Consider the following 115,343-nt stretch of genomic DNA (forward strand, 5'->3'; position numbering starts at 1 on the left):
CTTCTTCTCGCCGCAGAGGACTCCGAGCGAGACATCTACCTCTACGTGAACTCGCCCGGTGGCTCCATCACCGCCGGCATGGCGATCTACGACACGATGCAGTTCGTGCCGAACGACATCGTCACGGTCGGCATCGGTATGGCCGCCTCGATGGGCCAGCTGCTGCTCACCGCCGGCACCAAGGGCAAGCGGTACATCACGCCCAACGCGCGAGTGCTGCTGCACCAGCCGCACGGTGGGTTCGGCGGAACGTCGAGCGACATCCAGACCCAGGCGCAGCTCATCATGTCGATGAAGAACCGCCTCGCCGAGATCACGGCGGCCCAGACCGGGAAGTCCGTCGAGCAGATCAACGCCGACGGTGACCGCGACCGCTGGTTCACGGCCGAGGAAGCGCTCGAGTACGGCTTCGTCGACCACATCCGCGAATCGGCCTCCGACGTCATCGGCGGCGGCGGAACCGACCAGGACACCGAGTAACGGAAAGCGAAAGGACGCTCATGTACACACCCACCTTCCGCTCAGCCGGTGACCTGCCCTCCAGCCGCTACGTGCTCCCGCAGTTCGAGGAGCGCACGGCCTACGGCTTCAAGCGTCAGGACCCGTACAACAAGCTGTTCGAAGACCGCGTGATCTTCCTCGGCGTGCAGGTCGACGACGCCTCGGCCGACGACGTGATGGCCCAGCTCCTCGTCCTGGAGAGCCAGGATGCCGAGCGTGATATCACGATGTACATCAACTCGCCCGGTGGCTCGTTCACCGCGATGACGGCGATCTACGACACGATGCAGTACGTCGCGCCGCAGATCCAGACCGTGGTGCTCGGCCAGGCGGCTTCTGCTGCGGCCGTGCTGCTCGCGGCCGGTGCGCCGGGCAAGCGCCTCGCGCTCCCGAACGCCCGGGTGCTCATCCACCAGCCCGCGATGGGGGAGGCCGGGCACGGCCAGGCCTCCGACATCGAGATCCAGGCCGCGGAGATCCTCCGCATGCGCACGTGGCTCGAGGAGACCCTCGCCGGGCACACCAAGCGCACCCCGGAGCAGGTGAACCGCGACATCGACCGCGACAACATCCTCTCCGCGTCGCAGGCGCTGGAGTACGGCATCGTCGACCAGGTGCTCACGACGCGCAAGCGCGTCTGATCCCGATCGACTCGAAGGGCGTCCGTCATCACGACGGGCGCCCTTTCGTCGTCCCGGCGGATGTGCACTCACCCTCGCCGAGATTGCGCATATGAGCAAGATGGTGCGCGAACGCTGTCAAAGGCCTACTCTGGAGGAGGAAGGAGGAAGCCGTGGAAGAAGATCTGCTCATGGTTCGCGTCGCCGAGCTGTACTACGACGAGGACAAGACCCAGGACGAGATCGGCGGACTCCTCAAGATCTCGCGATGGAAGGTCGGTCGGCTGCTCACGCAGGCCCGCGAACGTGGCATCGTGCGCATCGAGATCGTGCACCCGCGTGCTCGCAGGCTCGGCCTCGAGCGGCTTCTGGTCGACGGGTTCGGACTGACGGATGCCGTCGTCGTGCCGGCACCCGACGGCGATGACGGCACACTCGAGCGCGTCGCCCAGGCCGCCGCAGACTTCCTGACCGCCCTCCGGCCGGTGCCCCGCACTCTCGGGGTGAGCTGGGGACGCACGCTCCGCGCAGTCGCCGAAGCGCTCCCCGACGGGTGGGCGAACGGCGTGACCGTCGTGCAGCTCAACGGGGGAGTGAGCCTGAACCGGCGCTCCGGCGGAGCTGCCGGCCTCGCTGTCACGATCGCGCAGCGCGCCTCGGGACAGGTCTCCCTGCTTCCGAGCCCTGCGATCCTCGAGCGCGTGGAGACGAAGCAGGCGATCGAGTCCGACCGCACGGTCGCCGCAGTGCTCGAAGAAGCCGCGGAGGCGCAGGCGTTCCTGTTCACCGCCGGACCCTGCGATGCCTCTTCCGCTCACGTCGAGAACGGATACCTCAGCGCCGAGGACGTGGAAGAGCTCGCGCGTCGTGGCGCGGTCGGAGACGTTCTCGGGCGCTATGTCGACGCCGAGGGCAACATCGTCGACTCGCAGCTCGATGCACGAACGGTCGGCGTCTCGCTCGACCGCCTGCGCGGAGCCACCCGTGCGATCTTCGTCACGGCGGGACCCGCCAAGCACGACATCGCGCGCACTGTCGTGACCAGCGGCCTGTGCGGCGTTCTGGTGACCGATGAGACCACAGCACGAGCATTGTTGGAGGAACAGTGACGACCAAAGAACTCAACCGCAGGACGGCGGTGGACGTTCTGGGCGGAGAGCCCGACGACGCCACGCTGCGGCGTTTCCTGCACGGACTTCCCGGAGTGGACGCCGTCGGTCTGGAGCAGCGCGCTGCCGGGCTCGGCACCCGCTCGATCAAGACCACCTCGAAGGCGTGGGCGCTCGACACGATCATCAAGCTGATCGACCTGACGACGCTCGAGGGTGCGGACACCCCCGGCAAGGTGCGCTCCCTGGTCGCCAAGGCGAAGAACCCGGATGCCGCCGATGCGTCGACCCCGCGGGTTGCCGCCGTCTGCGTCTACGGCGACATGGTCGCCGACGCGGTCACGGCGCTGGGGAGCCTGCACGGCGACCCCGACGATGGTCTGATCTCCGTCGCGGCGGTGGCCACGGCATTCCCGAGCGGGCGCTCCTCGCTCGCGATCAAGCTTGCCGACACCGCTGAGGCGGTCGCCGCAGGAGCCGACGAGATCGACATGGTCATCGACCGTGGGGCGTTCCTGTCGGGCCGCTACGGTCTCGTGTTCGACCAGATCGCCCAGGTCAAGGAAGCGTGCCGTCGCGAAGACGGCTCCTACGCCTCGCTCAAGGTGATCCTGGAGACCGGTGAGCTGAACACCTACGACAACATCAAGCGCGCCTCGTGGCTCGGCATCCTGGCCGGAGGCGACTTCATCAAGACCTCGACCGGCAAGGTCCAGCCCGCCGCGACGCTCCCGACCACCCTGCTGATGCTGGAGACCGTGCGCGACTGGCACCGTGGCACCGGAGAGAAGATCGGCGTCAAGCCGGCCGGTGGCATCCGTTCCTCGAAGGACGCGGTGAAGTATCTCGTGACCGTCGCCGAGACCGTGGGTGAGGAGTGGCTCCAGCCGCACCTCTTCCGCTTCGGCGCATCCAGCCTCCTCAACGATGTGCTCCTGCAGCGTCAGAAGCTCAGCTCCGGCCACTACTCGGGCCCCGACTACGTCACGATCGACTGACGGGAAGACGAACATGTCATTTCTGGAATACGCTCCCGCACCGGAGTCCACCGCGATCCTGAACCTCAAGGACAGCTACGGTCTGTTCATCGACGGCGAGTTCGTCGACGGCTCGGGCACCCCGTTCCACACCATCTCGCCGGCGACGGAGAAGCACATCGCCGAGATCGCCTCGGCCAGTGACGAGGATGTCGACCGCGCGGTCGCCGCCGCTCGTCGCGCCTACGAGAAGACCTGGTCGAAGATGAGCGGCCGCGATCGCGGCAAGTACCTCTTCCGCATCGCGCGCCTCGTGCAGGAGCGCGCCCGCGAGCTCGCCGTCGCCGAGAGCCTCGACAACGGCAAGCCGATCAAGGAGAGTCGCGACGTCGACGTGCCGCTGGTCGCCTCGTGGTTCTTCTACTACGCGGGCTGGGCGGACAAGCTCGATCACGCCGGACTCGGCGCGAACCCCCGCGCTCTCGGCGTCGCCGGGCAGATCATCCCGTGGAACTTCCCGCTGTTGATGCTCGCCTGGAAGATCGCGCCTGCACTCGCCGCCGGCAACACGGTCGTGCTCAAGCCTGCGGAGACCACGCCGCTCACGGCGCTGATCTTCGCGGAGATCCTTCAGCAGGCCGACCTTCCGGCCGGTGTCGTGAACATCGTGACGGGTGCCGGTGCCACCGGCTCCACTCTCGTCCGCCACCCGGATGTGGACAAGGTGGCCTTCACCGGTTCGACCGGTGTCGGGCGCGACATCGCGCGGGCCGTGGCAGGCACCCACAAGAAGCTGACGCTGGAGCTCGGCGGCAAGGCCGCGAACATCGTGTTCGACGACGCCCCCATCGATCAGGCCATCGAAGGCATCGTGAACGGGATCTTCTTCAACCAGGGTCACGTGTGCTGCGCGGGAAGCCGCCTGCTGGTGCAGGAGTCGATCCACGATGAGGTCGTCGACCGGCTCAAGACGCGCCTGTCGACGCTGCGCCTCGGCGACCCGCTCGACAAGAACACCGACATCGGTGCGATCAACTCCGCAGCCCAGCTGGCGCGCATCCGTGAGCTCAGCGACATCGGGGAAGCCGAGGGCGCAGAGCGCTGGAGCGCGGACTGTGCGATCCCGGAGCAGGGCTTCTGGTTCGCCCCGACGATCTTCACCGGTGTCGAGGCGTCGCATCGCATCGCCCGTGATGAGGTCTTCGGCCCCGTGCTCTCGGTGCTCACCTTCCGCACGCCCGCCGAGGCCATCGCGAAGGCGAACAACACGCCTTACGGCCTGTCCGCAGGCATCTGGTCCGACAAGGGATCGCGCATCCTCGCGGTGGCCGACCGCCTGCGTGCCGGTGTCATCTGGGCCAACACCTTCAACCGCTTCGACCCGTCGAGCCCGTTCGGCGGCTACAAGGAGTCCGGGTTCGGCCGCGAGGGCGGCCGCCAGGGTCTCACCGCCTACCTCAAGGGAGCCGCAGCATGAGCAAGCGACTGACCGTGCCCAAGACGTACAAGCTGGCGATCGGCGGGGCCTTCCCGCGGAGCGAGTCCGGCCGCACGTACGAGGTGCTCACCCCCAAGGGTGCCTTCCTCGCGAATGCGGCGAAGGGTTCCCGCAAGGACGCTCGCGACGCCGTCGTGGCCGCTCGCGCTGCGGTCAAGGGCTGGTCCGGTGCGACCGCCTACAACCGCGGACAGGTCCTGTACCGCGTCGCGGAGGTGCTCGAAGGCCGTCGTGCGCAGTTCGTCGAGGAGATCTCGGCGCAGGAGGGCGTCTCGGCGGCGGCCGCGGCCTCGCAGGTCGACGAAGCCATCGATCTCTGGGTCTGGTACGCCGGATGGTGCGACAAGTACGCCCAGGTGGCGGGCAACGCGAACCCCGTCTCGGGTCCGTACTTCAACATCTCCGTTCCGGAGCCCACCGGGGTCGTCGCGATCGTGGCACCCCAGGACTCGGCCCTGCTCGGTCTGGTGTCGGTCGTGGCTCCGGCTCTGGTTGCCGGGAACACGGTGGTCGTCGTCGCGAGCGAGCAGCACCCGCTCTCGGCCATCAGCCTCGCCGAGGTGTTGGCCACCAGCGACGTCCCCGGTGGCGTCGTCAACGTGCTGACGGGCTCGCCGGCGGAGATCGCCCCGTGGTTGGCCTCGCACCAGGACGTGAACGCGCTCGACCTGGCGGGAGCGGGAGCTCTCGACTGGGTCGACATGCAGATCGCTGCGGCCGAGACGCTCAAGCGCGTGCTGACTCCGGGTGAGGTCGTCGCCTCTCCGGAGCGGATCGGCGCGTTCACGGAGATCAAGACCGTCTGGCACACCAAGAGCATGGTCTGACGACTATCCGAACGACGGAGGGCCCTGCCGCGCGTCGCGCCGCAGGGCCCTCTCTCGCGAAAGGGCGTTGCGGGAGCATCTCTGTGGTTTCATGACGGCATGACGATCACGCCACGTCGGAATTCCTCCGCGGTCTTGTCGCTCCTGCTCGCCGGGACACTCTTGCTCGGGGGATGCGCCGTGGTGCCGGCCGAGACGGGCGGTGCGGGGAGTCCGGCCCCGCCCACGCCCACCGTGGCGTGCCCCCAGAACGACGGTGCGGTGCTTCCCCCGGAATGCGCGCCGTACGATCCGGATCACGCCATGGCGCAGAACGATCGATATCGGGATCGCATGGAGCTCTCGGACGAGGCTGCGGCAGGAGCGGTGCAGCCGGTGACCGACCTGCGTGTGCGTCTGGAAGCACTGCGGACGGAAGGCGAGATCTCGATCCGGGCCGTCGAGCAGGCGTTGCAGGAGATCGGCCTCCCGGACGCCGTGGTCCGCGGTGACGAGGCTGCCGTGGAGTTCGGCGCCGGCGCGCCCGAGGGCGGGTGCGTGTTCGGCGAGGTGCGTCAGGACGCGGTCCGCGTCGAGGCGGGCGGATACATCATGGACGGAGGGTGCCTGCCCGCGCAGTGAATCCGGATCCGACTCGCCGCAGATCAGAGCTCGCCGGTATGCGCAAAGCACTACGCGCCAATGCGGCCCGGTGTCGTATGCAGCGGTTAGGCTCGAAGGACGATCTCTGATCCCCCCTAGGAGGACGCGCATGGCACGCATCGGTGAAAGCGCTGACCTGTTCAAATGCTCTTTCTGCGGAAAGAGTCAGAAGCAGGTCCAGCAGCTCATCGCGGGCCCCGGCGTGTACATCTGCGACGAGTGCGTCGAGCTGTGCAACGAGATCATCGAAGAGCGCATGGCCGAGTCGTCCGCCGACGGGGTCGCCGAGTTCGAGCTCCCCAAGCCGCGTGAGATCTTCGCCTTCCTCGAGGAGTATGTCGTCGGCCAGGAGCCTGCGAAGCGTGCCCTCGCCGTCGCCGTCTACAACCACTACAAGCGCGTGCGTGCGCACGGCACCCTGCAGACCGCCGAGCAGAAGGCGGAAGAGGTCGAGATCGCCAAGAGCAACATCCTGCTCATCGGCCCGACCGGATGCGGCAAGACCTACCTCGCACAGACACTCGCGAAGCGCCTCAACGTCCCGTTCGCCGTGGCCGATGCCACCGCGCTGACCGAGGCCGGCTACGTCGGCGAAGACGTCGAGAACATCCTCCTCAAGCTCATCCAGGCCGCGGACTACGACGTCAAGCGCGCGGAGCAGGGCATCATCTACATCGACGAGGTAGACAAAATCGCCCGCAAGGCCGAGAACCCCTCGATCACCCGCGACGTCTCGGGCGAGGGCGTGCAGCAGGCTCTCCTCAAAATCATCGAGGGCACGGTCGCCTCGGTTCCGCCGCAGGGCGGCCGCAAGCACCCGCACCAGGAGTTCCTGCAGATCGACACCTCGAATGTGCTGTTCATCGTCGCCGGAGCCTTCGCGGGCCTGGAAGACATCGTGTCGGCGCGTGTCGGCAAGCACGGCATAGGCTTCGGCGCCCCGCTGCACGACAAGGGCAAAGACCTCGATCTCTTCAGCGAGGTTCTCCCCGAAGACCTGCACAAGTTCGGACTCATCCCCGAGTTCATCGGGCGTCTTCCGGTCGTCACCTCGGTGTCGCCTCTCGACCAGTCCGCGCTCATCGACATCCTCACCGGCCCGCGCAACGCTCTCGTGAAGCAGTACCAGCGCATGTTCGAGATCGACGGCGTGCAGCTCGAGTTCGAAGAGGATGCACTGCGATCGATCGCCGACCTCGCCGTCGAGCGCAAGACCGGTGCCCGCGGACTCCGCGCGATCCTGGAAGACGTGCTGGGACCGATCATGTTCGAGATCCCGTCGGCGGAAGATGTCGCCAAGGTCATCGTCACGCGCGCGGCCGTCGACGAAGGCGCACCGCCCACCATCGTGATGGAGCGCAAGCGCAAGAGCGCGTGAGTGCTGAGCCGGCCGCCTGGACGACGATCGCCCGCAGGACGGTCGTCGAAGACCGGTGGATCCGTCTGCGCGCGGACGACTGCGAAGACACCAGCGGCCGGTCGATAGCGCCGTACTACGTGCTGGAGTACGGCGACTGGATCTCGGTACTGGCCCTCGACGGGAACGACGACGCGATCGTCGTCGAGGAATACCGTCATGGCGCCGCCATCGTGGCCATCGGCACGATCGGCGGGGGAGTGGAGCCCGGGGAGTCGCCGGAGGACGCGGCCGCCCGGGAACTCCTCGAGGAGACGGGCTTCGAGTCCGACGACCTCATCGGGCTCGGTGCGACGTGGGCCAACTTCGGCAACCACACCAACCGCGTGCACCACTTCCTCGCGCGAGGATGCCGGCGCATCGCGGAGCAGTCACTCGACGACGGCGAGTCGATCGCCGTGCACGTGCTGTCGCTCGACGGGCTCGGTGACCGCCTCGCGCAGAGCTACCACCAGCTCACCTGGTACAAGGCGATGGACTGGCTCGGACGATGACCGGTGCCGCGGCATTGGGCGGGGATCGTCACACCGCTCCGCCGCAGTAGTCGGCGCTGCCTCGTAGCGGGTCAGGCGGTCCGCATCAGCAGATCGGTGCGCAGCTCCGCCGGCGCGGTGCTCGGGTCGGAGACGTAGACCTCGATCCAGACGCCTCCCGGGCGGAGGCCTTCTGCGCCTGCGCGCTCGACCAGCCCTGCCCACGCGGCGCCGAGCTCTTCGTAGGAACCCAACAGGGTCGTCGCGACCGCTGGGCCTTCGGGCAGGGTCGAGGCGACGATCACACTCCCGCTGGCGGTCGGGATGGGATGCTCGGGCGGCGACTGCACGGGGTAGCCGATCTCGAGGTCGAACACGCCCATCGGATCACCGTGGTAGATCGCCAGCGCAGGGCCGGTCGGGATCAGCACGTCGCCTGCGAACGTCAGTGCGATCGCCGAGTAGCTCGCGTCGAACGCGGCCGGGAGGTCGGCGATGCGGATGCCTTTGTGTCGGATGACAGCGAGGGGGACGGCGTCGAGGTCGAGCCGGTCGGCAGGACCGAAGGGGGCGTCGGGGAATGCACTCATGCGCTCAGGGTCTCACGACTCACGAGCCCAGTCCACGGCGCTTCAGGAGCGGTTCGATGTCGGCATCGCGGCCGCGGAAGTCGCGGTAGGCCTCGAGCGGATCCTTCGAGCCGCCCACTCCGAGCAGGCGCTGGCGGAATCGGTCGCCGTTGCCTCGCGTCAGACCGCCGTTCTCGCGGAACCACTCGACCGTGTCGGCGTCGAGCACCTCGCTCCAGATGTACGAGTAGTAGCCGGCGCTGTAGCCGCCCGAGAACACATGGGCGAAGTAGGTGGACGAGTATCGGGTCGGGACGGCCGGATCGTCGAGTCCGATGTCGGTCAGCGCTGCAGCCTCGAAGGCGGCGACGTCGTCGACGTGTGCCTCTGTGCCCAGCCGATGCCATGCCTGGTCCAGCCATGCCGCCGCCAGGTACTCGCTGGTGGCATGCCCCTGGTCGAACGTCTCGGTCGTTCGCAGGCGCTCCACGATCGCGGGGTCGAGCGGTGCGCCGGTCTCGTGGTGCCGGGCATAGTTGTCGAGCACCTCGGGCCACAGGATCCACATCTCATTCACCTGGCTCGGGAACTCGACGAAGTCACGGAACACGTTCGTCCCGGCGAAGTGCGGGTAGGTCACGGTCGCGAAGAGTCCGTGCAGCGCATGCCCGAACTCATGGAACAGCGTGGTCACCTCGTCGAGGGTCAGCAGCGTCGGCTCGCCGTCTCCGGGGAGGGGCACGTTCAGGTTGTTGACGACGACGGGTGCCGTGCCGCGCAGTCGGGACTGGCTCACGATGGCGTTCATCCAGGCGCCGCCGCGCTTCGAGTCGCGGGTGTACAGGTCGAGCACGTAGAGACCGACTGCGGTTCCGTCGGCGTCGCGCACCTCGAAGACGCGGGCGCCGGGGTGGTACGCGGCGAGGTCTTCGCGCTCGGAGAAGGTCACCCCGTAGAGCCGGTTCGCCGCGAAGAAGACTCCGTCCTGCAGGACGCGCTCTGCCTCGAACCAGGGGCGCAGCGCACTGGAGTCGATGTCGTATCTGGCTGTGCGCACGCGTTCCGTGTAGAAGGCCCAGTCATGCGCCTCGATCGGGAAGGGCGCTGCCTCGGTCTCGTCGACGATCGCCTGGAGTGCGGCACGCTCAGCGCGGGCGTTGCGCGCGGACGGGGCGGCGAGGCGGCGGAGCATCCTCTCGACGGCATCCGGCGTGCCTGCGGTCTCATCGGCGGTGACATAGGCCGCGTGCGAGTCGTAGCCGAGCAGCTTCGCGCGTTCGGCGCGCAACCGCACGATCTCCCGCAGTACCGGTCGGTTGTCGTTGGCGTTGTCCCGAGAGGCCCGCATGAGCGAGGCCGCCATGATGCGCCGCCGCGACTCCCTCACGCGCAGCTGCGCCAGTGCGGGATGCCCGCTGAACAGCGGCAGCGTGATGAGGTACTTGCCGTCGAGCCCCCGATCCGCCGCCGCGCGCGCGGCAGCGGACAGCTCACCCGCGCTCAGCCCGTCGAGTTCATCGGGGGCATCGAACACCACGGCGAGAGCGTTGGTGTCGTTCAGCAGGTTGCGCTCGAAGGTGTTGGTCAGCGTCGACAGCTTCTGGTTCAGAGCCGTCAGCTGCGCCTTGTCCTCGTCGTCGAGACTGGCGCCCGCGTGCGTCATCTCGCGGTGATGGCGCTCCACGAGGTAGCGCTGCTCGGGGTCGAGGTCCAGGGCATCGCGCTGCTCGTACACCCGCTGCACCCGCCAGTAGAGCTGACCGTCGAGCATGATCGCGTCCTGGTGGGCCGCCATGAGCGGTGCGAGCTGCTCATCGATCTCCTGGATGTCGGGCGTCGCATCGGCCGAGCTCACCGTGTAGAAGGTGTGCGCGACGCGGTCGAGCAGTTCGCCTGATCGCTCCAGTGCTTCGATCGTGTTCTCGAATGTCGGCATCGAGCGCACCATCGTGATGCGTGCGATCTCGCGAAGCTGCTCCTGGAAACCCGCCTGGAACGCGGGGAGATAGTGCTCGGGCCGGATCGCGCCGTAGTCGGGGAGCCCGTAGGGGAGCGTCGACGGCTGCATCAGCGGATTCGTGGCGTCGGTCATGCCCACGAGCCTATCCACCGTGACTTGGCGCGCTCAGGATCCGTCCTCGCTCAGGCGCGTCATCACCCCGCGGAGGGCTTCGACGACCACGCGGACCGATCGGCGACGCAGAGTCTCGGGACGGGCGAGCAGGTCGATCATCCGATGGGTGCTCACTCCCTCGAGCGGGATGCGCACGATGTCGCGGTCGTCGACGCTGCGCGACGTGAATCGGGGCAGCATCCCGATCACCCCGCCGGCGGCCACGACCGCGGAGACCGCGCCGTAGTCGTTGATGCGGTGCTGGATGTCGACGGGGTGACGAGCAACCGCTGACACGGCACGGAGCACGTCATCGGGGGAGTATCCGATGCGACTGGTGACCCACCTCTCGCCCGCGACGTCGGCCGGTGTGAGGTTCGCGCGATCGGCGAGGCGATGGGCCGTCGAGACGGCGACGTCGAGCGGCTCGCGGATCAGCGTGAGACTGCGCACGCCCTGATCGGGCCAGGGCTCGGAATGCTCCATGCGATGCGCGAGCACGAGGTCGTAGCGTGCGGTGAGTGCGGGGAACTCGCTCTGGGCGACGTCCTCGTCGGTGAGCTGCACCGTCGGCGCGTTCTCGGAGGACGACAGCTCCCTCACCAAAGGGCCGAACAGGGCCTGTCCGACGCTGTGGAATCCGCTGACGCTCACGACCCCCGTGGCCGCACCTTCGAAGTCGTCGAGGGCGTGCCGCGCTGCGGCCATCGCGTCGATGGCCTCGGCACCCGCCGTTGCCAGCACCTCGCCGGCTGGCGTGAGCGCGAGCGTGCGTCCGAGCCTGCGGGTCAGCGGGGTCGGAACGCCTCTCTGCAGGGCGGCGAGCTGTTGCGAGACGGCGGACGGGGTGACTCGGAGCGCATCGGCCACCGCCGTCACGCTCCCGAGAGCGCCGAGCTCTCGCAGGATCTGCAGCTGATGGAGTTCCACGTTCTCAGTGTAGGTGCGGCTACATCGATGATGCAGACGATGCCGATTGCTCTACATCGTCTGATGCGATGGGATCGAACACATGAAGGCACTGTACAAAGGCGCACCCGGCGCCGGACTCGAGCTCGTCGAGCGTCCTGATCCGACAGCCGGCACCGACGACGTCGTCATCCGGGTGTTGCGCACGGGGATCTGCGGCACCGATCTGCACATCCTCCGCTGGGATGACTGGGCGGCGTCCGCGATCGCCGCTCCGCTCATCCCCGGCCACGAGTTCTACGGGGAGGTCGTCGAGGTCGGCCCCGGTGTGCGCGACATCGCCCTCGGCGACCGGGTGTCCGGCGAAGGACACATCGTGTGCGGCACGTGTCGCAACTGCCGGGCGGGTCGCCGCCAGATGTGCATCCGCACGATCGGCCTCGGTCTGCAGCGCGACGGCGCCTTCGCGGAGTACCTCGCTCTTCCCGCGACGAATGTGTGGGTGCACCACTCCGAGGTGACGCCCGAACTCGGTGCGATCTTCGATCCCCTCGGCAACGCCGTCCACACCGCCCTCACGTATCCGCTCGTCGGTGAGGACGTGCTCGTCACCGGCTGTGGACCCATCGGGCTGATGGCGATCGCGGTGGCCCGGCACGCGGGTGCACGGTTCATCACGGCGACCGACGTCAGCGCACCCCGCCTGGAGATGGCCCGCCGGATGGGCGCCGACGAGGTGGTCGACGTCTCGGTCCGCGACATCCGCGATGCGCAGCAGGCGCTCGGAATGCGGGAGGGGTTCGACATCGGATTCGAGATGAGCGGTGCGCCCTCGGCTCTCCCGGCCATGATCGACAACATGAACCACGGCGGCCGCATCGCGATGCTGGGTCTGCCCAGCGCGGGGTTCGGAGTCGATTGGGGCAAGCTCGTCACCCACATGCTCACGATCAAGGGCATCTACGGACGCGAGATGTTCGAGACATGGAACGCGATGGGGGCGATGCTGCAGACCAGCGCGACCCTGCGGGACGCCATCGGCCGGGTGATCGCCGAGGTCGTCCCCGCTCGCGACTGGGAGCGCGGCTTCGCTGCGGCCGAGTCTGCGGGAACGGGCAAGATCATCCTCGACTGGACGGAGCTGTGATGTACGGGACTTTTCAGAAGCATGTGGCCGGAGAGCTGGCGGGGATCGAGGAGGCCGGGCTCACCAAGCACGAGCGCGGCATCCGCGGACCGCAGAACGCCTCGATCACCGCAGACGGCACGGAGGTGCTGAACTTCTGCGCCAACAACTACCTCGGCCTCGCCGACGACCCGCGCATCCTCGACGCCGCGACCACAGCCCTGCAGGAATGGGGGTACGGTCTGGCCAGTGTGCGCTTCATCTGCGGTACCCAGGAGCAGCACCTCGAGCTCGAGCGTCGGCTCGCCGACTTCCTCGGCACCGACGAGGCCATCCTGTACTCGTCGTGCTTCGACGCGAACGGGGGCGTGTTCGAGACGCTCTTCTCCGCCGAGGATGCGATCATCTCGGACGAGCTCAACCATGCGTCGATCATCGACGGCATCCGGCTCTCGAAAGCGCGCAGGCTCCGCTACCGCAACCGCGACATGGTCGATCTCGAAGCGCAGCTGCAGGCCGCCTCGGACGCCCGTTTCCGTGTGGTGGTGACGGACGGCGTGTTCTCGATGGACGGCTACATCGCACCGCTCGCCGAGATCTGCGACCTGGCAGAGCGTTATGACGCCCTCGTCTTCGTCGACGACTCCCACGCCGTCGGCTTCGTGGGCGAGAACGGCCGAGGGACGCCGGAGCTCTGCGGAGTCGCCGACCGCGTCGACATCTACACCGGCACATTCGGTAAGGCGCTCGGCGGCGCATCCGGTGGCTACGTCGCCTCGCACGCGGAGATCGTGGCTCTGTTGCGCCAGCGATCCCGTCCGTACCTCTTCTCGAACACGCTCGCCCCGGCGATCGTGGCAGGCACCCTGACCGCGCTCGACCTCGTCCAGGGGTCGGCCGATCTTCGTGCGCGTCTGCGCAGCAATGCCGCGCTCTTCCGCGAGCGCATGACCGCCGAGGGGTTCGACCTGCTGCCGGGGGAGCACCCGATCGTCCCGGTCATGTTCGGCGACGCCGCGAAGACGGCGCGGATCGCTCGCGAGATGCAGGAGCGCGGTGTCTACGTGACTGCCTTCAGCTTCCCCGTCGTGCCCCGCGACCTGGCACGGATCCGGGTGCAGCTCTCGGCGGCGCACACGCCGGAGCAGATCGAGAGCTGCGTCGCGGCCTTCGTCGCCGCACGGGCGGCGATCGACTGATCCGCAGATCGTGCAAAGAAACACTTGCAAAGAATTCTTTGCAACGGTATCTTTGCAAGCATGACGAACGAGACGCAGGTCAGGACTCTGGACGCCAGTGCGCTGAAGGCCCTGGCGCACCCGCTCCGGGTGAAGATCTTCGACCTTCTCGCCGCTCGTGGTCCGCAGACGGCGAGCTCGCTCGCCGCCCTCGTGGGGGAGACCTCGGGGTCGACCAGCTACCACCTCCGCGCCCTTGCCGCGCACGACCTCATCCGCGAGGTCGAGGGGCGGGGCACGGCGCGCGAGCGATGGTGGGAGCGGCCCAAGGGGCGCATCGACGTGCCGGGGCCCGACGAGATGACCTCGCCGGCGAACCGTGCCGCTGCGCAGATCGTCACGTCGGAGTTCTTCCGGCTGCGGCACGAGACGTTGATGTCGTACCTCAACCGACCGCAGTCCGAGGTGCCCGAGGCCTGGCGCGATGTGGGGATCACGATCACCACCCACCTCGACATGACGCCGGAGCAGGCCATGTCGCTCCGGGAGGAGCTCGAGAGCATCGTGGAGAGGGCCATCGAGCGCTATCGGGGTCAGACCGGCCCCGATGTCCGACGCGTCTCGCTCCGCACCGAACTCTTCGACCTTCCGACGCCGCAGCAGGCGACGCGCGGATCCAGCGACGACACCGTGGAGGAATCATGACCAGCGCGACTCTTCACCTGGTGGCGCCGACCCAGACCGAACGCGGGCTGCTGAGACTCGCCGGCCATCTCACCGCCTACGTCGAGCACCGCATCTCGCGGCGCGCCGAACGGCGTGAGCTCTCCCTCGATCTGCTGCGCGAACAGCAGACCCGTAGGCAGGATCCGCGCGCCGTCGATCACGCTCTCGCCCAGCTCGGGCTGACCCGGCGCTGAGACCCGGTCTCGTCCTGGCGGGGAGGTTCAGTCCTCGAAGGGGCGGGCGACGATCTCGCCGGAGGTGGTCTGGAAGACCTCCCACCCCGCGTCGAGCTCCGCGATCGCACGGCCTTCCAGCCAGGTGAGCGTCCAGTGGCCGGTCAGCCCCTTGGCCTCGACCTCGGCGATCGCCGGCCGCAGGGAGGCGGGGACGGAGGCCGGAGCCGCGGACCCCGCCGCCCAGCGCGTGCCCAGCTGCATCAGGACGCCTCGACCGGAGCGAGCTCGATCGCGGTGACCGCGAACGCCTCCGCCTCGGTGAACTCGAGCTCGGCGATGCGGCCGACGGCGCGGAGGTCGTCGGCGGCTGCCCGGAGGGCGTCGAGCTTCGTGGCGGGGGCGGCGATCGCCGCGCGCGAGACCGGAGTCTTCTGCGAGGCCTTCGCCTCGGTCTTCGCGCGGCGGATGCCGATCAGCGCTTCACTGGCCGCAGCCAGCACCGCCGGGTCGCCGTCGATGCCGAGCGGCGTCGGCCACGCGGCCGTGTGCACGGAGCCCTCTTCGAACCAGGACCACGATTCCTCTGCCGCGAAGGACAGCACCGGAGCCAGCAGGCGGAGAAGCGTCGACAGGGCCAGACGCAGCGAGAGCGCCGCGGAGGCCTGCCCCACGTCGGCCTGGTTGTAGGCGCGCTCCTTCACGAGCTCGAGATAGTCGTCGCAGAACGTCCAGAAGAAGGCCTCGGTGACTTCCAGCGCACGAGCGGCGTCGTACCGCTCGAACGCCTTGGTGGCCTCGACCACGACGCTGTCGAGCGCGGTCAGCATCGACGCGTCGAGGGCGTGAGTCACCTGCGCACCCTCAGGTACGGGGAACGACAGCACGAACTTCGCCGCGTTCAGCACCTTGATGGCCAGACGGCGACCGATCTTCACCTGCGTCGGGTTCTGCGGGTCGAACGCCGCGTCCATGCCGAGGCGGCTGGAGGCGGCCCAATAGCGCACCGCGTCGGAGCCATGGGCCTCGAGCACGTCGGCCGGGGTGACCACGTTGCCCTTCGACTTCGACATCTTCTTGCGGTCGGGGTCGACGATGAATCCGGAGATCGCGGCGTTGCGCCACGGCGTCCTGTCGTCTTCGAGCGTCGAGCGCAGCATCGTCGAGAACAGCCAGGTGCGGATGATGTCCTGACCCTGGGGGCGCAGGTCGAACGGAGCGGTGAGCTGCCAGAGCTCCTCGTCGCGCTGCCAGCCGCCCGCGAGCTGCGGGGTGAGGGACGAGGTCGCCCAGGTGTCGAGGATGTCGGCCTCGGCGTCGAAGCCGCCTGCCACGCCGCGCTGGTCCTCGGTGTACCCGGCGGGCACGTCGGTGGTCGGGTCGATCGGGAGCGTCGCCGCATCCGGGGTGAGCACGCGGTCGTAGTCGCGCTCGCCGTTCTCGTCCAGGGCGTACCAGAGGGGGATCGGCACACCGAAGAAGCGCTGACGCGACACCAGCCAGTCGCCGGTCAGGCCGCCGACCCAGTTCTCGTAGCGCACACGCATGAACTCGGGGTGCCAGGCGAGCTCCTCGCCGTGGGCGATGAGCTTGTCGCGCAGCTCGCCGTCGCGGGCACCGTTGCGGATGTACCACTGCCGCGTGGAGACGATCTCGAGCGGACGGTCGCCCTTCTCGAAGAACTTCACCGCGTGGTTGAACGGCTTGCCGACAGCGGTCATGTCGCCCGTCGCCTGCAGCTTCTCCACGATCGCCTTGCGCGCGCTGAAGACGGTCTTGCCCGCGATCTCCTCGCCGTACCAGGTCACCGCCTCGGGGTTGGAGACGGAGGCGGGGGCCCCGGGAAGGAACCGCCCGTCCAGGCCGATCGTGGTCATGTTCGGCAGCGACTCGTTGTCGGTGGTGCGCAGCTCGCGCCACCAGATGATGTCGGTCACATCGCCGAAGGTGCAGACCATGGCAGCGCCGGTGCCCTTGTCGGGCTGGGCGAGGTGGTGCCCGTGGATCTCGATCTCGGCGCCGAAGAAGGGGGTCTTCACCTTGGTGCCGATGAGGTGCTTGTGCGGACCCTCAGGGTGCGTCACGATCGCGATGCACGCGGGGAGCAGCTCCGGGCGGGTGGTGTCGATCGCAATCGATCCCGAGCCGTCCGCGAAGGGGAACTCGATCGTGTGATACGCCGCCTGCTGGTCGCGGTCCTCGAGCTCGGCCTGCGCGATGGCGGAGCGGAAGTCGATGTCCCACAGCGTCGGGGCCAGCGCCTGATACGCCTCACCGCGCTCGATGTTGCGCAGGAACGCGAGCTGGCTCTGACGGATGGTGTGGTCGGAGATCGTGCGGTAGGTCTGCGTCCAGTCCACGCTCAGTCCGAGCTGGCGGAACAGCGCCTCGAACTGCTTCTCGTCCTCGATCGTGAGGCGCTCGCAGAGTTCGATGAAGTTGCGGCGGCTGATCGGCTGCTGATCGGCTGCACGGCTGGACTTGTTGTCGCCACCCTCGAACGGGGGCGTGAAGTCGGGCGTGTAGGGGAGCGAGGGGTCGCACCGCACACCGTAGTAGTTCTGCACACGGCGCTCGGTGGGCAGGCCGTTGTCGTCCCATCCCATCGGGTAGAACACGGTCTTGCCGCGCATGCGCTCGAAGCGCGCCTTCACGTCGGTGTGCGTGTAGGAGAACACGTGTCCGATGTGCAGGCTGCCCGATGCCGTGGGAGGAGGGGTGTCGATCGAGTACACGCCGTCACGGCCTGCCTGCGCCGCGCGCAGACGATCGAACAGGTAGGTGCCCTGCTCGGCCCATGCGGCATCCCACTTCGCTTCGAGGCCTTCGAGTACGGGCTTGTCGGGAATCTGGTTCTGCGACGATTCGGAAGCAGGCATGAAGGTCTCCTCGAGCGATGTATGCGGCACTGTGTGAGCGTGCCTGAGTGTGGGTGGTGCCGAACAGTCTACCGAGCATCGCGGGCGCGGCAGGTCGCTGCAGATCGACCCGGTCCAACAATCCGCCGTAGGATGGGGGGACCCCGACCCGCTCGTCCAGAGGAATCGTCATGCCCGCAAATTCAGTGCGTCGTCTCCTGCCCTTCGCGGCGCTCGCCGCTGCCACCGCCCTGGTGCTCAGCGCCTGCGCGGCCCCCGGTTCCGAGGGAGAGGGCGGGGGAGAGCTCGTGTGGTCCATCGAGGGCGCGAACCTCTCGGCCGGGCACATGGACCCGCAGGTGAGCCAGCTCGACGTCTCCGGCATGGTGCAGCGGGCCGTGCTCGACTCGCTGGTGTTCCAGGAGGCGGACGGAACGTTCAGCCCGTGGCTTGCGAAGAGCTGGGAAGTCTCGCCGGACAGCACGGAGTACACCTTCGTGCTCCGGGACGACGTGACCTTCACCGATGGCGAGAAGTTCGACGCCGCCGCGGTCAAGGCGAACTTCGACCGCATCGTCGACCCCGAGACGGCTTCCGCTCAGGCTGCCAGCATGCTCGGTGCCGACTTCTACAAGGGCACGGAGGTCGTCGACGATTACACGGTCACGGTGTCCTTCACCCAGCCGTACGCCCCGTTCCTGCAGGCGGCGAGCACGCCGCAGCTGGGCTTCTACTCGCCGGCCGTGCTCGCGAAGTCCGCAGACAAGCTCAAGGCCGGCGGACCCGACATCACCGTGGGCACCGGGCCGTTCGAGCTCACCGAGTACACGCCAGACCAGGAGATCGTCTACACCCGCAACGACGACTACGCGTGGGGTCCGCACGACACCGAGGCTCCGAAGTTCGAGACCCTGCGCGTCGAGATCCAGCCGGAGGCCTCGGTCCGCACCGGTGTCGTCACCAGCGGCGAGGCCGACCTCGCCAGCAACATCCCGCCGAACCTCGCGAAGGACCTCGGCGACGGCGTCACGGTCGACTCGATCGAGTACCCGGGTCTGCCGTACTCGCTGTACCTGAACGAGAAGTACGGGGTGTTCGCCGACGAGAAGGTGCGCCAGGCCTTCGCCCGCGGCATCGACATCGACGCCGCTGTCGAGGAGATCTACTTCGGACAGTTCCCGCGGGCATGGAGCATCCTCGGCTCGACGACTCCGGGCTACGACGCGTCGCTCGAGGGCAGCTGGCCGTTCGATCAGGATGCGGCCGATGCGCTGCTCGACGAGGCCGGATGGACGGATCGCGACACCGACGGCATCCGCATGAAGGACGGCAAGCGACTCTCCGTGCGCTGGATCGCCTGGACGCCGGTTCCCGACGACCGCGCCGCGCTGGCCAACGCCATCCAGTCGGATCTGAAGAGCATCGGCTTCGAGGTTCAGCGTGAGGAGCTCGAGCCCGGCGCCTACAACGAGCAGTACGAGCCGAAGACCTTCGATCTGACCGACTGGGGCTTCTCGGGCGTCGATCCCGATCTGTTGCGCAGTCACCTGCACACCGACGGATTCCAGAACGCCTCGCAGGTGAGCGACCCGCAGATCGACGCCTTGCTCGAACAGGCCGTCGCCTCCAGCGACCAGGACAAGCGCAACGAGCTGTACACCCAGCTGCAGCAGTGGAACGCCACGTACACGGCCATCGTGCCGCTGTACAGCCCATCGGCGATCACGGCCGTCGGCGACCGCGTCGAGGGACTCGAGTACGACCTGTACGGTCGGCCGCTGTTCTACGATGTGACCGTCGGCTGAACCGTCGACGGAGCGGAGGGCACGGGTGGTGAAGGCTGCTCTCGCCCGTATCGCCGGTCTGGTCGCATCCGTCGTCATCGTCCTGTGGGGCGCGGCGACCGTCGCCTTCCTCGCGTTCCGGGTGATCCCCGGTGACCCCGTCTCGGTGATGCTGGGGCCCCAGGCGCAGGTGAGTGAGGGCGTCAAGGACGGGATCCGCGCCGACCTGGGGCTCGACCGTCCGCCGTTCGAGCAGTACCTCGGCTTCATCGGCCAGCTCGCTCGGGGAGATCTGGGGGAGTCGTACCAGCTGCGGATGCCGGTGACGGAGGTGATCGGACGTCAGCTCGGAGCGACGGTGCAACTCTCGGTGCTCGCGCTCGTGATCGCCCTCGTGCTCGCGCTCGCGGTGGCGGTCCTCGTGCGGGGCAGGGCAGCGCGCACGATCGCGGCCGCTGTGGAGCTCGTGGTGCTCTCCTCCCCGGTGTTCTGGATCGGGCTCGTCCTGCTCAGCGTCTTCGCCTTCGGGCTGGGCTGGTTCCCGGTGTCGGGAGCCCGCAACCCCGCCACGCTCGTCCTGCCGGCGATCACGCTCGCGCTCCCGGTCGCCGCGCTGCTCAGTCAGGTGCTGCGTGACGGCCTGATGCAGGCGGAGCGCATGCCGTTCGCCGAGACGGTGCGTGCCCGCGGTGCGAGCTCCTCGTGGTTCACCCTGCGGCACGGACTGCGGCACGGCGCCGCATCGGCCGTGACGCTCGCGGCCTACCTGACCGGATCCGTGCTCGGTGGCGCGGTGCTGGTGGAGACCGTGTTCGCGCGTCCGGGCCTGGGCCGCGTGACCCTCGCCGCGATCAGCGACCGCGACCTCCCGGTGATCACCGGGATCATCCTGCTGAGCGCTCTGGTCTTCGTCGCGGTGAACCTCGTGGTCGAACTCGTGCATCCCCTGATCGATCCGCGTATCAGGGCCTCGCGATCCGGAGACGTCCGATGAGGCGCGCGCAGCGGGTGCTGCTGTGGGTCGCGATCCTCGTGCTCGCGGCGATCGTGTTCGCCGCGCTCTGGCCCGGCGTGCTCGCCACTCACGATCCGCTGCAGACCGCTGTCCGCTCCGCTCTGCTTCCGCCGAGTGCCGAGCACCTGTTCGGCACCGATCAGAGCGGGCGCGACGTGTACTCCCGAGTCATCTACGGCGCAGGGCGTTCGCTGGGTATCGGACTCCTCGCCACCGGGGTGGCGCTCGTCGTCGGGCTCGTCATCGGCGCGCTCGCCGGAGTCGCACCGAAGGGCATCGATACCACCGTGATGCGGGTGAATGACGTGCTGATGGCCTTCCCCGAGTTCCTCGTCGCGCTGGTCGTGGTCGCGGTCCTGGGTCCGGGGCCGGTGAACATCGCGATCGCGGTGACCCTGGCCGCTGTGCCCGTCTACATCCGGCTGGCGCGCGTGCAGACGCAGACGCTGCGCGTCGCCGAGCACGTCGAGGCGGCCCGTATCCTCGGCGTCCCGCGGGTGCGCGCGTTCACCCGGCACGTGGTACCCGGTGTCCTCGGCGCCCTGAGCGTGCTCGCGACCATCGGCATCGGTTCGAGCATCCTGGCCGCGGCCGGGCTCAGCTTCCTGGGTCTCGGTCCCTCGGAGCCGACACCGGAGTGGGGGCTCATGCTCGCCGGTGGTCGCAACGTGCTGGGACAGGCGTGGTGGATCTCGCTGTTCCCCGGCATCGCGATCACGCTCACCGTGGTGTCGGCGACGGTCGTCGGACGGATCCTGCGGGCGCGCGCAGACGGGAGGGTGGCATGAACGCTGCACTGCAGGTGCGGGGGCTGCGGATCGCCTTCGACGGGAAGCGCGTGGTGGACGACGTCTCCTTCACGGTCGAACGCGGAGAGTGCGTCGCGATCGTCGGGGAGTCCGGCGCGGGGAAGTCGCTCACGGCCCGCGCACTGCTGGGGCTGACACCGGCAGAGGCCACCGTCTCCCTGGAGGGCCTCCTCTTCGACGGGAGGGATGCCGCCGGGCTCTCCGAACGGGCGTGGCGCGACCTTCGCGGAGCCGGGATCGCGCTCGTCTCCCAGGACGCCCTGGTCTCGCTCGACCCTCTCCGCCGGGTCGGGGCGGAGGTCGCTGAGCCGCTGCAGCTGCATCGGATGGTCCGCGGACGTGCGGCGCTGGCGGGGCGGGTGCAGGAGCTCCTGGCGCGGGTATGGATGCCCGACCCCGAACGTCGCTCCCGACAGCACCCGCACGAGCTCTCCGGAGGCCTCCGACAGCGGGCACTCATCGCCTCCGCGCTCGCCGCGGCCCCCGCCGTGCTGGTGGCGGACGAGCCGACGACCGCACTCGATGCCACCGTGCAGGCCCGGATCCTCGGGCTGCTGCGCGAGATCACCGATGCAGGTACCGCGCTCGTCTTCATCAGTCACGACTTCGCCGCGGTTCGCCGGATCGCCGACCGAGTCCTCGTGATGAAGAACGGCATCGTGGTGGAATCCGGCACGGTCTCCGAGGTGCTCGAGAACCCCCGGCACGACTACACGAAGCAGCTCATCGCCGCGACGATGCACGAGCCCAGAGCGGCAGCCCCCACGGAGAGCTCGTCGGTGCTGATCGCCCGCGGCCTCTCGCGCAGCTTCGCCACGGTGCCCGCCGTCATCGACGCGACGTTCACGGTGAAAGACGGACAGACGCTCGGCATCGTGGGGGAGTCGGGGTCGGGCAAGACGACACTCGCGCGCATGATCGTCGGGGTCGACACGCCGGACAGCGGCACCCTGCGGTGGACGGCGGAGCGTCGGGTGCAACTCGTGCACCAGAACCCGCTCGGCGCCTTCGATCCACGATGGACGATCGGCCGATCGCTGCGGGAGGCACTGGAGGCGGGAGGCGTGCCTCGCGCGCGACGTGTCGCTCGCGTCGGGGAGCTCCTCGCCGAGGTCGGTCTTTCGCCGGAGATCGCCGACAGACGTCCCAGCGCCCTCTCCGGTGGTCAGCGACAGCGGGCCGCGATCGCCCGCGCGCTCGCCGCCGACCCGGAGGTGCTGGTGCTCGACGAACCCGTCTCGGCGCTCGACCCCTCGGTGCGGGAGCGGGTGCTGCGGTTGCTCGGTCGGTTGCAGCAGGAGCGGCAGCTGACGATGATCCTCGTCTCCCACGATCTCGACGTGGTCGGTGCGGTCGCCGATGAGGTGCTCGTGATGCAGGACGGACGGATCGTCGAGCAGGGGGCCACCGTCGACGTGTTCGCCTCGCCCCAGCATCCGTTCACGCGGGAGCTGGTCGACGCGAGTGGCCCCGCCGGCCGCTGATCTGCCGTCAGTCCTTGATCTGGATGCCGACGCCCGCCGCCAGCGCCGGGGCGAGCTGCTGCACCTGGAACGACGTGAGGGTGGCCCCGCGGAGACTGTGGGCGTCGAGATAGGCGACGGCGTCGAGCCCACGCAGATCCAGGTCCTTCGCGCGCATGCCCCGTGGGTCGACCTCGTCGCTCGATGTGGCTGTGAAGCGCACACGGGAGAGCTCGGCCTGCGGCATGTCGATGGTGCGGATGCTGCACCCCGAGATCTCGAGATCGGTGACCTTGGCCGCCCCCAGATTCAGATAGTCGATGCGCACATCCCGCAGGTGGAGCTCCGAGATGCGCGCCTCGCTGAGGTCGAGAGTGCCGATGCGCCCGCCGCTGATCCGCACCCGCCGCACACCGGCATCGCGCATGCGGAGGGAGGCGATGCGCACACCGGACATGTCGACGTCGACGACCGTCGCGCCGGTGAGGTCGATGGCGTCGGCGTCGGCGCTCACGATGCACTGCTCGAGCGTCGAGTAGGCGAGATCGGCCGTGCCGTTCAGGTCGAGCCGGGCGGCGATGAGGTCGGCGCTGCGCGCGGGAAGTGCAGCCTCGAGCACGGGCGGCAGGTCGGGAGCTGTGACGCGGGGAGGGGTGGGGGACTCGGGGGTGCGGGCCATGCTTCGAGCGTAGGGTGCGCCGGCGACATCGCTTCCGTCGCGCGGGAGGCCGGGGCCAGGAGAGCAGAGGAGCGTCCTGAGGGTGTGCGCACGCGTACACTGGAGACACGAGCATCGATCCGGCCATCACCGGGGAGCTCTCGGAAGAACGGCGTCGCCCTCGGGAAGCGCTCAGTAGAACCGAGCGGGGCAGGCCCGTCACAGCCGCAGTGAGAGTGGTCGCGTCGCAAGGCGTGGCACGCGAGGTGGTACCGCGGTCCGCGAGGATCGTCCTCGCAGGAGCATCCGCCACGACGACCACTGCGAGACACGATGACCTACCCCCGTTCCTCCTTCGGCCCCGCCGCCGATTCCGTCGCGCCCAGCCCCCGCTTCCCGCAGATCGAGGAGGAGGTGCTCGCGTTCTGGAAGACGGACGACACCTTCCGCGCCTCGATCGCGCGGCGTGAGGGCTCACCCGAATGGGTGTTCTACGACGGCCCTCCGTTCGCGAACGGCCTGCCGCACTACGGCCACCTGCTCACCGGCTACGCGAAAGACGTGTTCCCGCGCTTCCAGACCATGACCGGCCACAAGGTCGACCGCGTCTTCGGGTGGGACACGCACGGGCTGCCGGCCGAGCTCGAGGCCATGAAGCAGCTCGGGATCACCGAGAAGGCCGAGATCGAGGAGATGGGCATCGACGTCTTCAACGCGAAGGCGAAGAGCTCGGTCCTGACCTACACGCACGAGTGGCAGGACTACGTCACCCGTCAGGCGCGCTGGGTCGACTTCGAGCGCGGGTACAAGACGCTCGACCTCGGCTACATGGAGAGCGTGCTGTGGGCGTTCAAGACCCTCTACGACAAGGGCCTCGCATACGAGGGATACCGCGTCCTGCCGTACTGCTGGCGCGATGAGACTCCGCTCAGCGCCCACGAGCTGCGCATGGACGACGACGTCTACCAGATGCGTCAGGACCCGTCCGTCACCGTCACCTTCCCGCTGACCGGAGCCAAGGCGGAGGCGCTCGGCCTCACCGGCGTCCGCGCCCTCGCCTGGACGACCACGCCCTGGACCCTCCCGACCAACCTCGCGCTCGCCGTGGGCCCGGAGATCGAGTATGTCGTGCTCCCCGCCGGTCCGAACGGTGCGGCCGACGTGCACCAGGCCGCAGGGACGACGGATGCCGCGATCGAGTCCTCCGCGCACCGCTACCTGCTCGCCCGTCAGCTCGTCGGCGGATACGCCAAGGACCTCGGCTACGAGAGCACCGAAGAGGCACTCGCGGCCGTCGACGCCACGGTCCGCGGCGCCGAGCTGCAGGATGTGACGTACGACCGGCTGTTCGACTACTACGCCGACACCGAGACCTACGGGACCGAGAACGCCTGGCGCATTCTGGTCGACGACTACGTCACCGTCAGCGACGGCACCGGCATCGTCCACCAGGCCCCGGCCTACGGTGAGGACGACCAGCGCGTCGCCGGCGCCGCCGGGATCCCCACGATCCTGTCCCTCGACGACGGCGGACGCTTCCTCCCGAACGTCACCGATGTGGCGGGCGAGCTGTGGATGGAGGCGAACACGCCGCTCGTGCGCCTGATCCGCGACAACGGTCGCCTCATCCGCCTGCAGAGCTACGAGCACTCCTACCCGCACTGCTGGCGCTGCCGGAACCCCCTGATCTACAAGGCCGTCTCTAGCTGGTTCATCCGAGTGACGGACATCAAGGACGACCTGCTCGCGAACAACGAGCAGATCACGTGGGTGCCGGAGAACGTCAAGCACGGGCAGTTCGGAAAGTGGCTCGAGGGCGCGCGCGACTGGTCGATCAGCCGCAACCGCTACTGGGGTTCGCCGATCCCGATCTGGAAGAGCGACGATCCCGAGTACCCGCGTGTCGACGCCTACGGCTCGCTCGAGGACCTCGAGCGCGACTTCGGCACGCTGCCGCGCAACCCCGAGGGTGAGATCGACCTGCACCGGCCGTACATCGACGACCTCACGCGCCCGAACCCCGACGACCCCACCGGCAAGAGCACGATGCGCCGCATCGAAGACGTCTTCGACGTGTGGTTCGACTCGGGCTCGATGCCCTATGCGCAGGTGCACTACCCGTTCGAGAACCAGGAGTGGTTCGACTCGCACTCGCCGGCCGACTTCATCGTCGAGTACATCGGGCAGACCCGCGGCTGGTTCTACGTCATGCACGTGCTGTCGACCGCGCTGTTCGATCGCCCCGCGTTCACCGGTGTCAGCTGCCACGGCATCGTGCTCGGCAGCGACGGCTACAAGATGTCGAAGTCGCTGCGCAACTACCCCGACGTGTCCGAGGTGCTCGACCGCGACGGCTCCGACGCGATGCGCTGGTTCCTGATGTCGAGCTCGGTGCTGCGCGGAGGCAACCTCGCGGTCACCGAGGAGGGCATCCGCTCGGGCGTCCGCGAATTCCTGCTGCCGCTGTGGAACTCGTGGTACTTCTTCGCGACCTACGCCAATGCATCCGGCGCCGACGGCTACGAGGCCTCCTGGCGCACCGACTCCACCGATGTGCTCGACCGCTACATCCTGGCGCGTCTGGGCGACCTCGTCCGCGAGGTGCGCGCCGACCTCGAGGGCCTCGACTCCACCACCGCGTCCGCGCGTCTGCGTGACTTCGCCGAGGTGCTCACCAACTGGTACATCCGGCGTTCGCGCGACCGCTTCTGGACCGGCGTGACGGAAGACCCGAAGAGCCGCGAGGCCTTCGACACGCTCTACACCGTGCTCGAGACGCTCACCCGTGTCGCGGCGCCTCTCGTACCGCTCGTCAGCGAGCGCGTGTGGCAGGGCCTGACCGGCGGACGCAGCGTGCACCTGACCGACTGGCCCGACGCGGCGCAGTTCCCGGCGGCGGACGAGATCCGCGACGCGATGGACGCGGTACGCGAGCTGTCGAGCGTCGGCAATGCCCTGCGCAAGAAGGAGAAGCTGCGCGTGCGCCTCCCGCTCGCGCGCTTCACCGTGGTCTCGCCGCTGGCGGCGTCGCTCGGCCAGTTCGAGGACATCCTCCGCGAGGAGCTGAACGTGAAGTCGGTGGAGCTCGTCCCGCTCGCCGATGACACGGCGACGGAGTACGGCATCGCCCACCGACTCAGCGTCAACGCCCGCGCGGCGGGGCCGCGTCTGGGCAAGGACGTGCAGAAGGCCATCCAGGCTGCGCGTTCGGGTGACTGGAGCGAGGTCTCCGGCGTCGTGACCGCGGGTGGCATCGTGCTCGAACCCTCGGAGTACGAGCTCGTGCTCGAGACCACCGGCCGCCCGGAGGGCGAGGCTCTCGCCATCGTCCCGACCGGTGGCTTCGTGCTGCTCGACACGACGACGACCCCGGAGCTGGAAGCCGAGGGGCTCGCCCGCGATGTGATCCGCGCCGTGCAGGAGACCCGCAAGAACGCCGACTTCGATGTCAGCGACCGCATCCAGCTGGTGCTCCGGTTCCAGGACGACGTGGACACCACGGCTGTCGTCTCCGCCTTCGACCTCGCCGGGATCGCGGCGGAGACCCTGGCCGAGGAGTACTTCGTGATCGATGCACAGGGCGACTCGATCTTCGGACACGGGACGGTGCTCGCCGCCGCCGCGGGAGTGACGCCCGAGTTCTCGGCCGTCATCCCCGCCGGAACCTATGCGAACGCCGGTGACTTCACGATCGCCGTGACCAGGATGGGGGCAGCAGCATGAGCGCCGCCGACCGGGCCGATGCCGTCTACGAAACCCTTCTGAGCCGCGCGGGAGAGCGCTGGGTGCAGCCCCGCAAGGAGCGCACCGCCCGCATCCTCGCCTTCCTCGACGACCCGCAGCGCACCTACCGCGTCGTGCACATCACGGGCACGAACGGCAAGACGTCGACCGCGCGGATGATCGAGAGCCTGTTGCGGGCGCATGATCTGCGCACCGGACTGTTCACGAGTCCGCACCTGGGGCGCTTCACCGAGCGCATCATGATCGACGGCGAGCCGATCGCCGACGAGGCGGTCGCGGACGCGTGGGACGAGATCGAGCCGTTCGTCGACATCGTCGACGCCGAGCTCGAGGCAGCCGGTGACGCTCCGCTGACGTTCTTCGAGCTGCTGACCGTGCTGGCGTTCGTGGCGGTGGCCGACGCGCCGATCGACGTGCTGGTGCTCGAGGTCGGCATGGGCGGCGAGTGGGATTCCACGAACACAGCCGACGGCGACGTGGCGGTGTTCGCCCCGATCGACATCGACCACGCCGACCGTCTCGGCAGCACGATCGCCGAGATCGCCGAGGTCAAGGCCGGCATCATCAAGGAGGGCGCGGCCGTGGTGTCGGCCCAGCAGCCCGCCGAGGCGGCCGAGGTGCTGCGTCGGGTGGCGGCGGAGCGCAACGCGACCATCGCCTTCGAGGGCGAGGAGTTCGGTCTCACCGAGCAGAAGCTCGCGGTCGGTGGGCAGCTGCTCACGATCCGCGGCCTGGCGGGGGAGTACACCGAGGAGTACCTCCCGCTGTACGGCGCGCACCAGGGGCACAACGCCGCTCTCGCCGTCGCCGCCGTCGAGTCGCTCATCGGCGGGGCCACCCAGCGCATCGCCGCGGACATCGTCACGGCAGGCCTGCAGGAGAGCACCTCGCCCGGACGCCTGCAGCTTCTCGGCATCGCCCCGACGGTGATCGTCGACGCCGCGCACAACCCGCACGGCGCCAAGGCGCTCGCTCAGGCGCTGGACGACAGCTTCGATTTCGACGAGTGGGGTCTGGTGCTCGGCGTGCTCGCCGACAAGGACGCCGCCGGTATCGTCGCCGAGCTGGCTCCCACCGCGGCGCACGTGTTCGCCACCGCTCCGGATTCCGACCGCGCGAGCGATGCGGATGCGATCGCCGACCTCGTCGAGCAGAACGGACAGCGCGCGACCGTGCACCACTCGCTCGCCGACGCCGCCGACGCCGCGCGTGAGTGGGCCGCATCCTCCGACCGGCGCGCGGTGATCATCGCGGGGTCGGTCGTGCTCGCCGGTGAGGCGATCGCGCTGGCGCAGGACGAGGATTGGAAGTCGGGGTGGCGCGCATGAGCGCCCAGGCGACACCTGCTCGCCGACCACGTCCGCCGCGCACCCTCGTGCAGAAGCTCGCACCGGTCGTGCTGGGCTTCGAGGCCATCGTGGTCTTCCTCGTCGGCCTCACGATCTTCGGGCTGCGCCAGCTTCCCGAGGGGATCGAGCAGTGGTGGGCGATCGTCGCCGGCGCCGTGCTCGCGCTCGCCTGCATCGTGATCGCCGGGATGATCACGAAGCCCTGGGCGCTCACCGCCGGGTGGGTCATCCAGGCCGTCGTCGCCCTGTCGGCGTTCTTCGTCCCGTCGATCCTGCTCGTCGTCCTGATTTTCGGCGGCATGTGGGCGTATGCGACCATCGGAGGGGCCCGATTGGACGCACGACGCCCCGCCGAGCCCACGACCGAGACTCAGACAGAGAGTGAATGACATGGCCACCGAAGAAACCCTCGTCCTCGTCAAGCCCGATGGTGTCGCTCGCGGCCTCACCGGCGCGATCCTCGCCCGCATCGAGGCGAAGGGCTACGCCCTCGTCGACATCCGCCTGGTCGAGCCCGACCGCGACCTGCTCGCCGAGCACTACGCAGAGCACGAGGGCAAGCCGTTCTACGAGCCGCTGCTCGAGTTCATGCTCTCCGGCCCCTCGGTCGCCATCCGTCTCGCGGGCAACCGCGTGATCGAGGGCTTCCGCTCGCTCGCGGGCACCACCGACCCGACGACCGCGGCGCCCGGCACGATCCGTGGCGACTTCGGTCGCGACTGGGGACTCAAGGTGCAGCAGAACCTCGTGCACGGCTCGGACAGCCCCGAGTCGGCAGCTCGCGAGCTCGGCATCTGGTTCGACTGAACGCCCGTCACGCCGAAGAAGCCCGCCCGTCGATCCTCGGATCGACGGGCGGGCTTCTTCTGTATCCGTGCGGTATCAGCCGAGGGTCAGAAGACCATGCCGATGACCTCGCCGAGGAGGTCGAGGCCGCGCAGCTGCGCGAGCAGGATGACCACGGCGTAGGCGAGGATCGTCGCGAGGGGGACCCAGACCATCAGTCGGTTCGCCCGGTCCTTCAGCTTCTCGTTACTCGTGAACGTCCCGTTGCGGGTCAGATGCAGCATCGTCGCGAAGAAAGTGGGGATGGTGACCGACCAGGTCAGCATGCACCAGGGGCAGAGCACGCCGAGGTTGGGCGCGTAGATGCTCTGCCAGATCAGCCAGCACACGAGGCCGAAGGCGAACGTGACGCCCGCACCGAACGTCATCCAGAACCATCGAGGGAAGCGCGAGCCGGCGAGCAGTGCGACGCCGATGAACAGGGGAGCCATCCAACCGGCGATGCCGAGCAGGGGGTTCGGGAAGCCGAACACCTCGCCCTGCCACGAGTCGAGATTCTTGCCGCACTGGATCATGACGCTGACGTTGCAGCTCAGCACGGCGTCCGGATTCGCCGCCAGTACGAACTTCTCGATCGTGAGCTGGAAGGCGGCGAACCAGCCCACCACACTCGCGATGATCAGCCAGACGGCGTAGATGACGGGGCGGGTGCGCTGCTCGCTCATACTGGGGATTATCCCAGCGACTGCTATGGATGCGGCGAGAACAGGCCGGAGAAAACTCGCTGCGCGTGACGGGATGCCGCGAACGGAGCCACTTGGTGCGATAATGGCCTGTGATGCGATGAACGGCGTTGCCGCGACACGCATCGAGCAGACTTCGGGGTCCAATGCCCCACGCGATCAGAGCCATGAGCCGGTCGCAAACCGAGTGAGTTCGCGGAACCTGCGGGTACCGCATGAGATTTCACAGGACACCGAGTGTCCCGTGCAGGGAGTAAGCCAGAGATGGCCGATGACAACAATGACAACAACGCCCCTACCCTCGACTTCCCGGCTGACGCCGCGGGAGAGCTGACGGAGCCCGCCGCTCCCGAGGTGGACGACCTCACCGGGTCGTCGGACGAGGTCGATGAGCTGTCCGAAGCGGCAGAGGTGGCAGAGGACGCCGCCGCCGATGACGTCGCCGCCGGCTATGCCGCCGCGGATGACGCTGCGGCTGCTGCCGACGACGCTGCTGCTGCCGCCGAGTCCGTCGCGGATGCGCGGGCGGAAGCAGAAGCTGACGCGGAAGCCGCTGCAGGAGCGAGCGCTGAGGCAGAGGAGCCCGTGGCCGAGCCGGTCGCCGAGGAGACCTCCGCCACGGTGAGCACCGACGCAGAGCCCGTGGCTGAGCCGGTCGTCGAGGAGACCACCGCCTCGGAGACCGCGGTCGAGGAGGCTCCGGCCGCCCCCGAGGCTCCGGCTCCGGTGACCGCCGTGTCGCTCGGCCTGCTTCCCGAGGTGTTCGTCTCCCAGGTCTCCACTCAGCTGCATTTCTACGCGCCGGAGGTCGTCCCGCTTCCCGCACGCCCGGGTCGCGAGCGCATCTTCGACCGCATCGCCGAGCGCGAGCAGCCCCAGGACGACGCGGCGGGCCGTGGTCGTGGCCGTCGTCGCCGCGGTGGCTCCGAGGGCGAGGATCAGCGTGAAGAGCCGCGTCAGCGTCAGCGCGTCGTGGAGTACATCACCGAGCCGAAGGCCATCAAGGGCTCGACGCGTCTCGAGGCGAAGAAGCAGCGTCGCCGCGACGGCCGCGACGCCGGGCGCCGCCGCCCCGTCGTGACCGAAGCCGAGTTCCTCGCGCGCCGTGAGTCGGTCGACCGCAAGATGGTCGTCCGGTCGAAGAACGGCCGCACCCAGATCGGCGTCCTCGAGGACGGCGTGCTCGTCGAGCACTACGTCGCCCGCAACCAGGATGCGTCGCTCATCGGGAACGTCTACCTGGGCCGTGTCCAGAACGTGCTCCCCAGCATGGAGGCCGCCTTCGTCGACATCGGTCGCGGGCGCAACGCCGTGCTGTACTCCGGCGAGGTCGACTGGGACGGTGTCGAGACCGGCAACCAGCCGCGTCGCATCGAGCTGGCGCTCAAGCCCGGCGATCGCGTTCTCGTGCAGGTGACGAAGGACCCGGTCGGACACAAGGGTGCGCGTCTCACGAGCCAGATCTCGCTCCCCGGCCGCTACCTGGTCTACGTGCCGGGCGGGTCGATGAACGGCATCAGCCGCAAGCTCCCCGACAACGAGCGTGCGCGCCTCAAGCGCATTCTCAAGGAGGTGCTGCCGGAGTCCTCCGGCGTGATCGTCCGCACCGCGGCCGAGGGCGCCACCGAAGACCAGCTGACCCGTGACGTACAGCGACTCACCTCCCAGTGGGAGCACATCCAGAAGCAGGTCGAGAACCAGCAGGCGCCCGCGCTCCTGCACGCTGAGCCCGACCTTCTCGTGAAGATCGTCCGCGACGTCTTCAACGAGGACTTCACGAAGATGCTGATCCAGGGCGAAGATGCACAGCAGACCATCCGTGCGTACCTGGAGAGCGTCGCTCCCGACCTGCTGGAGCGCGTCGAGGCCTACGAGGACGAGACCGACCCCTTCGATGCTTTCCGCATCACGGAGCAGATCGAGAAGGCGCTCGACCGCAAGGTGTGGCTGCCCTCCGGCGGCTCGCTCGTGATCGACCGCACCGAGGCCATGACGGTCGTCGACGTCAACACCGGCAAGTTCGTCGGCTCCGGCGGAAACCTCGAGGAGACGGTCACCAAGAACAACCTCGAGGCTGCGGAGGAGATCGTCCGTCAGCTGCGTCTGCGTGACATCGGCGGCATCATCGTCGTCGACTTCATCGACATGGTGCTCGAATCCAACCGCGACCTCGTGCTGCGTCGACTGATCGAGTGCCTGAGCCGCGACCGCACGAAGCACCAGGTCGCCGAGGTCACCTCGCTCGGCCTCGTGCAGATGACGCGAAAGAAGCTCGGCCTCGGCCTGCTGGAGACCTTCAGCGAGGCGTGCGAGGTGTGTGCCGGTCGTGGCGTGATCGTGCACCACGACCCGGTCGTGAAGCACCGCTCCAGCAACAGCAACGGCGGCGGCAACAGCAACGGCAACGGGCAGAGCGGCCGTCGCCAGCGCGGCAACAGCAACGGCAACAGCAACGGCAACGGGCAGAGCCAGAGCGCTCCGGCGGTACCGGCCGTCACCCACAGCATCACCGAGGGCGCCAAGTCGGCTCTCGCGCAGATCGCCGCCTCAACCATCGCTCCGGCGTCCGAGGGGGCGGCGCAGGAAGCCGAGGCGGTCGATGTCGCGGCAGAGGCGCCCGCAGCTGCCGAGCGTCCGAAGAAGGCTCGCAAGAAGCGCGGCGGTGACCGCAAGGGCCCGAAGACTCCCGCTGAGCAGCTGCTCGACTCTGTTCTCGATGCCCTTCCGGAGCCGAAGGCACCCGGTCAGGGACGAGGGCGTCGTCGGGTGAGCACGGCAGCGCTCACCGGGACTCCCGTCTCGGTGAACAACGAGCCGTCAGCGCCGGTCGCGGCTGCGGACTCGGAGTCCTGAGGCGATCAGGCGACGCACCAACTCCTTGCCCCTCACATGCTGGGCACCAGCGGCGACGAGCCGGGGGATGATCTCCTCCGGCACGTCGTAGTGATCGAGGTCGAACGCGCGCGGAGCGATGCCGTGCGCCCGCGCGAACGCGTGCAGCTCATCGAGGCTCTCGTCGCTGACCAGGTGTGCCCACAGGCGTCCGTGGGCGGGCCAGAGCGGGTCGTCGACGAGTACGGTCACCTCGTCAGCCTACGTCCGCAGCGATGGGGTGGGGCTCGAGCGTGCGCCCAGACAGATCGGAGGCAGCCCGCTTTGCGACACAGACCCGCATCCGGTAAAGTAGTCCCTTGGTGCGTATGCCGCGTCGTCCTCGTCGGCCGAAGCGGAGAGTCTTGCGTTCGCACCTACCGTTCTGCGGTGCATGCAAGCAACAGTCTTCCCGTGAGATCTCGGAGCCGCGAGCTCCCCAACGAAACAGGTATGAAGTGGTTTACGCAGTAGTGCGCGCCGGTGGGCGGCAGGAGAAGGTCGAGGTCGGCACGATCGTTCAGCTCGACCGTGTCAAGGCTGCCCAGGGCGAGAAGATCGAGCTGGCTGCAGTGCTGCTCGTCGACGGCGCCACGGTGACCACCGACGCTGACTCGCTCGCGAAGGTCAAGGTCACGGCTGAGGTCATCGGCAACCTCCGCGGCCCGAAGATCATCATCCAGAAGTACAAGAACAAGACCGGCTACAAGAAGCGTCAGGGCCACCGCCAGGAGCTCACGCGCGTCAAGATCACCGGCATCAAGTAAGCCCGAGGGGACTAGGACATGGCACATAAAAAGGGCGCAAGCTCAACCCGTAACGGTCGTGACTCCAACGCTCAGCGCCTCGGCGTGAAGCGCTTCGGCGGTCAGCAGGTCCTCGCCGGCGAGATCATCGTCCGCCAGCGCGGCACGCACTTCCACCCCGGCGTCAACGTCGGCCGTGGCGGCGACGACACGCTGTTCGCTCTGGCCGCCGGTGCGGTCCAGTTCGGCGCGAAGGGCGGCCGCAAGGTCGTCAACATCGTCGCCGCAGCTGAGTGATCACAGCGCGACACTAGATATCCGGTTCGGGGCGGGCTTCGGCTCGCCCCGTCCGTGTATCTGCCCTCCGAAAACGCACAGCAACCCAGAGGACTAGCAAATGGTCACGTTCGTCGACACCGTCACACTGCACCTGCGTGCGGGTAAGGGCGGCAACGGCTGCGTCTCCGTGCACCGCGAGAAGTTCAAGCCGCTCGGCGGCCCGGACGGAGGCAACGGCGGTGACGGCGGCGACGTCGTGCTCGTCGCCGATCCTCAGACCGGCACGTTGCTGTCGTACCACCACTCGCCGCACCGTTCCTCCGGCAACGGCGGTCCGGGCATGGGCGACCACCGCTCCGGGTTCCTCGGTGAGACGCTCGAGCTGCCCGTCCCGGTCGGCACCGTGGTGAAGAACACCGCCGGCGAAGTCCTCATCGACATGATCATCCCCGGTGAGCGGTTCGTCGTCGCCAAGGGCGGGATGGGTGGGCTCGGCAACGCCGCCCTCGCCACCCCGAAGCGCAAGGCCCCCGGATTCGCTCTCCTGGGCACTCCCGGCCACGAGGGTGACGTCATCCTCGAGCTGAAGACGGTCGCCGATATCGCCCTCGTGGGCTACCCCTCCGCCGGCAAGTCGAGCCTGATCGGTGCGATTTCCGCCGCCCGGCCCAAGATCGCCGACTACCCGTTCACGACCCTCCACCCGAACCTCGGCGTGGTGCAGGTCGGCGACTTCCGCTACACGGTCGCCGATGTGCCCGGCCTGATTGAGGGCGCCAGCGAGGGTCGAGGACTCGGGCTCGAGTTCCTCCGGCACGTCGAGCGCTGCTCGGCGCTGCTGCACGTGCTCGACTGCGCGACTCTGGAGCCCGGTCGTGACCCGATCTCCGACCTCGACGTCATCCTCGCCGAGCTCGGTGCCTACGAGGTCCCCGAGGGGCAGACGCCGCTCCTCGAGCGCCCGCAGTTCATCGCTCTGAACAAGATCGACGTCCCTGAGGCACGCGACCTCGCCGAGCTCGTACGCCCCGATCTCGAGGCTCGCGGGTTCCGTGTGTTCGAGATCTCCACGGTCTCCCACGAAGGGCTCCGTCCGCTCACCTTCGCGTTGGGCGAGCTCGTCGAGAAGGCCCGTGCCGAAGCCGCGCTCGAGACGCCGCCGGAGCGCGTCGTCATCCGACCTCGCGGCTCCAAGAAGGAATTCACCATCCGTGTCGAGGGTGGTACCTACGGCAACGTGTACCGCATCCTGGGTGAGAAGCCGGTTCGATGGGTGCAGCAGACCGACTTCCAGAACGAAGAGGCCGTCGGGTATCTCGCCGATCGACTCGAGAAGCTCGGTGTCGAGGATGAGCTCTTCCGTCTCGGCGCCGTTCAGGGTTCGACCGTCGTCATCGGCGAGGGCGACAGCATCGTCTTCGACTGGGAGCCCACCATGACATCGGCCGCCGAGCTGATGAGTGCGCCCCGTGGAACCGACCCCCGACTGGCCCCGAACGCGCGACGGACGACGTCGGAGCGACGTGAGCAGTACTACGAGCGCATGGATGCCAAGGCCGAAGCTCGCGCCGAGGTCGAGACGCAGCGTCTCGCCGCGTATCGCGAGGACGGCGAGTGACAGCGCGGACCCGCGCAGAACTCGCCACTGCGTCCCGCATCGTCGTCAAGGTCGGATCCTCCTCGATCAGCGGTGAGTCGTCCTGGCGCATTCCCGTCATCGTCGAGGCCCTCGCTGCCGCGCATGCTCGCGGAGCCGAGGTCGTGCTGGTGTCATCCGGTGCGATCGCGTCGGGCATCCCGTTCCTGCGGCTGGACGCCCGCCCGACCGACCTCGCGACCCAGCAGGCCGCAGCGGCCGTTGGTCAGAACATCCTGATGTATCGCTACCAGGAGTCCCTGCGTCCGTTCGACATCGTCGCGGGGCAGGTGCTCCTCACCACCGGTGACCTCGAGAACCCGACGTCGCGCTCCAACGCCCGTCGCGCCATGGAGCGACTGCTCGGGCTGCGCACCCTGCCGATCGTGAACGAGAACGACACGGTCGCAACTCAGGAGATCCGCTTCGGCGACAACGACAGGCTCGGTGCGCTGGTCGCCCAGCTGATCGAAGCCGATGCGCTCATCCTGCTCAGCGACATCGAGTCGCTCTACACGAAGCCTCCGACCGATCCCGGCGCCGAGCCGATCGACATCGTGGCCCCGGACGCCGACCTGACCGGTCTCGAGTTCGGAGCGACGGTCGTCAACAGCGTCGGCACCGGCGGAGCGGCCACCAAGGTCTCGGCGGCGCGCCTCGCGGCGGCCTCGGGGATCGGGGTGCTGGTCACCAGCGCCGACCTCGTCGAGCAGGCTCTCGCCGGCGCCGAAATAGGGACCTGGTTCGAGCCGGCCACCTCATAAACTGGGCGGATGACCGACCAGACCCCGCAGGTGCGCCTCGAGCGAGCCAAAGAGGCCTCCCGCGCCACCGCAGCGCTCACGAGCGATGACAAGGCCCGCGTGCTCGAATCCATCGCCGTGTCCCTTCTGGATGCAGCGCCGCGCATCATCGAGGCGAACGGTCGCGACATCGCCCGCGGACGCGAGGACGGCATCGGGGAGTCGCTCATCGACCGGCTGCGTCTCGACGACAAGCGCGTGGCGGCCCTCGCCGCAGCTGTGCGCGAGGTGGCCGCTCTCGCGGATCCCGTCGGCCGCGTGGTCGGCGGACACCGGATGCCCAACGGCGTCGCGCTCGAGCAGGTGCGCGTGCCGTTCGGTGTGGTCGGCGCGATCTACGAGGCCCGCCCCAACGTGACGGTCGACATCGCCGCGCTCGCCCTGCGTTCCGGCAACGCCGTGGTGCTGCGCGGTGGGAGTGCTGCCCGCGACTCCAACACCGTTCTCGTCGACGTCATGCGCAGGGCCGTGCAGAACGCTGGACTCACCCCCGAGGCGATCCAGACCGTGGACGACTTCGGTCGTGACGGCGCGAAGGCGCTCATGCACGGTCGTGGCTTCATCGATGTCTTGATCCCGCGGGGGAGCGCCGGCCTCATCGAGGCGGTCGTCACGGAGTCGACCGTGCCCGTCATCGAGACCGGAGCGGGCAACGTCCACATCTTCCTCGACGAGACGGCGCCGGACGACTGGGCGAGTGACATCGTCGTGAACGCCAAGGTGCAGCGCCCGAGCGTGTGCAACGCGGTGGAGACCGTTCTGGTGCATCGTCAGGCGGCTCCGCGCCTGATCCCCCTGGTGGCCAGCGCGCTGCAGAGCGAAGGGGTCGCGATCCACGGCGACGACATGGTCGCCGGTCTCGTCTCCAACGTGATCCCCGCGGTCGAGGAGGACTGGGAGACCGAGTACCTGAGCCTCGACATCGCGATGAAGGTCGTCGACTCCCTCGAGGAGGCGCTCGATCACATCCGCCGATACAGCACGGGTCACACGGAATCGATCATCACGACCGACTCGCGCAATGCGGAGCGCTTCCTCGCCGAGGTGGACTCGGCCGTCGTGATGGTGAACACCTCGACCCGCTTCACCGACGGCGGCGAGTTCGGCTTCGGAGCGGAGGTCGGCATCTCCACCCAGAAGCTGCATGCGCGGGGGCCGATGGGCCTGTCGGAGCTGACCAGCACGAAATGGCTCGCGCGTGGGTCGGGGCAGACCCGCGGCTGAGGGCTAGACTGGGGGACGCTGTACATCACAGGATCCCGAACAGCACGCCACGAAACGGAGTCAGGATGAACCTCGTCGCACAGATCGCGATGGCCGCTGCCGAAACCGAGCACCACGGCAACGTCGCGCTCGAAACGGTGATCTTCGGAGTCATCGCTGCGGTCGTGTTCGCCTTCCTCGGACTGGTGACCTTCTCCTACAAGAACGTCGCCAACCGTCACTCGGCGAAGGCCGAGGCCTGGGCTGCGCAGCACGGCAAGGACGGTCACGAGGCGGGACACGGCCACTAGGCCCCCATGAACGACGCTGCTACCACGCGCACCCCGCGCATCGGCGTGATGGGCGGCACGTTCGACCCCATCCATCACGGCCACCTGGTCGCAGCCAGCGAGGTCGCGAACTCCTTCGGTCTCGACGAGGTCGTGTTCGTGCCGACCGGCCACCCGTGGCAGAAGTCGGGAGTCTCGCCGAGCGAGCATCGCTATCTCATGACGGTGATCGCCACCGCCTCGAACCCGCAGTTCACGGTCAGCCGCGTCGACATCGACCGCGAGGGCCCCACCTACACGATCGACACGCTGCGTGATCTGAAGCGCGATCGCCCGGATGCGGAGCTCTTCTTCATCACCGGTGCGGACGCCGTGGCGCAAATTCTCAGTTGGAGGGACCATGATGAGTTGTGGGAGTTGGCCCACTTCGTCGCGGTCTCACGCCCCGGACATGTCCTGAGCACAGACGGCCTCCCGAGCGACAACGTCAGCCAACTCGAGGTGCCGGCGCTGTCGATCTCGTCGACGGACTGCCGTGAACGCGTTCGCGACGAGCAGCCGGTCTGGTATCTGGTCCCTGATGGGGTCGTTCAGTACATCGCGAAGCATCATCTGTATCGGAGCAAGGCATGAGTACATCGGATCAGCAGGAGCAGGGTCCGCTGACGCGAAAGCAGCTGCGGGAGATCCGGCTGACGGGATCGACCCCGGTCATCTCCACTGAGGAGGCCGCTGCGGCGGCTGAGGCGGCACCCCCCGCGCCACCGCTGCCCCGTGCTGTCGAACCCGTCGAGGTCGCGCCGGCACCGACGCCGAACACCGACGAGGCGAACGGCGATGCACCCCTGACGCGTCGTCAGGCACGTGCGCTGGAGAAGGTCCGCACCGCCTCGGTCCCCGTCATCGCCGACGACGATGCGGCAGAGGATTCCGACGACGCGGACTCGGTGCAGTCTGTCGACCACGCGCCGGAGGACAGCCCCGTCGAGTTGACCGCCTCCAACGCGGACGATGTTGACACTCCTGCGGAGAGCGTCTCGGGTGTACCGGACTTCACCAGGAACGAAGAGCCCGGCGACGACGACGACATCGACGACGAGGTCGCCATCGCACCCGTGAGCGCATCCGTCGTCGCGGACTCGGTGGGCGAACTTCCGCTCGAGGTCGCTGATGAGCAGGCTGAGGAGTCGCCGCACGACGATGACGTGGCCTCGGCTCTCGGACTCGCTGTGGAGGACGCCCACGGTTCCGACGAAGATGCCGACGACGTGCTCGCCGATGTCGACGATGCCGACGACGACGATGACGATGAGGTCCGCCCCACGGTCAACCCCGCCTTCGGCGAGGGGCTCCTCGCCGATGCTCCGGACCCTCAGGCGCCGTTCCGCCCGTCGTTCGACGAACTGCTCACCGTGGGCGACTCGACCGGCTCGCAGCACTCCGCGCCGAACGCACTGATCTTCACTCCGTCTCCGGGCGAAGGATCGCTCTCCGGCCCTGTCGCCTCGACCGGTGAGATCCTCGTCACCGGGTCATACGAACTGCCGCAGGGCATGGGCTCACAGGGCCATGCCCTCGGAACCACCGACGGCAAGGACGTCGACGCTGTCCTCATCGACGGCGAGCTTCCTCCCGCGTCGTCCCCCACGCCGATCGCCGCCAGCTCGGCGGTCAGCACCATCAAGCCCGCCGGCGAGGTGATCCGTCCGCCGGCGCCCGAGAAGGGCAACCGGCTGATGATCACCCTGGCGATCGTCGCCGGAGGCCTCGCCCTCGCTGTCGGTGTCGTCGTCATCATCGCCATCACCACGAATGTGTTCTGATGCAATCACCTGAAACCGCCGAAGAGATGCTGCGCCTCGCAGCACAAGCCGCCATCGACAAGGGTGGAGAGGATCTCGTCGCGCTCAACGTCTCCGAGCCGCTTCCGCTCGTGGACATCTTCCTGCTCGTCACCGGAAACAGCGAGCGCAACGTCGCCGCGATCGCCGATGAGATCGAGGACCGACTGATCGAGTCGGGCCACAAGCGGGTGCGACGCGAGGGGCGTGCAGAGGCCCGGTGGGTCCTGCTCGATTTCGGCGACCTGATCGTGCACGTCTTCCACCAGGAGGAGCGCGTCTACTACGGTCTCGAGCGTCTCTGGAAGGACTGCCCCGTCGTTCCGATCGACGTGGCCGAGCCCGCCGCAGACCCCAGCTGACATGTCGACGCACCTCATCACGGGTGCGGGCTCCGGCATCGGCGCGGTTCTCGCCCGTCGACTGCTGTCCCGTGGCGATGACGTGGTGGCGCTGGTCCGTGATGCCGGGCGCGCCCGGCAGATCGCGGATGAGCTCCCCGGCGCATCCGTCCTCGTCGGCGACCTCGCGCAGCCCGGCCGTCTGTCGTGGGCGCTGTCGAAGCAGCATCTGCCCGACCGCATCGACTCGCTGGTGCACGTCGCCGGCGTCGTCGATCTCGGTGACGTCGCCGACCTCGCCCCCTCACTCTGGGAGCAGCAGCTCGCGGTCAACCTCGTCGCGCCTGCGGAGCTCACGCGCCTCCTGCTGCCGGTGTTGCGCGTGTCTCAGGGGCAGGTCGTGTTCGTGAACTCGGGCGCCGGGCTCCGTGCCAACGCCGGATGGTCGGCGTATGCGGCATCGAAACATGGGCTCAGGGCCCTCGCCGATGCGCTGCGGGCGGAAGAGGCCCCGCACGGCGTGCGGGTGACCTCGATCTACCCCGGGCGCACCGCCACTCCGATGCAGGAGCGTGTGCATCAGCAGGAGGGGCAGGAGTACGACGCCGGCCGCTTCATCACCCCGGAGGCCGTCGTCACGACGATCCTCACGGCGCTCGACCTCCCTCGCGACGCGGAGATCACCGACCTCACGGTGCGACCGGGCCGCTGAGTCGTCGCGGTTCTCCGCTCCGGTGCCGCGACCGAATCCACCGACGGCACCGTCCTCGCGCGGTGTCAAGGGGCTTCCCCGGCAGCGGTCCGTGGCGCACTCTCTAGGGAGAGAGAGTCCTGGAGGGCCCCCACATGTCTGAACTTCCGGATCCGCGTTTCATGCTGAACCGCATCACGGCATCGGAGTGGGTGATCAACGACCTTCGCTACTCGCCCAACGATCCACGCCACGTGGTGGCGTGCGTGTACGAGCTCGCCGAAACAGAAGTCGAAGTGACCTGGTTGCGCGACCTGCCTCTCGCCACCCGATACGGGACCGTCTTCGAGGTGCTCGAGGACGTCGAGCGGATGCGTGGTTCGAGCAGAGCGACGCGTCCGATCTCCATTCCCCATCGGCCGCCGCTGCTGGCGAGGTAGTCGGCCGCACGAGGCGCTGGCCGTAGCGAAGAAGCGCACCCCTCGATCATCGAGGGGTGGGCTTCTTCGTTCGCCTGTGGAGTGCTCCACCGACCGAGGTGCTCGGAGAAACCGAGTGCGACGGGCCGCACGGACACGCTCACACGTCGGTGTCGTCCCCGTCGTCATCGGCTCCCGCTGCGAGGCGGTCGGCCTCTGCGCTGTCGACGAGCGCGTCGTCGACATCCGGATCCAGCACACGCTCGCCGTCGACTTCTCTGGTCGGGACATTGGGCGCGTCGTCGTCGTGGGGGACCGGAGGCACCGGGGGAATGATCGGGTTCGACATGATCGCATCCTTTCATCGAGGTGCGTTCACGGTAGAACGTGCCACGTGCGGACCGAAGCGGGTTGACGCTGACGAGGAGGCGCGCTAGGTAGGCGCGAGTCGGTCGGACCCGCCTTCACGCATCGAAGCTGTCGAGGTGCCGTGCATCTCCGCCGGAGGCAGCCAGCATCTGCGCGAGTTCTTGGACGTTCCTCGCCTCGTTGTGATCCGGTCCGAACCTCGCCTTGGTGTCAGCCAGGAGGTCGGGGAGTTCACGCTCCGCTCGCTTTGTGTTGCCGACCGTGAGGTAGGTGTTGACCAGATTATGTCTGCTGGCCAGTGTGTCCGGGTGGGTGGCGCCGAGGACCCGAGAGCGAGCTTCGACGAGCTGACGGAGCATCCGCGCCGCGCCGATATGGTCGCCGGCGGCGGTCCGCGCGCGGCTCATGTTGTGTCGCAACGTTAGGAGATCCGTGTGGTCTTCGCCGAGCTCGGTCTTCGCGTCCTCGTATGCCTTGTCTCCGAGGAGGCGCGCTTCGTCGGGGCGACCGTCTTCGACCATGGCGTTGACCAGATTGCTGATCGTGACCACGGTTGCCGGATGGGCGTCTCCGTGCTTCGCGCGACGCACCCGCAGATTGGTGTCCAGCAGACGAACCGCGCGGTCGGTGTCTCCAGTCCGAAGGCAGGTCTCAGCGAGGTTGTTCCGGAGGATTAGCGTGCGCTCGGCGTTCGGTCCGAGCTCTGCGTGAGCCTCATTAAGGGCCGCCTCCATTCCGGCGAGAACGTCTGCGTCGTCGTCGGACATCAACATCGCCCTCGCAGAAGACGCAGCTCGCTTCAGTGGAGTCGCCCCGCCCGGCAGCTGGTCCGCGATCAGGAGAGCTTCGTCGTACAGTCGTCGCGCGCCCTCGCCGTCCCCGCTGTCCCCCAACGCGTGGGCGAGCATGATTAGGTGCTTCACCCCCATCTCGCTCGCCGGCCCATGGTCGGCGAGCGTCTGCTGCAACAGTTCCTCGAAAGTGCGGATCGCGTCATCGAAGTCTCCGAGTACCGACTGGGCGTTCGCGACGCTTTCGGCCAGACGCACGTATCTCATGTTGCTTCGGCCGAACTCTGTCTCCAGAAGGTGCATGAAGGGAGCCATCGTCGCGACTGCGGCAGGCTCGCGGATCCTCTGTGCCGCAACAGAGACGCCGCTCGCGAGCTCGAGGAATCGCGGATCCCGCGCCAGCGTGTGGAGCTCTGGTTCGCGGGCGACATCCGTGAGATGAAGGATGATGCGTCGTGCGGCGGCCCGGTCCGCCCTGTCTGGCCGCGCTAGGGACGTGCGCACTTGACGCGTGATCTGCGCGATCGACGCTCCGACCGCGTCGTCCGCCGTGCCTGCCGTGGACATGCGCTCCCGGAGGACGCGAGCGATGAGGCGGTGCATCGTCACGTCCGACCCGCCGACGCGCGCACCCAGAACCGAAGAGGTGATCAGGGCCCCAGTTGCGAGGGAGGTCTCGAACTCGTCCTCCCCGGATGCCGACAGCCATTCCCGCGGCACTCCGCGCTCGGGGCTCAGACTGAGGACGGAGAGCACGCGCTGCCCCGCAGAGGCGCGTGCAGGATTGCGGCGGAGACTGTCGAGAGCGGAATCGATCGACATGCTCAACGCGGCCCAGACAGAGCGTGTGTATCCGGTCGTCTCGGGTTCCAGAACGTCGACGAGCAGGCGACTCTCCAGTGCGGCGAGGTACCGGTCGAAGTCGAAGCCGGACTGCTGCATGGTCGAGGAAGCCTGAGCGAGAGCGAGGGGGAGGCAGCCGAGAGCCTCGGCAACAGCCTGCGCGCCGGCGCGGTCCTGCGACCGGGTCGCGCCGAGCAGATAATCGATAGCCTCCGGCAGCGGCAGAACACCGACATTCACCGTGTGCGCGGGATCCGCCTCAGCGAGAACAGTCGTGACGACGATATGCGGACCTGCCTCGAGAGGGAGCCATTTCTCGACGTCTCGCAGATTCTCGACATCGTCGAAGACGAGAAGCCGGTCGGCTGCCGATCCGTCGTTGATCCACACTCGCATCGCCGCCAACGCGACGTCTTCGTCATCCGAAGCGGTCACCAGCCCCAGGAGTACCGAGATGGCACGCAGCTCCGCCCGGATCGATTCGGGACTTGAGGCATTGACCCAGGCCACGAAAGACCACCCGGCAGCCACGCAATCAGCGGACACAGCGGCCGCGATCTGTGACTTGCCCGTCCCTCGTAGGCCGGAGAGCACGTGGAGCTTCTCGTGTCCGTCGTCTAGGCGCACCTTCAGCTCGTCGCTCGCGTCGCGACGGACGAACCCCCGCGCAGGTCGAGGCCTGTCTCCCACGACGACATGAGATGCGATGCTGTTCCGGTTGGCAAACTCCTGAGTGACCATCGTCCGTACGTCTTGGGCAGACAGCTGATGTGACCGGAGCTCTTTGAACGCCGCCTGCACCACGGGGCCCAGGTGATCTCCGGACAATGAGAGTGCCTCGACGGATGAGTGCACGACTCCGACGAGGGCGCGAAGATATCCCTGTTCGTCGTCTGTCAGATCCGCCGTGTCCGGGAACCGCTCGGGGTCCTGGAAGGCGGCCGAGAACGCTTCTTCGCCAGTGAAGGCGGCGACGAGCAACTCCGCGGCGTCGGAGTCGTCGATCCGCGCCCTGAGCACCTGGGCGATCGATTCCTGGTCGGCCTCACCGAGGCGGGAGAACTCGTGGGCTGCTGCCGAGGTCAACGACGCTTCGGCGCGCTGGACGATGCGGCCCAGACGCACCTCCGGTTCCGGAAGCGCGCCAAGGGCTACCGCCCCCAGCTCGAGCGCGCTCATAACTCGGCCGACGGTGTCCGGAGAGGCGAAGCCGCAGATGATCGCGCCGAGCTCAAGCCCGGACTTCACCAGTGCACGCACACACGACCCCTCTCCGTGTCGATTCACATGCTATCGACGAGCGACGGACTCCGTGCACCGTCTGCGAAGTTTCGACGCAGGAGGGAACCAGGAAAGGGCCGAAGTCTGCGCAAATCTGCGAGACTTCGACAAATTCTTCGGTGGGGCTCTTACAACAACACTCAGAACAAGCCGCCATGGGTGTTGTACATCGGGAGATCCGCGAGCAACGAAATGCGCCGCCAGCTCAACCAAGCGATCTTCGCGAAGATCTTCGTCGTCGACAACGACAGAGTCGAGTCTGAGCTCACGGATCCTGCTCGTGCGCTCATCGAAGCACAGGTAGCCTGTCGCGCAGCGGTGCTTTCAACAGAAAACAAAATAGCGAACGATGCCGAAGCATCGATCGCTGGTAATGGCAAGACGCCAAATACCAACCACTTTGTCAACGGTTGGATTGAGAACTATCTGGTGGACCTGAGGGGACTCGAACCCCTGACCCCCTGCATGCCATGCAGGTGCGCTACCAGCTGCGCCACAGGCCCAGACGCTGTTCCGGACCAGCCGGAGCAACTTGAAAAGAGTACTACACGAATCGACACGAGCACCAATCGGGGTGGGTATCCCGGGCGCGTCACGGCGTGGACGACGGCGGAGAGGAACAAGCGCGTGGAGCGGGGCGTTGAACCCGGCGTGAGCATCCTCGACAGTCTGGTGATCGGCGCAGGGCAGGCCGGCCTCTCGGCATCCTTCCACCTCGCGCGGCTGGGCATCTCGCACGTGGTCCTCGACGCGGATACGCGTCCCGGGGGTGCCTGGCAGCACCGGTGGGACGCGCTGACCATGCGTGACGTGCACGGGGTCGCAGAGCTGCCGGGAGACACTCCTCCACCACGCGACGGCGCACGCGCGAACGAGGCAGTGCCCGCCTACTTCGCCGCCTACGAGCACCGGCATGCACTCCCGGTGCTCCGTCCCGTGCACGTGGAACGGGTGGACGACCAGGACGGCCTGCTCGTCGTGCGCGCCCGCGAGGGGGAGTGGACGACCCGCACGCTCGTGAACGCGACCGGCACCTGGTCGCATCCCTTCCTGCCGCACTTCCCCGGCATGGAGACCTTCGTCGGCGAACAGCTGCATACCGTCGACTACCCGGGGCCGGAGCACTTCATCGGCAAGCGGGTGCTCGTCGTGGGTGGGGGAGCGTCCGCCGTGCAGTTCCTCGGCGCACTCGCTCCGATCACCGACACGCTGTGGGTCACCCGTCGAGAACCGGTGTGGCGAGACGACGACTTCACGCCGGAGGCAGGAGCTGCAGCCGTCGCGCTCGTGGAGCAGCGCGTCGCCGCCGGTCTCCCTCCTGAGAGCGTGGTCAGCGTCACCGGGCTCATGCTCCGCCCGCAGGAGCGGGAGGCCGAGCGTCTGGGCGCCTACGCCGACCGGCGCCCCCTGTTCGAGCGGATCGAACCCGACGGGGTGCGGTGGCCCGACGGCAGCTTCGAGCAGGTCGACGTGATCCTGTGGGCCACCGGGTTCCGCCCTGCGGTCACGCACCTGGCTCCTCTTCACCTGCGCAGTGCGGCCGGGGGTATCCAGCTGGACCGGAACGGCCGCGGAACGACGGCTGTCGCGGACCCCCGCGTGCAGCTGGTCGGGTACGGGCCATCGGCGAGCACGATCGGCGCCAATCGTGCCGGTCGCTCGGCGGCGAAGGGCGTGCAGCGGGCGCTGCAGTCCACGAGCGCGCGCGTCACCAGCGGTTGAGCACCTCTTCCGCGAATCCTTCGATGCCGTCGACGTGCACCTGCGTGCCTGTGTCGTCCCGCACCCAGCCCGACCACACGCCGAAGAGCTGATCCGTCCTGCTCGAGATCACCAGGGCATTCGTGCGCGAGTGCTTGTCATAGAACGGGGTGAAGGTGAGGTCGGCGCTCGTCCCGTGCACACGCCACGGTCGCAGGAACTGCTCCGGGTCGTAGTCCCAGACGAGCTCTTCGCTGATCTTCGACAGGCGTCCGTCGACCAGCAGCGCGTTCTCGGTCGCCCCGGAGCCGTCGGTCCATTTCGAGCCCAGCTGCAGCCCTATGACGCGGCCGTCGACGGCACCGCTCCCCGCCGCCCAGTTCCAACGCACGCGGTAGGGCCATCGTCCTCGCCCGTGGTCGAGTACGGCCCAGCTGCCCTCGGACACGTCGTGTGTGATGCCGTCCACCGTCACCGTCCCGGTCGTCGGGCGTGCCACATCCTTCACCGTGTACTGGAAACGGGGGATGTCCTCTCCCCGCCGCCAGGGGACGACGACACCGAGGGACTCGTGACCGGGAGGACGGCCCGCCAGCAGGTCGAAGGACACACGCGGAGCGGTGCCACGCAGACGGGTCCCGTCGAACGTCTCGTCGACGTCGATGGTGATGCGACGGGTGCGCGCTCGGACGGGCCCTGCGCCGAGAGATGCCGGTAGCGTCGCGCTGCGGCTTCCCGGCGATATCACCGTCGTGCCGACGTCGTCACCGGTCGCTCGGTCGAGCACCCACACCTCATGCAGCGACATGTAGTCGACGCACGACACCGTGAAGGCGATGATGTGCGACGCCGTCATCACGTTCCAGTACTCCCAGCGCTTGTTGCGCCCCCAATGACCGCGGCCCGGAATCCCCGAGGTGTCGTGCACCGGTACGCGCGACCAGCCCAGCGCATCGTGGTTCAAGGCCCCGTCGGGGGTGGTGAGTGACACGTGCGCGGTGATCTCGCGCTCGATCAGCGGTGTGGGCATCGTCGTCCTGCTGTCGGGAGGGACACCGTCTCGGGTCGGCGTCGTTGACCCGAGTGTAGAGGACCGAGTGTCGGGTTCGGGATCGACAGCGACCAGACCCCCGCCGCGCTCGCGGAGGGGAGCGTAGGGTGAAGACATGTCGCGAATCATCGTCTTCGGCGGCCACGGCCGCATCGCCCTCCTGCTCGCGCCGCTCCTGGTCGCTCGAGGGGATGAGGTGACGGGAGTGATCCGCAACCCGGAGCATTCCTCCGATGTGGAAGCGGGCGGAGCGAAGGCGCTGGTCGCCGACGTCGAGAGCCTGGACGTCGAGGCGCTCGCCGAGATCATCCGAGGTCACGACGCCGTCGTCTGGTCGGCAGGTGCCGGCGGCGGATCTGCCGAGCGCACCTACGCGGTCGACCGCGACGCGGCGCAGCGCTCCATGGACGCGGCCGAACGCGCGGGCGTCCGACGGTACGTGATGGTGTCCTGGCTCGGCTCCACCGCCGATCATGGCGTCCCGCAGGACGATTCCTTCTTCCCGTACGCAGACGCGAAGTGGGCCGCCGACGAGCACCTGCGCGGAACCGGCCTCGAGGGCACGATCCTCGCACCGGGAACGCTCACCTTCGACGAGCCCAGCGGCCGGATCCAGATCGACCCCGACGGTCGGGGAGCGGTATCACGTGCCGACGTCGCGGCCGTGATCGCAGCCACCCTCCACGAGCCGTGCACGGTCGGCCGGACGATCCGCTTCGGGAACGGCGACACCGACGCCGCGGTGCCGATCGCCGAGGCCCTCTCCTGCTGACGATCCCTGCACCGCACCGATGCGCGTGAACTCTCGACACCGGGGACGGGCGGCAGTCGTGCTCGCGGTGGCCGCCGTGGTGGGGCTCTGCGCCTCGTCGGCTGCATCGGCCTCGATCATGGCGACCACGGCTCCCCGCACTCCCGCGGCAACGCTGTCGAGTATCGGGGCCGAGAGGTTCGTCGACCGCGCGACCGCCCTGGTGAAGGCGATGCCTGTCCCTGAACAGGCGTCGACTGTGGTGATGGGACACGTGGTGGGGACCGATCCAGGCGCGCTCCGGGCGTACATGGAATCAGGCCTGGGCGGATTCATCCTGATGGGAACCAACATCCCGGCATCCGAAGCCGAGCTGCGGGCGCTCACCGCCGCGCTCACGGTGGATCCGACGCTGCCGCCGCTCATCGCCGTCGATCAGGAGGGCGGTCTGGTCTCTCGTCTGAACGGCGACGACCATGCCGCCTCCACCTCGCTGAAGGGTCTTCCGGTGTCTGAGACTTCCGCGGCGTTCGCCGCACGGGGCTCCTTGGTGGCACGCGCGGGGATCACCGTGAACTTCGGTACCGTGGCCGACTACACGGCCGATCCCGGCTCGTTCATCCATGGCCGCGCACTCGGCATCGATCCGGCCGGAGCGGCGGAGCGCGTGGCGGCCGCGACCGGTGCGCAGGAGCAGTTCCTCGCCTCGACGCTCAAGCACTTCCCCGGGCACGGGGCGGCGCCCGGCGACTCGCATCATGCGATCCCGAGCACGACGATGGGGCTCGAGGAGTGGCGTGCCACCGCCGCTGTTCCCTTCGCTGCCGGGATCGACGCGGGGGCCTCGCTGCTGATGTACGGGCATCTGGCCTACACGGCCGTCGACACCCTGCCGGCATCCCTCTCGCCGACCTGGCATGAGATCGCCAGGGACGAGCTCGGCTTCACGGGGGTCGCGGTCACCGACGACCTCGGGATGCTGCTCTCGTCGGGAGACCCGGCCTATGCGGACCCGGTCGCGAACGGGGTGGCGGCGATCGCCGCGGGGAACGACCTGGTCCTGATGGTCGCGGGCTCCGATGCGCAGACGGCGGGATCGATGGTGCACGGCATCACCGCGGCGGTCGAGACCGGGACGCTGTCGCCCGAGCGGCTCGAAGAAGCGGCGACGCGCGTGGTCGCGCTGCGGCTGCAGCTCTCCGCCGCGACGGCTTCCTGGACGGTCTGCGACGACTGCGACCCGGTGGACTGAGCGCTCAGGCCGCGTCGCGGGCCCCGGCGCCGAGCCAGGCGTTCAGCAGTGCGGTGCGCAGGGCGGCCCCGCGGTCCGCGAACCCTCGCTGCCGACGCACGTACTCGGCTTTGCCCTCGGGCGTCTCGATGGGCACGGGAACCACGTCCCACGCCGAGAGGTCGTACGGTGCCGCCTGCATGTCGAGAAGGCGGATGTCGCGCGCGAGCTCGAACGAGTCCAGGAGGAGGTCGCCCGGGATGAGGGGCCCGAGCTTCGTCGCCCACTTGTACAGGTCCATGCCCGCGTGCAGGCACCCCGGCTGCTCGAAAAGCGGCTGCTCGTCGCGACTCAACGAGGTGCGATTGCGGGGGACCGCCTCGGGGGTGAAGAAGCGGAAGGCGTCGAAATGAGTGCAACGCAGGTCGTGGTTCTCGACGACGGCATCCGTGCCCGCCTGCCCCAGTCGCAGCGGAACCGCATGTCGGTGCTCGTCGGCGCGGTACACCATCGCCCACTCGTGCAGACCGAAGCAGCCGAACTGCCCTGGCCGCGATGCCGTGCGGCGGAGCATCTTCTCGATGAGCGATGCCAGCTCCTCCTTCTCCCGACCGAAAGCCGCTGCATCGGGAACCGCGCTGTCAGCGGATCGTCCTGCGCGGTACCAGCGCCAGTCGAGGCGTTCGCGGGCATCGGCGAGCTCGACGCCGGCGCCCGGGTGCCAGCGGCGCAGCTGTGCGGGCTTGTACGAGTAGTAGGTGAAGAGGAAGTCCCACACCGGGTGCTTCTCCGCCCGGGTCGCCCGGTCACGGTGCGCAGCGGTGAGAGCATCGGCACGTTCGCGATGGGCTTCTTCGCGGAGCAGCCAGTCCTGGCGGGAGAGGGACATGTCAGCGCAGGATGCCGGCTTCGCCCAGCAGATCGCGAAGGCCGGCACCGTCTTCGGCACTCACCCACGGCGCGACATCCTCGGAGTGCGGCTCATGGCCTGCCCGACCACCCGCGAGGACGGCCTCGGCAGGGAGCAGACGACGGATCGCGACGCCCGCGACCGAGTCAGGGTACTCCTCCATGAACTGGCTGTAGATCGACTCGTCGTGCTGGCCGTCGTCACCGATCAGCAGCCACTTCACATCGGGGAACTCGGTCGCGAGTCGCCGCAGATTCGTCAGCTTGTGCTCCCGCCCGCTGCGGAACCAGCGCTCATGCGTGGGCCCCCAGTCGGTCAGGAGCATGGAACCGGCGGGGAAGAGATGACGGCCGAGGAAGCGCCACAGGGTGGGGGCGACGTTCCACGCCCCCGTGGAGAGGTAGACCATCGGGGCACCGGGGTGCTGCCGCAGCAGCTGGTCGAGGAGCACTGCCATCCCCGGTACGGGAAGACGTGCATGCTCGTCGAGCACGAAGGAGTTCCAGAAGGCGATGAAGGGACGAGGGAGGGCCGTGACCATCACGGTGTCGTCGACATCCGACACCACACCGAACGATGTGCCCTCGGCGACGATGAACGCTCGTGCCTCCACCGGAGGCTGTCCCTCGACGGAGAACGTGAACGTCTGCCAGCCGGGCTCGAGATCGACGCGGATCATGGCGTCGACCACACCGCCGCGGTCGGCGGCGACCTGATGAGTGGTGCCGCCGAAATGCACGCTCACAGCGGCGAAGCCCACCGGGATGCCGACGAAGCTGCGCCAGCCACGAACGCTCGCGGGCTCACCGTCGCGGGTACGACGCTGCGGCGGCACGATCAGAACACGGCCGACGACGCGGACCCAGCCGGGACCGCCGTAGCCGGGGAAGGGAAGGATCGTCGCGACGCGGCCTCGACGGCGCGCGCGACCCTCTCGCCAGACGTGGAGGCGATGTTCGAGTCGGGCGAACCAGTGGATCCGGGGGGCCGGGGGAGCCGATGCCATTGCCTCAGTCTTTCATGTCGGCGTCGGCCTCTGCCTCCGGGCCCTCCAGATGACGGGCCTCGACGTGCTGCAGGAGCTTCTTGCCGAGGAACGCCAGGAGCAGGAAGAGCGCGATCACGCCGACGAAGATGTATCCCGCGAAGTGCACGCGATCGACCAGTTCGCGGAAGCTGCCCGCAGCGAGCGACGTCACGCTCACGTAGGCGGTGGCCCAGAGGATGCATGCGGGAGCCGTCCAGGCCAGGAACCTGCGGTACGGGTACTCGCTCATGCCGACGGTGAGCGGGACGAGGGAGTGCAGCACCGGGAGGAAGCGGGACAGGAAGATCGCGATGCCGCCACGGCGCTCGAGATAGTTCTCGGCCCGAACCCAGTTGTGCTCACCGATCCTGCGCCCCAACCACGACACACGGATGTGCGGGCCCAGCCAGCGCCCCAGCCAGAAGCCGATGCTCTCGCCGATCAGGGCCCCGATCACGACGGCGACGCCCATCGCGACGCCCTCCAGCGGAGTGGCGACCCCCATCGAGGCGATGATCACGATCGTGTCACCGGGGACGACGAGCCCGATCAGGATGCTCGTCTCCAGCATCACAGCGAGCCCGGCGATCAGCGTGCGGGCGACCGGATCGATCGACTGCACGGTGTCGAGGAGCCAGATCAGGAGGTCGTCCACCCCATGAGGATACGGGAGCCGCCCGGTCCTAGGCTGGAAAGGTGCCCGAACAGCTGAGTGCTCGACCGCTTCCCGCCTGGGTGGAGCCGTCGTCGGTGTTCGGGATGCTGGAAACCGGAGCCGCGGATGTGTTCTGGCTCGATGCCGGGGCAGCCGCCACCACGGGGTGGAGTTTCGTCGGTACGGGGGAGCGCTCGACACTTCCGCACGACGTGCGCCTCGACAGGGGTGCCGCCGATCCCGCGCTGCCGCCGTTCACCGGAGGCTGGGTCGGCTGGCTCGACTATGAGAGCGGCGCCCGTGTCGCCGGGGCACCCGTGGCCGGCACCGTCGAGGAGGGCGGCGGCTCCTGGCTGCGCGCCACCCGTGTCGTCGCCTTCGACCACTCCCTCGGCCGCGCGTGGGCGCTCAGTGCGGAGCGCGACGCCGAAGCCTGGACAGCCGCTGTCTCCGCGTTGGCCGGGGCGCGGGAACCCGTGCCCATGCCCGTGCGGGCAGACGAGACCCGCGTCGCCCAGGCGCGACACGACCCGCAGGAGTATGCGGCCCTCATCGAACGCTGCCGCGATCTCATCCGTGCGGGTATCGCTTATCAGCTGTGCCTGACCACGCGCTTCACCGTCAGGGGAGCGCATGACGCCGTGGACGTCTACCACCGGCTCCGCACAGCAACCCCCGCCCACCACGGCGGGTTCGTGCGGATCGGCGACCGCACGCTGCTGAGCGCCAGCCCGGAGCAGTTCCTCCAGGCGGACGGAGGCATCATCCGCACGCGTCCCATCAAGGGAACCAGGCCCCGAAGCGCCGATCCCGTCGCAGACGCCGCGCTCGCCGCAGAGCTCGCGACGGATCGCAAGGAACGCGCCGAGAACGTCATGATCGTCGACCTGATGCGCAACGATCTCTCGCGGGTGTGCGAGCCGGGGAGCATCCGTGTCGAGGGGCTGTGGGTGGTGGAGAGCTATCCGGCCGTGCACCAGCTGGTGAGCACGGTGAGCGGCGTCGTGGCCGCGGGGACGACGGTCGGTGCTCTGCTGGAGGCGGCCTTCCCCGCCGGCAGCATGACCGGCGCGCCGAAGCTGTCGGCGATGACCAGGCTCCACGAGTTGGAGGGCGGGCCCCGCGGCGTGTACGCGGGCTGCTTCGGCTACATCGGCGCCGACGGCACCCTGGATCTGGCCATGGTGATCCGCAGCATCCTGATCGAGGGGGAGCTGGCCGTCGTCGGCGCCGGGGGAGGCATCACCTGGGGCTCCGTCGCCGCGTCCGAGGTGGCGGAGGTGGCGACCAAGGCGCGCGCACCGCTCGCCGCGCTCGGCGCCGGAATGCCTGTGCTCTGGCGTTCCGATATCCTGAACTGATCCCGCTTTTTCCTTCAGATTGGTCGTGCGTTCGTTGTCTGAGAACCTGTCCACCGCTCCTGCCGACGATGAGGCCCCGTCGGCGCACGCCATCCAGAACAAGTGGCAGAAGTACTGGGCGGACAACGGCACGTTCCTCACGGGCGGCGACGACGACACGCGTCCGCGGCGGTACGTGCTGGCGATGTTCCCCTATCCCTCGGGCGACCTGCACATGGGGCACGCCGAGAACTACCTCTACTCCGACATCGTGGCCCGTTTCTGGCGCCACCGCGGGCACAACGTGCTCAACCCGATCGGCTGGGACTCCTTCGGTCTGCCCGCCGAGAACGCGGCGATCCGTCAGGGTGCCGACCCCCGGGAGTGGACGTACCAGAACATCGCGCAGCAGAAGGTCGGTTTCGAGGCGTACGGCGTCTCGTTCGACTGGAGCCGGGTGCTGCACACCTCCGACCCCGAGTACTACCGCTGGAACCAGTGGCTGTTCCTGAAGCTGTACGAGCGCGGTCTGGCCTATCGCAAGAAGAGTCCGGTCAACTGGTGCCCCAACGACCAGACGGTCCTGGCCAACGAGCAGGTGGTCGACGGACGCTGCGATCGTTGCGGCGCCGAGGTGATCAAGAAGAAGCTCACCCAGTGGTACTTCCGCATCACCGACTACGCCGACCGTCTGCTGGATGACCTGAACCAGCTCGAGGGCTTCTGGCCGCACAAGGTGCTGCAGATGCAGCGCAACTGGATCGGTCGCTCGGTGGGTGCCGACGTCGACTTCCTCATCGAGGGTCGCGAGGAGCCGGTCACGGTGTTCTCGACGCGTCCTGACACCCTGCACGGGGCGACGTTCTTCGTGGTCGCCCCCGACTCCGACCTGGCGTCGGAGCTCGCAGCCGACGCTTCCGACGAGGTGCGCCAGCGCTTCCAGACGTACCTGGAGCAGGTGCAGAAGGAGACCGACATCGATCGGCAGTCCACGGACCGTCCGAAGACCGGCGTCTTCCTCGAGCGCTACGCGATCAACCCCGTCAACGGCGAGAAGCTGCCCGTGTGGGCAGCCGACTACGTGCTGGCCGACTACGGTCACGGCGCGGTCATGGCCGTCCCGGCGCACGACCAGCGCGACTTGGACTTCGCCCGCGCGTTCGATCTGCCCGTCAAGGTGGTCGTCGACACGACGGCCCCCGTCACCGGTGCCATGCCGGTCATCGAGGTCGATGAGGAGGGCGTGCCGATCGACACCGGTGCCGCGCTCGAGGAGCAGAACCCCGCGACCACCGGCATCGCGCTCACGGGCGAGGGTCGCATGATCAACTCCGGGGCGCTGAACGGACTCTCCAAGCGCAATGCCATCGCGCGTGCGATCGAGCAGCTGGAGGCCACCGGCACCGGTCGTGCCGCCAAGAACTACCGTCTGCGCGACTGGCTCATCTCGCGTCAGCGGTTCTGGGGCACGCCGATCCCGATGCTGCACGCCGAGGACGGAAGCATCATCCCGGTCTCCGAGGACAAGCTCCCCGTGAAGTTGCCGAGCGTCGAGGGACTCGACCTCAAGCCCAAGGGCACGTCGCCGCTGGGCGGCGCCGAGAGCTGGGTGCGCACGACCGACCCGCACACCGGGGACCCCGTGCTGCGTGACCCCGACACGATGGACACGTTCGTCGACAGCTCGTGGTACTTCCTGCGCTTCCTCTCGCCGAACAGCGACACGGTGGCGTTCGATCCGGCCCAGGCTTCCCGCTGGGCGCCGGTCGACTCGTACATCGGCGGTGTCGAGCACGCGATCCTGCACCTGCTGTACGCGCGCTTCATCACGAAGGTGCTGTTCGACATGGGGCTGATCGACTTCACCGAGCCCTTCTCGAACCTCATCAACCAGGGCATGGTGCTGCTCGACGGGCAGAAGATGTCCAAGAGCAAGGGCAACCTGGTTCTCTTCCAGGAGGAGCTCGACGCCCACGGCGCCGACGCCCTGCGCGTGGGGCTGGCGTTCGCCGGTCCTGTGGAGGACGACAAGGACTGGGCCGACGTCTCGACGACCGGCGCTCAGAAGTTCCTGGCGCGTGCGATGCGCATCGCCGGTGAGGTATCGAGCCCGGTCGATGTGGTGTTCGACGGGGGCGACGCCGCTCTTCGGCGTGCGACGCACAAGCTCCTTTCCGAAGCGCCGGGCCTGGTCGAGCAGACCAAGTTCAACGTCTTGGTCGCCCGCCTGATGGAGCTCGTGAACACCACCCGCAAGACGATCGACGGCGCAGCGGGCGCAGCCGACCCCGCCGTGCGCGAGGCCGCTGAGACGATCGCCGTGATGCTCGACCTCATCGCTCCGCACACCGCAGAGGAGATGTGGGAGATCCTCGGTCACGAGCCTTCCGTCGGCCTGGTGACGTGGCGTTCCGCCGACCCGGCACTGCTGATCGAAGACAAGATCACCGCCGTCGTGCAGGTGGGTGGCAAGGTGCGCGCCCAGCTCGAGGTCTCCGCCCGCATCGGCGAGTCGGAGCTCGAGGCTTTGGCACGCGCGGACGAGCGCGTGATCCGGTCGATCGGCGACCGCGAGATCGTGAAGGTCGTCGTGCGTGCGCCGAAGATCGTGAGCTTCGTCGTCAAGGGCTGATCACCTCTTCCTCCACGGAGGGCGATGATCCGGTCAGGGGCCCCGCGGTACGCCGCGAGGTCCCTGATCTCATTCGGGGCGTACCGGCCCTCCGGTGCGCAGAGATCCGCGAAGTCTCTCGAACGTGCGGACAGGGCATCCGCAGGCATCCTCACGGAGAAGCAGCCGCATCAGTCGGGCGGAGGACACGCCGCGTGCTCGTGGGCGATCTCCTGCACGAGGCGTCGTCTCAGACACTTGTCCACGGCTGATGTCCGAGGCGCCGACCGGAGACACACGACCCGCCTAACGTGGCCGGATGGCATCCCCGCAGGCACCCCTTCCACCGCGTCATCGCCTGCGGCTGAGCATCGGCGCGGCGGTGGTGTTGGCGCTCGTCGTGCTGTCGGCTGCTGTCGGGCTCGGCATCATGCGGGGGCAGGCAGCCCCGGTCGGATCGGTGCCGCTGACCGATGCCGGATCGGGGAACGGATCCGGCACCGAACCGTCCGGCGATCTCTACGTGCACGTTCTGGGCGCCGTCGAGAAGCCGGGGCTCTACGTGCTCGATCTCGACGCGCGACTCGTCGATGCGCTGGCGGCCGCGGGCGGGACGACCCCCGATGCCGACCTGGCTGCGGTCAATCTCGCACGTGTGCTCGAAGACGGGGAGCAGGTCGTGGTGCCGGCAGCCGGCGCGGCGGGCGGTGCGCCCGGCAGTGCAGCACCGCCACCGGGCGATGACCGCATCGACCTCAACGCTGCGGATCAGGCCGCGTTGGAGACGCTGCCGCGTATCGGACCGGCACTCGCGGAGCGGATCATCGCCTGGCGGGACGAGAACGGCAGGTTCACGTCGGTCGATGATCTTCTCGCCGTTCCCGGAATCGGCGAGAAGCTGCTCGCGGGACTCCGCGACGGGGTCAGAGTGTGAGGGCGCGTGACCTTCGGCTGGTGCCGCTCGCGGTGGCGGTGTGGGGTATGGCGCTGCTGTGCGTGCTGCTCCCGGCGGTCTCGTGGGGGTGTGCCGGCGCGTGCACGACAGCCGCGGTGGGAGTGCTGGCCTTCGTGTGTCGTCGGTCGCACGGCGCGCGCGGTCAGCACGACCACGGGGGCTTCGTGGTCGTGGTGCTGGCCGCGATGGCTGCCGCGGCGGCCTCCGTCGGATTCGCCCTCCCCGCGCGGGACGCGGCCACGCGATGGGACGGTCGCGTCGTCGAGATCACAGCCGAGGTGACATCCTCGGCCTCGGTCGGACGAGACGGGCGGCTGTGGTTCGAAGTGGCGACGACCACGCTCGGTCCGTCGGGGAGTCCTTCCGCCTCCCGTGCGCCGGTGCGCCTCGGCGTCGATCCTGCCGAAGGCTTCGACCTCGGAGCGCAGATCCGCGCGGTGGGAGAGTCGTCGGCGACCGATGCGGGGGAGCATTCGGCGCTGGTCGTCTTCGCGAGTGACGCCGAGGTCGTCTCACCCGCATCCGGTGCCTTCGGTGTCGCGGCAGGTCTCAAGAGCGCGTTCGTCGAACGCTCGCTGCGCCTGCCGGAGCCAGGATCCGGCCTTCTACCCGGCCTCGCGGTGGGCGACACCCGTGCGGTGACGTCTGCTTTGAACGAAGACATGCGCATCAGTGGCCTCAGCCACCTCACCGCCGTCAGCGGTGCGAACTGCGCGATCGTCGTCGGGGCACTCTTCTGGCTGACGGCAGTGTGCGGTGGCGGGCGGGGGATGCGCGTCGGGCTCTCCCTCGCCGGGCTTGCCGGATTCGTCGTCCTGGTCACTCCTGAGCCGAGCGTGATCCGGGCAGGCGTGATGGCGGCTGTGGGCATGCTCACGGTGCTCCTGGGCAGGCCGAGCGCCGGTGCCGGCATGCTGTCCCTGTGTGCGACCGGGATTCTGTTGGCAGATCCATGGCTGGCGGCAACACCCGGGTTCGCGCTGTCGGTGGTCGCCTCGGGCGCGTTGATCCTCCTCGCTCCACCGCTTGCGCGGGGCATGAGCCGGGGCATGCCCCATCCCGTCGCCCTGGCCGTCGCTGTGCCGCTGGCGGCACAGCTCGCGTGCGGCCCGATCATCGCACTGTTCGCGCCGCAGCAGTCGCTGATCGGCGTCGCCGCGAACCTGATCGCCGCTCCGGCGGCTCCGTTGGCGACAGTGATCGGACTCCTCGCCTGCGTCTCGGCGCCCCTGCCCGCGCTCGCTGATCTGCTCGCGTCCTCGGCGTGGCTGCCGGCGGCCTGGATCGCGACGACTGCCGCAACGACCGCGAGACTACCGGGCGCGCAGGTCCTGGTGCCTGCTGGGCCCGCCAGCGCCCTGCTGGTGGCTGTGGTGAGTGCAGCGGTCGCCATCGTGCTGATTCGGGCACCCGCCAGGGATCTGGGTCCGAACATCGCGCGCGCGAGCGTGTGGGCGAGGCGAGGAGCGGCGGCGATCCTCGTGGTCGTTGTTTCGCTGGCCGGATCCCGTGTGCTCCTCGATGGCCCCCTGGCCACGGCGACCGCTCCGGAGGGGTGGGCCATCGCCGTATGCGATGTCGGACAGGGAGACGCAGTGCTCGTGCGGTCGGCGACCGAGGTCGCGCTCATCGACGTGGGGCCTGATCCGGAGCCTCTCTCCGCGTGCCTGCGATCGCTCGGCATCGAGCGCATCGATCTCCTCGTGCTCACCCACTTCGACCTCGATCACGTCGGCGGGATAGGCGCTGTCCAGGGGCGAGTTTCCACGGCTCTGCATGGTCCGGTCGCCGAGGAGTCGGATCGACGTCTTCTCGAAGACCTCGTCGCGGGAGGCGCGCACGTCGATGAGGCCTCGGCGGGCCGGCACGGCATGCTCGGTCAGGCGGCGTGGCGCGTGCTGTGGCCGCTACGGAAGTCCGTCGCGTTCCCCGAGGGCAACGACGCGAGTGTCGTGATGGAGTTCGACGGGGGAGAAGTGCCGCGCTCGATCTTCCTCGGCGACCTCTCCGCAGCGCCCCAGCGCATGCTGCAGCGTTCAGCGAGGCTGACGCCGTACGCCGTGGTCAAGGTGGCTCATCACGGCAGTGCGGATCAGGAGCCGGGCCTGTACGAGATGATCCAACCGCGGGTGGCCGTGTTCAGCGTCGGAGCGGACAACGACTACGGCCATCCACGCTCCGAGACCCTCGACGTCCTGGCCGCGACCGGCGCGCATGTGCTGCGCACCGACGAGCAGGGACGCATCCTGCTCGGCCTCCGGGACGGCGAGCTGCAGGTCTGGACGGAACAGGTGGGGCGGTGACGGTCCGAGCCATGTCGGCCACCGCCGGTAGGCTGGATCCATGGCAGCTTCGCGAACCCCCTCCCGCGGCGGCGCGAAGCCCACCAAGATTCCTCAGGTCTCCTGGCGCGAGCCGCACCCCGCCCCGATCGTGCTCGTGTCGGGCCCGGAAGAGGTCTGTGCCGAGAGAGCGATCGCCGGTGTCCGCGACTACCTCCGGGCCGAAGACCCTGCACTCGAAGTGAGTGATGTCCGCGCCGATGACTACGCTCCTGGAACCCTGCTCTCCCTCACCTCGCCGTCGCTGTTCGGAGAACCCCGCCTGGTGCGTGTCTCGGGTGTGGAGAAATGCTCCGACGCGTTCATCCAGGAGGCGGTGTCCTACCTCGACAACCCGCAAGAGGGTGCGACGGTCATCCTTCGCCACACGGGCGCCAGCGTGCGCGGCAAGAAGCTTCTCGACGCGCTGCGCGCCGGGAACGGCGGCGGTATCGAGATCGCCTGCCCGGCCATCAAGCGCGACAGCGACCGGGTCGACTTCGCCGCCGGCGAGTTCCGTGCGGCGAAGAAGCGTATCGCGCCTCCCGCTCTGCGTGCTCTGGTCTCTGCATTCGCCGACGATCTGACCGAACTCGCTGCGGCCTGTCAGCAGCTCATCGGCGACGTCGAGGGTGATATCTCCGAAGAGATCGTCACCAAGTACTACGGTGGCCGGGTCGAGGTCTCGGCCTTCGTCGTCGCAGACACGGCGATCGCCGGTCGCTACGGAGAGGCCCTCATCGCCCTCCGCCATGCGCTCTCATCGGGCGCCGACCCCGTGCCGATGGTCGCGGCATTCGCGATGAAGCTGCGCACCATGGCGCGTGTCGCCGGCAACCGCGAGCCGAGCCGCCAGCTCGCTCAGCGCCTGGGCATGAAGGACTGGCAGGTGGATCGTGCCCGCCGCGACCTCGCAGGCTGGAACGAACGCTCCCTCGGGATGGCGATCCAGGCCACGGCGAGGGCCGACGGCGAGGTCAAGGGTGCCGCTCGTGACCCGATCTTCGCGATCGAGCGCATGGTCACCGTGATCGCCACGCGTCAGCCGTTCGGGGAGTAGCCGATCGCCTCAGGATCCGGCCGGCTCGCCGACGCGATGACCTTTCCGAGGCAATGAAGAAGGCCCGCCCCGATGACGGGACGGGCCTTTCTCAGAAGCTTCGGCTCAGAGGGAAGCGACCTGCTTGGCGAGAGCCGACTTGCGGTTCGACGCCTGGTTCTTGTGCAGGACACCCTTGCTGACGGCCTTGTCGAGCTTGACGGCGGCCTTCTTCAGGGCGGCCTCTGCTGCTGCCTTGTCGCCGGCGGAGACGGCCGTGCGAGTGGTGCGGATGACCGTCTTGAGCTCGCTCTTCACGGCCTTGTTGCGCTCGCGCGCCTTCTCGTTGGTCTTGTTGCGCTTGATCTGCGACTTGATGTTTGCCACGTGTGGACGCTTTCTGTACAGGAGTGTTCGGAATGCCGGCAGCAGAAGAGGGCTGCTGCACAGCGGTCGTGAGGGAAGAACCCACACGCAAGCCAAGAGTCGAGTCTACCAGCAGACGGGCTGTTGACGCGAAACGGCGACGGGAACACGAGACGCCGTCGCGCTTTCGATGGTACCGGGTGCAGAATCATCACTATCCCGACACTGATGTCAAGGAGCCCATATGACCCCCGCGTCCTCTCGTTCTTCCCTGCCCGCAGGGCTCCGCTGGTCCGCGGCGACCTCGGCCTTCCAGATCGAGGGGTCGCGCCCGACCGGGATATCAGGGCGATCGATCTGGGACGACTTCCTCGAGAGGCCGGGAGCCATCCTCGACGGTTCGGTCGCAGACCCGGCCTGTGACAGCTATCGACACCCCGAGGCCGACGTCGCTCTCGCCGCCGGGCTCGGGCTCGACCGCTACAGGTTCTCGATCCCCTGGGCCCGCGTACAGCCGGACGGCCTCGGACGCGGCGACGGGGTGGCGCTCGATCACTACTCCCATCTGGTCGATCTTCTCCTCGACGCGGGAGTCGTGCCGTTTCCCACCCTCTTCCACTGGGAGATGCCGAGCAGAATCGAAGCGGGCGGCGGATGGCTCGAGAGGGACACGGCGGAGCGCTTCGCCGACTACGCGGCGATCGTGGCGGATCGCCTCGCCGACCGTGTGCAGCACTGGTACACCCTGAACGAGCCCGCCATGACGACGCTCCAGGGCTATGCGGTGGGTGCGCTGGCACCAGGAAAGCAGCTCCTCTTCGGCGCGCTGCCGACCGCGCACCATCAGCTGCTCGCGCACGCTCGGGCGGCGGCCGCTCTACGCGAGCGTGGTGCCGCATCCGTCGGATTGGTCAACAACCACACCTGGGTCCTGCCGTTGCGCGACACCGCCGACGACCACCGAGCGGCGGCGATCTACGACTTGATCCACAACCGCGTCTTCAGCGAGCCGCTCCTCGCCGGTTCGTACCCCGACCTGGAAGCACTCGGCCTGCCTCCGATGCCCGTGCAGGACGGTGACCTCGAAGCCATCGGCCGCTCGATCGATTTCTACGGCATCAACTTCTACAACCCGACCACGGTGACCGCAGCCGGGGAGGAGAGTCCGATTCCGTTCGACATCGTTCCCACACCCGGAGTACCGGTGACCGGGTTCGGTCCGGAATGGCCGATCATGCCGAGCGCTCTGCACGATCTTCTGATCGACCTGCACGCCCGGCATCCGCAGCTGCCGCCCGTGATCATCGGTGAGAACGGTGCCTCGTTCCCCGAGCCCGACCGTGCCGCCCGTGTCGACGATGCCGATCGGATCTCATACCTCGCCGACCACATCGCTGCCGTCGGCGATGCGATCGATGCCGGGGTGCCGGTGGAGGAGTACACGGTGTGGTCCCTGCTGGACAACTGGGAGTGGGCCGACGGCTACACTCAGCGCTTCGGTCTCGTGCACGTCGACTTCGATACGGGCGAGCGCACGCCCAAGGCTTCGTACGACTGGTATCGAGAGGTCATCGCGAGCTCGCGTGCAGCGGTTCCTCAGGTGGCCGGGACGGGGGAGAAGCGGTGACCGAGGTCGTCGGCGCTCGCACGGCGCGGGCGGGGGCGCGATGGATGTCGCTGTTCACGCTGGCGTGGCTGGCGATCTGGACCGTGCAGCTCACGCCCGTCCAGCTGCTGCTGCCGCTGCAGCTCGACACCCCGGAGGACGACTGGATCCGTGGTGTCGTCTCCTCCGGGCTGGTTCTCGGTATCGGCGGGCTCGCAGGGATCATCGCGGGCCCCGCCGCCGGTGCGCTCTCGGATCGTGCGGCGGCCGGACGCCACCGTCGTCGCCCGTGGGCCGTGGGCGGCGCGCTTTTCACCGCGGTCTGCCTCGCGCTCACGGGCTACGCCGAAAGCCCGTGGACCGTGGGCGCCGGCTGGGTGGGGGTGTCGATCGGCGTCGCCGTGTCATCGGCGGCCTTCACCGCGCTCATCGCCGACCAGCTGCCGACGACACAGCGCGGGGCCGCTTCTGCTGCCGTCGGCTCCAGCCAGGCCGTCGGCATCGTGGTCGGAGTGGGGCTCGTCGTCCTCCTCGGCCTCGGGATCCACGAGGGGTATCTCCTGCTCGCGGGGGTCATCGCCGTGGCCGGCACGACCGCCGCTCTGCTGTTGCCGGATCCGCCGAGCACGGAGGCGATGCGACCGAAGCAGATCGGACGACGCCGTCTGGCCTCGCTGCGAGATCGGGACTTCGCCTGGATGCTCTCCGGGCGCCTCGTGACGAATGTCGGCAACGCCCTCGGAACCGCGCTGTTCCTGTTCTTCCTGCTGCACGGCCTCGGTCAGCCGAGTGCGGTGGCGCAGGACAATCTGCTGCTGCTCATCGTCGTCTATACGGTGTTCGTGGTCATCGCCTCGGTGGTCACGGGAATCGTCTCCGACCGCACAGGGAATCGGCGGACGCTCACGGTGACCGCGACCGTCGTCCAGGCGGCCTCGGGGGTGGCGATCGCGCTCGTGCCGACGTTCGAGATGACGATGATCGCTGCCGCCCTGATGGGCCTCGGCTACGGAGCGTTCTCCACGGTGGGCCTCGCGTTCGCCGCCGACCTGCTGCCGGACGAGCAAGACCATGCGAGGGATCTCGGGATCGTGAACGTGACAGCCGCTCTCGGGCAGCTCATCGGACCGGTGCTGGGGGCGGGGCTGGTCGCGCTCGTGGGCGGCTTCTGGCTCGTGTTCGTCGCGGCCGCGGTGCTGTCCCTCGTCGGCGGGCTGCTCACGGCCTTCGCGCGCCAGCCGGTCAGGGCGTCATGAGGTCGAGGAGTCCCGCTCCAGGTCACGGGTGACATCCCGCTCCACTGTGGCGATGGCGAGCTGCAGCACAGCGTTGAAGATCTGCGGCCGCATCGCGGTGACGAGGTGCGTCGTGCGCGGCACGATGATGAGCTCGGCGTGGGGTGCGAGCCGTCGGAACAGCGACTCGTTGAGCCGCAGCTGGTCGTACTGCCCGTTCACGAACCAGAGCGGAATCGTGATGCGGGGGATCGCCGCGGCGACGTCGAGTGCCGCCAGGCTGCGAAGCGCGGCGTCCTGGGTGTCCAGCGCGTACCCGCCTGCGGCGAAGTCGGATCGGGTCTCGAGGGGGATGGTGGCCTCGAGCATCCGTCTGGTGAGCCACATCCCACGGTCGGGGAGGGAATCGACGGCACGGGCGAACAGGCGATATGCGCGAAGACCGGCACCGCGGGGGAGCGACGTGCAGGCAGCGGCGATGAGCCCGGCGACCGGCGGACGCTCTGCCCCGCCGGCATAGGCGAGACACAGCAGGCCGCCCATGGAATGCCCCACCAGGAGCACCGGGCCCCTCTCGGCTGCGGCGCGCACCGCGACGTCGATCGTGTGCAGCGCCTCGTGGAGGGTGAAGTCCTCCTGCATGCGGGTGCCGTGACCCGGCAGATCCACGGCAGTGAACGCGGCGCCGCGCTCTTCGAGGTGGACAGCCTGCGATCGCCACATGGTGGCCGAGGTGCGGATGCCGTGCACGAAGACGATCTGGGCGCTCACGGGTTCAGCATAAGGAAAGCGGGGCCGGTGGATGAACCACCGACCCCGCTTCGACACGATGTGTGTCAGAGAGTGTTACTTCTCCCAGCCGACGTTCTCGACCGGGGTGATGCCGAACAGGTCGAGACCGACGTAGGGCTCGGGCGTGAGGTTCGCCAGGCCTTCCTTGACGGTGTAGATCTGCGGGCCGTTGTACAGCGGGATGAGGCCCCAGCGCTTGTAGATCTCGGGCTCGAGCTTCATCGCGGCAGCGGTCTGCGCCTCGGGGTCGCTCTGCGACTCGACCTTGTCCTTGATCTCGGCGTCGAGTTCGGCGTCACCGACACCCGACAGGTTGAGACCAGAGTCCGAGCAGTACAGCTGGCAGAACCACGCGGCACCGAACGGGTCGGAGGAGGTGAAGCGGAGTCCGGAGACATCCCAGTTCTTCGAGGTGTAGTCCTCGGAGAACTGGCTGGCCGGGCGGACCTCGACCTTGACGTCGATGCCGATCGCCTTCTGCTGAGCCTGCAGCGACTGCGCGAGGGCCTTCTGCGTCGCGGAGTCAGCCCAGATCGGGTACACGACGGAGAGCTTGACGCCGTCCTTCTCGCGGATGCCGTCGGAGCCTTCCGTCCAGCCGGCCTCGTCGAGGAGCTTCTTGGCGCCCTCGACATCGAACTTCCAGCCAGCGGCCTTCATCGAGTCGGAGTAGCCGGGCTGGAACGAGAACAGGGTCAGCGAGCCGGCCGGGTCCTCTTCGTATCCGAGGCCGTTCCAAGCGATCTGCTTCTGCTGATCGATGTTGATCGCCTTGAAGAACGCCTCGCGAACCTTGACGTCCTCGAACTGCGGCTTGGTCGAGTCGACCTGCAGGATCGTGTTGGCCGTCTGCTGTGCGCGGTAGACCACGGCGCCGTCGACGTCCTTGACCTGATCGATGAGCTCCTGGGAGCCCGTCTCGACCATGTCGACCTCGCCGTTCTTGAAGGCGTTGACGCCGGCCTGGGCGTCCATGCCGGTCATGGTGACCTCGTCGAGCAGGGGAGCGTCGCCCCACCACTCGGGGTTCGGCTTGAACGAGACGTAGCCCTTGTTGGCGTCGAACTCGTTGATCGTGTACGGACCTGCGCCCCACTCGGGGTGCGGGTTCTCGATCATCGCCTCGTTGAAGGTGGTCGGGTCAGCGAGCGCGGGGTGCATGACGCCGCCGTTGAACGGCATCTGCGGCCAGGCGAACTCGCCCTTGAAGGTGACGATGGCGGTCTTGGCCGTGTCGCCCTGCTCGACGGACTCGATGTCCTTGTAGCCGTCGGTCGCGTTCGGGTTGAAGCCCTCGTCGTAGGAACGGTTGGCTTTCCACGTGGCGTCGATGGCAGTCCAGTCCATGTCGGTGCCATCGTTCCAGTGCGCCTCGTCGGTGAACGTGAAGGTCAGGACCGTCTTGCCGTCCTTCACCTCGTTCTTCCACTCGGAGAGGTAGTTGTCGTTCTTGTACTGCGTGCCATCCGGCTTCATGAGGATGATCTGCGGCATGTACCACGCGGCGATGCGCGCGGTGTCGGCGCTGCCGTCGCTGTTGAACGAGTTCAGCTGCGGCGGGACCTCGCGGATGGCGAAGTTGACCGTGCCACCCTCCTTGAGGTTCTCGCGCGGCTGCGGGTTGTAGTTCGCCATCTCGACACCGGCTGCTTCGCCGCTGTCGCCCTTGTCGCTACCACCGGTGGTGCCGGTAGCGCACCCGCTGAGCGCGAGTGCGAAAGCGCCGGTGAGTGCCAGCGCTCCCATCAGCTTGTACTGCTTCATGGTGCTCCTTTCGCCTTGCGGCGTGTCATAAGGGGAGAATAGTTCGCCGGATCCCCGATTGCCCGGGCGGCGAGTGAATCTGGGCTAACCGTTATCGGACGGTGATGCGCTCCTCATCAGGAGGCAGCGGGGTGGGCCGACATGGTCGCCGGATCGAACACGATCCGCTCGCGGGTGCGCTCGATGTCGGGATCCGGCACAGGGATCGCCGACAGCAGCGCCTTGGTGTACGGGTGCTGCGGGTTGTCGAAGACATCGTCCACGTCGCCGTGCTCGACGAAGTCGCCGAGATACATCACGGCGACCCGGTCGGCGATGTGTCGGACGACCGATAGGTCGTGGGCCACGAACAGATACGACAGTCCGAGCTTGACCTTGAGGTCGTCCAGCAGATTGATGACGCCGGCCTGGATCGACACGTCGAGCGCGGAGACCGGCTCATCGAGCACCAGGATCTTCGGGTTGGTCGACAGCGCCCTGGCGATGCCGATGCGCTGACGCTGTCCACCGGAGAACGCCTGCGGGAAGCGGTCGCTGTGCGCGGGGTTGAGCCCGACGAGGTCCATCAGCTCCTTGACACGCCGGTGCGCCTCGGCCTTCGGCGTACCGATGGCCGACAGCGGCTCCGAGATGATGTCCGCGACCGTCATGCGAGGGTCGAGGGCGCCCATCGGATCCTGGAACACGATCTGGATGTCGCGGCGCAGAGCCCGCTCCACCTTGTGGCTGCGGATGTCGTTGACGCTGGTTCCCGCGATCACGATGTCGCCCTCGGTCTGCTTGACCATGTCCATGATCTGGAGGAGCGTCGTGGTCTTCCCACTGCCGGATTCGCCGACGATGGCCAGGGTCTCTCCCTCGCGCACGTCGAAGCTGATGCCCTTGATCGCGTGCACCTCGCCGACCTTGCGCTTCAGGAACGCACCCTTGAGCAGGGGGAAGGTCTTGGTGAGGTTCTTCACCTCGAGGGTGATCGGTCGCTGTTCGCGGGGCACCCGGGTCAGCGGGCTCTCGGGTGCCTCACGCACGGGGTACACGGGCAGACCTCCGAGCAGGCCGCCGTCGGTGATCTCGTTCGCGCGGATGCAGGCTGCGCGGTGCTCCTCGCCGCCGCCGGTGAGGACCGGCAGGAGCTCGGGCTCGCTGGTGCGGCACGCGTCCATGACGATGGGGCAGCGGTCAGCGAATGGGCAGGCATCCGGCAGGTCGATCAGCAGGGGAGGGTTGCCCTTGATCGGGGTGAGAGGCTCCTTCTCCGCCTTGTCCACACGAGGGATGGCACCGAGGAGACCGATCGAGTACGGCATGCGGGTCTGGTGGAACAGCTCGCGCACCGGCGCCTGTTCGACCGGCTTGCCGGCGTACATGACCATCACGTCGTCGGCCGTGCGGGCGACGACCCCCATGTCGTGGGTGATCATCATCACGGCGGCACCGGTCTCGGCCTGGGCCTTCTCGATCAGGTCGAGGATCTGCGCCTGGATCGTGACGTCGAGAGCCGTGGTGGGCTCGTCGGCGATGATCAGCTTCGGGTCGTTGGCCATCGCGATGGCGATGACGACGCGCTGCCGCATGCCGCCCGAGAACTCGTGCGGGAAGGACTTCATCCGCTTCTCGGGCTCGGTGATGCCGACCAGCTTGAGGAGGTCGATCGAGCGCGCCGTCGCCTCCTTGATGCTGAGGTTGCGGTGCACCGTCAGCGCCTCGATCAGCTGCGCGCCGATCGTGTACACCGGGGTGAGAGAGGTCAGCGGGTCCTGGAAGATCATCGAGATCCCGTTGCCGCGGATGGTGGAGAGCTGCGCGTCGGTCTTGCCCAGGAGCTCCTGGCCGTCGAACACGATGGACCCTGAGACCTTGGCGTTCTCGTCCAGCAGGCCCATCACCGCGAGAGAGGTGACGGACTTGCCGGAACCGGACTCGCCGACGATGCCGAGGGTCTTTCCCGCTTCGAGGTCGAACGAGACGCCGCGCACGGCGTCGACGCGTCCCGCCTCGGAGGCGAAGCTGACCTTGAGGTCGCGGACGGAGAGTACGGGGCTCATGCGCGGCCTCCTGCAGCCGAAGTGGGATCGAGGGCATCGCGCAGTCCATCGGCGATGAGCGCCATGGACACGGTCAGCAGGGTGAGGACCAACGCGGGGAAGTAGAACAGCCACGGCGAGCTGGTGATCGAGGAGCTGCCCTCACCGATCAGCGAGCCGAGCGAGACATCGGGGATCTTCACACCGAAGCCGATGAAGGACAGGCCGGTCTCGGTCGTCACCGCCGCGACGATGCCGAGGGTGAAGTTGATGACCAGCAGGGATCCGATGTTCGGGATCAGGTGACGCGTCACGATGCGCAGGCCGCGGACGCCCATGTAGCGCGATGCCTGGACGTACTCGCGCTCACGCAGCGAGAGCGTCATCGTCCAGATGATACGAGCGGGGAAGAACCAGCTGACGAAGATCATCACGAACGCGATGACCCACCACACGCCGCCGGAGTCGTTGGAGATGATCGACAGCAGGAGGAAGGTCGGCACGACCATCATGAAGTGGATGACGAGCAGCGCGATTCGCTCGAACCAGCCGCCGAAGTACGCGGCGGCGGTACCGACGAGCGCGGAGAGGATCGTCGTTCCCACCGAGACCGTGATCGCGATCATGAGGGATCGCTGCAGGCCGATGGCCGTCTGCGTGTAGGTGTCGTTGCCGGCGCCGTTGGTACCGAACCAGTGCGCCGCGGACGGCGGCTGGCTCAGCGCGAGGAAGTCCATGCTGTCGACGGCGTACGGCGAGAGCACCGGGCCCAGCGTGGAGAAGAGGACCAGGACGAGCAGGACGACGACGCCGCCGACGGCCGGCTTGTTGCGCATGAACCGGCGCGTGTAGAGCGTCCACTTGGACAGCGACTTGTCCGCGGCGCGGTCGGCGCTGGGCGGCGCTGCCGGCGGCTCGACGAGGGGGTCGATCATATCGGTGGTCATAATCAGCTCACCCTCACTCGCGGGTCGAGAACGACGACGATGATGTCGGCGAGAACCGCACCGATCGCTGTCAGCACGGCGCCGAAGGCGGCGACGGCGACGACGCCGTTGATGTCGTTGTTGTTGATGGTGTCGAGGAAGTACCGCCCCATGCCCTGCCAGGCGAAGATGCGCTCGGTCAGGATCGCGCCGGTGAAGATCGTCGGGATCGTGAACGCGACCTGCGTCGCGACCGGGATGAGCGACGTGCGCAGGGCGTGCTTGCGGACCGCCTGCGCCTTGGTCAGCCCCTTGGCCCGGGCGGTGCGCACGTAGTCGGCGTTGATGTTGTCGAGCAGCAGCGACCGCTGCAGGAAGTGGTACTGGGCGTAGCCGACGATCACGAGCGCGATCGTGGGCAGCGTGAGGTGCTGCAGGGTGTCGACCAGCACGGGGAAGAAGCCGGTGACGCCGGGGCTCGAGGAGCCGGTGACGTAGAAGATGCGGACGCCGGTCCACTCGTTGAGGGAGATCGCGAGGAGCACCACGGCGAGTCCGGCGACGATGATGTTCACGTTCATCGTGATGATCGAGGTCGCCTGGCCGATGCGGTCGGCGAGCTTGTACTGACGCGAGGCCGTGTAGACACCGAGCCAGATGCCGAGCACCGCCGCGATGATCGTCGCCCCGAGAACGAGCTCGGCGCTGACCCACATGCGGTACGAGACCTGCTCGTTCACCGACTGACCTGTGGGGCTCACCCCCCAGTCCCAGCGGAACAGGATGCCGCTGAACCAGTTCCACCACCGCTCGATCAGCGGAACCGTGTCGCTGAGGTTGCGGGGGATGAGGACGTTGTCGATCTGCTCCGGAGAAAGCGGAGGTCGGCGCCCGACGTAGTTGCTGCGCGGATCCAGGAAGCCCCACGCCAGGAAGAACGTGAGATTCGTGGCGACCACGATCATGAGCAGCCAGCCGAGTGCTCGGCGCAGGAGGTACTTGATCAAGGGGGGTCAGTCTTTCTCTTCTACAGACGCGCTCGGGATCTGCCGACGCAACGCTGAGTCAGTTGGATACACAATCGCCATCCACCGAACTCTGCGACGCGACGACCATCACGGGGTGTATGACGGAGTCTTATCGCTTGCGGGATCCGGTGTCACGGATTTTCCCTGGCAACTTCGGGAGACTATCACCGGAAGTGCCGAATCGGGGATTAGCCTCCCCTGACCGTAGAATCGAGTGGACATGTCCCCACGCGCTCTCACTCCTCTTCAGCCTGCTGCGACGCCGGCTGCGCAGATCCGTAACTTCTGCATCATCGCCCACATCGATCACGGCAAGTCGACCCTCGCCGACCGCATGCTCCAGATCACCGGAGTCGTCTCCGATCGCGACATGCGTGCGCAGTACCTCGATCGCATGGACATCGAGCGCGAGCGCGGCATCACCATCAAGAGCCAGGCGGTCAGGATGCCGTGGGAGCTCGATGGTCAGACCGTCGCCCTGAACATGATCGACACGCCCGGTCACGTCGACTTCACCTACGAGGTCTCGCGTTCGCTCGCGGCCTGCGAGGGCGCCATCCTGCTCGTCGACGCCGCACAGGGGATCGAGGCGCAGACTCTCGCGAACCTCTACCTGGCGCTCGAGAACGACCTGCACATCATCCCGGTGCTCAACAAGATCGACCTGCCGGCCGCTGACCCGGAGAAGTACGCCAAGGAGCTGGCTTCACTCATCGGCGGCAAGCCGGAGGACGTGCTGCGCGTCTCGGGCAAGACCGGTGTCGGCGTCGAAGAGCTGCTCGACCGGCTGGTCCAGGAGATCCCCGCGCCGACCGGCGACGCGGACGCTCCGGCCCGCGCGATGATCTTCGACTCGGTGTACGACGCCTATCGCGGTGTGGTCACCTACGTGCGCATGGTCGACGGAAGCCTCTCACCGCGCGAGCGCATCCAGATGATGTCCACCGGAGCGAACCACGAGGCCCTCGAGGTCGGCGTGTCGAGCCCGGAGCCGACTCCGACCAAGGGGCTCGGCGTCGGCGAGGTGGGCTACCTCATCACCGGTGTGAAGGATGTGCGCCAGTCGAAGGTCGGCGACACCATCACCACGTCGCGGAAGCCGGCATCCGAGGCCCTGCCGGGTTACACCGACCCGAAGCCGATGGTCTTCTCCGGGCTGTACCCGATCGACGGCAGCGACTACGCCGAGCTGCGGGAAGCCCTCGACAAGCTCAAGCTCTCCGACGCTTCCCTCGTGTACGAGCCGGAGACCTCGGTCGCGCTCGGTTTCGGTTTCCGCTGCGGCTTCCTCGGACTGCTGCACCTCGAGATCATCACCGAGCGTCTTGCCCGCGAGTTCAACCTCGACCTCATCACGACCGCGCCCAGCGTGATCTACGAGGTCCTGACGAGCGACACCGGCGAGACCGTCACCGTGACCAACCCGAGCGAGTATCCCGACGGGCGCATCGGCTCGGTGTCGGAGCCCATGGTCAAGGCGGCGATCCTGCTGCCCAAGGACTACGTCGGCACGGTCATGGAGCTGTGCCAGTCACGCCGCGGAACGCTGCTCGGCATGGAGTACTTCTCCGAGGAGCGCGTCGAGCTGCGCTACAACATGCCGCTCGGCGAGATCGTGTTCGACTTCTTCGACCAGCTGAAGTCGAAGACGCAGGGCTACGCGTCGCTCGACTACGAGCCCTCCGGACAGCAGGAGGCCGACCTCGTGAAGGTCGACATCCTCCTCCAAGGTGAGAAGGTCGACGCTTTCAGCTCCATCGTGCACCGCGAGAAGGCCTACGCCTACGGCACGATGATGGCCGAGCGTCTGCGCAAGCTCATCCCTCGCCAGCAGTTCGAGGTGCCGATCCAGGCCGCGATCGGTGCCCGCATCATCGCGCGCGAGACGATCCGCGCTATTCGCAAGGACGTGCTCGCCAAGTGCTACGGCGGCGATATCACCCGCAAGCGCAAGCTCCTCGAGAAGCAGAAGGAGGGCAAGAAGCGCATGAAGATGGTCGGCCGCGTCGAGGTCCCCCAGGAGGCGTTCATCGCCGCGCTCTCGGGCGACGTCGAAGGCAAGGACAAGAAGTAGCGGGCCCTCGATCGCGCCCGGGGGATGTGACGCCCCGCGGCGCGTGGGGGTGTTCGCTCAGGTAACGCGAAGTAGGGTGGAAGTCATGCGGCGCGGGACTTTCCGAGACGACACGGTGGACTATGCGGCCGTGGGTGCGACCCATGCGCCCGACCTGATGCAGTACCCGCCGGAGCGCAGCATCCCGGCAGAGGAGTCCTGGCGGATCGGCAGCGGTGTCGAACGCTTCCAGACCGCCGGTGAAGCTCTTCTGTCGTGGACCGCGCAGCGTGCGGCCGGACTCTCGGTGGAAGACGTACGTCCTGCGCCGGGTCCCGCCTATGCGGGCGTGAGCTTCGATGCCGAAGGCAATCCGATCGCGCCGAGCAAGCGCGACGTCGAGCCGCGTTACGACGCGGAGGGCATGCCCTTCGTCGGGGCAGGGATGACGCTGCACCTTCGAGGACGCGTCGCCGGCATGCGCGCCGATTCCGAGCTGCGAGTGATCTCCGTCACGGAGGAGACCCGACGCGTCGGCTTCGTCCTCGGCACGGTCGGCGGATCGGTCGTCAGCGGCGAGGAGTCCTTCGACGTGGACTGGCGCGAGGACAACGACGAGGTGTGGTTCACCGTCCGCGCGTTCGACGCGCCGAACGGCCTTCTCTATCGCACGATCCCGGCGCTCGTGAAGCGTCGCCGCCGTGAGCTCTTCGCACGCTACCTCCGGGCGATCTCCCCGCTCTACGCGACCCCGCTCTGATGGCGGGACCGCTTCCTCTCGGAGACCCCGCACCCGCGGACGGGCACCTGCCGGCCGATCTCCCGATCGATACGACGGTGCCGTTCTCCGCGTATCTGCACATTCCGTTCTGTACTGTGCGTTGCGGATACTGCGACTTCAACACCTACACGTCGACCGAACTGCGCGGGGCGAAGCAGGAGGACTACGCCTCGACGCTGATCTCCGAGGTCGCGCTCGCGCGTCGAGTGCTGGGCGACGCGGGAGCGCTGCGGCCGATGGACACGGTCTTCTTCGGCGGCGGTACGCCGACGCTTCTTCCCGCAGGCGACCTCGCGCGCATGCTCGAAGCCGCGACCGGTGCCTTCGGCCTTGCCGATGGGGCGGAGGTGACCGTCGAGGCGAATCCCGACACCGTGACGCCCGAGGTGGCCCGCACTCTGGCACGAGCCGGAGTCACGAGGATGTCGGTCGGCATGCAGTCGGCCGTTCCGCACGTGCTCGCCGCGCTCGATCGTACCCATCGCCCGGAGAACGTGCGCACCGCCGTCTCCGCAGCGAAGGACGCGGGGCTCGCAGTGAGCGTCGACCTGATCTACGGGGCCCCGGGGGAGTCGCTGTCGGACTGGGAGGCCTCCCTCGATGCCGCGCTCGCGCTCGACCCCGACCACATCTCCGCCTACGCGCTCATCATCGAGGACGGCACGAAGCTCGCCCGCCAGATCCGCCGCGGCGAGGTGCCGACTTCGGATGACGACCTCCAGGCCGACATGTACGAGCTCGCCGATGCCCGTCTCGCGGACGGCGGCTTCGACTGGTACGAGGTGAGCAACTGGGCGCGCACCCCTGATCGTTTTCGAAACGATTTTGGTGATCCCACTNGGCATCACACCCAAAAGGACTTCGAAAAACAGCCACGTCGCCGGTCTGCGCTGGTGGAACGTGAAGCACCCGGCCGCTTACGCGCAGCGGCTCGCGGAAGCCGAATCGCCGGCGGCCGGAACCGAGCGCCCGGACGAGGAGTCGCGCACGCTCGAGCGCATCCTGCTGCTCAGCCGCATCCGCGAGGGGATCGCCGTCGATGACGTGCCGAGTGCGAACCGGAGCAGAGTCGCCGGGCTCATGGCCGACGGGCTCATCGACCCGGTCGCGGCGCTCCAGGGACGCATCCGGCTGACCCTGCGCGGTCGCCTTCTCGCCGACGCCGTGGTTCGCGAACTGACCGACTGACCGGCAGCTGCCGTCAGCCGGGGAGCAGATCCATCGCGGCTGTTCGTCGCTGCGCCACGGTCGTACTGTCCGCATCGAAGAGTCGCGTCCGGCGACCCGATCCGTAGGAGGGCCAGCCGGGGTCGCCCGTGGTCACGAATGCGACCCACGCGGCGTTCATCTCGGCCGCAAGGTGACGGGGAGCGTCAGGGCCGGCCATGCGCCGGGCCTCGGCATCGTCGAGCCGGTCGAACACGAAGCCGAGTTCCAACGCGTGGGCCGCACGCAGGTCTCGGACCGGACTCGGCCAGGCGAACTCGTAGACGTGCGTCGCGTCTGGACGAGCGGCCGCCACCCGACTCAGGGGTGCCCGCAGCATCATGTCGGTGACGAGCTGCCCGAAGATCTCTCCGGTGATCGCTCCGGGGAAGGCCGAGCGGTACTCGGCGACCGCGCGCCGGCGAATCCGGGAGAGGATCCGGGCGGCTTGCATCTTGAACTCGCTGATGCCCGCGAGCACCTCGGGTGGGAACCAGAGCCGATACTCGTCGGTGTTGCTGCCGATGAGTAGAGGAGTGTCGATCTCTGCGAGCACCTCGTGCGGCGACCGGGGAAGGCTGTCGGGGTCGATCGCGAACTGGAAGCCCGGTGCTCCGCCGAGCGGCGACGACCCCGCGGCCTGCGCCCGCCGCGCGTCCAGGAGCTGCTCGGGTGCCAGCGCCGCGAAGGACTCGCGGTCCGCTCGCACCCCGAGCCGCTTCGCGAGCTGTGCGGTCACCCGTCCCGCCTTCCGCGCCGTCTGCGCCTGGAGGGGCCCGGATTCGATGATGGCCCTGCTGATCAGCTCGCGGGAGCTGTCGCGAGCGAGGAGGCCGGCGACGATCGCTCCGCCGGCCGACTCGCCCATCGCGGTGATCCGCGCCGGATCACCGCCGAACGCGCTGATCTCGCGGTGCACCCACTCCAGCGCGGCGGCGGCATCGCGCAGACCGAGGTTTCGCGGCGCGCCCTCCAGCACCGAGAAGCCCTCCGAACCCAGTCGGTAGTTGATGGAGACGAAGACGATGCCCGCTGTGGCGAAGACCGTGCCGTCGTAGAGGGGCAGCGCAGCGGTGCCTCGTTCCAGGGCGCCGCCGTGGATCCACAGCAGCACCGGCGCACCGGAAGCATCCGCCGGCGCCCACACGTTCGCGGTGAGGATGTCGTCGCCCTCGATGCGCACGGAACCCAGCAGCTCGCCGATGGCACCGGCGTAGGGAACCTGGGGAGGGGTCGGACCGAACCGCGTCGCATCTCTCACCCCTTCCCAGGCCGAGGCCGGACGCGGTGCGCGGAACCTGTTCTCCCCGAACGGTGCCTGTGCATAGGGAATGCCGAGATAGCGGACGATCCCGGCCTCCTCGGTGCCGCGGACGGTGCCGCTCGACAGGGTGGCCTGAGGCGAGGTGGTCATGAGCGTCATCCTAGGGTCGTGCGCCCGAGGTACGGAGAATCCCGAGCTGCACGGGGTAGGATTGGCACTCTGAACGTCCGAGTGCCAGCGGAAGGGAAGGGTGATGGTCACAGAGCGAGGACTCCAGGTTCTCCGCGCGATCGTGCAGGACTACGTCGAGACCCACGAGCCCGTCGGCAGCAGATCCATCGTCGACCGGCACTCCTTCGGTGTCTCCGCGGCGACGATCCGCAACGACATGGCGCTGCTCGAGGACGAAGAGCTCATCACGGCTCCGCACACCTCGTCCGGGCGCGTGCCCACCGACAAGGGCTATCGGGTGTTCGTGAATCACCTCGCCCAGCTGCGACCGCTCTCGTCGGCTCAGCGTTCGGCGATCGAGTCGTTCCTCGGGGAGCCGGCCGACCTCGACGACCTGATGGTCCGCACGGTGCGGGTGCTCACGCAGCTCACAGGACAGGTCGCGCTCGCCCAGTACCCCTCTTTCGCGCGCGCACACGTCACGCACGTCGAGCTGGTCGCGCTGGCGCCGAATCGGCTTCTCATCGTGCTGGTGACCGATGCGGGTGGTGTCTCTCAGCGCATGGCCGTCCTCCCGGAGGCGATCGACGAGGCCGATATGGGGGTGCTTCGTGCCCGACTGTCCGCGTTGATCACCGGTCAGGGCATCGGCGAGGCCTCCGACCGCCTGCAGGCGTTGCTGGCCGCAGAGGAGAAACCCCAGGATGCAGTGCTGCGCACGCTCGCCGGTGTCGTCGTGGACGAGCTCGGCGGATTCCGGCAGGAGCGTCTGGTGATGGCGGGAGCGGCGACCCTCGCGCGCCGGGAGCAGGACTTCCGCGGTAGCATCCACCCTCTCCTGGAAGCCATCGAGGAGCAGGTCACGCTGCTGCGTCTGATGAGTGAGATGGTGACGGACGAGCACGGGCTCGCCGCCAGCATCGGCACCGAGAACGCCCCGTTCGGGCTCGGTGAGGCGTCGATCGTCGCCAGCAACTACGCCGCGCCCAGTGGCACGGCACGAGTCGGCGTGATGGGGCCGACGCGCATGGACTACCCGAGCAACCTCGCCGCAGCGCGGGCCGTGGCCCGCTACCTGTCGCGGATGCTCGATGAAGACGAGGCCGGCCGCTGACGCGGTCGCCGACAGTACACACGCAGAAAGGCGATCGTGGCGGACCACTATGAGGTTCTCGGGGTGTCCCGAGACGCTTCCACCGACGAGATCAAGAAGGCGTACCGACGTCTCGCACGGCAGTTGCACCCGGATGTGAACCCGGGAGAAGACGCTGCGGAGAAGTTCAAGCTCGTCACGCACGCGTACGACGTGCTCAGCGACGACGACTCCCGCCGACGCTATGACATGGGCGGCGGAGACGGCGCTGCGGGGAACTTCGGCGGGTTCGGGGGGTTCGGCGACATCTTCGAGACGTTCTTCGGTGCCTCGCAGGGCGGCGGACGCGGTGCGCGTCCGCGTTCGCGCCGAGAGCGGGGCCAGGACGCCCTCGTCCGCGTGACGCTCGATCTCGGGGACGTCGTGTTCGGAGCGCACCGTGACATCGACGTCGACACGGCGGTGCTGTGCGAGACGTGTCAGGGTTCGTGCTGCCAGGAGGGCACCTCCCCGGTCACCTGCGACATCTGCGGCGGCTCCGGTCACGTGCAGCGTCAGGTCCGCAGCCTGCTCGGCAACGTCGTCACCTCCCAGCCCTGCGGCACCTGCGAGGGCTACGGCACGACGATCCCGTACCCCTGTGGCACCTGCGGCGGCCAGGGCCGTGTGCGTTCGCGCCGTACGGTGTCGCTCGACATCCCGGCCGGCGTCGAGACCGGGCTCCGTCTGCAGCTTCCCGGCTCCGGCGAGGTCGGCAAGGCGGGCGGACCGAACGGAGACCTCTACGTCGAGGTGACGGTCAACCCGCACGCGGCCTTCAGCCGTGACGGCGACGACCTGCTCGCGACCTTGGAGGTGTCGATGACGGATGCGATCCTCGGCACCGAGACCAAGATCCAGGGGCTCGACGGCGAGGTCGACCTCGAGATCCGCCCCGGCGTGCAGTCCGGCGACGTGCTCACGATCAAGGGCCGGGGCATCACTCCGCTTCGTGGAACGCAGCGGGGCGACCTGCGCGTCGGCGTGCAGGTGCTCACCCCCACGCGGCTGGATTCCGCGCAGCGGGCGCTCATCGAGGACTTCGCGAAGAAGGCGAAGTCGCCCGAGCCGCAGCTGGCACAGTTCCAGCAGGGACTCTTCTCCAAGCTCCGCGACCGCTTCCGCAGCCACTGATCATGGCACTGCATTTCCTCGTCGAGTCGTCGACGGATGCCGCCGTCGGCGACCTCGTGTCGTTGACCGGGGCCGAGGCGAAGCACGCAGCCGTCGTGAGACGACTTCGCATCGGCGAGGCGGTCACGGTCGGCGACGGTGCCGGGGTGTGGTTGGCCGGGACCGCCGAAGAGGTGTCTCCCGCTCGCGTCGATGTGCGCATCGCGGAGCGTGTCGAGCATCCTGCGCCCACGCCGCGGATCGTCCTGGTCCAGGCTCTGGCGAAGGGCGATCGCGACGAGCTCGCCGTGCAGGCCGCGTGTGAACTCGGCGTCGACGAGATCGTGCCCTGGCAGGCGAGCCGGAGCGTGTCGCGTTGGGAGGGACCCAAGGCGGCGAAGGGGCGCGAACGTTGGGCCACCATCGTGCGCGAGGCGGCCAAGCAGGCTCACCGCGCCTGGCTCCCCGACGTCGTCGCGCCGGTGTCGACCACGCAGCTCGCCGAGCGGGCGCGTGAGCAGCGCGTTCTGCTGCTCGATCCGACCGCGCCCGTGCGACTGTCGGAGATCGAACCGGACGGCCGTGACCTGGTGCTGGTCGTGGGGCCGGAGGGAGGGATCTCCGAGGAGGAGCTCCGCCGGTTGACGGAGGCGGGGGCGGAACGTGTGCTCCTCGGGGACACGGTGCTGCGCACCTCGACGGCGGGACCTGCCGCGATCGCCGTGCTGTCGGTCGCGCTCGGGCGATGGTGACGGTCCCGCGAGCACACGACGACCGGCTCACGGCTGCAGGGTCGCTGTGGTCAGTAGACTTGTCGGCATGACGGACACCTCGATCTTCACGCGCATTCTGAACGGGGAGATCCCTGCCGAGATCATCGGCGAGACCGACCGCCTCTTCGCTCTGCGCGACATCGCCCCGCAGGCACCGGTGCATCTGCTCGTGGTGCCGAAGTCCGCGGAGTACCGCGATGTCACCGAACTCGCTGCGGGGGATCCCGCACTGCTGGCCGAGATGATCGCCTTCGCGGGGACGCTCGCCAAGGAGCACACCGAAGACGGCGACTTCCGCCTCGTCTTCAACACCGGCGCCAACGCCGGACAGACCGTTTTCCACGTCCACGCGCATGTGCTGGCCGGCGGATTGACCGAGAAGAGCGTCGGTGCCTGAGAACCACGAACCCCGGGAGCGGAGCCTCGGCGGCCAGCCCCCGGAGGCGGTCGAGAAGATCTACGCCGACGGCGTCGCGATGGTCCAGCTGCTCGGGCCGCAGGACCGGCTTCTGCGGATGCTGGAGAAGGAGCACCGTGACGTCCAGGTGCTGGTGCGCGGCAACGAGATCACACTCAGCGGCACCGCCGATGCGGTCGCGAAGGCGAAGACACTGGTCGAAGAGCTTCTCGAGATGACCAGGGCAGGCCATGATCTGGCCCCGAGCGATGTCTCCAGCTCTGCACGAATGCTGCGGCAGGAGGGGGGCCCGCGTCCGAGTGAAGTTCTGGGCGAGGCCATCCTGACGACCCGTGGCAAGGTCATCCGTCCGAAGACCCTCGGGCAGAAGGAGTACGTCGACGCGATCGAGGAGAACACGATCGTGTTCGGCATCGGTCCCGCCGGCACCGGCAAGACCTACCTCGCGATGGCGAAGGCCGTGCAGGCGCTCCAGCGCAAAGAGGTCAACCGCATCATCCTCACGCGTCCCGCCGTCGAGGCGGGGGAGCGGCTCGGGTTCCTCCCCGGCACCCTGACCGACAAGATCGATCCGTACCTGCGCCCGCTGTACGACGCGCTCAACGAGATGATGGACCCCGAGATCGTCCCGCGCCTCATGGCGACCGGCACGATCGAGGTGGCGCCCCTCGCCTACATGCGCGGCCGTACCCTCAACGACTCCTTCGTCGTGCTCGACGAGGCGCAGAACACCACCCCCGAGCAGATGAAGATGTTCCTGACCCGTCTCGGCTTCGGCACGCGGATGGTCGTCACCGGTGACATCACGCAGGTCGACCTTCCGCAGGGATCTTCGGGACTCCGCCTGGTGACCCGCGTGCTCGACGGCATCGACGACATCCACTTCTCCCGGCTCACGAGCGATGACGTCGTGCGGCATTCGCTGGTCGGACGCATCGTCGACGCGTACAGCGAATACGACGAGAAGCGCACCGCGCAGCGGTTCGAGCGCGAACAGGCGGCCGAGTTCGCCAATCGTGCCGAGCGCAGGGGAGCACAACGACCAGGACCGCGTGACCGCGCGCCGAAACGAGGACTCTCATGATCGAGATCAACAACGAGTCGGCCATCGATGTCGACGAGGCCGTGCTGCAGCGGCTGACGGACTTCAACCTCGCGCAGCTGCACGTCAGCCCGGATGCCGAGGTGGCGATCGTCCTCGTCGACGAGGGAGCCATGGAAGCCCTCCACGTGCAGTGGATGGATGAGCCCGGTCCCACCGACGTGCTGAGCTTCCCGATGGACGAGCTGCGTCCCGGCACCGAGGACCGTCCGACGGCTCCCGGCCTGCTCGGCGACATCGTGCTCTGCCCGCAGGTGGCCGAGACGCAGGCTCAGGCTGCCGGGCACACCCTGATGGACGAGCTCATCCTGCTCACCACTCACGGGCTGCTGCACCTCCTCGGTTTCGATCATGCCGAGCCCGACGAGGAGCGTGAGATGTTCGGACTGCAGAAGGAGCTGATCCAGGGCTTCGCCGCAGCTGAACGCCGGCGATGACCGCGGCTCTCCTCCTGATCGCCGCCGTGCTGCTGGTGGCGTTCGGTGGTCTCATGTCCGCGATCGACGCAGCATACGGAGTCACATCGCGCGCCGGGCTCGCCGACATGGCGACAGAGGGGCGCAGAGCCAAGGCGCTGGGTCGCATCGCCGCTGACCTCGACGCGCACGTGAACGCCGTGGCCTTCATCCGCGTGCTCGCGGAGGTCACCGCTGCCGTGCTCGTGACGGTGGCGTTCACGATCCTGATCGAGAACAACTGGTGGGCGATGCTCGCCGCCGCCGTCCTCATGACGGCCATCACGTTCGTGCTCGTGGGAGCGAGTCCTCGGTCGTTCGGTCGCCAGCACGCCGAGGCGATGATCCGGGGCACGGCCTCGATCGTGCGAGGGCTCCGGATCTTCCTCGGACCGCTTGCGCAGGGCCTCGTCCTGCTCGGCAACCGCGTGACGCCCGGCACGGGCCGCAGCTCCTTCACCAGCGAGGACCAACTGCTCAGCATGGTCGACGAGGCGGCGTCGAACGACCTCATCGAGGAGGATGACCGCGATCTCATCCACTCGGTCTTCGATTTCACCGATCAGTTCGTCCGCGCCGTGATGGTGCCCCGCACGGAGATGGTCACGGTCGATGCCACCGCGACCACCGACGAGGCGATGTCGCTGTTCCTGAACCGCGGTGTGTCCCGGATGCCCGTCGTCGATGACGATGCCGACGACGTCGTCGGGGTGCTGTACCTCAAGGACCTCGTGCAGTTCGCGTACCGCGACGACAGTGCGTGGCGCTCGGCGTCCATCCGGCCGATCGCCCGGCCTGCCACTTTCGTCCCCGAGTCGATGCGCGCGGAGACGCTCCTGCAGCAGATGAAGCGCGACGCCGTGCATGTATGTCTGGTGATCGATGAGCACGGAGGGATCTCCGGCCTGGTCACTCTGGAGGATCTGATCGAGGAACTCGTCGGCGAGATCTCCGACGAGTACGATCAGGTATCGGCGGAATTCGTCGATCTCGGTCACGGGCGATACCGCGTGAGCGCCCGACTCTCACTCGAGGATGTCGGCGACCTGTTCGGTCTCGAACTCGAGGACGAGGACGTCGATTCGATCGGCGGTCTGCTCGGCAAGGCGCTGGGACAGGTTCCGCAGCCCGGGGCGACGGCCACCGTTGAAGGCTTGGTTCTCACGGGCGGCGCATCGCGTGGTCGTGGGCGAGGGATCGCGACGGTGTTCGTGGAACGTGCGGCGGGGGAACCCGACGATGTGCAGGATGAAGGAGATCGAGACGATGACTGACGACACTCGAAGCGGGTTCGTGACCTTCGTCGGCCGCCCCAATGTCGGGAAGTCGACGCTCACCAACGCGCTCGTCGGCGAGAAGATCGCGATCACCAGCGAGAAGCCGCAGACGACGCGTCGGGCGATCCGCGGAATCGTCAACCGGCCGGAGGGGCAGCTGGTCATCGTGGACACCCCCGGCATCCACAAGCCGCGCACGCTGCTCGGCGAGCGGCTCAACGATCTCGTCGAGCAGGTGCTGGGCGACGTCGACGTCATCGGCTTCTGCGTACCCGCCAACGAGAAGGTCGGCCCCGGCGACCGGCGGATAGCCGCCTCCCTCGACGGCTACCCGCGCGCGAAGAAGATCGCGATCGTGACCAAGATGGATGCGGCCGGACGCGACGAGGTCACCGAGCGGCTGATGGAGGTCGACTCGCTGCGGGAGGACTGGGCCGCGGTCATCCCGCTGTCCGCACTGACCCGTGAGCAGCTCGATGTGCTCTCGGACGAGATCCTCTCGCTGATGCCGCAGGGTCCTGCGCTGTATCCGGAGGGCATCACGACCGACGAGTCGGAAGAGGACCGGATCGCGGAGATGATCCGCGAGGCCGCCCTCGAAGGCGTGCGCGACGAGCTTCCGCACTCGATCGCCGTCGTGATCGACGACATCGCACCCCGGGAGGGCACCGACCTGACCGACGTGCATGCCTCGATCGTGGTGGAACGAGACAGCCAGAAGGCGATCATCATCGGGCACAAGGGAAAGCGGCTCAGCGAGGTGGGCGCACGCGCGCGTGTCGGGATCGAAGAGCTGCTGGGGACACGCGTGTTCCTCGGGCTGCATGTGAAGGTCGCGAAGGAATGGCAGCGCGATCCGAAGCAGCTCGGCAGACTCGGATTCTGAGATGACGTCCGGCACCACGTCGATGGCGGCGGGAAGACCGCCGACCCCGGCGACATGAGCGGTCGCAGCGAAGACCCGGATCCGCTGCGCACCGAGGTCTTCACCCGAGTGTTCGACGAGCACTGGGCGGCAGTGCGCCATCACATCGAGGGTGTGGTGGGTGCGGAGGAGGAAGTCACCGAGATCGTCTCGGAGGTGTTCCTTCTCGCGTGGACGAAGCTCAGACCCGCGCGACCGCCGAGTCGGGTCTGGTTGCTGCGCGCCGCGGACCGACGGCTTCGGGCGCGCTCGGGTCGATCGTCCACTCCGTATGGAGCGCTCGACGTGGTGCACCTGGGACTCTCCGGCGAGGAGGGCCCACCGGATCAGCGCGGCCGTGTCGCGGTCCTTCGTGCTTTGGCTGTCCTCACACCAGGACAGAGGCGTATCATCATGCTCACGTACTGGGACGGACTCACGGTGGGGGAGATCGCGGAGTTGATGCGCGCTTCCGAGTTCCGAGTGCGCAAGACGCTGGGACGCGCGCGGCATCGCCTGTGTGCGGAGCTGGGCCTGGAGGGGGCGATAACGGGTGATGACTGAGAACGCCGTGCTCGAACGGATGCTGAGCGACGCCGACCCCGCGCCGACGCCCCGTGACGCTGCGCCCGATGCGCGGGCGCTGGCCACACGTGACCGCATCCTCCGCACGAACCTGGCGCCCCGCAGACGGTGTCGACGTGCCTGGGGCTGGGCCTCCGGTCTGACGGCAGTCGCCGCATCGACGGCATTGGCATTCGCCGTCCTCTCTCCTCAGGGTGCAGCGGTGGCGGGGATGCCGTCGCCTCTCGACTTCGAAGGCTCGACCACGGTCGCCCAGGTGGTCGACGACGCCGAGACGGCTCTCGCCGGTTCGACCGGACCCGCGGCGCCGGAGCGCGCCGTCAGGACCGCTTTCTGGGGATTCTCGGTCGAAGTCGAGGCGAAGGTCAGCAAGGTGGTGCCGCAGCTCTCCACGCTCACGTGGGAACCGGACGGCTCGGGTCGCATGACGATCATCGCCGGTGTTCCCTACGACCCTGAGGACGCGGTCGCGAGCAACGCCGCTGAGGTGACCAGCAGCGGGGAGGTCATCACCGACCTCGTGATGGCGCCCGGCGATTTCTACACGCCCTGGACAGAAGTGCCCGGCGAGACGCGTCAGGACATGATCGCCATCCTCCGTGCCTTCGGCATGCCGGAGAACCCGACGGCATACGACGTCGAGTTGGCTTTCACATCGGTCCTCGATCAATGGACGCTGACGAATGCTCAACACCGCGAGCTGCTCGGACTCCTCGGGGAGGCGCAGGGCGGTGAGGCGCTCGGAGTGACGAAGGACCGTCTGGGGCGTGACGTGAGCGGAGTCAGGGTGGTGTCACCGGACGGCGCCGCCAGCGATCTGATCCTGGTCTCACGTGATACCGGGAGGATCGTCGGCGTCGAACGCACAGTCCTGATCGCAGACGAGGTCTACGCCGCCGGTTCGATCATCTCCTATCGGATGTGGGACATCGATGAGGAGGCGATCAGATGACGTGGAGCACGATCGTCGCAGCAGCGGCGCTCGGCGCGATGCTCACGCTCGGAGTGACGCCCGCGCAGGCAGCACCGCAGGGCGATGACACTGTCGATCCCGAGATCATCGCGATGCTCGACGAAGTGCCCGGCGGCGTGATCATCGATTCGACACACGCTGTGTGGCCCGCGCTCGGTATGGAGCTCTCGATCAGGTCCGCCTCCACCAGATCGGTGCGCTCGGTCGGTAGCTGTGCGACCGATCGGCTCTGTGCGTACAGTGCGGGGTCGCTCAGCGGCAACAAGCTGACGTTCAGCCTGTGCAGCGTCAACACGATTCCCTCGACGTTCATCGCGAAATCGGTCGCCAACGCTCGTGCTAGCGGCTACGCTCAGGCACGGTACGGGAGCGCCACCGTGGCCACGGTCAATGCGGGAAGTTGGGCGAACCTCGGCGCTGCGGTCAACAACCTCCGCTGCGTCCTCTGAGCCGGGTCGGGCACCATGTCGGTCAGTACTCCGCGGGCTCGGCAGTGGGTCGCAACGGCCTGGGGGCCACCCGACAGCTGGGAGTTCGTCGAGCACGACACTCCTTCCCCGCAGAAGGGCGAGGTCACGATCCGTGTCCTCGCCGCGGGGGTGAATCCCGCAGACGCGAAGCATGTCGCGGTGCCCCGCACGGGCATCGAGCTGCCCGTCCCGATCGGGTACGAGGTCTCGGGGGAGGTCTCGGCGATCGGCGCGGACACCCGGATCGGTTCGGGCGCTGTCGACATCGGTGACGAGGTCATCGCCTTCCGCGTGCGGGGCGGCTACGCGACCGAGGTCAACGTGCCCGCCGAGAAGGTGTTCGCGAAGCCGTCGACTCTCACGCACCCTGAGGCGGCGAACCTGCTGCTGGTCGGCACAACGGCCGCGGAGATGCTCGCCGTCACCGGTGCGGCGCCAGGGGAGACGATCCTTCTCCACGGTGCTTCCGGCGCCGTCGGGGTGAGCGTGTTGCAGCAGGCGCGCCTCCGCGGCATCCGCGTCATCGGAACGGCGAGCGAGACCCGCTTCGACGAGGTACGACGGTTCGGGGGCATTCCGGTGGAGTACGGGCCCGGGCTCGCTGATCGCGTGCGCGATCTGGCAGGCGATCTGATCGCCGCGGCGTTGGATGCGGCGGGGACCGATGAGGCTGTCGACGTGTCCCTCGAGCTCGTTCGAGACCGTCGACGGATCGTCACGATCGCGGCTGCCGGTAGAGCCGAGGCCGACGGCATCACGTTCATCGCGGGTTCGATGCCGGCGAGCGCCCGCTTCCGCGACGAGGTGCGCAGCGAGCTGATCGCCCTGGCACAGAACGGCGATCTCGTCGTCCCTGTGGCCCGCGCCTTTCCACTGGACGAGGCGCCCGCGGCGCATCGGCTCCTCGCCACCGGGCATCCTGGCGGCAAGCTCGCGCTCGTCCCATAGATCAGTCGATCTCGCGGAGCGCGGAGGTCACGATCACGACATCGTCGCCATACTCCGCATCGACGGTATCCTGGATGCTCCCGTCGTCCCACACGACACTCAGCCAGACGTACCCGCGATCGGTGCGGAGAGCGAGTGCCTCCTCGCCGAGACGTGCGGAGATGTCGTCCTGGATCCGGGTGAGCTCATCGCTCGGCGTCGCGCCGTCGACCCCGTCTGTCGGATCCTCCGGGGCGATCGGGTCGTACAGCGCGAGCATGATGGGCACGTCGGTGTTGGTGAGTCGTTCGCCGTCGAAGGTCGCGTACACCGCATAGGCCCCCCAGGTGGTCTCCCCGCTGGACTCGCTTCCCTCCACGCCCTCCCAGGACCACTCGTCGAGGGGGACTCCGCTGCACTGCGGAGGGTACGACTCCCTGATCGCGCCCATGCACAGCTGCACGTCGCCTGCCACATCCAGCACCGTGCCCACCCCGATGACTCGCCCGTCAGGGAGATCGGGGCGGACATCTTCGAGGCGCTGGTCGGAGGGCACCGTCGTGCTCGTCGGGGCCGCGGAGCTTCCGGGAGCCGACGTGCACGCGCTCAGGAACAGGAGGCCGACGGCTGAGGCCGCGGCGATGGCCAGGCGACGCTGCGATGTGCTCATATCGGGGAGTGTCGTCACCGCCGTCATCGTCTCAGCCTCGTCGAAACCGCGAGGGCATCCCTGCTACCATGACCTCATGCCTTTCGGCGGTCTGCTTCTTCTTAGCTGCCGCGACGAGTCCTAGAGCTAGGGCCTTCCTCGTCGCGGCGCTTGTGTTGGCCCGTTCATCTTGACGAAGAGAAGAAGCCCCATCATGCAGAACACTCAGCGCCCGTCCGCGATGCCGATCCACAAGTACCGGCCGTTCCACGAGCAGATCAACGTCCACCTGCCTGACCGCACCTGGCCCGACGCCCGCATTACCGAGGCGCCCCGTTGGTGCGCGGTCGACCTCCGTGACGGCAATCAGGCCCTGATCGACCCGATGTCGCCCGAGCGCAAGCGCGTGATGTTCGAGCTGCTCGTCAGCATGGGGTACAAGGAGATCGAGGTCGGCTTCCCCTCGGCGAGCCAGACGGACTTCGACTTCGTCCGCCAGCTCATCGAAGAGAACCTGATCCCGGACGACGTCACGATCCAGGTGCTGACCCAGGCGCGTGAGCACCTCATCGCCCGCACCTACGAGTCGATCGCCGGCGCGAAGCAGGCCATCGTGCACCTCTACAACTCCACGAGCGTGCTGCAGCGCGAAGTCGTGTTCCGCACCGACAAGCAGGGCATCATCGACATCGCGCTCGAGGGCGCACGTCTGTGTCGTCAGTTCGAGAAGACCATCCCCGACACGAAGGTCTACTACGAGTACTCGCCCGAGAGCTACACCGGCACCGAGCTCGAGTTCGCCGTCGACATCTGCAACCAGGTGATCGAGGTCTTCGAGCCCACCCCCGACCGCAAGGTCATCATCAACCTGCCGGCGACCGTCGAGATGGCCTCGCCCAACGTCTACGCCGACTCGATCGAGTGGATGAGCCGCCACCTCGCGCATCGCGAGAACGTGATCCTGTCGCTGCACCCGCACAACGACCGCGGTACCGCGATCGCTGCCGCTGAGCTCGGCTACATGGCCGGCGCGGACCGCATCGAGGGCTGCCTGTTCGGCAACGGAGAGCGCACGGGCAACGTCGACATCGTCGCATTGGGCATCAACCTGTTCACCCAGGGCATCGACCCGCAGATCGACTTCAGTGACATCGATCAGGTCAAGCGCACGGTCGAGTACTGCAACCAGCTGCCGGTGCCCGAGCGCAGCCCGTGGGCGGGAGACCTGGTCTTCACCGCGTTCAGCGGATCGCACCAGGACGCGATCAAGAAGGGCTTCGAGGCCATGGCGGTTCGTGCGGAGGCCGAGGGGGTCACGGTCGACGACATCGAGTGGGCGGTGCCGTACCTGCCCATCGATCCGAAGGATCTGGGGCGTTCGTACGAGGCCGTCATCCGCGTCAACTCGCAGTCCGGCAAGGGCGGCGTCGCCTACCTGCTGAAGGCCGACCACGCCATCGACCTTCCTCGCAAGCTGCAGATCGAGTTCTCGGGTGTCGTGCAGGCGAAGACCGATGCCGAGGGCGGCGAGGTCACGAGCGACCAGATCTGGTCGATCTTCAACGACGAGTATCTGCCCGCAGCCGACACCGCGGCCAAGTGGGGACGCTTCGAGCTGCTCGCGACGCAGACCCGCAGCGACATGTCGGGCGAGGTCGTGCTCGACGTCGTGCTGCGCGACGACGACCAGCAGGTCGCCGTCACCGGCAACGGCAATGGTCCGGTCGCGGCCTTCGTCGAGGTGCTGCGCGCACAGGGCTTCGACATCACGGTCTACGACTACGTCGAGCACGCTCTCAGCGCCGGCGGTGACGCGCAGGCCGCGGCCTACGTCGAACTGCAGGTCGGAGACCAGCGTCTGTGGGGCGTCGGGATCGACGGCGACATCTCGACGGCATCGCTCAAGGCGATCGTGTCGGGAGTGAACCGCTCGATCCGCACACGTCAGCAGGAACTCGCCGCGGTCTGATCGTCCTCACGCAGGCGACGGCGGCCGGGATCCTCTGCGGATCCCGGCCGCCGTCGCCTGCATCTGCGCTGACGGTCGTCCGCACAGGCTGATCCGTGCGTGAGTTCGCCTCGTCGTCACGGCATGAGCCGGGCTCAGAATGCCGCCCGCGTCAGAGGTCGATGCCGGGCTTGACGATCGCGATGGCACCCGTCTCGGCGGCGACCTTGCGACGGTAGATCCGCCGCTGCTCCGGCAGGGAGACGTCGAAGGTCACGGCGAGGACCCGGATGACAGCGGTGACCGCGATGCCGACGACCGCCGCGAGTGTGATCGGCATCCCCAGTGCGACGGCGATCACGATGAACGTGCACCCCGCGCCGGCGGCCACAGCGTAGAGCGAGCCGACGTGCATGATCGCGGTCGGCAGGCCCATCAGCATGTCGCGGAGCACGCTCCCGCCGACGGCGGCGCAGACGCCGATGAAGACGGCCGGCACCTCGGGGATGCCGAATGCGAGGGCCTTGCTCGTCCCGAAAGCGCCGAACATGCCGATAACGACGGCGTCGAGCACGACGATCGCCGTGTTCAGGCGGGTGAAGAGTCCGGACAGCAGCATCCCGAGGAGCGCGGCGCCGCCTGCCGTCAGCAGATACCACTGGTTCTGGAGCGTCGCGGGGGTCTGTCCGAGCAGGATGTCGCGGATCAGACCTCCGCCCATGCCGATCATGATGCCGATGATGGCGACACCCAACCAATCGAGCCGACGCTGGCCCTGGAACCCCGATGCGAACATCGCGCCCTGGACCCCGCCGAGGCCGACGCCGAGCAGGTCCGCCCACAGCGGAATGGTGAAGAGCGGTTCGGTCACGCGTCCATTCTCGCGCACGGAGGATAATCGAAGGGTGCCCACCTATCGAGACGAAGCGGTGATCCTGCGCACCCACAAACTCGGTGAGGCGGATCGCATCGTCACGATGCTCTCGCGACGCCACGGCAAGGTCAGGGCGGTGGCCAAGGGTGTGCGCCGGACGTCGTCGAAATTCGGTGCCAGGCTCGAGCCGTTCATGGTGGCCGATGTGCAGCTCTACCAGGGCCGCTCTCTCGACATCGTGCAGCAGGCCGAGTCGCTCGGCTCCTACGGAACGGACATCGCCGCGCACTACGACCGCTTCACCGCGGCGAACGCCATGGTCGAGACCGCCGACCGCCTGAGCGACGCGGAGGCGACTCCCGACCAGTACCTGCTCCTCGTAGGTGGACTACGGGCGCTGTCGCGCGGAGAGCACGTCGCCCGGAGCATCCTCGATTCGTACCTCCTGCGGGTCATGTCGCTGTCCGGGTGGGCGCCCTCGCTCGACGAGTGCGCACGGTGCGGCACACCAGGGCCGCACTCGCGGTTCGTCGCGCAGCTGGGAGGCGTGGTGTGCCAGAACTGCGCCCCCGCCGGCAGCCCGCGCGTCGCCGAGAAGACCTTGAGCCTGCTCCGATCTCTCATCGCGGGGGAGTGGGACGTGATCGACGCCGCTCCGCACGCCGACACCGCCGCCGCGTCCGGACTCGTCTCCGCCTACGCCCAATGGCACCTGGAGCGCGGCATCCGCTCGCTCGCCCACGTGTCCGACATCACTTCAGGAGGAGAACGGTGAGCCCGAAGCCGTACACGCACAAAGACGCCGTGCCCTATCGCCCGCTGGACTGGACGGGCGTGCATCCGCCCGCGTTCCGCGCCGTACCCGCGCACGTCGCCATCGTGATGGACGGGAACGGACGCTGGGCCAACCGTCGGGGACTCACCCGCATCGAAGGACACAAAGCGGGCGAGGAGGTACTGCTCGACGTGGTCGCCGGCGCGATCCAGGCGGGTGTGAAGCACCTCTCGGTCTACGCCTTCTCCACCGAGAACTGGGCGCGCTCTCCGGAAGAGGTCCGCTTCCTCATGGGCTACAACCGCGATGTGCTGCATCGCCGTCGTGACCAGCTCAACGAGTGGGGCGTGCGCATCCGCTGGGCCGGCCGCAAGCCCCGGCTGTGGGGGAGCGTCATCAAGGAGCTGCAGTACGCCGAGCAGCTGACCCGCGACAACGACGTGCTCACCCTCACGATGTGCGTGAACTACGGCGGCAGGGTCGAGCTCGTCGATGCGATGCGGGCCATCGCCGAAGACGTCGCCGCCGGGCGCGTGAAGCCCAGGGCGATCAGCGAGAAGATGATCCGTCGGAACCTCTACGTGCCCGACATGCCGGACGTCGATCTGTTCCTTCGCAGCTCGGGGGAGCAGCGCACCTCGAACTTCCTGCTGTGGGAGTCGGCCTACGCCGAGATGGTGTTCCTCGACACGCTCTGGCCCGACTTCTCACGTGAGGAACTGTGGCGGGCGATCAGCGTCTACCTCGCGCGCGACCGCCGCTTCGGCGGCGCGATCGACACCCCTGACGCGTCGGCCTGAGACCGCAGCCATCGCTCCGTCTCGCGCGGATGCCGCAGCCGCACGACGGTGAGGTGCGCAGGACGCCTCGGGCCAGGGTGCGCCGCACCAGACGGCCGCGCACTACGCGGTAGGGGTAGTCGAGCCAGAGCGCGAGCTGGGCGCGCGGTGCGAGTATCGCGTCGGTGCCCTTGCTCGTGTACTGCCATTCGGTGACCCATCGATCTTCGGCGGCGAAGGCGCGCACGTCGTCGAGGAACTCGGGCCTCGGAGTCCAGTTCGCACCGTGGAACAGGCCGTCGATCTCGATGTGGCGCAGCCCCCACAGGGCTCCGATACGGCCGGACAACGTCGTCTTCCCCGACCCGGAGACGCCGGCCACCAGCACCCTCTCCGGGGTGAACGGGAGCGGATCGTCGGCGCAGAGCATCCGAGAATCCTACCCACCGGTGCCCGGCTCCGAGGAATAGCTCATAGGCGCATGCGGTTGGATGAAAGTGTGACTGAACCCATCTCCATCGACATCTGGTCCGACATCGCCTGCCCCTGGTGCTACATCGGCAAGCGCAACCTCGAGAAGGGTCTCGAAGCGGTCGCGGCCGATGAGGACGCACCGCAGGTCAACATCACCTTCCATTCGTTCGAGCTCTCGCCCGACACTCCCGTCGACTTCGACGGTGACGAGGTCGACTTCCTCGCCGGACACAAGGGCATGCCGCGCGAGCAGGTCGAGCAGATGCTGTCGAACGTGACCGGCGTCGCCGCGAACGCGGGGCTCGAGTACCGCTTCGATCTGCTGCAGCACACCAACACGGTGAAGGCGCACGAGCTGCTGCACTTCGCGAAGGCCGAGGGGCGTCAGCACGAGATGGAGGAGCGGCTCATGTCCGCCTACTTCACCGAGGGCAAGCACGTCGGGCGCATCGACGACCTCGTCGACCTCGCGGCCGAGGTCGGTCTCGACGCCGATCGAGCACGTGCCGCGCTCGAGAGCAAAGAGTTCCTTCCGGCCGTCCGCCAGGACCAGGCTCAGGCTCGCGCCTACGGCATCCAGGGCGTGCCGTTCTTCGTCGTCGACGGCCAGTACGGCATCAGCGGCGCCCAGCCGCCCGCCGCATTCGAGAACGTCCTGCGCGACCTCTGGTCGAAGCGCGGCGAGAGCGAGACGGAGACCGCGGCGGTCTAGCGGGTCAGAGCCGCCTCGATCGCGCTGACGATCTCGGGGGCGTCCGGCTTCTGCTTCGGGCGGAAGCGCAGGACGTCCCCGTCCGGCAGCACGAGGAACTTCTCGAAGTTCCACTCCACCCGGCCGGCCTTGCCACCGGCGTCCGGGGTCTCCTTGAGCGCCTTGTAGAGCTCCGCGGCGTTCTTCCCGTTCACCTTGACCTTGTCGTTGACCGGGAACGTGACGCCGTAGGTCGTCGAGCAGAACTCGAGGATGTCGTCCACAGAGCCGGGCTCCTGGCCGAAGAACTGGTTGCAGGGGAAGCCGACGACCGTGAACCCGCGGTCGCCGTACAGACGCTGCAGCTCCTCGAGCTGCTCGTACTGGGGCGTGAGGCCGCACTTGGAGGCGACGTTCACGACCAGCACCACGTCGGCGCCCAGATCGTCGAGGGTCTTCTCCTCGCCCTTCGCGTCGGTGAACGGGATCGTACGGAGCGCGGAATCGGTCATACTTCACAGCTTAGATCGCAGCATCCCTCGTGGCTCTGCGTCTGGGAGAATGGAGGGGACATGACTCTCGCCACCGCCCCCGCCCGCCCCCTTCGCATCGGTCCGATCGATCTCGACGTGCCGGTCGTCCTCGCCCCCATGGCGGGGATCACCAACACCGCCTTCCGGCGTCTGTGCCGCGAGTACGGCGCCGGGCTCTATGTGAGCGAGATGATCACCTCGCGTGCCCTGGTCGAGCGCAACGAGACCACGATGCGGCTGATCCGCCATCACGAGTCGGAGACGCCGCGGTCGATCCAGCTCTACGGCGTCGACCCGAAGACCATCGCCGAGGCGGTGCGCATCATCGTCGCCGAGGATCACGCCGATCACATCGACCTCAACTTCGGGTGCCCGGTGCCGAAGGTCACCCGTCGCGGCGGGGGAGCGGCGCTGCCTTGGAAGTCGAAGCTGTTCGCCGACATCGTCGACCAGGCCGTCAAGGCCGCAGGTGACGTGCCGCTCACGGTGAAGATGCGCAAGGGCATCGACCGCGATCACCTGACGTTCCTCGACGCCGGGCGCGCGGCCGAAGATGCCGGTGCGGCTGCGGTCGCCCTCCACGCCCGCACCGCGAGCGAGTTCTACTCCGGCTTCGCCGACTGGAACGCCATCGGCGAGCTCAAGCAGGCCGTCACGAGCATTCCTGTGCTGGGCAACGGCGACATCTGGTCGGCCGACGACGCGGTGCGCATGATGGCCCAGACCGACTGCGACGGCGTCGTGGTCGGACGCGGCTGCCTCGGACGCCCGTGGCTGTTCGGCGAGCTGGCGACGGCTTTCGGAGGCGAGGGCACGACCGTCGATGCGACGCTCGGATTCGTCGCGAACGCCTTCCGGCGTCACGCCGAGCTTCTCGTCGAGTTCTTCGAGGATGAGGACCGCGGATGCCGCGATGTGCGCAAGCACGTGTCCTGGTACTTCAAGGGGTATCCGGTCGGCGGCGACATCCGCACGGGACTCGCCACCGCGTCCAGCCTCGCGGAGATCGACGATCTCCTCGGGCGGCTCGACCACACGGCGCCGTATCCGGGCGCAGATGCCGAGGGTCAGCGCGGTCGGTCAGGTCATCCCAAGCGCACAGCGCTGCCCGACAAGTGGTTGGAGTCTCGGGAGCTCGCATCGTCGGCCTCCGAGATGATGCGTGGAGCGGAGATCGAGAACAGTGGTGGCTGATCCCCAGGTCGGCCTGCGCGCCGACGGCTATGACGCGCGCGACGCCGAGCGCTTCTTCGCTGAGACCCACCGTTCCGAGCGCAACGACTTCGCCCGCGACCGCGCGCGGGTGCTGCATTCCGCAGCGCTGCGCCGGCTCGCGGCGAAGACGCAGGTGCTCAGTCCCGCCAGCACCGCCGACTTCGCGCGCAACCGCCTGACGCATTCCCTGGAGGTCGCACAGGTCGGGCGTGAGCTCGCGGTCGCCCTCGGCGTCTCGGCCGATGTCGTCGACACCGCGTGCCTCAGCCACGACCTCGGGCACCCTCCCTTCGGCCACAACGGCGAGCGGGCGCTCAACGAATGGGCCGAGCCGATCGGAGGGTTCGAGGGGAATGCGCAGTCCTTGCGCATCCTCTCCCGACTCGAGGCGAAGGTCCTCGACGACGATGACCGCTCGGTCGGTCTGAACCTCACCCGCGCCAGTCTCGACGCCACGTGCAAGTACCCGTGGACGGTCGACAGCCCGGTTCCGGACCCGGGTGGTCGCTTGAAGTTCGGCGTCTACCCCGAGGACGAGGCGGTCTTCCGCTGGATGCGCGAGGGGGCGCCAGGGCGTCTGCGCTGCATCGAGGCCGAGATCATGGACCTCTCCGACGACATCGCCTACTCGGTCCACGATTTCGAGGATGCGATCGTCAACGGCTACGTCGACGTCGCCCAGCTCGCCGATCCGCGTCAGCACGATGCTCTCGTCGGACGTATCCAGCAGTGGGTGGGCTACGACTTCACGCGCGACGAGCTCGCCGATGCTCTGTACCGACTGGCGTCGCAGCCGATGTGGCTGTCGTCGTTCGACCGCTCCCGTCAGGCACTCGCCCGACTCAAGAACCTGACGAGCGACCTGATCGGACGTTTCGCCCGCGCCTCGGTCTCCGCCACGAAGGAGGCGTACGGCTCGACCGCCCTGGTGCGCTACAACGCCCACGTCGTCGTGCCACGCGTGATCGAGGTGGAGATCGCGGTCCTCAAGGGCATCATGGGCCAGGCGATCGTCACGATCGAAGCCCGAAAGGGCGTCTACAAGGAGCAGCGACGCGTGCTGAAGCGGCTCGCCGACGCCCTCTGGTCGACCGACGCGCTGTGGTCCGCAGGCTCCGATGTGCTCGAGCCTGCCTTCGCGGCCGACTTCGTCGCGTCGCAGAACGACGCCGAGCGCGCCAGGGTCGTGGTGGATCAGATCGCGAGCCTCACCGACCAGAGCGCGATCGACTGGCACAACCGGCTCGTCGGCGAGATCGATCCGGCCGAGGTCGGGATCTGGACTCCGCGTCACCCCCGTCCGGGCGCGCAGGCGCACGCCGAGCGGCTGCCCGTGGCCGAAGGGGCGCACTGATGCCGCGGATCCTGCAGGCCGACGTCGACGAGGTGAAGGCGCGGACGAACATCGCCGACATCATCGGCGAGCGTGTGGCTCTCAGATCGGCCGGGGTCGGATCCCTCAAGGGGCTGTGTCCCTTCCACGACGAGAAGAGCCCGAGCTTCCATGTGCGTCAGCAGGTGGGGTACTACCACTGCTTCGGCTGCGGGGAATCCGGCGACGTCTACTCGTTCCTGCGGGAGATGGACCACGTCAGCTTCACCGAGGCCGTCGAGCGTCTCGCGGGGCGCATCGGATACACGTTGCATTACGAAGACGGAGGAGCGGCGCCCGAGACCAGCGGTCGCAGTCGGCTCTATGCAGCGAACACTGCCGCGGCGGAGTTCTTCCGCGCGCAGCTGCTCACCCCCGACGCGGAGGCCGGTCGACGCTTCCTGGGAGAGCGCGGGTTCGATGCGGGTGCTGCCGCGCATTTCGGTGTCGGTTTCGCCCCGCGCGGGTGGGACGGGATGCTCAAGGCCCTCACCGCGCAGGGCTTCACGCGCGAGGAACTCAGCAACGCCGGTCTCGTCTCCACGGGGCAGCGCGGCGTGTACGACCGCTTCCGCGGGCGGCTGGTGTGGCCGATCCGGGATGTGTCGGGGCAGACCATCGGCTTCGGCGCGCGCAAGCTGTTCGACGACGACCAGGGGCCGAAGTACCTGAACACCCCCGAGACGCCGATCTACAAGAAGGCGCAGGTGCTCTACGGGCTCGACCTCGCCAAGCGCGACATCGCTCGCGGGGATCCTCGCCGTGTCGTCGTGGTCGAGGGCTACACCGACGTGATGGCCTGCCACCTCGCGGGTCTCACGACCGCGATCGCGACCTGCGGCACGGCGTTCGGCACCGAGCACATCAAGGTCCTGCGCCGGGTGATGGGCGACGACAACGCCTCGGGCGAGGTCGTCTTCACGTTCGACGGAGACGAGGCGGGCCAGAAGGCGGCCCTGCGTGCATTCACGGAGGACGACAGGTTCAACGCGCAGACTTTCGTCGCCGTCGCCCCTGACGGCATGGACCCGTGCGACCTGCGACTCCAGCGCGGAGATGCGGCCGTGCGCGGGCTGATGGACGCGAAGCAGCCGATGTTCGAGTTCGCGATCGACCGCAAGCTCGGCGGCTTCGATCTCTCCACCGTCGAAGGGCGAGTCGGTGCGCTGCGTGCGGCCGCGCCCATCGTGGCCGAGATCCGTGACCAGCTTCTTCGTCCGGGATACGAGCGGGTGCTGGCGCGCCGGCTCGGGATGGATCCCACTGAGGTGCGCAGCGAGGTCGAACGCGCGGCACGCGGCGCGTCGAGTCCGCAGCAGGTGCGTCGTGAGGCTCCGCTGACCGATGCGGTGACCGGCGCTCCCGTCGTCGCTCCGGTCACCCTGTCGAGCCTGCCGCGCAGTCCAGACGTCGCTGTCGAACGCGACGCGCTGATGGGCGCCCTGCAGTACGGCCATCAGGTCGATCAGGCCCTCCTCAACAGGGCGTTGGAGGCGCCGTTCCGGACCCCCGGTCTCGACGCCGTGCGCGAGGCCGTCGCCGCCGCCCCCGACCGCACCAGGGCCGGGTGGGTGACCGAGGCGGTGAACAGCGTGCGTGAGCCCTACCGTTCGCTCGCGGGGGAGCTGCTGATGACGCCGTTCCCCGCCCGCGACGAAGAGCGAGCCGTCGCCACGGTGGCCGACCTCACCCGTCGACTCGTTCTCCGTCAGCTCGAGCGCGAGAAGCAGGAGCTCCTCGGCGCCGTGCAGCGAGTGCCCGCGGATTCCGACGGAGGCCGCGCGCTGCGGATGCGGTTGCGCGACATCGATGCGGAGCGTCAGCGCTTCGCCGAGTCGTAACCCCGAGCGGCATCGCGCAGAGGGCAGGATGGAGTCATGTCCCGCAGGCCCGAATCCACGAACGCGATCGATTGCTCTGATCTGGTGATCGACCGCATCGGCCACGGGATGCCGACGCGTGCCGTCGACGGCGTCACCTTCTCCCTGGCGCCCGGCGGTCTGATCTGCGTCGCTGGGCCCACCGGCTCCGGCAAGTCGACGCTGGTCGCCGCCCTCGCGGGCTCCACCGATCCCTCCGTCAAGGTCGTCGGAGGACGGGCCCAGGTGTGCGGCGTCGATGTGCGCCGGCCTGGCCGCAAGCACCGTATCCTCACCTATCGCACCGGATTCGTACCGCAGGGTGCGGGCGCCGACCTGCCGCCGCGGCTCACCGTGAACGAGGTCATCGCGGAGCCGATCCTCATCCGTGAGCGCCGGGTGAACACGAAGGCGCTCTCGATCCGTGTGGCGACGCTGTTGGACGAGCTGCACCTGCCCCTCGGCACGGCGGCGAAGTTCCCTTATGAGCTCAGCGCCGGCATGCGTCAGCGTGTGGCGATCGCCCGGTCGTTCGTCTTGGAGCCGAAGGTGCTCATCGCCGACGAGGTGCTCGCGAACCTGGACCTCGAGGTGCGGCCGGTCGTCTTCGACGCGATCACCCGTCGTCGCAAGGAGCAGTCGATGGCCGCGCTCCTGGTGACCAACGACGCCGACTTCATCCGCGAGCTGAATGCCGAGACGCTGATGCTCCGCAGTGGGCACGTGGTCGCCCGTGGTGTGGGCAAGGATCTGCTCTGGGTGCCGAACGCGGAGTCGGATTCACGGCATTGAGTCCGACACGCCCGGCATTCCCGAACGGCGCCTCGGTGTCGTGAACACCTCCGGGAGTTTGCTAAGCTTGTCGAGTTGCCCGCGCAGCGGTGCACATTCCTCGGTAGCTCAATTGGCAGAGCAGCCGGCTGTTAACCGGCAGGTTCTTGGTTCGAGTCCAAGCCGGGGAGCCAACGAGAGAAGCCCCCTCCACGGAGGGGGCTTCTCTCGTATCCCCGCGAAGTCGAGCAGTGGCTGGACGCAGAAGAGCCCCTTCGAGGGAAGGGGCTCTTCTCCACAGCGGGGAGAGACGATCAGCCGACGCCCTCCATCGCACTCGTCTCGGTGTTGCCGATGCGGGCGATGACATCGGGGCGGCGACGCGCCAGGTAGGCGTAGCGCGTGAGGGCCAGGGCCACCGTCACCAGGAACACGTACGGGATCACGTTGTAGGGGAAAGCCGGAACCGGCCAGACGTTCGCGAAGAACACGTACCCCATCGTGACGACGGCGACGGTCGCGCACGCCTTCACGAGGCCGTTGCGCATCTTCGCTCGCTGCGTGTAAACGACGCAGGCGATCGCGACGAGGGCGTAGGCCACCATGTAGCCGTAGGTGCCCCAGGTGTTGACCCAGACGAGGATCTCCCCGGTCGCGGCGCCCGAGACCAGCAGCACGATGTCGACCGCGACGGCCGCAGCGCCGGCGATGATGAGCACGCGGTGCGGCGTCAGGTGCTGCTCGTGCGTGCGTCCGAACCGCTCCGCGACGACGCCCTCCTTGCCCATCACGTACACGATGCGTCCGATCACGTTGAGCGGGGCGACGACCACGGCGAAGAACGACGCGGAGACGCCGAACGTGAGCACGGCGGCGAACCAGCCCGGCATGCCGATCAGGGCCGACATGCTCTCCAGAGGACTGGACGACGTGGCCAGATCGTCCCCGAGCACCGTGATCTGGGTGTACGCGGCGAAGACGTACAGCACACCCACGCCGAGCGCGCTCCACATGATCGCGCGGGGGATGGCCTTGTACGGCTCCTTGGCCTCACGGCCGAGCGCGTCGGCCGAGGAGAACCCCACGAAGCCGAGGATGCCGAGCACCATGCCGGAGGCGACGCCCTGGAACGACGAGCCGGTGGCGAGCACCTGCGCGGGGTCCCACGCAGCCGGACCGGCCCAGACCAGGGCGGCGATCAGCAGCACGAGGATGATCCCGACCGAGACGAGCTCGAGGACGAGCGAGACGCGGGCGGACAGGCGGATGCCGCGGATGGTGAACAGCGTCGCCAGGCCGCCGAGCACGATGGCGAGCCCGATATCCCAGCCGAGTCCCTGTGCCGGGACGCCGAGCATGCTCAGGAACTGCGCCATGTAGCTGACGGATCCGCTGAGCGAGGCCGCGGCGATGCCGAAGCAGCCGATCAGCAGCGTGACGCCGGCGAGGAACGCGCCGAACGGGCCGAGCCCCTTCGAGACGTAGGTGTAGAGAGACCCGGCCGAGGCGTGCTTGCGGGCGAACACCACCACGCAGTAGCCCACGCACAGGATGACGATGGTGGCGAGAGCGAAGGCGTAGATGGTGCCGTTACCCGCACCGAGGAAGATCGCCGCTGCGGTGAAGGCGATGACGGCGCTGGGGGCGATGTTGGCGATGGCCTGGGCGGCGAGTTCGGGGCCGCTCATGACGCCGGTGCGAAGGCCGGCATCCTTGGGTGCGCCAGGCGGGGCGACGACGGTGTCTGACATGGTTCTCCTGGATTCGGGTTTCAGGGGTGGGGGTGGGGTCCGCCGAGGGCGGTCAGGGGATGAGGAGCGTGCGAAGCGCGGATCCGGCCTCGAGGTCGTCGAGCGCGGCTGCGGCTTCGGACAGCGGGCGCCGCCCCGAGATCAGAGGATCGATCTTGAGCTGGCCGTCCATGTACCGGTCCACGAGAGCGGGAACGTCGATCGAGGGGCGCACGGAGCCGTAGTTCGAGCCGAGGATTCGCTGATCGGCCTCGGCCAGGACGAGGGGCTCGAACGATGCGCGGGCGCCCGTGGGAGGAAGCCCGACGATGACGGCGGCACCGCCGAGACCGAGCATCTGGATCGACTGCTCGGTCGTCGACGTGCGGCCGATCGCGTCGAACGCGTAGTCGACGCCGTCGGGGATGAGCTCGCGCAGCTGGGCGACGGCGTCACCCTGCGACGCGTCGATACGGTCGGTCGCGCCGAACTGCAGTGCCATCTGGGTCTTCTCGGGACGCACATCGATCGCGACGATGCGCTCGGCGCCGGCGAGTCGTGCGCCCTGGACGACGTTGAGTCCGACTCCGCCGCAGCCGATGACGGCGACGGTGGAGCCGGGTTCGACGGCCGCCGTGTTGAGAACCGCGCCCACGCCGGTGGCCACGGCGCAGCCGACGACGGCGACGACGTCGAGCGGGGCGTCGTCGCGGACCTTGACCGCACCGGATGCGGGAACCACGACCTCCTCCGCGAACGAGGAGACGCCGAGGTAGTGGTGCAGCGGTTCGCCATCACGGCTGAGGCGGGACGTGCCGTCGAACAGGACTCCGAGGGGAGCGACGACCGTGGCGACCTTCTGGCAGCGGGCCTCGTGACCGGCTCGGCAGTAGCGGCACTCACCGCACGGCGGTACCCAGCTCAGGACGACATGATCGCCGACAGCGAGGGTCGTGACACCTTCGCCGAGTTCGGTGACAACGCCGGAGCCTTCGTGGCCCATGACCAGGGGAGCGGCGGCATCCCACTCGCCGCGCTTGACGTGCAGATCGGAGTGGCACACGCCGGCAGCGGCGATGCGCACGCGCACCTCACCCGCGCGCGGGGGTGCGAGGTCGACGTCGACGAACTCGATCGGTGACTGGGGATCGCGGAAGACAACAGCTTTCATGACGTCCTTCGGGTGGAGAGGGGATGCCGACGATGCTAGGAGAGTGCTGACCGCCGGGCATCCGACAAATATGTGGATTGAGTGTCACTCATTCACACTTTGTATGATCGAGGCGTGGCTCGTGATGTCGCCTCCGTGGCGCGGTACCTCCAAGGCGAGCTGCTGCATGGCGGCGTGCCGAGTGCCCGGCATGTGAACTCGGTCGTCGCTCTCGAGTCCTTCGGCGCTCCGACCGACCGCCTGTTCGCCACTCTCGTCGTCGTCGACGCCGCGCAGTGGGACGAACTCGCCGACGATGCGCACCGGCTCTCCCTCCTCCGGGACGTGGTCGTGGTCACCGACGCGGACACGCCAGCGGTCCGGCGCCTGCTCGAGGAGGGCGGCGTCACCGCGATCGTCCGAGCGGGCACGTCGCACGAGCTGCTGACGCCGACGCTGACGACCCTGCTCGCCGTTGACCAGGCGGCCGAGGCGAGAGCGATCACCTCCGCGATGCGGGTGCTCACGCTCGCCGCTCGACGCAGCGGGATCACCGGCGTCATCGCCGAACTCGCGCACCGGATCGACGGATGGGCGGTGCTCCTCGACCGCCACGGAGAGGTGATCACGACCGCAGGCGCGGGGAGCCTGCACATCGACGATGCGATCGCGGTCGCTGTCGGCCGCCCCGTGCGAGTGCGCCACCGCGCGCTTCAGGTGCATCCTGTCGGTCCGGGGCAGGACATCACCGCGCAGTTGGTCACCGCGCCGCGCAATGACAGCTCCGGTCGAGGGAGGGAACTCAGCTCGCAGGCCGCAGCCCTGCTCGATCTCCTGATGCGCACCCGGGACAGCAGCCACCTCGAACGTCTAGGCCGATCCATGATGCTGGAGACCGTGCTGGAGGGTGGGGAGGAGGCGACACGGCTCCTCCGACGCTGGGGCGTGCACGAGCGGAGCCTCGTGGGGTTCGCCCTGGCCTCACGCACGAGCGGAGTGGACGTCGAGCACCTGCTCGCGCTGTGGCTCGACGAACTCGGGGCCGAGCATGTCTTCGCCGCGCAACGAGGACTCATCCGCGGCGTCGTGCGCGAGGATCATGCACAGGAGATCGCGCATCGGGCGCAGGCCTTCGCCTCGACGCTCTATCTCGGACTAGGGCGCCCGGCCACGACGGATGCGCTCGCTCGCAGTGTCGACGAGGCCCGACAGGCCTGCGAGACGGCTCGCGCGGGTGGGGAGCGCGTCGTCCGCTACGCATCGATCCCGACGGTGTCGTTCGTGCTCGGACAGCTGGATGCAGACCAGACGCAGCGGATCGGTCGGCTTCTGGATCCATTGCGCGGCGTCGAGCACCAACCCGAGCTCATCGAGACCCTGCGCGTCTTCCTCTCCACCAACAGCGCCTGGGGTGAGAGCGCCACGCGATTGCGGATCCACCGGCAGACGTTGGCCGCGCGTATCAGACGGATCGAGGACCTGATCGGTCTCTCGCTGTCGGACCCCGACGATCGCGTCGCCGCCTGGCTCGCGCTGCGGGCGTCCGACGGCTGAACTCCTCAGACAGACGAAGAGGGCCCCGCCGGATGGCGAGGCCCTCTTCTTCGACGGTGGATCAGCGTCCGGCGCCGGCCAGCGAACCCGTGGTCTGTCCAGCCGGGTCGAAGACGATGCACTGGATCACGCGGTCGTTGTTCCGCTCCCACGAGTCCTTGGTGGGAACGAGCGTGGTGACATCGAATGCGGAGTCCTGGTAGGCCACGCCCACGAACGTCGTGTAAGCGTCTCCGATGCACTCCTGCGTCGCCGCGTCGATGTCGGTGTCGGAGAACTCGCCATCCGGCATCGTGATCTCGTAGTACACCTCCTGGTCGTGCGGGTCGGTGCAGGGGAGGATGTTGGCTTCGGTCATCGTGCCGGAACCGGTGTCGAGCATGCAGTCACCCAGCTTCACCGAGAAGACGCCGACGTTCGAGCTCTCCGTGACCTGCCCGCTCTCCTCGTCGCGGTTGGCGTCGCCGGAACCGCCGCCGAGAATGCCGTTGAGAGCGCTGCACCCGCTGAGGGCGACCGAGAGCGCCACTGCCGATCCTGCGAGCATCAGGGCGCGTCGAGTGCGCATCTTCATCATGATCTGTTTCCCCTCCGAAGCGTGACGCGGAGGCATGCGAAAAGCCCCCGCCGCGAACACGCTAACCCCCGCCGAGTCTGTGACGCAACTCGAAGGATGCTGTGGTTCGGCTGGGAGCGCTCAGCCTTCGAGGTCGTCGACGCCGGGCATCCAACTCGCACCGGGGCGTCCCCACCCACGCTTGCGAGCGATCTTCTGCGCGGTCTTCCAGTCGCTGTCCGACAGGCGATCGACGTACAGGATGCCGTCGAGGTGATCGAACTCGTGCTGCATGATGCGGGCACGCCACCCGTCGACATCGATCGAGACCGGCTGCCCCTCCAGGTCGGTGGCCGTGACGTGGACGCGCTCCGACCGGCGCAGTGGGAACCGCTCGCCGGGGAAAGAGAGGCAACCCTCGGATTCGAGGTCCGGGTCGGGTTCACCCGGCTCGAGCGGCACCATCCAGAGTGTGGGATTGATGAGAACGCCGCGCCAGGGCTGGTCGTCGTCATCGACGTAGGCGTAGGTGTAGATGCGCAGGGGCACTCCGACCTGGGGAGCGGCGAGGCCGACCCCGGGGGCGGTGTCCATCGTCTCGAACATGTCGGCGACGAGGGCGCGGACGTCGTCGGTGATCTCGTCGACGGGGGAAGCGGGGGAGTGCAGGACGGGGTCGCCCATGATGCGAATCGGAAGTACAGCCACGTCACAACCCTAGTCGGCGGCACTCGCCAGGTAGGGTCGTACTGTGAATGCTGGGGTGTGGATGAACGCGGTCGAGGACGTCGGCGATCAGCTCGTCGGCGCGTTCCAGAACCCGGGACTGCTGCTCGGCATCCCGCTCGCTCTCGCCGGCGCCGTCTTCATGTCCCTCGGCGCCCAATACCAGCACCGCGGCGTCGAGAAGGTCGAACGTCTCAGCGGGGCCAACGGCGCCTCGGGTCTGAGTCTCGATCAGCTCAAGCGCCTCCTGACCCGTCCGTCGTGGCTCATCGGCACGCTGATGCTCGGACTCGCCGTGATCTGTCAGCTCGCCGCCCTCGTGAAGGCGCCGCTGATCGTCGTCCAGCCGCTCGGGGCGATCGCCCTCGTGATCACCACCTTGCTCAACGCGCGGATCTCCGGCCACTCGCCGACGCGGCAGTCGCTCACCGCCATCGTGTGCTGCGTCGGCGGTATCTTCCTCTTCGTGTTCTTCGCGGCGATCTACGCGACCGAGCAGGATGTGACCGACCGTGAGCTCTTCACGATCCTGGCGCTCCTGCTCGTGGTCATCATCGTCCTCGGCGCCTGCTGGCTGATCCTGCGCCGTCGGATGCGCGCGCTGTTCTACGTGATCGGCGCGGGAATCCTCTACGGGTTCGTCGCCACGTTGGCCAAGGTCGTCATCAAGCGCATCGAGGCCGGTCAGTTCGAGTGGGTCACCGGGATCTGCGTGCTCGCCCTCGTCTCGGCGGCCGCTGTCGGCGCGTACTTCGTGCAGACCGCGTACAGCTCGGGTCCGCCCGACCTCGTGATCGCCGGGCTCACGGTCGTCGACCCTCTCGTCGCCGTTCTCATCGGAATGGTCGTGCTGGGCGAAGCCTCTGCGGCTCCGTGGTGGGTGCTCGTGATCTTCGCCGTCGCCGGAGGGATCGCCGTCTGGGGCGTGGTCGGGCTCGCCCGCTATCACCCTCAGGTGCTCAGCGACAGTCAGGATCTGGGAATCCAGCGAGGCAGCACGCCAGGCGGATCCTCGCAGGGCGGCGCCGGAGAGGCTCCCTCGTCGCAGTCCGCCGCGACGAGTGCTCCCGAGCACTCGGACGGCTCGGGACGTCCGCAGACGCCGCCGTGGCACGACGGTTCGTCAGAGCGACCCTAGCGACAGCGAACCGAGCGGCCGCGCGTGGCGGCGCCGACTCAGTAGGCCTGATCGATCAGGTCGACCGAGACCTCGGAGGCCGCGGCTTCGTCCACGAAGAACACCGTGCGCTTGCGCCCCTTGGCGCCGGCGGCGGGCACGCTCGAGTAGCTCGCCCCCGCGAGAGCGAGGCCGAGAGCCGAAGCCTTGTCGGCGCCCGTCATCACGAGCCAGACCCGCTTCGACGAGTTGAGCACCGGGCGGGTCAGCGTGACACGCTCGGGCGGCGGCTTCGGCGAGTTGCGGACGGCGAGGACTGCGGCATCCGTCACCGTGACCTCCTCCCGATCCGGGAAGAGGGAGGCGATGTGCCCGTCGGGGCCGACCCCGAGGAAGCACACGGCGAAAGAGGGCCACGGATGCTCGTCGGTACCGAACCGCGCCAGGTCCGCAGCGTACGCCGCCGCGGACTCGTCGAGGGTCAGACCGGTGTCAGGGCCGGCGACCTCGTGCACGTTCTCCTGGGGCACAGGGATGTGGTCGAGGAGAGCCTGTCGGGACTGCAGCGAGTTGCGATCGACGTCGTCGCGCGGCACGAATCTCTCGTCACCCCACCAGAAGTGAACGAGCGACCAGTCGATCTCCGCCGCTCGCGGGTGCTCGGACGCCGCACGCAGCACCGCACCGCCCATCGAACCGCCCGTGAGGGCGATGTGCGCGATCCGACCGTTGCGTGTGCGCGCGCGCACCCGTGTCAGGAACCGGTCGGCCACTCGGGTGGCGAGGGCTGCGGGCGTGGCTTCCACCACGACCCGCTTCTCTGCGGACGATGTCGTCATCGACGTCACTCTCCTGTCTCGGGCGGACCCAGCTTCTCCCAGCCCTCGGTGATGACTCGACCGTACAGGACGTCCGGGTCGAGTCGACGCAGCTCCTCTGCGAGGCACTCGCGCAGAGTGCGTCGCGGCAGGTGCAGGTCATGGTTCGGCTGTCCCGGCTGGGTGAGCACGGCGACGCCGGGTGTCGGGCGCTCCAGAAGGATGTCGCCGGACTCGCGTGTCAGGCGCACCGACTTGATGCCCTCCGCCCAGTGCTCGGGGTCTTCGTAGGACCAGCGCACCGGAACATCGAGCGCCATCTGCAGCCAGGCGGCCAGCAGCGCGGTCGACGGGGAGGCCGCGGCTCCGCGCACCTCGACGCCGGTGATCTGCTCGTACGGCGGCTGGTCGAGCACAGCGGCGAGCTGCTCGCGCCAGTGGGTCAGACGAGTCCACGACAGATCGGTGTCGCCGGGGGCGTGGGTCTCGCCCAGGAGCGCGAGCCGGTCGCGGACGTCGTTCGCGGTGGCGGCATCGGTGATGCGTCGCTGCGCGATCTTGCCGAGCGGTGACTGCGAAGGCGCCACGGGGGCCGCCTCCGGCCACCAGGCGACCACGGGAGCATCGGGCAGCAGGAGGCCGGTGATCAGGCTCTCCTCGTTGCTGGCGGCGTCTCCGAAGGCGCGAAGGACCACGACTTCGCTGGCGCCGGCATCTCCACCGACGCGGATCTGCGCGTCCAGGCGTGACTCGCCCTCACCTGTGGTGATGACGATGACCCGCATCGGGTGCTCTCGTGAGGCATCGTTCGCGGCGTCGATAGCCGCTTCTGCGACGCCGTTGCGCGCAGCGATCACGAGCGTGAGCACGCGGCCGAGGGCGACGGCTCCACCCTCTTCGCGGACCTTGACCAGCTGCTTCGCGACCTGGCTGACGGTGGTGTCGGGAAGGTCGATGATCACGGGCGTCTCCAGACTCGTCCATCGCGGGCCAGCAGGTCGTCAGCGGATGACGGCCCCCATGAGCCGGGCGCGTACTGCTCGACCGGGCCGCCTTCGGCTGCCCAGTACTTCTCCACGGGGTCGAGGATCTTCCAGGAGAGCTCGACCTCCTCGTGCCGCGGGAACAACGGCGGGTCTCCCAGGAGGACATCGAGGATCAGACGCTCGTAGGCCTCGGGGCTCGCCTCGGTGAAGGCGTGGCCGTATCCGAAGTCCATCGTCACGTCGCGCACGTTCGTGCCGCTGCCGGGAACCTTCGACCCGAAGCGGATCGTGACGCCCTCATCCGGCTGGACACGGATGACGAGGGCGTTCTGCCCGAGTTCCGAGGCGTTTCCGCGCCCGAAGAGGTGCTGAGGCGCACGCTTGAAGACGACGGCGATCTCGGTCACACGGCGTCCGAGACGCTTGCCCGTGCGCAGGTAGAACGGCACATCCGCCCACCGGCGCGTGTCGATCTCGAGCTTGATCGCGGCGTACGTCTCCGTGGTCGACTCGGGGTTCATCCCCTCTTCTTCCAGGAAGCCGGTGACCTTCTCGCCACCCTGCCACCCGCCCGCATACTGACCGCGAGCGGTCGCGAGGGAGAGATCGTCCGGGACGTGCACCGCCGCGAGCACCTTCTCCTTCTCGGCGCGCAGGTGCTCCGCCGAGAGGCTGATCGGCTCTTCCATCGCGGTGAGAGCCAACAGCTGCAGCAGGTGGTTCTGGATCACGTCACGGGCTGCACCGATGCCGTCGTAGTATCCCGCGCGTCCGCCGACGCCGATGTCCTCGGCCATGGTGATCTGCACGTGGTCGACGTAGTTGCGGTTCCAGATCGGTTCGTACAGCTCGTTCGCGAAGCGCAGCGCCAGGATGTTCTGGACGGTCTCCTTGCCGAGGTAGTGGTCGATGCGGAAGATCGAGTCGGCTGGGAAGGCCACCTCGAGCGCGGCATTGAGCGCCCGCGCCGACTCGAGGTCATGGCCGAAGGGCTTCTCGATCACGACGCGACGCCAGCGCTCGTCGTCGTCGCTGTTCTCGCCGACGAGACCGGACTCCTTGAGCTGCTTCGCCACCAGCGGGAAGTCCTTCGGCGGGATCGACAGGTAGAACGCGTGGTTGCCCATCGTCCCCCGTTCGACGTCGAGCTTCTCGATGGTCTCGCGGAGCTTGCGGAAGGAGTCCGGATTGTCGAACTCGCCCGAGACGAAGCGGATGCCCTGCAGCAGCTGGGTCCAGGTCTCCTCGCGGAACGGTGTGCGCGCGTGCTCCTTGACGGCGTCGTAGACGACCTGCGCGAAGTCCTGGTCCTCCCAGTCCCTGCGGGCGAATCCGACCAGGGCGAACCCGGGCGGGAGCAGTCCGCGGTTGGCGAGGTCGTAGACCGCGGGCATCAGCTTCTTGCGTGAGAGGTCTCCGGTGACGCCGAAGATCACGAGGGCGCTGGGCCCGGCGATCCTGTTGAGACGGCGGTCATCGGGGTCACGCAGCGGGTTGTGCCCGCGCGAGATGGGAACAGACATCGGTGGGGGATTCTCCTGCTGTTACTTCTGTGCGGCTTCGAACAGGGCGAGCACGTCGTCGGAGGACTCGGTGATCGTCAGCGTGACGACGGGGCGTCCGTGCTCGGCGAGTACGGCGGCGTCACCGGCGGCCTGCGCTTGGATGAGCTGTCCGAAGGTGAACGGACGGTCCGGGATCTCGAGGTCGACCTCGGTGCGTTCGAGGATCTGCAGGAACACGCCCTGCGCGGGTCCGCCCTTGTGGTACTGGCCGGTCGAGTGCAGGAACCGCGGTCCCCACCCGAAGGTCGTGGGTCGTCCGGAGTCCGCCGCGACGAGTTCGCGCAGGCCCTGGAGCTGCGGCACCTCGAGACGGTTGACGTAGGCCTGGATCGACACGTATCCGTCTGCCGGGAGCTGGGCCCAGAGCGCATCGAGCACGCCCTCGACGTTGCCGGAGGCGGCGAGAGCCGGGTCGGACACCCGCACCTCGACGCCGTTCTCGACGAACGCGGGAGCCGTCGGCTCCGGGCGTGCATCGAGGAGTCCACGCGCGGCGATCTTGGCCGATTCGACATCGGGCTGATCGAACGGGTTGATGTGGAGCAGGTGACCGGCGATCGCCGTCGCGTACTCCCACACGATGAGCTGCGCGCCCAGCGTCCCGCTGACGAGGATCTCGCCCTCGTGGCGCTCGTGCAGGTGGAACTCGTTGGCATCGTCGACGAGCCGCACGATCTGCAGGTCGGCGGGCACGGGGTCGAGCTCGGGGGAGACCGGGAGCAGGACGACCGGGAGGATTCCGGTGCCCTCCTTGCCGGTGGACTCGGCGATCAACTGCTCGATCCAGTCCGGCAGGCCCTTGATGTGCGTGCCGTCGGTGATGAGGCCGAGCTTGTCGCGCCGGGGTGTCGTCGCCGCGATCGCCGCGCCCAGACGAAGGGCGGGGTTCTCTGCCGAGTCGACGGCGACCTCCAGAAGCGAGGCCTCGGCCTCGTTCAGCAGCTCGTCGATGTCGACACCGGCGAGCCCCGACGGCACGAGGCCGAAGGCGGTGAGCGCCGAGTAGCGTCCGCCGACGTTGGGGTCCGCGTTGAAGACGCGGTATCCCGCTTCGCGGGCCGAGACATCGAGCGGGGATCCGGGATCGGTGACGACGACGATGCGCTCGACGGGGTCGATGCCCAGGTCGCGGAACGCCGCTTCGAAGGTGCGCCGCTGCGAGTCGGTCTCGACCGTGGAGCCGGACTTCGACGAGACCACCAGCACCGTGTCGGCGAGGCCTTCGTCAAGAGCAGCGAGTACCTGGCCCGGAGCCGTCGAGTCGAGGATGGTCAGCGGCACTCCGGCGGTCTGCGCGATGACCTCCGGGGCGAGCGAGGATCCGCCCATGCCCGCGAGCACGACGCGCGTGACGCCCTTAGCGTGGAGGTCGGCGCGCAGCGCGACGATCTCGGCGACCAGCGGACGAGAGATCGACACGGCCTCCACCCATCCGAGTCGGACCGAGGCCTCAGCCTCGGCGGCCGGCCCCCAGAGCGTCGCGTCCCCGCCGGTGATGCGCGACGCGACCAGATCGTGGACGAGACTGGGCACCGTCTCATCGATCGCGGCGCGCGCCGCACCGGACGTGTGGATCGAGAACGTCATCGCTGCGACTCCAGACCCTCGGCGACCTGCGTCAGCAGGTCGTGCCAGGAGTCGATGAACTTCGCGACGCCCTCGTCTTCCAGCACCTGGGTGACATCGGCGAAGTCGATGCCGACCTCGGCGAGGCCGGCGAACACGGCGCGTGCCTCTTCGTAACCGCCCGTGATCGTGTCGCCCGTGACGACGCCGTGGTCGAACGTCGCCTCGAGCGTCTTCTCGGGCATCGTGTTGACCACGCCCTGGGCGACGAGCTCGGTGACGTACAGGGTGTCGGGAAGGGCCGGGTCCTTGACACCGGTCGACGCCCACAGCGGACGCTGCAGGTTCGCACCGGAGTCGAGCAGCGCCGCGGCGCGGTCGCCGGCGAAGGTCTTCTCGAACAGCTCGTAGGCGAGGCGTGCGTTGGCCAGACCGGCCTTGCTCTTGAGCGCTTCGGCGGCATCCGTGCCGATCGCGGTGAGGCGCTTGTCGGTCTCGGTGTCGACACGCGACACGAAGAACGAGGCGACGGAGTGGATGGTCGACAGATCGATGCCTGCGGCCTTCGCCGTCTCGAGACCGGTCAGGTAGGCCTCGATGACCTCGGCGTAGCGTTCCAGGCTGAAGATCAGCGTGACGTTGACGCTGATCCCCGCCCCGATCGCCTCGGCGATGGCCGGAAGGCCGGCCTTGGTCGCGGGGATCTTGACGAGCAGGTTCGGGCGGTCGACCTTGGCCCACAGCTCCTTGGCCTGCGCGACCGTGCCGGCGGTGTCGTGCGCGAGGTCGGGGGAGACCTCGATCGAGACGCGGCCGTCGACGTGGTTCGAGGCTTCCCAGACGGGACGGAACACGTCGAGGGCTGCCGCGACGTCCTGCGTGGTCGCGGCGAAGACCGCTTCCTCCGCCGTCGCGCCCGAGGCGGCGAGCTCGGTGACCTGTGCGTCGTACGAGGTGTCGTTCTTGTCGGTGATCGCATTCGCGAAGATCGTCGGGTTGGTCGTGACACCCACGACGTTGCGCGACGAGATCAGATCGGCCAGGTTGCCCGAGGCGATGCGCGTGCGGGAGAGGTCGTCGAGCCAGATGCTGACGCCGGCGGCGGCGAGCTGTGCGGTGGGGGTGCTCATGCGTTCTCCTTGGTGCTGTTGGCCGCGATGGTCTCGCGGGCGGCCGCGATGACGGCCTCGGTGGTGATGCCGAACTTCTCGAAGAGGGTCTTGTAGTCGGCGGAGGCGCCGAAGTGGTCGATGCCGACCGAGCGGCCGCGGTCGCCCACGATGCCGCGCCAGCTCAGCACCGAGCCCGCCTCGACGGAGACGCGGGCGGTGACGGAGGCCGGCAGCACGCTCTCGCGGTACTCCGCGTCCTGCTCGTCGAACCACTCCAGCGACGGAGCGGAGACGACGCGCACGTTCACGCCTTCGGCGGCCAGTGCCTCACGGGCGTTGACCGCCAGCTGCACCTCGGAGCCTGTGGCCACGATGATGACGTCCGGCGTGCCGTTGGGCGCTTCGGCGAGCACATAGGCACCCTTGGCCGCGTTCTCCGCCGAGGCGAACGTGTCGCCCGATGCCGCGCCCTCGCCACGCGCGAACACCGGGATGTTCTGACGCGTCAGCGCGATGCCTGCCGGTCCCTCGTGGCGTCGGAGGATCTCCAGCCACGTCGCGGCCGTCTCGTTCGCGTCCGCAGGTCGCACGACCGTGAAGTTCGGGATCGCGCGGAGCGTCGCCAGCTGCTCGATCGGCTGGTGGGTGGGGCCGTCCTCACCGAGGGCGACCGAGTCGTGCGTCCAGACGAAGATGCTCGGCACGTTCATGAGCGCGGCGAGACGGACGGGCGGGCGCATGTAATCGCTGAAGATGAGGAAGGTGCCGCCGAACGCGCGGGTGGGTCCGTGCAGCACGATGCCGTTGATGATCGCGCCCATCGCGTGCTCGCGGATGCCGAAGTGCAGCACCCGGCCGTAGGGGTTGCCCGACCACTCGTGGGTCGACCACTCCGCGGGGATGAACGAGGGCGCGCCCTTGATCGTCGTGAGGTTCGACTCGGCGAGGTCTGCCGAGCCGCCCCACAGCTCGGGGAGCTCAGCGGCGAGGGCGTTGATGACCTGGCCGGATGCCGCGCGGGTCGAGACTTCCTTGCCCGCCTCGAACACGGGCAGCGCGCTCGTGATGTCGTCGGGGAGCTGGTGCGCTTCGAGGCGGTCGAGCAGTGCCTTCTTCTCGGGGTTCGCCGCGGCCCAGGCGTCGAACGACTCCTGCCATGCGGCACGGGCCTCAGCGGCGCGGGCCGCGAGTCCGCGGGTGTGCGCGATCACGTCGTCGGCGACGACGAAGCTCTGCTCGGGGTCGAACCCGAGGACCTTCTTCGTGGCGGCCAGCTCTTCGGCGCCGAGAGCGGAGCCGTGGATCTTGCCGGAGTTCTGCTTGCCGGGCGACGGCCAGCCGATGATCGTCTTGAGGATGATGAGCGAGGGCTTGGCGGTCTCGCCCTTGGCGGCCTCGATGGCGGCGTGCAACTCGGCGACGTCTTCGACGTACTCGCCGGTCTTCTTCCAGTCGACGACCTGCACCTGCCAGCCGTAGGACTCGTAGCGCTTCGCGACATCCTCGGTGAAGGCGACGTTCGTGTCGTCCTCGATGGAGATCTGGTTCGAGTCGTAGATCGCGATCAGGTTGCCGAGCTGCTGGTGGCCTGCGAGCGAGGAGGCCTCGCTGGTCACGCCCTCCTGCAGGTCGCCGTCTCCGGCGATCACGTATACGAAGTGGTCGAACGGGCTGGTTCCCGCCGCGGCCTCGGGGTCGAAGAGACCGCGCTCGTAGCGGGCGGCGTAGGCGAAGCCCACGGCCGAGGCGAGGCCCTGTCCGAGCGGACCGGTGGTGATCTCGACGCCCTTGGTGTGGCCGTACTCCGGGTGGCCCGGTGTCAGCGAGCCCCAGGTGCGCAGTGCCTTCAGATCGTCGAGCTCGAGTCCGAAGCCACCGAGGTAGAGCTCGACGTACTGGGTGAGCGAGGAGTGGCCGGCAGAGAGGATGAAGCGGTCGCGACCGAGCCAGTCCACATCGTTCGGGTCGTGGCGCAGCACGCGCTGGTACAGGAGATATGCCGCCGGAGCGAGGCTCATGGCTGTGCCGGGGTGACCGTTGCCGACCTTCTCCACGGCATCGGCCGCCAGGATTCGTGCGGTGTCCACCGCGCGCCGATCGATCTCATCCCACTGCAATTCCGACACGTTCATGCCCTTTCCGACAGTTTCGAGGGCGCCCGTATTCCCTGGCGCATCCGCATCATCACGGAGAGGTGTGCACATCGCCGGGCGCGCGAGTGGTTTCAGCATAGCGGTGAGGCGACGTGCGCTACGCGGGCCCGCGAGCCGGAACACGTCATCCGGTGTCATACACTGGAGAGGTTGTCCGGTCACACGTGCGGAGGAGGCGATCGAGATCTCGACGATGTCTGATCAGACCGTGAAGAAGTCGTCCATCGGTCGCACGGTGAAGGCCTACATCACGCTCACCAAGCCGCGTGTCCTCGAGCTCCTGCTCGTGTCGACCGTGCCGGTGATGTTCCTGGCGCAGGGGGGACTGCCGAACCTGTGGCTCGTGCTGGCGACCGTCATCGGCGGTTCGCTGAGCGCCGGTTCCGCCGCGTCCTTCAACATGTACCTCGATCGCGACATCGACGCGCACATGCACCGCACCGAGAACCGTCCTCTGGTCACCGGCGAAGTCAGCCCTCGCGGCGCCCTGGTCTTCTCGTGGACGCTCGCCATCGCCTCGACCGTCTGGCTGCTCGCCACGACCAACTGGCTCACGGCGGCCCTCTCGGCCACGGCGATCTTCTTCTACGTCGTGATCTACACGATGATCCTGAAGCGCCGCACCGAGCAGAACATCGTGTGGGGCGGCATCGCGGGCTGCTTCCCGGTGCTGATCGGCTGGTCGGCGGTCACCGGTTCGCTCGACTGGCCGGCCTTCATCCTCTTCCTCCTCGTCTTCCTCTGGACGCCGCCGCACTACTGGCCGCTGTCGATGAAGTACAAGGACGACTACGAGGACGTCGATGTCCCCATGCTCGGCGTCACGCGCAATGCCTCGCAGGTCGGCCTCCAGGTGATCCTCTACGCGTGGGCGACCGTCGCCTGCTCGCTCCTGCTGGTCCCGATCGCGAACATGGGCCTCGTGTACACGATCTCCGCTGCGGTCTTCGGCGGATGGTTCATCTACGAGTCGCACCGCCTCTACAACCGTGCGGTCCACGGCACCGAGCCGCGTCCGATGCGCGTGTTCCACGCCTCGATCACCTACCTGACGCTGATCTTCGTCGCGGTCGCGGTCGACCCGCTGCTGCCGTTCTGACACTGATTCCGAACGACGAAGCGGCGCCGAGGAATTCCTCGGCGCCGCTTCGTCGCTTCCTGCCCGGTGGTCGATCAGCGGGTGATCGAGGGTGAGCTGTCCGGCTTCGCGTCGGTGGCCGGTGCGTCGTCTCTCGTGACCTCGGCTTCGTCAACGACCTCTTCGGTCGCGGGGGTCGTGTCCGCAGGCGGGGTCGTGGTGACGGGAGCGGGCGTCTCCTCAGCCTCGACGGTCCAGTCGATGGCCTCGACGACCGCCGGTGCCGGTGCAGGGACGAGCGATCGTGCGGCGACGAGCGCGAGCGTCAGCAGGATGCCGACGATTCCGGCCGCGAGCACTCCGGCACCCACAACGACGAGCGACTGGCCGACGTACACCTCGACCCCGGTGGCCGTGCCATCAAGCAACGTGGTCGTCATCGTGCCGATCTGACCCGAGATCAACCAGGCGCCGACCGCCGTGGTGGCGAGGGAGACGACCAGGAGGAGCCAGAACCCCATGCTTCGTATGAGTGACTTGTTCATGTCGCCCACCCTCGCGGATGCGCTGATGAGTCCGCGATGTGAAAGCTATGGAACGACTGTGCGAGCCGTCAAGCGTCGACGGGTACCGGACGCTTGAGGCGCAGCACCACGACGGTGTACGTGGCCGCCGAGAGCGAGGCCAGGACCATGTGGATGCCGACGAGCAGCGGCGGGAGCCCTTCTCTGGCCTGCCAGATGCCGACCCCGACCTGCACGAGCATCGCCAGCACGAGCACGAGCAGCCAGCGTCGAGGCTCCAGGCGCAGCACCCAGGCGGAGACCGTCAGGAACAGGACCAGCGCCGCGAGGATGTAGCCCGGCCACGAGTGCACGTGCGCGAGCACGGTCGCGTCGAACCCGTGGCGCAGCACGTCGGCATCACCCGAGTGCGGACCGGATCCCGTCGTCAGCACGCCGAAGACGATCGTGACGGCCAGTGCGAGCCCGGTCACGTGGGTGACGGCGGCGAACCAGGCGGGCACGGCGCGTTCGCGAGGTCCGGGCGAGGTCTTCAGTCGTACGAGGAAGGCCGCCGTGATGCAGACGAGCAGCAGGGAGGACGTGTAGTGGAAACCCACGATGAAGGGGTTGAGGCCGGTGAGCACCGTGATGCCGCCGACGAGCGCCTGGGCCACCACGCCGATCAGGGTGAGCCAGGCGAGCAGGACGAGGTCGCGTCTGGTGGGAGTAGTGCGCACCGAGCGGACGGCTGCAGCGATGACGGCGACCAGCAGGACGGCGAGGGCGATCGGCGAGGCCGGGAAATGCAGGGGAGTGGCTATGGCGAACGCGGCGACGGCCGCGACGATCCCGCCCAGTGCGAACCAGAGGGCGTTGACCAGGCCGCGCTTTCCGCTGAACAGATGCAGGACCAGCAGCACGACCGCGAGGGCGATGATGCCGACGACGCCGGTCATCAGGCGATTGCCGAACTCGATGATCCCGTGGATGCCCTGCACCTCGAGGATCGGCACGAGGGAGTCCGGGGTGCACAGCGGCCAGTCCGAGCACCCGAGGCCCGAGCCGGTGAGCCGCACGGCCCCGCCGGTGCCGATGATGATCGTCTCGCTGATGAACGACAGCCACGCGAAGACCTTCAACGCACGAACCCAGGACGAGGAACGAGGGGGGACCCCCTGCGTCGTCGAGGTGGCGGGGATCATCGTGTCGGGCATAAGTCCTCCGGACCGCACGAGACGCGGCGGGCATGGCCCGTCTGTCAGGCGGAACCTGTAGAATCGGATTGTTGCGATGAGCGCTGACAGCGCTGAAGCATCGTCAACAGTTTAGGCGCGATGGAAGCGCCGGTGATGAGGGCCCACCAACGGCACCCGCTCCC

Annotated in this window: 105 protein-coding genes, 2 tRNA genes and 1 pseudogene (1 of these 108 running past the window's edge); 70 read left to right on the forward strand and 38 right to left on the reverse strand. The window is 68.1% G+C overall.

Annotated features, from left to right (window positions below; genetic code table 11):
* From D514_RS31185 to D514_RS31225, 9 genes are all read left to right on the forward strand, one after another.
* On the forward strand, positions 1–480 hold the 3' portion of the coding sequence (locus D514_RS31185; RefSeq protein ID WP_017830295.1) for an ATP-dependent Clp protease proteolytic subunit. The gene continues 117 nt to the left of window position 1, outside the view; only the last 480 of its 597 coding nucleotides appear in the window; its start codon lies beyond the left edge, outside the window; its stop codon occupies positions 478–480.
* A gap of 20 nt (positions 481–500) precedes the next feature.
* Positions 501–1,142, forward strand: coding sequence for an ATP-dependent Clp protease proteolytic subunit (locus D514_RS31190; RefSeq protein ID WP_017830296.1), 642 nt, complete (start codon positions 501–503; stop codon positions 1,140–1,142).
* 152 nt (positions 1,143–1,294) lie between these two features.
* Positions 1,295–2,230, forward strand: a complete 936-nt coding sequence (locus tag D514_RS31195; protein ID WP_017830297.1) for a sugar-binding transcriptional regulator — start codon at positions 1,295–1,297, stop codon at positions 2,228–2,230.
* On the forward strand, positions 2,227–3,228 hold the full coding sequence (gene deoC / locus D514_RS31200; RefSeq protein WP_017830298.1) for a deoxyribose-phosphate aldolase: 1,002 nt from the start codon (positions 2,227–2,229) through the stop codon (positions 3,226–3,228). Before D514_RS31195 ends, deoC begins: the two co-directional genes overlap by 4 nt.
* A gap of 13 nt (positions 3,229–3,241) precedes the next feature.
* Entirely contained in the window at positions 3,242–4,684 is a 1,443-nt protein-coding gene (locus tag D514_RS31205; RefSeq protein WP_017830299.1) for an aldehyde dehydrogenase family protein, read from the forward strand.
* The gene (locus D514_RS31210; RefSeq protein ID WP_017830300.1) at positions 4,681–5,532 is read left to right on the forward strand and encodes an aldehyde dehydrogenase family protein; all 852 of its coding nucleotides are present in this window, start codon (positions 4,681–4,683) and stop codon (positions 5,530–5,532) included. Before D514_RS31205 ends, D514_RS31210 begins: the two co-directional genes overlap by 4 nt.
* Before the next feature lie 303 nt (positions 5,533–5,835).
* Positions 5,836–6,153: a hypothetical protein gene (locus tag D514_RS39005; protein WP_186004845.1), complete on the forward strand. Its 318-nt coding sequence runs from the start codon at positions 5,836–5,838 to the stop codon at positions 6,151–6,153.
* Positions 6,154–6,283: 130 nt separating this feature from the next.
* Positions 6,284–7,552, forward strand: a complete 1,269-nt coding sequence (clpX, locus tag D514_RS31220) for an ATP-dependent Clp protease ATP-binding subunit ClpX (protein ID WP_017830302.1) — start codon at positions 6,284–6,286, stop codon at positions 7,550–7,552.
* Complete coding sequence (locus D514_RS31225) at positions 7,549–8,085, forward strand: NUDIX hydrolase (RefSeq protein ID WP_017830303.1); 537 nt, start codon at positions 7,549–7,551, stop codon at positions 8,083–8,085. The genes clpX and D514_RS31225 overlap by 4 nt, the downstream gene beginning before the upstream one ends.
* A 71-nt stretch (positions 8,086–8,156) precedes the next feature.
* On the opposite strand, the gene D514_RS38155 is transcribed toward D514_RS31225, so the two are convergent.
* Genes D514_RS38155 through D514_RS31235 form a run of 3 tightly spaced genes read right to left on the reverse strand, consistent with a single transcriptional unit; the run spans position 8,157 to position 11,676 of the window.
* Positions 8,157–8,654, reverse strand: a complete 498-nt coding sequence (locus tag D514_RS38155) for a GyrI-like domain-containing protein (protein WP_017830304.1) — start codon at positions 8,652–8,654, stop codon at positions 8,157–8,159.
* 19 nt (positions 8,655–8,673) lie between these two features.
* A complete protein-coding gene (locus D514_RS31230) occupies positions 8,674–10,725 on the reverse strand; it encodes a M3 family metallopeptidase (RefSeq protein WP_031206028.1) in 2,052 nt (683 codons plus the stop codon).
* Positions 10,726–10,758: 33 nt separating this feature from the next.
* The gene (locus D514_RS31235) at positions 10,759–11,676 is read right to left on the reverse strand and encodes a LysR family transcriptional regulator (RefSeq protein WP_017830306.1); all 918 of its coding nucleotides are present in this window, start codon (positions 11,674–11,676) and stop codon (positions 10,759–10,761) included.
* Between the two features lie 82 nt (positions 11,677–11,758).
* Between D514_RS31235 and tdh the strand changes: the two genes are divergently transcribed.
* The 4 genes from tdh to D514_RS31255 are packed head-to-tail and all read left to right on the forward strand — an operon-like array spanning position 11,759 to position 14,879.
* The gene (tdh, locus tag D514_RS31240) at positions 11,759–12,802 is read left to right on the forward strand and encodes an L-threonine 3-dehydrogenase (protein ID WP_017830307.1); all 1,044 of its coding nucleotides are present in this window, start codon (positions 11,759–11,761) and stop codon (positions 12,800–12,802) included.
* Positions 12,802–13,980 (forward strand): glycine C-acetyltransferase, encoded by a 1,179-nt coding sequence (locus D514_RS31245; RefSeq protein ID WP_017830308.1) that lies wholly within the window; start codon positions 12,802–12,804, stop codon positions 13,978–13,980. The genes tdh and D514_RS31245 overlap by 1 nt, the downstream gene beginning before the upstream one ends.
* Positions 13,981–14,040: 60 nt before the next feature.
* Entirely contained in the window at positions 14,041–14,664 is a 624-nt protein-coding gene (locus D514_RS31250; protein ID WP_017830309.1) for a transcriptional regulator, read from the forward strand.
* Positions 14,661–14,879 carry a hypothetical protein gene (locus D514_RS31255; protein ID WP_017830310.1) on the forward strand — a complete coding sequence of 73 codons (219 nt, stop codon included), beginning with the start codon at positions 14,661–14,663 and terminating at the stop codon, positions 14,877–14,879. Before D514_RS31250 ends, D514_RS31255 begins: the two co-directional genes overlap by 4 nt.
* Positions 14,880–14,906: 27 nt before the next feature.
* Here D514_RS31255 and D514_RS31260 read toward each other — a convergent pair whose 3' ends face one another.
* Positions 14,907–15,122, reverse strand: a complete 216-nt coding sequence (locus tag D514_RS31260) for a hypothetical protein (protein WP_017830311.1) — start codon at positions 15,120–15,122, stop codon at positions 14,907–14,909.
* Positions 15,122–17,737: a valine--tRNA ligase gene (gene valS / locus D514_RS31265; RefSeq protein ID WP_017830312.1), complete on the reverse strand. Its 2,616-nt coding sequence runs from the start codon at positions 17,735–17,737 to the stop codon at positions 15,122–15,124. Before valS ends, D514_RS31260 begins: the two co-directional genes overlap by 1 nt.
* Positions 17,738–17,907: 170 nt before the next feature.
* On the opposite strand from valS, the gene D514_RS31270 reads away from it, so the two are divergent.
* Genes D514_RS31270 through D514_RS31285 form a run of 4 tightly spaced genes read left to right on the forward strand, consistent with a single transcriptional unit; the run spans position 17,908 to position 22,808 of the window.
* Positions 17,908–19,521, forward strand: coding sequence for an ABC transporter substrate-binding protein (locus tag D514_RS31270; protein WP_031206032.1), 1,614 nt, complete (start codon positions 17,908–17,910; stop codon positions 19,519–19,521).
* A 25-nt stretch (positions 19,522–19,546) separates the two neighbouring features.
* Positions 19,547–20,494: an ABC transporter permease gene (locus tag D514_RS31275; RefSeq protein WP_017830314.1), complete on the forward strand. Its 948-nt coding sequence runs from the start codon at positions 19,547–19,549 to the stop codon at positions 20,492–20,494.
* Positions 20,491–21,303 carry an ABC transporter permease gene (locus D514_RS31280; RefSeq protein WP_017830315.1) on the forward strand — a complete coding sequence of 271 codons (813 nt, stop codon included), beginning with the start codon at positions 20,491–20,493 and terminating at the stop codon, positions 21,301–21,303. The genes D514_RS31275 and D514_RS31280 overlap by 4 nt, the downstream gene beginning before the upstream one ends.
* On the forward strand, positions 21,300–22,808 hold the full coding sequence (locus tag D514_RS31285) for an ABC transporter ATP-binding protein (RefSeq protein ID WP_017830316.1): 1,509 nt from the start codon (positions 21,300–21,302) through the stop codon (positions 22,806–22,808). The genes D514_RS31280 and D514_RS31285 overlap by 4 nt, the downstream gene beginning before the upstream one ends.
* 7 nt (positions 22,809–22,815) lie before the next feature.
* On the opposite strand, the gene D514_RS31290 is transcribed toward D514_RS31285, so the two are convergent.
* A complete protein-coding gene (locus D514_RS31290; RefSeq protein ID WP_017830317.1) occupies positions 22,816–23,466 on the reverse strand; it encodes a pentapeptide repeat-containing protein in 651 nt (216 codons plus the stop codon).
* 312 nt (positions 23,467–23,778) lie between these two features.
* Between D514_RS31290 and ileS the strand changes: the two genes are divergently transcribed.
* Genes ileS through ndk form a run of 4 tightly spaced genes read left to right on the forward strand, consistent with a single transcriptional unit; the run spans position 23,779 to position 29,345 of the window.
* The gene (gene ileS, locus D514_RS31295; protein WP_017830318.1) at positions 23,779–27,168 is read left to right on the forward strand and encodes an isoleucine--tRNA ligase; all 3,390 of its coding nucleotides are present in this window, start codon (positions 23,779–23,781) and stop codon (positions 27,166–27,168) included.
* Positions 27,165–28,517: a folylpolyglutamate synthase/dihydrofolate synthase family protein gene (locus tag D514_RS31300; protein WP_017830319.1), complete on the forward strand. Its 1,353-nt coding sequence runs from the start codon at positions 27,165–27,167 to the stop codon at positions 28,515–28,517. Before ileS ends, D514_RS31300 begins: the two co-directional genes overlap by 4 nt.
* Positions 28,514–28,927 (forward strand): DUF4233 domain-containing protein, encoded by a 414-nt coding sequence (locus D514_RS31305; protein WP_236610962.1) that lies wholly within the window; start codon positions 28,514–28,516, stop codon positions 28,925–28,927. The genes D514_RS31300 and D514_RS31305 overlap by 4 nt, the downstream gene beginning before the upstream one ends.
* Position 28,928: 1 nt before the next feature.
* Positions 28,929–29,345, forward strand: coding sequence for a nucleoside-diphosphate kinase (gene ndk / locus D514_RS31310; protein WP_017830321.1), 417 nt, complete (start codon positions 28,929–28,931; stop codon positions 29,343–29,345).
* 86 nt (positions 29,346–29,431) lie between these two features.
* Here ndk and D514_RS31315 read toward each other — a convergent pair whose 3' ends face one another.
* A complete protein-coding gene (locus tag D514_RS31315; protein ID WP_017830322.1) occupies positions 29,432–30,049 on the reverse strand; it encodes a vitamin K epoxide reductase family protein in 618 nt (205 codons plus the stop codon).
* A gap of 282 nt (positions 30,050–30,331) precedes the next feature.
* Between D514_RS31315 and D514_RS31320 the strand changes: the two genes are divergently transcribed.
* The gene (locus tag D514_RS31320; RefSeq protein ID WP_017830323.1) at positions 30,332–32,920 is read left to right on the forward strand and encodes an Rne/Rng family ribonuclease; all 2,589 of its coding nucleotides are present in this window, start codon (positions 30,332–30,334) and stop codon (positions 32,918–32,920) included.
* Here D514_RS31320 and D514_RS31325 read toward each other — a convergent pair.
* On the reverse strand, positions 32,885–33,151 hold the full coding sequence (locus tag D514_RS31325) for a DUF4031 domain-containing protein (RefSeq protein WP_017830324.1): 267 nt from the start codon (positions 33,149–33,151) through the stop codon (positions 32,885–32,887). The genes D514_RS31320 and D514_RS31325 overlap by 36 nt on opposite strands.
* 245 nt (positions 33,152–33,396) lie before the next feature.
* On the opposite strand from D514_RS31325, the gene rplU reads away from it, so the two are divergent.
* The 11 genes from rplU (at position 33,397) to D514_RS31380 (ending at position 41,208) form a co-directional block, all read left to right on the forward strand.
* A complete protein-coding gene (gene rplU / locus D514_RS31330) occupies positions 33,397–33,705 on the forward strand; it encodes a 50S ribosomal protein L21 (protein WP_028501602.1) in 309 nt (102 codons plus the stop codon).
* Positions 33,706–33,723: 18 nt separating this feature from the next.
* Positions 33,724–33,981 (forward strand): 50S ribosomal protein L27, encoded by a 258-nt coding sequence (rpmA, locus tag D514_RS31335; RefSeq protein WP_028501603.1) that lies wholly within the window; start codon positions 33,724–33,726, stop codon positions 33,979–33,981.
* Between the two features lie 100 nt (positions 33,982–34,081).
* Positions 34,082–35,581, forward strand: a complete 1,500-nt coding sequence (gene obgE / locus D514_RS31340) for a GTPase ObgE (protein ID WP_017830327.1) — start codon at positions 34,082–34,084, stop codon at positions 35,579–35,581.
* Positions 35,578–36,363 (forward strand): glutamate 5-kinase, encoded by a 786-nt coding sequence (proB, locus tag D514_RS31345; RefSeq protein WP_017830328.1) that lies wholly within the window; start codon positions 35,578–35,580, stop codon positions 36,361–36,363. Before obgE ends, proB begins: the two co-directional genes overlap by 4 nt.
* A gap of 9 nt (positions 36,364–36,372) precedes the next feature.
* Positions 36,373–37,626: a glutamate-5-semialdehyde dehydrogenase gene (locus D514_RS31350; protein ID WP_017830329.1), complete on the forward strand. Its 1,254-nt coding sequence runs from the start codon at positions 36,373–36,375 to the stop codon at positions 37,624–37,626.
* 65 nt (positions 37,627–37,691) lie between these two features.
* Entirely contained in the window at positions 37,692–37,916 is a 225-nt protein-coding gene (locus tag D514_RS31355) for a hypothetical protein (protein WP_017830330.1), read from the forward strand.
* 6 nt (positions 37,917–37,922) lie between these two features.
* Positions 37,923–38,528, forward strand: a complete 606-nt coding sequence (nadD, locus tag D514_RS31360) for a nicotinate-nucleotide adenylyltransferase (RefSeq protein WP_017830331.1) — start codon at positions 37,923–37,925, stop codon at positions 38,526–38,528.
* On the forward strand, positions 38,525–39,718 hold the full coding sequence (locus D514_RS31365; protein ID WP_017830332.1) for a hypothetical protein: 1,194 nt from the start codon (positions 38,525–38,527) through the stop codon (positions 39,716–39,718). The genes nadD and D514_RS31365 overlap by 4 nt, the downstream gene beginning before the upstream one ends.
* Positions 39,718–40,098: a ribosome silencing factor gene (gene rsfS / locus D514_RS31370; protein WP_017830333.1), complete on the forward strand. Its 381-nt coding sequence runs from the start codon at positions 39,718–39,720 to the stop codon at positions 40,096–40,098. The genes D514_RS31365 and rsfS overlap by 1 nt, the downstream gene beginning before the upstream one ends.
* A gap of 1 nt (position 40,099) precedes the next feature.
* The gene (locus tag D514_RS31375; protein ID WP_017830334.1) at positions 40,100–40,789 is read left to right on the forward strand and encodes an SDR family oxidoreductase; all 690 of its coding nucleotides are present in this window, start codon (positions 40,100–40,102) and stop codon (positions 40,787–40,789) included.
* 134 nt (positions 40,790–40,923) lie between these two features.
* Complete coding sequence (locus D514_RS31380; protein ID WP_017830335.1) at positions 40,924–41,208, forward strand: hypothetical protein; 285 nt, start codon at positions 40,924–40,926, stop codon at positions 41,206–41,208.
* Between the two features lie 139 nt (positions 41,209–41,347).
* Here D514_RS31380 and D514_RS31385 read toward each other — a convergent pair whose 3' ends face one another.
* From D514_RS31385 to D514_RS31395, 3 genes are all read right to left on the reverse strand, one after another.
* Entirely contained in the window at positions 41,348–41,536 is a 189-nt protein-coding gene (locus tag D514_RS31385) for a hypothetical protein (RefSeq protein WP_017830336.1), read from the reverse strand.
* A gap of 115 nt (positions 41,537–41,651) precedes the next feature.
* Entirely contained in the window at positions 41,652–44,438 is a 2,787-nt protein-coding gene (locus D514_RS31390) for a tetratricopeptide repeat protein (protein ID WP_144053046.1), read from the reverse strand.
* A gap of 460 nt (positions 44,439–44,898) precedes the next feature.
* Positions 44,899–44,974: transfer RNA gene (locus D514_RS31395), tRNA-Ala, on the reverse strand.
* A 148-nt stretch (positions 44,975–45,122) separates the two neighbouring features.
* On the opposite strand from D514_RS31395, the gene D514_RS31400 reads away from it, so the two are divergent.
* Positions 45,123–46,193 (forward strand): NAD(P)-binding domain-containing protein, encoded by a 1,071-nt coding sequence (locus D514_RS31400; protein ID WP_017830339.1) that lies wholly within the window; start codon positions 45,123–45,125, stop codon positions 46,191–46,193.
* Here D514_RS31400 and D514_RS31405 read toward each other — a convergent pair.
* Positions 46,180–47,202, reverse strand: a complete 1,023-nt coding sequence (locus D514_RS31405; RefSeq protein ID WP_017830340.1) for a DUF2804 domain-containing protein — start codon at positions 47,200–47,202, stop codon at positions 46,180–46,182. The genes D514_RS31400 and D514_RS31405 overlap by 14 nt on opposite strands.
* 136 nt (positions 47,203–47,338) lie before the next feature.
* Between D514_RS31405 and D514_RS31410 the strand changes: the two genes are divergently transcribed.
* Positions 47,339–47,995, forward strand: coding sequence for an SDR family oxidoreductase (locus tag D514_RS31410; protein ID WP_017830341.1), 657 nt, complete (start codon positions 47,339–47,341; stop codon positions 47,993–47,995).
* 25 nt (positions 47,996–48,020) lie between these two features.
* Positions 48,021–49,226: a glycoside hydrolase family 3 N-terminal domain-containing protein gene (locus D514_RS31415; protein ID WP_236610963.1), complete on the forward strand. Its 1,206-nt coding sequence runs from the start codon at positions 48,021–48,023 to the stop codon at positions 49,224–49,226.
* Positions 49,227–49,230: 4 nt separating this feature from the next.
* Here the strand turns inward: D514_RS31415 and D514_RS31420 are convergent, their stop codons facing one another.
* Genes D514_RS31420 through D514_RS31430 form a run of 3 tightly spaced genes read right to left on the reverse strand, consistent with a single transcriptional unit; the run spans position 49,231 to position 51,797 of the window.
* The gene (locus D514_RS31420; protein WP_036323582.1) at positions 49,231–50,094 is read right to left on the reverse strand and encodes a hypothetical protein; all 864 of its coding nucleotides are present in this window, start codon (positions 50,092–50,094) and stop codon (positions 49,231–49,233) included.
* Between the two features lies 1 nt (position 50,095).
* Positions 50,096–51,121, reverse strand: coding sequence for an App1 family protein (locus D514_RS31425; RefSeq protein WP_017830344.1), 1,026 nt, complete (start codon positions 51,119–51,121; stop codon positions 50,096–50,098).
* 4 nt (positions 51,122–51,125) lie between these two features.
* The gene (locus D514_RS31430) at positions 51,126–51,797 is read right to left on the reverse strand and encodes a DedA family protein (RefSeq protein WP_017830345.1); all 672 of its coding nucleotides are present in this window, start codon (positions 51,795–51,797) and stop codon (positions 51,126–51,128) included.
* A 41-nt stretch (positions 51,798–51,838) separates the two neighbouring features.
* Between D514_RS31430 and D514_RS31435 the strand changes: the two genes are divergently transcribed.
* From D514_RS31435 to holA, 5 genes are all read left to right on the forward strand, one after another.
* Complete coding sequence (locus tag D514_RS31435; RefSeq protein WP_017830346.1) at positions 51,839–53,158, forward strand: anthranilate synthase component I family protein; 1,320 nt, start codon at positions 51,839–51,841, stop codon at positions 53,156–53,158.
* 34 nt (positions 53,159–53,192) lie between these two features.
* Entirely contained in the window at positions 53,193–55,769 is a 2,577-nt protein-coding gene (gene leuS, locus D514_RS31440) for a leucine--tRNA ligase (RefSeq protein WP_036323587.1), read from the forward strand.
* A gap of 298 nt (positions 55,770–56,067) precedes the next feature.
* The gene (locus D514_RS31445; RefSeq protein ID WP_017830348.1) at positions 56,068–56,682 is read left to right on the forward strand and encodes a ComEA family DNA-binding protein; all 615 of its coding nucleotides are present in this window, start codon (positions 56,068–56,070) and stop codon (positions 56,680–56,682) included.
* 20 nt (positions 56,683–56,702) lie between these two features.
* Positions 56,703–59,006: a ComEC/Rec2 family competence protein gene (locus D514_RS31450; protein ID WP_236610964.1), complete on the forward strand. Its 2,304-nt coding sequence runs from the start codon at positions 56,703–56,705 to the stop codon at positions 59,004–59,006.
* 40 nt (positions 59,007–59,046) lie between these two features.
* Positions 59,047–60,084: a DNA polymerase III subunit delta gene (gene holA / locus D514_RS31455; protein WP_017830350.1), complete on the forward strand. Its 1,038-nt coding sequence runs from the start codon at positions 59,047–59,049 to the stop codon at positions 60,082–60,084.
* 105 nt (positions 60,085–60,189) lie between these two features.
* On the opposite strand, the gene rpsT is transcribed toward holA, so the two are convergent.
* Positions 60,190–60,450 (reverse strand): 30S ribosomal protein S20, encoded by a 261-nt coding sequence (gene rpsT, locus D514_RS31460; protein ID WP_017830351.1) that lies wholly within the window; start codon positions 60,448–60,450, stop codon positions 60,190–60,192.
* 223 nt (positions 60,451–60,673) lie between these two features.
* Between rpsT and D514_RS31465 the strand changes: the two genes are divergently transcribed.
* Positions 60,674–62,056: a glycoside hydrolase family 1 protein gene (locus tag D514_RS31465; RefSeq protein ID WP_017830352.1), complete on the forward strand. Its 1,383-nt coding sequence runs from the start codon at positions 60,674–60,676 to the stop codon at positions 62,054–62,056.
* The gene (locus tag D514_RS31470) at positions 62,053–63,291 is read left to right on the forward strand and encodes an MFS transporter (RefSeq protein ID WP_017830353.1); all 1,239 of its coding nucleotides are present in this window, start codon (positions 62,053–62,055) and stop codon (positions 63,289–63,291) included. Before D514_RS31465 ends, D514_RS31470 begins: the two co-directional genes overlap by 4 nt.
* On the opposite strand, the gene D514_RS31475 is transcribed toward D514_RS31470, so the two are convergent.
* The 5 genes from D514_RS31475 to D514_RS31495 all read right to left on the reverse strand — a co-directional run bounded on the left by D514_RS31475 (position 63,286) and on the right by D514_RS31495 (position 69,783).
* The gene (locus D514_RS31475) at positions 63,286–64,041 is read right to left on the reverse strand and encodes an alpha/beta fold hydrolase (protein WP_017830354.1); all 756 of its coding nucleotides are present in this window, start codon (positions 64,039–64,041) and stop codon (positions 63,286–63,288) included. The two genes, D514_RS31470 and D514_RS31475, sit on opposite strands and share 6 nt — an antisense overlap.
* A gap of 75 nt (positions 64,042–64,116) precedes the next feature.
* Positions 64,117–65,826 (reverse strand): ABC transporter family substrate-binding protein, encoded by a 1,710-nt coding sequence (locus D514_RS31480; protein ID WP_017830355.1) that lies wholly within the window; start codon positions 65,824–65,826, stop codon positions 64,117–64,119.
* 116 nt (positions 65,827–65,942) lie between these two features.
* On the reverse strand, positions 65,943–67,871 hold the full coding sequence (locus D514_RS31485; RefSeq protein ID WP_017830356.1) for an ABC transporter ATP-binding protein: 1,929 nt from the start codon (positions 67,869–67,871) through the stop codon (positions 65,943–65,945).
* On the reverse strand, positions 67,868–68,797 hold the full coding sequence (locus tag D514_RS31490) for an ABC transporter permease (protein WP_017830357.1): 930 nt from the start codon (positions 68,795–68,797) through the stop codon (positions 67,868–67,870). The genes D514_RS31485 and D514_RS31490 overlap by 4 nt, the downstream gene beginning before the upstream one ends.
* A 2-nt stretch (positions 68,798–68,799) precedes the next feature.
* On the reverse strand, positions 68,800–69,783 hold the full coding sequence (locus tag D514_RS31495) for an ABC transporter permease (protein WP_017830358.1): 984 nt from the start codon (positions 69,781–69,783) through the stop codon (positions 68,800–68,802).
* A gap of 241 nt (positions 69,784–70,024) precedes the next feature.
* On the opposite strand from D514_RS31495, the gene lepA reads away from it, so the two are divergent.
* The 3 genes and pseudogenes from lepA (at position 70,025) to hemW (ending at position 73,826) form a co-directional block, all read left to right on the forward strand.
* Positions 70,025–71,878 (forward strand): translation elongation factor 4, encoded by a 1,854-nt coding sequence (gene lepA, locus D514_RS31500; RefSeq protein ID WP_017830359.1) that lies wholly within the window; start codon positions 70,025–70,027, stop codon positions 71,876–71,878.
* An 85-nt stretch (positions 71,879–71,963) separates the two neighbouring features.
* Positions 71,964–72,617 carry a DUF1990 family protein gene (locus D514_RS31505; RefSeq protein ID WP_017830360.1) on the forward strand — a complete coding sequence of 218 codons (654 nt, stop codon included), beginning with the start codon at positions 71,964–71,966 and terminating at the stop codon, positions 72,615–72,617.
* Positions 72,617–73,826: pseudogene (hemW, locus tag D514_RS31510) on the forward strand (radical SAM family heme chaperone HemW). Before D514_RS31505 ends, hemW begins: the two are co-directional and overlap by 1 nt.
* A 13-nt stretch (positions 73,827–73,839) precedes the next feature.
* On the opposite strand, the gene D514_RS31515 reads toward hemW, so the two are convergent.
* Positions 73,840–75,258, reverse strand: a complete 1,419-nt coding sequence (locus D514_RS31515; protein ID WP_031206038.1) for a carboxylesterase/lipase family protein — start codon at positions 75,256–75,258, stop codon at positions 73,840–73,842.
* Between the two features lie 103 nt (positions 75,259–75,361).
* Here D514_RS31515 and hrcA point away from each other — a divergent pair, with 103 nt between their 5' ends.
* From hrcA to D514_RS31575, 12 genes are all read left to right on the forward strand, one after another.
* A complete protein-coding gene (gene hrcA / locus D514_RS31520; RefSeq protein ID WP_017830363.1) occupies positions 75,362–76,393 on the forward strand; it encodes a heat-inducible transcriptional repressor HrcA in 1,032 nt (343 codons plus the stop codon).
* Between the two features lie 36 nt (positions 76,394–76,429).
* Positions 76,430–77,545 (forward strand): molecular chaperone DnaJ, encoded by a 1,116-nt coding sequence (gene dnaJ / locus D514_RS31525; protein WP_031206040.1) that lies wholly within the window; start codon positions 76,430–76,432, stop codon positions 77,543–77,545.
* A 2-nt stretch (positions 77,546–77,547) separates the two neighbouring features.
* A complete protein-coding gene (locus tag D514_RS31530; protein WP_017830365.1) occupies positions 77,548–78,276 on the forward strand; it encodes a 16S rRNA (uracil(1498)-N(3))-methyltransferase in 729 nt (242 codons plus the stop codon).
* Positions 78,277–78,343: 67 nt separating this feature from the next.
* Positions 78,344–78,694 carry an HIT domain-containing protein gene (locus tag D514_RS31535; RefSeq protein WP_017830366.1) on the forward strand — a complete coding sequence of 117 codons (351 nt, stop codon included), beginning with the start codon at positions 78,344–78,346 and terminating at the stop codon, positions 78,692–78,694.
* 79 nt (positions 78,695–78,773) lie between these two features.
* Positions 78,774–79,799: a PhoH family protein gene (locus tag D514_RS31540; RefSeq protein WP_236610986.1), complete on the forward strand. Its 1,026-nt coding sequence runs from the start codon at positions 78,774–78,776 to the stop codon at positions 79,797–79,799.
* A complete protein-coding gene (ybeY, locus tag D514_RS31545) occupies positions 79,796–80,254 on the forward strand; it encodes an rRNA maturation RNase YbeY (RefSeq protein WP_017830368.1) in 459 nt (152 codons plus the stop codon). Before D514_RS31540 ends, ybeY begins: the two co-directional genes overlap by 4 nt.
* Entirely contained in the window at positions 80,251–81,546 is a 1,296-nt protein-coding gene (locus D514_RS31550; RefSeq protein WP_017830369.1) for a hemolysin family protein, read from the forward strand. Before ybeY ends, D514_RS31550 begins: the two co-directional genes overlap by 4 nt.
* Positions 81,539–82,435 carry a GTPase Era gene (gene era / locus D514_RS31555; RefSeq protein ID WP_031206042.1) on the forward strand — a complete coding sequence of 299 codons (897 nt, stop codon included), beginning with the start codon at positions 81,539–81,541 and terminating at the stop codon, positions 82,433–82,435. Before D514_RS31550 ends, era begins: the two co-directional genes overlap by 8 nt.
* A gap of 54 nt (positions 82,436–82,489) precedes the next feature.
* Positions 82,490–83,017 carry an RNA polymerase sigma factor gene (locus D514_RS31560; protein ID WP_017830371.1) on the forward strand — a complete coding sequence of 176 codons (528 nt, stop codon included), beginning with the start codon at positions 82,490–82,492 and terminating at the stop codon, positions 83,015–83,017.
* Positions 83,010–83,990 (forward strand): hypothetical protein, encoded by a 981-nt coding sequence (locus tag D514_RS31565; RefSeq protein WP_017830372.1) that lies wholly within the window; start codon positions 83,010–83,012, stop codon positions 83,988–83,990. Before D514_RS31560 ends, D514_RS31565 begins: the two co-directional genes overlap by 8 nt.
* A complete protein-coding gene (locus D514_RS31570; RefSeq protein ID WP_017830373.1) occupies positions 83,987–84,460 on the forward strand; it encodes a hypothetical protein in 474 nt (157 codons plus the stop codon). The genes D514_RS31565 and D514_RS31570 overlap by 4 nt, the downstream gene beginning before the upstream one ends.
* Before the next feature lie 15 nt (positions 84,461–84,475).
* A complete protein-coding gene (locus tag D514_RS31575; RefSeq protein ID WP_017830374.1) occupies positions 84,476–85,429 on the forward strand; it encodes an NADP-dependent oxidoreductase in 954 nt (317 codons plus the stop codon).
* A gap of 1 nt (position 85,430) precedes the next feature.
* Here the strand turns inward: D514_RS31575 and D514_RS31580 are convergent, their stop codons facing one another.
* Positions 85,431–86,078, reverse strand: coding sequence for a hypothetical protein (locus tag D514_RS31580; RefSeq protein WP_144053047.1), 648 nt, complete (start codon positions 86,076–86,078; stop codon positions 85,431–85,433).
* Between the two features lie 193 nt (positions 86,079–86,271).
* On the opposite strand from D514_RS31580, the gene leuA reads away from it, so the two are divergent.
* On the forward strand, positions 86,272–88,026 hold the full coding sequence (gene leuA / locus D514_RS31585; protein ID WP_017830376.1) for a 2-isopropylmalate synthase: 1,755 nt from the start codon (positions 86,272–86,274) through the stop codon (positions 88,024–88,026).
* Between the two features lie 151 nt (positions 88,027–88,177).
* Here the strand turns inward: leuA and D514_RS31590 are convergent, their stop codons facing one another.
* Positions 88,178–88,876: a trimeric intracellular cation channel family protein gene (locus D514_RS31590; protein ID WP_031206045.1), complete on the reverse strand. Its 699-nt coding sequence runs from the start codon at positions 88,874–88,876 to the stop codon at positions 88,178–88,180.
* Positions 88,877–88,910: 34 nt separating this feature from the next.
* Here D514_RS31590 and recO point away from each other — a divergent pair, with 34 nt between their 5' ends.
* Positions 88,911–89,654, forward strand: a complete 744-nt coding sequence (recO, locus tag D514_RS31595; protein WP_017830378.1) for a DNA repair protein RecO — start codon at positions 88,911–88,913, stop codon at positions 89,652–89,654.
* Positions 89,651–90,454, forward strand: a complete 804-nt coding sequence (locus tag D514_RS31600; protein ID WP_017830379.1) for an isoprenyl transferase — start codon at positions 89,651–89,653, stop codon at positions 90,452–90,454. The genes recO and D514_RS31600 overlap by 4 nt, the downstream gene beginning before the upstream one ends.
* On the opposite strand, the gene D514_RS0119530 is transcribed toward D514_RS31600, so the two are convergent.
* Positions 90,387–90,863 carry a hypothetical protein gene (locus D514_RS0119530; RefSeq protein WP_051056598.1) on the reverse strand — a complete coding sequence of 159 codons (477 nt, stop codon included), beginning with the start codon at positions 90,861–90,863 and terminating at the stop codon, positions 90,387–90,389. The two genes, D514_RS31600 and D514_RS0119530, sit on opposite strands and share 68 nt — an antisense overlap.
* 69 nt (positions 90,864–90,932) lie before the next feature.
* Between D514_RS0119530 and D514_RS31605 the strand changes: the two genes are divergently transcribed.
* Positions 90,933–91,619, forward strand: coding sequence for a DsbA family protein (locus D514_RS31605; RefSeq protein WP_017830380.1), 687 nt, complete (start codon positions 90,933–90,935; stop codon positions 91,617–91,619).
* On the opposite strand, the gene D514_RS31610 is transcribed toward D514_RS31605, so the two are convergent.
* Positions 91,616–92,110 (reverse strand): glutathione peroxidase, encoded by a 495-nt coding sequence (locus D514_RS31610; RefSeq protein ID WP_017830381.1) that lies wholly within the window; start codon positions 92,108–92,110, stop codon positions 91,616–91,618. The two genes, D514_RS31605 and D514_RS31610, sit on opposite strands and share 4 nt — an antisense overlap.
* A gap of 60 nt (positions 92,111–92,170) precedes the next feature.
* Here D514_RS31610 and dusB point away from each other — a divergent pair, with 60 nt between their 5' ends.
* The 5 genes from dusB to D514_RS31635 all read left to right on the forward strand — a co-directional run bounded on the left by dusB (position 92,171) and on the right by D514_RS31635 (position 97,542).
* A complete protein-coding gene (dusB, locus tag D514_RS31615; RefSeq protein WP_017830382.1) occupies positions 92,171–93,325 on the forward strand; it encodes a tRNA dihydrouridine synthase DusB in 1,155 nt (384 codons plus the stop codon).
* The gene (locus D514_RS31620; RefSeq protein ID WP_017830383.1) at positions 93,315–94,700 is read left to right on the forward strand and encodes a deoxyguanosinetriphosphate triphosphohydrolase; all 1,386 of its coding nucleotides are present in this window, start codon (positions 93,315–93,317) and stop codon (positions 94,698–94,700) included. Before dusB ends, D514_RS31620 begins: the two co-directional genes overlap by 11 nt.
* A complete protein-coding gene (gene dnaG / locus D514_RS31625; RefSeq protein WP_017830384.1) occupies positions 94,700–96,559 on the forward strand; it encodes a DNA primase in 1,860 nt (619 codons plus the stop codon). Before D514_RS31620 ends, dnaG begins: the two co-directional genes overlap by 1 nt.
* 36 nt (positions 96,560–96,595) lie before the next feature.
* Positions 96,596–97,369, forward strand: a complete 774-nt coding sequence (locus D514_RS31630) for an ATP-binding cassette domain-containing protein (protein WP_017830385.1) — start codon at positions 96,596–96,598, stop codon at positions 97,367–97,369.
* 97 nt (positions 97,370–97,466) lie between these two features.
* Positions 97,467–97,542 (forward strand) — tRNA-Asn (locus D514_RS31635).
* 120 nt (positions 97,543–97,662) lie between these two features.
* Here D514_RS31635 and D514_RS31640 read toward each other — a convergent pair.
* Together D514_RS31640 and D514_RS31645 are read right to left on the reverse strand one after the other, a co-directional pair.
* Positions 97,663–99,099, reverse strand: coding sequence for an APC family permease (locus D514_RS31640; protein ID WP_017830386.1), 1,437 nt, complete (start codon positions 99,097–99,099; stop codon positions 97,663–97,665).
* A 52-nt stretch (positions 99,100–99,151) separates the two neighbouring features.
* Positions 99,152–100,249, reverse strand: coding sequence for an alcohol dehydrogenase catalytic domain-containing protein (locus tag D514_RS31645; protein ID WP_017830387.1), 1,098 nt, complete (start codon positions 100,247–100,249; stop codon positions 99,152–99,154).
* A gap of 114 nt (positions 100,250–100,363) precedes the next feature.
* Between D514_RS31645 and D514_RS31650 the strand changes: the two genes are divergently transcribed.
* A complete protein-coding gene (locus D514_RS31650) occupies positions 100,364–101,782 on the forward strand; it encodes a CdaR family transcriptional regulator (RefSeq protein ID WP_017830388.1) in 1,419 nt (472 codons plus the stop codon).
* 61 nt (positions 101,783–101,843) lie between these two features.
* Here D514_RS31650 and D514_RS31655 read toward each other — a convergent pair whose 3' ends face one another.
* Both D514_RS31655 and def read right to left on the reverse strand, forming a co-directional pair.
* Complete coding sequence (locus D514_RS31655) at positions 101,844–102,350, reverse strand: septum formation family protein (RefSeq protein WP_236610965.1); 507 nt, start codon at positions 102,348–102,350, stop codon at positions 101,844–101,846.
* Between the two features lie 129 nt (positions 102,351–102,479).
* Positions 102,480–103,046, reverse strand: a complete 567-nt coding sequence (gene def, locus D514_RS31660; RefSeq protein ID WP_081603916.1) for a peptide deformylase — start codon at positions 103,044–103,046, stop codon at positions 102,480–102,482.
* 61 nt (positions 103,047–103,107) lie between these two features.
* Here def and D514_RS31665 point away from each other — a divergent pair, with 61 nt between their 5' ends.
* Positions 103,108–104,202: a DMT family transporter gene (locus D514_RS31665; protein ID WP_036323603.1), complete on the forward strand. Its 1,095-nt coding sequence runs from the start codon at positions 103,108–103,110 to the stop codon at positions 104,200–104,202.
* A gap of 38 nt (positions 104,203–104,240) precedes the next feature.
* Here the strand turns inward: D514_RS31665 and pgl are convergent, their stop codons facing one another.
* The 6 genes from pgl to tkt are packed head-to-tail and all read right to left on the reverse strand — an operon-like array spanning position 104,241 to position 112,354.
* Complete coding sequence (pgl, locus tag D514_RS31670; protein WP_031206051.1) at positions 104,241–105,020, reverse strand: 6-phosphogluconolactonase; 780 nt, start codon at positions 105,018–105,020, stop codon at positions 104,241–104,243.
* Between the two features lie 5 nt (positions 105,021–105,025).
* Entirely contained in the window at positions 105,026–105,961 is a 936-nt protein-coding gene (locus D514_RS31675; RefSeq protein WP_017830393.1) for a glucose-6-phosphate dehydrogenase assembly protein OpcA, read from the reverse strand.
* Positions 105,958–107,508, reverse strand: a complete 1,551-nt coding sequence (zwf, locus tag D514_RS31680; protein WP_017830394.1) for a glucose-6-phosphate dehydrogenase — start codon at positions 107,506–107,508, stop codon at positions 105,958–105,960. The genes D514_RS31675 and zwf overlap by 4 nt, the downstream gene beginning before the upstream one ends.
* A 21-nt stretch (positions 107,509–107,529) precedes the next feature.
* The gene (locus tag D514_RS31685) at positions 107,530–109,137 is read right to left on the reverse strand and encodes a glucose-6-phosphate isomerase (RefSeq protein ID WP_017830395.1); all 1,608 of its coding nucleotides are present in this window, start codon (positions 109,135–109,137) and stop codon (positions 107,530–107,532) included.
* Complete coding sequence (tal, locus tag D514_RS31690) at positions 109,134–110,246, reverse strand: transaldolase (RefSeq protein ID WP_017830396.1); 1,113 nt, start codon at positions 110,244–110,246, stop codon at positions 109,134–109,136. The genes D514_RS31685 and tal overlap by 4 nt, the downstream gene beginning before the upstream one ends.
* Entirely contained in the window at positions 110,243–112,354 is a 2,112-nt protein-coding gene (gene tkt, locus D514_RS31695; RefSeq protein ID WP_031206053.1) for a transketolase, read from the reverse strand. Before tkt ends, tal begins: the two co-directional genes overlap by 4 nt.
* A gap of 220 nt (positions 112,355–112,574) precedes the next feature.
* On the opposite strand from tkt, the gene D514_RS31700 reads away from it, so the two are divergent.
* Complete coding sequence (locus D514_RS31700; protein WP_017830398.1) at positions 112,575–113,480, forward strand: heme o synthase; 906 nt, start codon at positions 112,575–112,577, stop codon at positions 113,478–113,480.
* Between the two features lie 74 nt (positions 113,481–113,554).
* Here D514_RS31700 and D514_RS38750 read toward each other — a convergent pair whose 3' ends face one another.
* Together D514_RS38750 and D514_RS31710 are read right to left on the reverse strand one after the other, a co-directional pair.
* Positions 113,555–114,004 carry a hypothetical protein gene (locus D514_RS38750; protein WP_186004846.1) on the reverse strand — a complete coding sequence of 150 codons (450 nt, stop codon included), beginning with the start codon at positions 114,002–114,004 and terminating at the stop codon, positions 113,555–113,557.
* A gap of 68 nt (positions 114,005–114,072) precedes the next feature.
* The gene (locus D514_RS31710; protein WP_017830400.1) at positions 114,073–115,179 is read right to left on the reverse strand and encodes a heme A synthase; all 1,107 of its coding nucleotides are present in this window, start codon (positions 115,177–115,179) and stop codon (positions 114,073–114,075) included.
* Between the last annotated feature and the right edge of the window lie 164 nt (positions 115,180–115,343).

Origin of the sequence: Microbacterium sp. UCD-TDU, assembly GCF_000340625.1 — a bacterium.
GTDB classification, from domain to species: domain Bacteria; phylum Actinomycetota; class Actinomycetes; order Actinomycetales; family Microbacteriaceae; genus Microbacterium; species Microbacterium maritypicum.

Bases quoted from the DNA above. Each gene is read 5' to 3' on its own strand.
- hrcA (WP_017830363.1), top strand. From the start codon at position 75,362: ATGGTCACAGAGCGAGGACTCCAGGTTCTCCGCGCGATCGTGCAGGAC.
- D514_RS31575 (WP_017830374.1), top strand. From the start codon at position 84,476: ATGTCGGTCAGTACTCCGCGGGCTCGGCAGTGGGTCGCAACGGCCTGG.
- era (WP_031206042.1), top strand. From the start codon at position 81,539: ATGACTGACGACACTCGAAGCGGGTTCGTGACCTTCGTCGGCCGCCCC.
- D514_RS31655 (WP_236610965.1), bottom strand. From the start codon at position 102,350: ATGCGCACTCGACGCGCCCTGATGCTCGCAGGATCGGCAGTGGCGCTC.
- clpX (WP_017830302.1), top strand. From the start codon at position 6,284: ATGGCACGCATCGGTGAAAGCGCTGACCTGTTCAAATGCTCTTTCTGC.
- D514_RS38155 (WP_017830304.1), bottom strand. From the start codon at position 8,654: ATGAGTGCATTCCCCGACGCCCCCTTCGGTCCTGCCGACCGGCTCGAC.
- tal (WP_017830396.1), bottom strand. From the start codon at position 110,246: ATGAGCACCCCCACCGCACAGCTCGCCGCCGCCGGCGTCAGCATCTGG.
- D514_RS31540 (WP_236610986.1), top strand. From the start codon at position 78,774: ATGGTCCAGCTGCTCGGGCCGCAGGACCGGCTTCTGCGGATGCTGGAG.
- D514_RS31550 (WP_017830369.1), top strand. From the start codon at position 80,251: ATGACCGCGGCTCTCCTCCTGATCGCCGCCGTGCTGCTGGTGGCGTTC.
- D514_RS31375 (WP_017830334.1), top strand. From the start codon at position 40,100: ATGTCGACGCACCTCATCACGGGTGCGGGCTCCGGCATCGGCGCGGTT.
- valS (WP_017830312.1), bottom strand. From the start codon at position 17,737: ATGCCTGCTTCCGAATCGTCGCAGAACCAGATTCCCGACAAGCCCGTA.
- D514_RS31700 (WP_017830398.1), top strand. From the start codon at position 112,575: ATGTCTGATCAGACCGTGAAGAAGTCGTCCATCGGTCGCACGGTGAAG.
- obgE (WP_017830327.1), top strand. From the start codon at position 34,082: ATGGTCACGTTCGTCGACACCGTCACACTGCACCTGCGTGCGGGTAAG.
- rpmA (WP_028501603.1), top strand. From the start codon at position 33,724: ATGGCACATAAAAAGGGCGCAAGCTCAACCCGTAACGGTCGTGACTCC.
- D514_RS31245 (WP_017830308.1), top strand. From the start codon at position 12,802: ATGTACGGGACTTTTCAGAAGCATGTGGCCGGAGAGCTGGCGGGGATC.
- D514_RS31205 (WP_017830299.1), top strand. From the start codon at position 3,242: ATGTCATTTCTGGAATACGCTCCCGCACCGGAGTCCACCGCGATCCTG.
- D514_RS39005 (WP_186004845.1), top strand. From the start codon at position 5,836: ATGGCGCAGAACGATCGATATCGGGATCGCATGGAGCTCTCGGACGAG.
- D514_RS31230 (WP_031206028.1), bottom strand. From the start codon at position 10,725: ATGACCGACGCCACGAATCCGCTGATGCAGCCGTCGACGCTCCCCTAC.
- D514_RS31610 (WP_017830381.1), bottom strand. From the start codon at position 92,110: ATGACCGATTCCGCGCTCCGTACGATCCCGTTCACCGACGCGAAGGGC.
- D514_RS38750 (WP_186004846.1), bottom strand. From the start codon at position 114,004: ATGAACAAGTCACTCATACGAAGCATGGGGTTCTGGCTCCTCCTGGTC.
- D514_RS31405 (WP_017830340.1), bottom strand. From the start codon at position 47,202: ATGCCCACACCGCTGATCGAGCGCGAGATCACCGCGCACGTGTCACTC.
- tdh (WP_017830307.1), top strand. From the start codon at position 11,759: ATGAAGGCACTGTACAAAGGCGCACCCGGCGCCGGACTCGAGCTCGTC.
- zwf (WP_017830394.1), bottom strand. From the start codon at position 107,508: ATGTCTGTTCCCATCTCGCGCGGGCACAACCCGCTGCGTGACCCCGAT.
- ybeY (WP_017830368.1), top strand. From the start codon at position 79,796: ATGATCGAGATCAACAACGAGTCGGCCATCGATGTCGACGAGGCCGTG.
- lepA (WP_017830359.1), top strand. From the start codon at position 70,025: ATGTCCCCACGCGCTCTCACTCCTCTTCAGCCTGCTGCGACGCCGGCT.
- D514_RS31280 (WP_017830315.1), top strand. From the start codon at position 20,491: ATGAGGCGCGCGCAGCGGGTGCTGCTGTGGGTCGCGATCCTCGTGCTC.
- rsfS (WP_017830333.1), top strand. From the start codon at position 39,718: ATGCAATCACCTGAAACCGCCGAAGAGATGCTGCGCCTCGCAGCACAA.
- D514_RS31505 (WP_017830360.1), top strand. From the start codon at position 71,964: ATGCGGCGCGGGACTTTCCGAGACGACACGGTGGACTATGCGGCCGTG.
- D514_RS31640 (WP_017830386.1), bottom strand. From the start codon at position 99,099: ATGTCAGACACCGTCGTCGCCCCGCCTGGCGCACCCAAGGATGCCGGC.
- dusB (WP_017830382.1), top strand. From the start codon at position 92,171: ATGACTCTCGCCACCGCCCCCGCCCGCCCCCTTCGCATCGGTCCGATC.
- D514_RS31290 (WP_017830317.1), bottom strand. From the start codon at position 23,466: ATGGCCCGCACCCCCGAGTCCCCCACCCCTCCCCGCGTCACAGCTCCC.
- D514_RS31385 (WP_017830336.1), bottom strand. From the start codon at position 41,536: ATGTCGAACCCGATCATTCCCCCGGTGCCTCCGGTCCCCCACGACGAC.
- nadD (WP_017830331.1), top strand. From the start codon at position 37,923: ATGAACGACGCTGCTACCACGCGCACCCCGCGCATCGGCGTGATGGGC.
- D514_RS31260 (WP_017830311.1), bottom strand. From the start codon at position 15,122: ATGCAGCTGGGCACGCGCTGGGCGGCGGGGTCCGCGGCTCCGGCCTCC.
- D514_RS31190 (WP_017830296.1), top strand. From the start codon at position 501: ATGTACACACCCACCTTCCGCTCAGCCGGTGACCTGCCCTCCAGCCGC.
- D514_RS31630 (WP_017830385.1), top strand. From the start codon at position 96,596: ATGTCCCGCAGGCCCGAATCCACGAACGCGATCGATTGCTCTGATCTG.
- D514_RS31270 (WP_031206032.1), top strand. From the start codon at position 17,908: ATGCCCGCAAATTCAGTGCGTCGTCTCCTGCCCTTCGCGGCGCTCGCC.
- D514_RS31420 (WP_036323582.1), bottom strand. From the start codon at position 50,094: ATGTCCCTCTCCCGCCAGGACTGGCTGCTCCGCGAAGAAGCCCATCGC.
- D514_RS31515 (WP_031206038.1), bottom strand. From the start codon at position 75,258: ATGACCACCTCGCCTCAGGCCACCCTGTCGAGCGGCACCGTCCGCGGC.
- D514_RS31560 (WP_017830371.1), top strand. From the start codon at position 82,490: ATGAGCGGTCGCAGCGAAGACCCGGATCCGCTGCGCACCGAGGTCTTC.
- D514_RS31320 (WP_017830323.1), top strand. From the start codon at position 30,332: ATGGCCGATGACAACAATGACAACAACGCCCCTACCCTCGACTTCCCG.
- D514_RS31355 (WP_017830330.1), top strand. From the start codon at position 37,692: ATGAACCTCGTCGCACAGATCGCGATGGCCGCTGCCGAAACCGAGCAC.
- D514_RS31445 (WP_017830348.1), top strand. From the start codon at position 56,068: ATGGCATCCCCGCAGGCACCCCTTCCACCGCGTCATCGCCTGCGGCTG.
- holA (WP_017830350.1), top strand. From the start codon at position 59,047: ATGGCAGCTTCGCGAACCCCCTCCCGCGGCGGCGCGAAGCCCACCAAG.
- D514_RS31480 (WP_017830355.1), bottom strand. From the start codon at position 65,826: ATGAAGCAGTACAAGCTGATGGGAGCGCTGGCACTCACCGGCGCTTTC.
- D514_RS31485 (WP_017830356.1), bottom strand. From the start codon at position 67,871: ATGAGCCCCGTACTCTCCGTCCGCGACCTCAAGGTCAGCTTCGCCTCC.
- D514_RS31410 (WP_017830341.1), top strand. From the start codon at position 47,339: ATGTCGCGAATCATCGTCTTCGGCGGCCACGGCCGCATCGCCCTCCTG.
- D514_RS31570 (WP_017830373.1), top strand. From the start codon at position 83,987: ATGACGTGGAGCACGATCGTCGCAGCAGCGGCGCTCGGCGCGATGCTC.
- D514_RS31250 (WP_017830309.1), top strand. From the start codon at position 14,041: ATGACGAACGAGACGCAGGTCAGGACTCTGGACGCCAGTGCGCTGAAG.
- ileS (WP_017830318.1), top strand. From the start codon at position 23,779: ATGACCTACCCCCGTTCCTCCTTCGGCCCCGCCGCCGATTCCGTCGCG.
- D514_RS31490 (WP_017830357.1), bottom strand. From the start codon at position 68,797: ATGACCACCGATATGATCGACCCCCTCGTCGAGCCGCCGGCAGCGCCG.
- D514_RS31710 (WP_017830400.1), bottom strand. From the start codon at position 115,179: ATGCCCGACACGATGATCCCCGCCACCTCGACGACGCAGGGGGTCCCC.
- D514_RS31465 (WP_017830352.1), top strand. From the start codon at position 60,674: ATGACCCCCGCGTCCTCTCGTTCTTCCCTGCCCGCAGGGCTCCGCTGG.
- ndk (WP_017830321.1), top strand. From the start codon at position 28,929: ATGGCCACCGAAGAAACCCTCGTCCTCGTCAAGCCCGATGGTGTCGCT.
- D514_RS31565 (WP_017830372.1), top strand. From the start codon at position 83,010: ATGACTGAGAACGCCGTGCTCGAACGGATGCTGAGCGACGCCGACCCC.
- D514_RS31305 (WP_236610962.1), top strand. From the start codon at position 28,514: ATGAGCGCCCAGGCGACACCTGCTCGCCGACCACGTCCGCCGCGCACC.
- D514_RS31425 (WP_017830344.1), bottom strand. From the start codon at position 51,121: ATGGCATCGGCTCCCCCGGCCCCCCGGATCCACTGGTTCGCCCGACTC.
- D514_RS31285 (WP_017830316.1), top strand. From the start codon at position 21,300: ATGAACGCTGCACTGCAGGTGCGGGGGCTGCGGATCGCCTTCGACGGG.
- D514_RS0119530 (WP_051056598.1), bottom strand. From the start codon at position 90,863: ATGCTCTGCGCCGACGATCCGCTCCCGTTCACCCCGGAGAGGGTGCTG.
- D514_RS31685 (WP_017830395.1), bottom strand. From the start codon at position 109,137: ATGACGTTCTCGATCCACACGTCCGGTGCGGCGCGCGCCGCGATCGAT.
- pgl (WP_031206051.1), bottom strand. From the start codon at position 105,020: ATGACGACATCGTCCGCAGAGAAGCGGGTCGTGGTGGAAGCCACGCCC.
- D514_RS31665 (WP_036323603.1), top strand. From the start codon at position 103,108: ATGAACGCGGTCGAGGACGTCGGCGATCAGCTCGTCGGCGCGTTCCAG.
- D514_RS31380 (WP_017830335.1), top strand. From the start codon at position 40,924: ATGTCTGAACTTCCGGATCCGCGTTTCATGCTGAACCGCATCACGGCA.
- D514_RS31535 (WP_017830366.1), top strand. From the start codon at position 78,344: ATGACGGACACCTCGATCTTCACGCGCATTCTGAACGGGGAGATCCCT.
- D514_RS31580 (WP_144053047.1), bottom strand. From the start codon at position 86,078: ATGAGCACATCGCAGCGTCGCCTGGCCATCGCCGCGGCCTCAGCCGTC.
- leuA (WP_017830376.1), top strand. From the start codon at position 86,272: ATGCAGAACACTCAGCGCCCGTCCGCGATGCCGATCCACAAGTACCGG.
- D514_RS31350 (WP_017830329.1), top strand. From the start codon at position 36,373: ATGACCGACCAGACCCCGCAGGTGCGCCTCGAGCGAGCCAAAGAGGCC.
- D514_RS31315 (WP_017830322.1), bottom strand. From the start codon at position 30,049: ATGAGCGAGCAGCGCACCCGCCCCGTCATCTACGCCGTCTGGCTGATC.
- D514_RS31210 (WP_017830300.1), top strand. From the start codon at position 4,681: ATGAGCAAGCGACTGACCGTGCCCAAGACGTACAAGCTGGCGATCGGC.
- D514_RS31300 (WP_017830319.1), top strand. From the start codon at position 27,165: ATGAGCGCCGCCGACCGGGCCGATGCCGTCTACGAAACCCTTCTGAGC.
- dnaG (WP_017830384.1), top strand. From the start codon at position 94,700: ATGCCGCGGATCCTGCAGGCCGACGTCGACGAGGTGAAGGCGCGGACG.
- D514_RS31365 (WP_017830332.1), top strand. From the start codon at position 38,525: ATGAGTACATCGGATCAGCAGGAGCAGGGTCCGCTGACGCGAAAGCAG.
- D514_RS31530 (WP_017830365.1), top strand. From the start codon at position 77,548: ATGGCACTGCATTTCCTCGTCGAGTCGTCGACGGATGCCGCCGTCGGC.
- D514_RS31645 (WP_017830387.1), bottom strand. From the start codon at position 100,249: ATGAAAGCTGTTGTCTTCCGCGATCCCCAGTCACCGATCGAGTTCGTC.
- D514_RS31255 (WP_017830310.1), top strand. From the start codon at position 14,661: ATGACCAGCGCGACTCTTCACCTGGTGGCGCCGACCCAGACCGAACGC.